The organism is Cupriavidus basilensis (assembly GCF_008801925.2).
GTDB classification, from domain to species: domain Bacteria; phylum Pseudomonadota; class Gammaproteobacteria; order Burkholderiales; family Burkholderiaceae; genus Cupriavidus; species Cupriavidus basilensis.
In genome coordinates this window covers 1-115,343 of record NZ_CP062805.1, presented here as the reverse complement: position 1 = coordinate 115,343, position 115,343 = coordinate 1, and the positions used below count along the sequence as shown (strand labels likewise).

90 protein-coding genes, 1 tRNA gene and 9 pseudogenes (1 of these 100 running past the window's edge) are annotated in these 115,343 nt (G+C 60.5%); 42 read left to right on the top strand and 58 right to left on the bottom strand.

Annotated features, from left to right (window positions below; translation table 11 throughout):
• The 10 genes from F7R26_RS36095 to F7R26_RS36050 form a co-directional block, all read right to left on the bottom strand.
• Nucleotides 1-1,431 carry the 5' portion of a Re/Si-specific NAD(P)(+) transhydrogenase subunit alpha gene (locus F7R26_RS36095; protein ID WP_058697521.1) on the bottom strand. 192 nt of this gene lie to the left of the window's left edge, so 1,431 of the gene's 1,623 nt are visible here — the first part of the coding sequence; its start codon is at nt 1,429-1,431; the stop codon falls past the left edge of the window.
• Between the two features lie 434 nt (nt 1,432-1,865).
• On the bottom strand, nt 1,866-3,659 hold the full coding sequence (locus F7R26_RS36090; protein WP_058697520.1) for an acyl-CoA dehydrogenase: 1,794 nt from the start codon (nt 3,657-3,659) through the stop codon (nt 1,866-1,868).
• 147 nt (nt 3,660-3,806) lie between these two features.
• Entirely contained in the window at nt 3,807-4,601 is a 795-nt protein-coding gene (locus tag F7R26_RS36085) for an enoyl-CoA hydratase-related protein (RefSeq protein ID WP_058697519.1), read from the bottom strand.
• A 29-nt stretch (nt 4,602-4,630) separates the two neighbouring features.
• Complete coding sequence (locus F7R26_RS36080; RefSeq protein ID WP_058697518.1) at nt 4,631-5,506, bottom strand: DMT family transporter; 876 nt, start codon at nt 5,504-5,506, stop codon at nt 4,631-4,633.
• Nucleotides 5,507-5,586: 80 nt separating this feature from the next.
• Nucleotides 5,587-6,360: an enoyl-CoA hydratase/isomerase family protein gene (locus tag F7R26_RS36075; protein ID WP_058697517.1), complete on the bottom strand. Its 774-nt coding sequence runs from the start codon at nt 6,358-6,360 to the stop codon at nt 5,587-5,589.
• Nucleotides 6,357-7,157 carry a 2-ketocyclohexanecarboxyl-CoA hydrolase gene (badI, locus tag F7R26_RS36070; protein ID WP_058697516.1) on the bottom strand — a complete coding sequence of 267 codons (801 nt, stop codon included), beginning with the start codon at nt 7,155-7,157 and terminating at the stop codon, nt 6,357-6,359. The genes F7R26_RS36075 and badI overlap by 4 nt, the downstream gene beginning before the upstream one ends.
• A gap of 18 nt (nt 7,158-7,175) precedes the next feature.
• Complete coding sequence (locus F7R26_RS36065) at nt 7,176-7,943, bottom strand: glucose 1-dehydrogenase (protein ID WP_058697515.1); 768 nt, start codon at nt 7,941-7,943, stop codon at nt 7,176-7,178.
• Nucleotides 7,944-7,970: 27 nt separating this feature from the next.
• Nucleotides 7,971-9,620: an AMP-binding protein gene (locus tag F7R26_RS36060; protein WP_058697514.1), complete on the bottom strand. Its 1,650-nt coding sequence runs from the start codon at nt 9,618-9,620 to the stop codon at nt 7,971-7,973.
• A 28-nt stretch (nt 9,621-9,648) separates the two neighbouring features.
• Nucleotides 9,649-11,679 carry an NADPH-dependent 2,4-dienoyl-CoA reductase gene (locus tag F7R26_RS36055; RefSeq protein ID WP_058697513.1) on the bottom strand — a complete coding sequence of 677 codons (2,031 nt, stop codon included), beginning with the start codon at nt 11,677-11,679 and terminating at the stop codon, nt 9,649-9,651.
• 339 nt (nt 11,680-12,018) lie between these two features.
• On the bottom strand, nt 12,019-13,359 hold the full coding sequence (locus F7R26_RS36050) for an MFS transporter (protein ID WP_058697512.1): 1,341 nt from the start codon (nt 13,357-13,359) through the stop codon (nt 12,019-12,021).
• Between the two features lie 345 nt (nt 13,360-13,704).
• Between F7R26_RS36050 and F7R26_RS36045 the strand changes: the two genes are divergently transcribed.
• The 3 genes from F7R26_RS36045 to F7R26_RS36035 all read left to right on the top strand — a co-directional run bounded on the left by F7R26_RS36045 (nt 13,705) and on the right by F7R26_RS36035 (nt 16,317).
• A complete protein-coding gene (locus tag F7R26_RS36045; protein WP_058697511.1) occupies nt 13,705-14,697 on the top strand; it encodes an NADPH:quinone oxidoreductase family protein in 993 nt (330 codons plus the stop codon).
• Nucleotides 14,698-14,775: 78 nt separating this feature from the next.
• Nucleotides 14,776-15,186, top strand: a complete 411-nt coding sequence (locus F7R26_RS36040) for an HIT family protein (protein WP_058697510.1) — start codon at nt 14,776-14,778, stop codon at nt 15,184-15,186.
• Nucleotides 15,187-15,393: 207 nt separating this feature from the next.
• Complete coding sequence (locus F7R26_RS36035; protein ID WP_058697509.1) at nt 15,394-16,317, top strand: LysR family transcriptional regulator; 924 nt, start codon at nt 15,394-15,396, stop codon at nt 16,315-16,317.
• Between the two features lie 59 nt (nt 16,318-16,376).
• On the opposite strand, the gene F7R26_RS36030 is transcribed toward F7R26_RS36035, so the two are convergent.
• From F7R26_RS36030 to F7R26_RS35990, 9 genes are all read right to left on the bottom strand, one after another.
• Nucleotides 16,377-17,474 (bottom strand): branched-chain amino acid aminotransferase, encoded by a 1,098-nt coding sequence (locus F7R26_RS36030; RefSeq protein WP_058697508.1) that lies wholly within the window; start codon nt 17,472-17,474, stop codon nt 16,377-16,379.
• Between the two features lie 172 nt (nt 17,475-17,646).
• On the bottom strand, nt 17,647-18,348 hold the full coding sequence (locus tag F7R26_RS36025) for an ABC transporter ATP-binding protein (RefSeq protein WP_058697507.1): 702 nt from the start codon (nt 18,346-18,348) through the stop codon (nt 17,647-17,649).
• The gene (gene livG, locus F7R26_RS36020) at nt 18,348-19,127 is read right to left on the bottom strand and encodes a high-affinity branched-chain amino acid ABC transporter ATP-binding protein LivG (RefSeq protein WP_058697506.1); all 780 of its coding nucleotides are present in this window, start codon (nt 19,125-19,127) and stop codon (nt 18,348-18,350) included. Before livG ends, F7R26_RS36025 begins: the two co-directional genes overlap by 1 nt.
• Nucleotides 19,124-20,383, bottom strand: a complete 1,260-nt coding sequence (locus tag F7R26_RS36015) for a high-affinity branched-chain amino acid ABC transporter permease LivM (RefSeq protein ID WP_058697505.1) — start codon at nt 20,381-20,383, stop codon at nt 19,124-19,126. Before F7R26_RS36015 ends, livG begins: the two co-directional genes overlap by 4 nt.
• Nucleotides 20,384-20,390: 7 nt before the next feature.
• Nucleotides 20,391-21,317: a high-affinity branched-chain amino acid ABC transporter permease LivH gene (gene livH / locus F7R26_RS36010; RefSeq protein WP_058697504.1), complete on the bottom strand. Its 927-nt coding sequence runs from the start codon at nt 21,315-21,317 to the stop codon at nt 20,391-20,393.
• Nucleotides 21,318-21,402: 85 nt separating this feature from the next.
• The gene (locus F7R26_RS36005) at nt 21,403-22,521 is read right to left on the bottom strand and encodes a branched-chain amino acid ABC transporter substrate-binding protein (RefSeq protein WP_058697503.1); all 1,119 of its coding nucleotides are present in this window, start codon (nt 22,519-22,521) and stop codon (nt 21,403-21,405) included.
• Between the two features lie 88 nt (nt 22,522-22,609).
• On the bottom strand, nt 22,610-23,728 hold the full coding sequence (locus F7R26_RS36000; protein WP_058697502.1) for a branched-chain amino acid ABC transporter substrate-binding protein: 1,119 nt from the start codon (nt 23,726-23,728) through the stop codon (nt 22,610-22,612).
• Nucleotides 23,729-23,877: 149 nt separating this feature from the next.
• Entirely contained in the window at nt 23,878-27,447 is a 3,570-nt protein-coding gene (locus tag F7R26_RS35995) for an indolepyruvate ferredoxin oxidoreductase family protein (RefSeq protein WP_058697501.1), read from the bottom strand.
• A 25-nt stretch (nt 27,448-27,472) separates the two neighbouring features.
• The gene (locus tag F7R26_RS35990) at nt 27,473-28,213 is read right to left on the bottom strand and encodes an SDR family oxidoreductase (protein WP_158577652.1); all 741 of its coding nucleotides are present in this window, start codon (nt 28,211-28,213) and stop codon (nt 27,473-27,475) included.
• A gap of 263 nt (nt 28,214-28,476) precedes the next feature.
• Between F7R26_RS35990 and F7R26_RS35985 the strand changes: the two genes are divergently transcribed.
• Together F7R26_RS35985 and F7R26_RS35980 are read left to right on the top strand one after the other, a co-directional pair.
• On the top strand, nt 28,477-28,776 hold the full coding sequence (locus tag F7R26_RS35985) for a DUF1330 domain-containing protein (RefSeq protein ID WP_058697499.1): 300 nt from the start codon (nt 28,477-28,479) through the stop codon (nt 28,774-28,776).
• 66 nt (nt 28,777-28,842) lie between these two features.
• On the top strand, nt 28,843-29,346 hold the full coding sequence (locus F7R26_RS35980) for an Lrp/AsnC family transcriptional regulator (RefSeq protein ID WP_058697498.1): 504 nt from the start codon (nt 28,843-28,845) through the stop codon (nt 29,344-29,346).
• A 65-nt stretch (nt 29,347-29,411) separates the two neighbouring features.
• Here the strand turns inward: F7R26_RS35980 and F7R26_RS35975 are convergent, their stop codons facing one another.
• On the bottom strand, nt 29,412-29,915 hold the full coding sequence (locus tag F7R26_RS35975; protein WP_058697497.1) for a MarR family winged helix-turn-helix transcriptional regulator: 504 nt from the start codon (nt 29,913-29,915) through the stop codon (nt 29,412-29,414).
• Nucleotides 29,916-30,301: 386 nt separating this feature from the next.
• Between F7R26_RS35975 and F7R26_RS35970 the strand changes: the two are divergent.
• Nucleotides 30,302-31,116 (top strand): annotated as a pseudogene (locus F7R26_RS35970) (electron transfer flavoprotein subunit alpha/FixB family protein); the annotation flags it as partial.
• A gap of 88 nt (nt 31,117-31,204) precedes the next feature.
• Here F7R26_RS35970 and F7R26_RS35965 read toward each other — a convergent pair.
• The 4 genes from F7R26_RS35965 to F7R26_RS35950 form a co-directional block, all read right to left on the bottom strand.
• Nucleotides 31,205-32,887 carry an electron transfer flavoprotein-ubiquinone oxidoreductase gene (locus F7R26_RS35965; RefSeq protein WP_058697496.1) on the bottom strand — a complete coding sequence of 561 codons (1,683 nt, stop codon included), beginning with the start codon at nt 32,885-32,887 and terminating at the stop codon, nt 31,205-31,207.
• 99 nt (nt 32,888-32,986) lie between these two features.
• Complete coding sequence (gene pcaF / locus F7R26_RS35960; protein ID WP_058697495.1) at nt 32,987-34,195, bottom strand: 3-oxoadipyl-CoA thiolase; 1,209 nt, start codon at nt 34,193-34,195, stop codon at nt 32,987-32,989.
• A gap of 13 nt (nt 34,196-34,208) precedes the next feature.
• A complete protein-coding gene (locus F7R26_RS35955; RefSeq protein WP_058697667.1) occupies nt 34,209-36,257 on the bottom strand; it encodes a 3-hydroxyacyl-CoA dehydrogenase NAD-binding domain-containing protein in 2,049 nt (682 codons plus the stop codon).
• A gap of 8 nt (nt 36,258-36,265) precedes the next feature.
• The gene (locus F7R26_RS35950) at nt 36,266-37,426 is read right to left on the bottom strand and encodes an acyl-CoA dehydrogenase family protein (protein WP_058697494.1); all 1,161 of its coding nucleotides are present in this window, start codon (nt 37,424-37,426) and stop codon (nt 36,266-36,268) included.
• Between the two features lie 94 nt (nt 37,427-37,520).
• On the opposite strand from F7R26_RS35950, the pseudogene F7R26_RS35945 reads away from it, so the two are divergent.
• A pseudogene (locus tag F7R26_RS35945) lies at nt 37,521-38,165 on the top strand (LysR family transcriptional regulator); the annotation flags it as partial.
• An 872-nt stretch (nt 38,166-39,037) separates the two neighbouring features.
• Here F7R26_RS35945 and F7R26_RS35935 read toward each other — a convergent pair.
• Both F7R26_RS35935 and F7R26_RS35930 read right to left on the bottom strand, forming a co-directional pair.
• Nucleotides 39,038-40,021, bottom strand: coding sequence for an AAA family ATPase (locus tag F7R26_RS35935; protein ID WP_058697493.1), 984 nt, complete (start codon nt 40,019-40,021; stop codon nt 39,038-39,040).
• A 154-nt stretch (nt 40,022-40,175) separates the two neighbouring features.
• Nucleotides 40,176-41,189, bottom strand: a pseudogene (locus F7R26_RS35930) (integrase core domain-containing protein); the annotation flags it as partial.
• Nucleotides 41,190-41,271: 82 nt separating this feature from the next.
• Here F7R26_RS35930 and F7R26_RS35925 point away from each other — a divergent pair.
• Genes F7R26_RS35925 through F7R26_RS35910 form a run of 4 tightly spaced genes read left to right on the top strand, consistent with a single transcriptional unit; the run spans nt 41,272 to nt 46,836 of the window.
• Entirely contained in the window at nt 41,272-42,720 is a 1,449-nt protein-coding gene (locus F7R26_RS35925; RefSeq protein ID WP_058697492.1) for a site-specific integrase, read from the top strand.
• Between the two features lie 23 nt (nt 42,721-42,743).
• Nucleotides 42,744-44,597, top strand: a complete 1,854-nt coding sequence (locus tag F7R26_RS35920) for a hypothetical protein (protein ID WP_058697491.1) — start codon at nt 42,744-42,746, stop codon at nt 44,595-44,597.
• A complete protein-coding gene (locus tag F7R26_RS35915; RefSeq protein ID WP_116318642.1) occupies nt 44,594-46,477 on the top strand; it encodes an integrase in 1,884 nt (627 codons plus the stop codon). The genes F7R26_RS35920 and F7R26_RS35915 overlap by 4 nt, the downstream gene beginning before the upstream one ends.
• Entirely contained in the window at nt 46,474-46,836 is a 363-nt protein-coding gene (locus F7R26_RS35910) for a hypothetical protein (RefSeq protein WP_058698246.1), read from the top strand. Before F7R26_RS35915 ends, F7R26_RS35910 begins: the two co-directional genes overlap by 4 nt.
• Here the strand turns inward: F7R26_RS35910 and F7R26_RS35905 are convergent.
• Both F7R26_RS35905 and F7R26_RS35900 read right to left on the bottom strand, forming a co-directional pair.
• Complete coding sequence (locus tag F7R26_RS35905) at nt 46,772-47,881, bottom strand: helix-turn-helix domain-containing protein (RefSeq protein WP_327077467.1); 1,110 nt, start codon at nt 47,879-47,881, stop codon at nt 46,772-46,774. The genes F7R26_RS35910 and F7R26_RS35905 overlap by 65 nt on opposite strands.
• Nucleotides 47,848-48,474: a hypothetical protein gene (locus F7R26_RS35900; RefSeq protein WP_058698244.1), complete on the bottom strand. Its 627-nt coding sequence runs from the start codon at nt 48,472-48,474 to the stop codon at nt 47,848-47,850. Before F7R26_RS35900 ends, F7R26_RS35905 begins: the two co-directional genes overlap by 34 nt.
• A gap of 384 nt (nt 48,475-48,858) precedes the next feature.
• Here F7R26_RS35900 and F7R26_RS35895 point away from each other — a divergent pair.
• The 6 genes and pseudogenes from F7R26_RS35895 to tnpC form a co-directional block, all read left to right on the top strand.
• Nucleotides 48,859-49,932: pseudogene (locus tag F7R26_RS35895) on the top strand (tyrosine-type recombinase/integrase); the annotation flags it as partial.
• A gap of 166 nt (nt 49,933-50,098) precedes the next feature.
• Nucleotides 50,099-50,899, top strand: coding sequence for an SDR family oxidoreductase (locus F7R26_RS35890; RefSeq protein WP_058698243.1), 801 nt, complete (start codon nt 50,099-50,101; stop codon nt 50,897-50,899).
• Nucleotides 50,900-50,926: 27 nt separating this feature from the next.
• A pseudogene (locus tag F7R26_RS41230) lies at nt 50,927-51,125 on the top strand (tyrosine-type recombinase/integrase); the annotation flags it as partial.
• Between the two features lie 207 nt (nt 51,126-51,332).
• The gene (tnpA, locus tag F7R26_RS41225; protein ID WP_233528040.1) at nt 51,333-51,593 is read left to right on the top strand and encodes an IS66-like element accessory protein TnpA; all 261 of its coding nucleotides are present in this window, start codon (nt 51,333-51,335) and stop codon (nt 51,591-51,593) included.
• 140 nt (nt 51,594-51,733) lie between these two features.
• Nucleotides 51,734-52,072 (top strand): IS66 family insertion sequence element accessory protein TnpB, encoded by a 339-nt coding sequence (tnpB, locus tag F7R26_RS35880; protein WP_058698242.1) that lies wholly within the window; start codon nt 51,734-51,736, stop codon nt 52,070-52,072.
• 70 nt (nt 52,073-52,142) lie between these two features.
• Nucleotides 52,143-53,741 (top strand): IS66 family transposase, encoded by a 1,599-nt coding sequence (gene tnpC / locus F7R26_RS35875; RefSeq protein ID WP_058698262.1) that lies wholly within the window; start codon nt 52,143-52,145, stop codon nt 53,739-53,741.
• A gap of 502 nt (nt 53,742-54,243) precedes the next feature.
• Here tnpC and F7R26_RS35870 read toward each other — a convergent pair.
• On the bottom strand, nt 54,244-54,651 hold the full coding sequence (locus tag F7R26_RS35870) for a DUF4345 domain-containing protein (RefSeq protein WP_058698241.1): 408 nt from the start codon (nt 54,649-54,651) through the stop codon (nt 54,244-54,246).
• A 10-nt stretch (nt 54,652-54,661) separates the two neighbouring features.
• Nucleotides 54,662-55,726 carry a sterol desaturase family protein gene (locus tag F7R26_RS35865; protein ID WP_327077466.1) on the bottom strand — a complete coding sequence of 355 codons (1,065 nt, stop codon included), beginning with the start codon at nt 55,724-55,726 and terminating at the stop codon, nt 54,662-54,664.
• Nucleotides 55,727-55,742: 16 nt separating this feature from the next.
• Here F7R26_RS35865 and F7R26_RS35860 point away from each other — a divergent pair, with 16 nt between their 5' ends.
• Nucleotides 55,743-56,741 carry an AraC family transcriptional regulator gene (locus F7R26_RS35860; protein WP_116318641.1) on the top strand — a complete coding sequence of 333 codons (999 nt, stop codon included), beginning with the start codon at nt 55,743-55,745 and terminating at the stop codon, nt 56,739-56,741.
• Between the two features lie 230 nt (nt 56,742-56,971).
• Here the strand turns inward: F7R26_RS35860 and F7R26_RS35855 are convergent, their stop codons facing one another.
• The 3 genes from F7R26_RS35855 to F7R26_RS35845 all read right to left on the bottom strand — a co-directional run bounded on the left by F7R26_RS35855 (nt 56,972) and on the right by F7R26_RS35845 (nt 60,632).
• Nucleotides 56,972-57,310 (bottom strand): EthD domain-containing protein, encoded by a 339-nt coding sequence (locus tag F7R26_RS35855; protein ID WP_052495067.1) that lies wholly within the window; start codon nt 57,308-57,310, stop codon nt 56,972-56,974.
• 327 nt (nt 57,311-57,637) lie between these two features.
• Nucleotides 57,638-59,245, bottom strand: coding sequence for a GMC family oxidoreductase (locus tag F7R26_RS35850; RefSeq protein WP_058698260.1), 1,608 nt, complete (start codon nt 59,243-59,245; stop codon nt 57,638-57,640).
• A gap of 10 nt (nt 59,246-59,255) precedes the next feature.
• Nucleotides 59,256-60,632, bottom strand: coding sequence for an MFS transporter (locus F7R26_RS35845; protein WP_070940839.1), 1,377 nt, complete (start codon nt 60,630-60,632; stop codon nt 59,256-59,258).
• Nucleotides 60,633-61,667: 1,035 nt separating this feature from the next.
• On the opposite strand from F7R26_RS35845, the gene F7R26_RS35840 reads away from it, so the two are divergent.
• The 5 genes from F7R26_RS35840 to F7R26_RS35820 all read left to right on the top strand — a co-directional run bounded on the left by F7R26_RS35840 (nt 61,668) and on the right by F7R26_RS35820 (nt 66,864).
• Nucleotides 61,668-62,957, top strand: a complete 1,290-nt coding sequence (locus tag F7R26_RS35840; RefSeq protein WP_196765234.1) for a cytochrome P450 — start codon at nt 61,668-61,670, stop codon at nt 62,955-62,957.
• 23 nt (nt 62,958-62,980) lie between these two features.
• A complete protein-coding gene (locus F7R26_RS35835; RefSeq protein WP_043355325.1) occupies nt 62,981-63,178 on the top strand; it encodes a ferredoxin in 198 nt (65 codons plus the stop codon).
• A complete protein-coding gene (locus tag F7R26_RS35830) occupies nt 63,178-64,374 on the top strand; it encodes an NAD(P)/FAD-dependent oxidoreductase (RefSeq protein ID WP_058698238.1) in 1,197 nt (398 codons plus the stop codon). Before F7R26_RS35835 ends, F7R26_RS35830 begins: the two co-directional genes overlap by 1 nt.
• Nucleotides 64,375-64,405: 31 nt before the next feature.
• A complete protein-coding gene (locus F7R26_RS35825; protein WP_043355327.1) occupies nt 64,406-65,374 on the top strand; it encodes a Bug family tripartite tricarboxylate transporter substrate binding protein in 969 nt (322 codons plus the stop codon).
• 62 nt (nt 65,375-65,436) lie between these two features.
• A complete protein-coding gene (locus F7R26_RS35820; protein ID WP_058698237.1) occupies nt 65,437-66,864 on the top strand; it encodes an NAD-dependent succinate-semialdehyde dehydrogenase in 1,428 nt (475 codons plus the stop codon).
• A gap of 257 nt (nt 66,865-67,121) precedes the next feature.
• On the opposite strand, the gene F7R26_RS41220 is transcribed toward F7R26_RS35820, so the two are convergent.
• From F7R26_RS41220 to F7R26_RS35790, 6 genes are all read right to left on the bottom strand, one after another.
• Complete coding sequence (locus F7R26_RS41220; RefSeq protein WP_224040759.1) at nt 67,122-67,487, bottom strand: MarR family transcriptional regulator; 366 nt, start codon at nt 67,485-67,487, stop codon at nt 67,122-67,124.
• Nucleotides 67,488-67,874: 387 nt separating this feature from the next.
• Nucleotides 67,875-68,399 carry a gamma carbonic anhydrase family protein gene (locus tag F7R26_RS35810; RefSeq protein ID WP_058698235.1) on the bottom strand — a complete coding sequence of 175 codons (525 nt, stop codon included), beginning with the start codon at nt 68,397-68,399 and terminating at the stop codon, nt 67,875-67,877.
• A 127-nt stretch (nt 68,400-68,526) separates the two neighbouring features.
• The gene (glcF, locus tag F7R26_RS35805; RefSeq protein ID WP_043358198.1) at nt 68,527-69,786 is read right to left on the bottom strand and encodes a glycolate oxidase subunit GlcF; all 1,260 of its coding nucleotides are present in this window, start codon (nt 69,784-69,786) and stop codon (nt 68,527-68,529) included.
• 10 nt (nt 69,787-69,796) lie between these two features.
• Nucleotides 69,797-70,870 carry a glycolate oxidase subunit GlcE gene (glcE, locus tag F7R26_RS35800; RefSeq protein WP_058698234.1) on the bottom strand — a complete coding sequence of 358 codons (1,074 nt, stop codon included), beginning with the start codon at nt 70,868-70,870 and terminating at the stop codon, nt 69,797-69,799.
• A gap of 1 nt (nt 70,871) precedes the next feature.
• On the bottom strand, nt 70,872-72,383 hold the full coding sequence (locus F7R26_RS35795; protein WP_043355338.1) for an FAD-linked oxidase C-terminal domain-containing protein: 1,512 nt from the start codon (nt 72,381-72,383) through the stop codon (nt 70,872-70,874).
• A 332-nt stretch (nt 72,384-72,715) separates the two neighbouring features.
• Complete coding sequence (locus F7R26_RS35790) at nt 72,716-73,597, bottom strand: LysR substrate-binding domain-containing protein (protein ID WP_058698233.1); 882 nt, start codon at nt 73,595-73,597, stop codon at nt 72,716-72,718.
• A 472-nt stretch (nt 73,598-74,069) separates the two neighbouring features.
• On the opposite strand from F7R26_RS35790, the gene F7R26_RS35785 reads away from it, so the two are divergent.
• The 4 genes from F7R26_RS35785 to F7R26_RS35770 all read left to right on the top strand — a co-directional run bounded on the left by F7R26_RS35785 (nt 74,070) and on the right by F7R26_RS35770 (nt 79,126).
• Entirely contained in the window at nt 74,070-75,674 is a 1,605-nt protein-coding gene (locus F7R26_RS35785) for an FAD-binding oxidoreductase (protein WP_043355342.1), read from the top strand.
• 34 nt (nt 75,675-75,708) lie between these two features.
• The gene (locus tag F7R26_RS35780) at nt 75,709-76,932 is read left to right on the top strand and encodes a CaiB/BaiF CoA transferase family protein (protein WP_058698232.1); all 1,224 of its coding nucleotides are present in this window, start codon (nt 75,709-75,711) and stop codon (nt 76,930-76,932) included.
• Between the two features lie 58 nt (nt 76,933-76,990).
• Nucleotides 76,991-77,977 (top strand): Bug family tripartite tricarboxylate transporter substrate binding protein, encoded by a 987-nt coding sequence (locus F7R26_RS35775; protein ID WP_043355346.1) that lies wholly within the window; start codon nt 76,991-76,993, stop codon nt 77,975-77,977.
• A 129-nt stretch (nt 77,978-78,106) separates the two neighbouring features.
• Nucleotides 78,107-79,126, top strand: a complete 1,020-nt coding sequence (locus F7R26_RS35770; protein WP_058698231.1) for a LacI family DNA-binding transcriptional regulator — start codon at nt 78,107-78,109, stop codon at nt 79,124-79,126.
• A gap of 357 nt (nt 79,127-79,483) precedes the next feature.
• Here the strand turns inward: F7R26_RS35770 and F7R26_RS35765 are convergent, their stop codons facing one another.
• Nucleotides 79,484-79,927 carry a MarR family winged helix-turn-helix transcriptional regulator gene (locus tag F7R26_RS35765; protein ID WP_043355349.1) on the bottom strand — a complete coding sequence of 148 codons (444 nt, stop codon included), beginning with the start codon at nt 79,925-79,927 and terminating at the stop codon, nt 79,484-79,486.
• A 151-nt stretch (nt 79,928-80,078) separates the two neighbouring features.
• Here F7R26_RS35765 and aceE point away from each other — a divergent pair.
• The 3 genes and pseudogenes from aceE to F7R26_RS35750 all read left to right on the top strand — a co-directional run.
• Nucleotides 80,079-80,435, top strand: a pseudogene (gene aceE / locus F7R26_RS35760) (pyruvate dehydrogenase (acetyl-transferring), homodimeric type); the annotation flags it as partial.
• Between the two features lie 114 nt (nt 80,436-80,549).
• Nucleotides 80,550-81,866 (top strand): cytochrome P450, encoded by a 1,317-nt coding sequence (locus F7R26_RS35755; protein WP_081050313.1) that lies wholly within the window; start codon nt 80,550-80,552, stop codon nt 81,864-81,866.
• A 20-nt stretch (nt 81,867-81,886) separates the two neighbouring features.
• A pseudogene (locus F7R26_RS35750) lies at nt 81,887-82,085 on the top strand (ferredoxin).
• Between the two features lie 158 nt (nt 82,086-82,243).
• Here F7R26_RS35750 and F7R26_RS35745 read toward each other — a convergent pair.
• Entirely contained in the window at nt 82,244-83,344 is a 1,101-nt protein-coding gene (locus F7R26_RS35745) for an IS5 family transposase (RefSeq protein WP_058698229.1), read from the bottom strand.
• Nucleotides 83,345-83,406: 62 nt separating this feature from the next.
• On the opposite strand from F7R26_RS35745, the gene F7R26_RS41875 reads away from it, so the two are divergent.
• On the top strand, nt 83,407-83,607 hold the full coding sequence (locus F7R26_RS41875; protein WP_369597129.1) for an FAD-dependent oxidoreductase: 201 nt from the start codon (nt 83,407-83,409) through the stop codon (nt 83,605-83,607).
• 9 nt (nt 83,608-83,616) lie between these two features.
• Here F7R26_RS41875 and F7R26_RS35740 read toward each other — a convergent pair whose 3' ends face one another.
• The 9 genes from F7R26_RS35740 to F7R26_RS35700 form a co-directional block, all read right to left on the bottom strand.
• Nucleotides 83,617-84,219 carry a helix-turn-helix transcriptional regulator gene (locus F7R26_RS35740; protein ID WP_143010733.1) on the bottom strand — a complete coding sequence of 201 codons (603 nt, stop codon included), beginning with the start codon at nt 84,217-84,219 and terminating at the stop codon, nt 83,617-83,619.
• A 121-nt stretch (nt 84,220-84,340) separates the two neighbouring features.
• A complete protein-coding gene (locus tag F7R26_RS35735; protein ID WP_058698228.1) occupies nt 84,341-85,456 on the bottom strand; it encodes an acyl-CoA dehydrogenase family protein in 1,116 nt (371 codons plus the stop codon).
• Nucleotides 85,457-85,467: 11 nt separating this feature from the next.
• Nucleotides 85,468-86,649 (bottom strand): acyl-CoA dehydrogenase family protein, encoded by a 1,182-nt coding sequence (locus F7R26_RS35730; protein WP_058698227.1) that lies wholly within the window; start codon nt 86,647-86,649, stop codon nt 85,468-85,470.
• A gap of 29 nt (nt 86,650-86,678) precedes the next feature.
• A complete protein-coding gene (locus F7R26_RS35725; RefSeq protein WP_058698226.1) occupies nt 86,679-87,416 on the bottom strand; it encodes an enoyl-CoA hydratase/isomerase family protein in 738 nt (245 codons plus the stop codon).
• Nucleotides 87,417-87,423: 7 nt separating this feature from the next.
• Entirely contained in the window at nt 87,424-88,164 is a 741-nt protein-coding gene (locus F7R26_RS35720) for an enoyl-CoA hydratase/isomerase family protein (protein WP_043355358.1), read from the bottom strand.
• Nucleotides 88,161-89,429: a CaiB/BaiF CoA transferase family protein gene (locus tag F7R26_RS35715; protein WP_058698225.1), complete on the bottom strand. Its 1,269-nt coding sequence runs from the start codon at nt 89,427-89,429 to the stop codon at nt 88,161-88,163. The genes F7R26_RS35720 and F7R26_RS35715 overlap by 4 nt, the downstream gene beginning before the upstream one ends.
• 13 nt (nt 89,430-89,442) lie before the next feature.
• Nucleotides 89,443-90,858, bottom strand: a complete 1,416-nt coding sequence (locus F7R26_RS35710) for an aldehyde dehydrogenase family protein (protein ID WP_043355360.1) — start codon at nt 90,856-90,858, stop codon at nt 89,443-89,445.
• On the bottom strand, nt 90,858-91,727 hold the full coding sequence (locus tag F7R26_RS35705) for a VOC family protein (protein WP_052495072.1): 870 nt from the start codon (nt 91,725-91,727) through the stop codon (nt 90,858-90,860). The genes F7R26_RS35710 and F7R26_RS35705 overlap by 1 nt, the downstream gene beginning before the upstream one ends.
• 24 nt (nt 91,728-91,751) lie before the next feature.
• Entirely contained in the window at nt 91,752-92,735 is a 984-nt protein-coding gene (locus F7R26_RS35700; RefSeq protein ID WP_058698224.1) for a Bug family tripartite tricarboxylate transporter substrate binding protein, read from the bottom strand.
• 94 nt (nt 92,736-92,829) lie between these two features.
• Here F7R26_RS35700 and F7R26_RS35695 point away from each other — a divergent pair, with 94 nt between their 5' ends.
• A complete protein-coding gene (locus F7R26_RS35695; RefSeq protein ID WP_043355366.1) occupies nt 92,830-93,477 on the top strand; it encodes an IclR family transcriptional regulator in 648 nt (215 codons plus the stop codon).
• A 259-nt stretch (nt 93,478-93,736) separates the two neighbouring features.
• Complete coding sequence (locus F7R26_RS41870) at nt 93,737-94,075, top strand: DUF5615 family PIN-like protein (RefSeq protein ID WP_377747427.1); 339 nt, start codon at nt 93,737-93,739, stop codon at nt 94,073-94,075.
• A gap of 582 nt (nt 94,076-94,657) precedes the next feature.
• On the opposite strand, the pseudogene F7R26_RS35690 reads toward F7R26_RS41870, so the two are convergent.
• Nucleotides 94,658-95,668, bottom strand: a pseudogene (locus tag F7R26_RS35690) (IS110 family RNA-guided transposase).
• A 215-nt stretch (nt 95,669-95,883) separates the two neighbouring features.
• Between F7R26_RS35690 and F7R26_RS35685 the strand changes: the two are divergent.
• The 3 genes from F7R26_RS35685 to F7R26_RS35675 all read left to right on the top strand — a co-directional run bounded on the left by F7R26_RS35685 (nt 95,884) and on the right by F7R26_RS35675 (nt 98,767).
• Nucleotides 95,884-96,869 (top strand): IS5 family transposase gene (locus tag F7R26_RS35685; protein WP_412459421.1). Its coding sequence is split into 2 segments (ribosomal slippage): nt 95,884-96,481 and nt 96,481-96,869, totalling 987 coding nucleotides; the frame shifts between segments, so codons are not numbered across the junction.
• Nucleotides 96,870-96,990: 121 nt separating this feature from the next.
• Nucleotides 96,991-97,623 carry a tripartite tricarboxylate transporter substrate-binding protein gene (locus tag F7R26_RS35680; RefSeq protein ID WP_233528039.1) on the top strand — a complete coding sequence of 211 codons (633 nt, stop codon included), beginning with the start codon at nt 96,991-96,993 and terminating at the stop codon, nt 97,621-97,623.
• 124 nt (nt 97,624-97,747) lie between these two features.
• Nucleotides 97,748-98,767 (top strand): LacI family DNA-binding transcriptional regulator, encoded by a 1,020-nt coding sequence (locus F7R26_RS35675; protein WP_058698223.1) that lies wholly within the window; start codon nt 97,748-97,750, stop codon nt 98,765-98,767.
• Nucleotides 98,768-99,353: 586 nt separating this feature from the next.
• On the opposite strand, the gene bsrA is transcribed toward F7R26_RS35675, so the two are convergent.
• Nucleotides 99,354-100,268 (bottom strand): LysR family transcriptional regulator BsrA, encoded by a 915-nt coding sequence (bsrA, locus tag F7R26_RS35670; RefSeq protein ID WP_058698222.1) that lies wholly within the window; start codon nt 100,266-100,268, stop codon nt 99,354-99,356.
• Nucleotides 100,269-100,433: 165 nt separating this feature from the next.
• On the opposite strand from bsrA, the gene F7R26_RS35665 reads away from it, so the two are divergent.
• Nucleotides 100,434-101,579 carry a sterol desaturase/SRPBCC family protein gene (locus F7R26_RS35665; protein WP_058698221.1) on the top strand — a complete coding sequence of 382 codons (1,146 nt, stop codon included), beginning with the start codon at nt 100,434-100,436 and terminating at the stop codon, nt 101,577-101,579.
• A gap of 417 nt (nt 101,580-101,996) precedes the next feature.
• Here F7R26_RS35665 and F7R26_RS35660 read toward each other — a convergent pair whose 3' ends face one another.
• The 4 genes and pseudogenes from F7R26_RS35660 to F7R26_RS35650 all read right to left on the bottom strand — a co-directional run bounded on the left by F7R26_RS35660 (nt 101,997) and on the right by F7R26_RS35650 (nt 103,545).
• On the bottom strand, nt 101,997-102,596 hold the full coding sequence (locus F7R26_RS35660; protein ID WP_081050312.1) for a TniB family NTP-binding protein: 600 nt from the start codon (nt 102,594-102,596) through the stop codon (nt 101,997-101,999).
• 23 nt (nt 102,597-102,619) lie between these two features.
• Nucleotides 102,620-102,685: pseudogene (locus F7R26_RS41215) on the bottom strand (zinc-ribbon domain-containing protein); the annotation flags it as partial.
• A 243-nt stretch (nt 102,686-102,928) separates the two neighbouring features.
• Nucleotides 102,929-103,291, bottom strand: coding sequence for a type II toxin-antitoxin system PemK/MazF family toxin (locus F7R26_RS35655; protein WP_058698219.1), 363 nt, complete (start codon nt 103,289-103,291; stop codon nt 102,929-102,931).
• Nucleotides 103,291-103,545: an AbrB/MazE/SpoVT family DNA-binding domain-containing protein gene (locus tag F7R26_RS35650; protein ID WP_058698259.1), complete on the bottom strand. Its 255-nt coding sequence runs from the start codon at nt 103,543-103,545 to the stop codon at nt 103,291-103,293. Before F7R26_RS35650 ends, F7R26_RS35655 begins: the two co-directional genes overlap by 1 nt.
• Before the next feature lie 432 nt (nt 103,546-103,977).
• On the opposite strand from F7R26_RS35650, the gene F7R26_RS35645 reads away from it, so the two are divergent.
• The 3 genes from F7R26_RS35645 to F7R26_RS35635 all read left to right on the top strand — a co-directional run bounded on the left by F7R26_RS35645 (nt 103,978) and on the right by F7R26_RS35635 (nt 107,225).
• A complete protein-coding gene (locus tag F7R26_RS35645; protein ID WP_058698218.1) occupies nt 103,978-105,531 on the top strand; it encodes a phage integrase family protein in 1,554 nt (517 codons plus the stop codon).
• Between the two features lie 553 nt (nt 105,532-106,084).
• The gene (locus tag F7R26_RS35640; RefSeq protein WP_058698217.1) at nt 106,085-106,333 is read left to right on the top strand and encodes a site-specific integrase; all 249 of its coding nucleotides are present in this window, start codon (nt 106,085-106,087) and stop codon (nt 106,331-106,333) included.
• 538 nt (nt 106,334-106,871) lie between these two features.
• Nucleotides 106,872-107,225: a tyrosine-type recombinase/integrase gene (locus tag F7R26_RS35635; RefSeq protein ID WP_116318651.1), complete on the top strand. Its 354-nt coding sequence runs from the start codon at nt 106,872-106,874 to the stop codon at nt 107,223-107,225.
• A 1,717-nt stretch (nt 107,226-108,942) separates the two neighbouring features.
• Here the strand turns inward: F7R26_RS35635 and F7R26_RS35630 are convergent.
• Both F7R26_RS35630 and F7R26_RS35625 read right to left on the bottom strand, forming a co-directional pair.
• Entirely contained in the window at nt 108,943-109,911 is a 969-nt protein-coding gene (locus F7R26_RS35630) for a ParB/RepB/Spo0J family partition protein (RefSeq protein ID WP_058698216.1), read from the bottom strand.
• Nucleotides 109,908-111,113 carry a ParA family protein gene (locus F7R26_RS35625; RefSeq protein ID WP_171514465.1) on the bottom strand — a complete coding sequence of 402 codons (1,206 nt, stop codon included), beginning with the start codon at nt 111,111-111,113 and terminating at the stop codon, nt 109,908-109,910. Before F7R26_RS35625 ends, F7R26_RS35630 begins: the two co-directional genes overlap by 4 nt.
• Nucleotides 111,114-112,344: 1,231 nt before the next feature.
• Between F7R26_RS35625 and F7R26_RS35620 the strand changes: the two genes are divergently transcribed.
• Nucleotides 112,345-113,862, top strand: a complete 1,518-nt coding sequence (locus F7R26_RS35620; RefSeq protein ID WP_058698215.1) for a replication initiation protein — start codon at nt 112,345-112,347, stop codon at nt 113,860-113,862.
• Between the two features lie 173 nt (nt 113,863-114,035).
• Nucleotides 114,036-114,123 (top strand) — tRNA-Ile (locus F7R26_RS35615).
• Nucleotides 114,124-115,343: the final 1,220 nt, after the last annotated feature.

Sequence of the window (115,343 nt, the reverse complement as noted above, 5' to 3'; positions counted from 1 at the left end):
GCTCATCAACGGCGTGTGCAGCGCGGGCGTGACGTTCCACACCACCATGTAGCCGATGAAGCAGGCCAGCGCGAACACCGTGAAGTGGCTCAGGAAGGCCGCGGGCGCATAGGCGCCGATACACCAGAACAGCACGGCCGCCACGCAGAAGATGAGGGTCAGCGCCTTGGCGGACATGGGCGCGCCGGCGCCATGGCCGTGGCCGTTCTTCTTCTCGGCGACGGGGACCGCCGCCGCCTTGGGCGCCGGCACGGGCGCAGCCTTGAGCGGCGGGGCCGGCCAGGTGATAGCGCCATCCTTGATGAGGGTCAGGCCGCGGATCGCGTCGTCCTCCATGTTGACCACGGCCACGCCGTCCTTGGCCTTGCACAGTTCCTCGGTCAGGCGCAGCAGGTTGGTGGCGTACAGCGTGGACGATTGCTTGGCCAAGCGCGACGCGAGGTCCGTGTAGCCGATGATGGTCACGCCATGGCGCACCACGGCCTCGCCGGGCACCGTGAGTTCGCAGTTGCCGCCCTGCTCGGCGGCCATATCCACGATCACGCTGCCGGGGTTCATGCTCTGCACCATCTCGGCGGTGATGAGCTTGGGTGCGGGCTTGCCGGGGATCAGCGCGGTGGTGATGATGATGTCCGCGTCCTGGGCCTGCTGGGCGTACATCTGGCGCTGCGCGGCCTGGAAGCCTTCGCTCATGACCTTGGCGTAGCCGCCGCCGCCGGAGCCGTCTTCCTCGTAGTCCACCTTGACGAACTCGCCGCCCAGCGACTTGACCTGGTCGGCCACCTCGGCACGCGTGTCGTTGGCCCGCACGATGGCGCCCAGATTGGCCGCCGTGCCGATGGCGGCGAGGCCCGCCACGCCGGCACCGGCGATGAACACCTTGGCAGGCGGTACTTTGCCCGCCGCCGTGATCTGGCCATTGAAGTAGCGGCCGAAGGCATGGGCCGCCTCGATGACGGCGCGGTAACCGGAGACGCCAGCCGTAGAGGTCAGCGCATCCATCTTCTGGGCGCGCGAAAGTGTGCGCGGCAGGCAGTCGATGGCGAGGACCGTGGCCTTCCTGGCGGCGAGCTGCTGCATCAGCTCGGGGTTCTGCGCCGGCCAGATGAAGTCGATCAGTGTGCCGCCTTGGCGCATCAGGCCCACTTCCTCGGGGCAGGGCGGGCGCACCTTGAAGACAATGTCCGAGGCGGCCCACAGCGCCGCGGCATCCGGCAGCACTTCGGCCCCGGCGGCGCGATAGGCTTCGTCGCTGAAGTTGGCGGCCTCGCCCGCGCCCGATTCGATGGCGACCGAAAAGCCCAGCTTGATGAGTTTTTCCACCACGTCGGGCACGGTGGCTACACGTTTTTCGCCGGGGAAAGTTTCGCGGGGGACGCCGATGCGCTGGGTGTCACTGCGCTGCGCTGCCAAGCTTGGGTCTGTCTGCATGAAAGATCCTCTCCTGATATTTGGTAATCCTTCTGGTATGGCCCTATGCCCGTTGGGCTGGGGATCCGAGCGAAACCTCGCCGAGTGACCGCTTGCAACGGCAAGCGGCCCCAAAGAAGCCAGGAGCCGACTGAGATATGGCGCCGCACCAGCCCTCGAAGGAACGTTTGAAGACACTACCCCGTAATACCTTCTCTTTCATGAAGATCCGCCGACCCAAATCGCCACGGTGCACGGACGAGTATTCGGAACTAACACCTACAGCAGCGTGAAAAATAGGCAGCGTGGTTTTCGCATACGACCTTCCTCGCCGGAAGCCTTGCCAAGGCTTCCCGTAGAGTCAGGCCACTCGACCACGCGATCACAACGCTCGCGCATTTACAGCACAAAACACTAACTGTGTTCGCGCAATGGCATTGCAAGTCGTCGCCTCTTCAAAACGCCGCTTCAGGGAACGCCAGCGTGGCGCCAGCGCCAGAAACGATGGTATGACGCAGCCCCGCCGACTTGGAAAGAACGTGGTCAACGTAGAAGCGGCAACTCAGTATCTTGCTGCTCAAAAATTCCGAACCTGGATCCGATTCAAGGAGCCGGTTCGCAGCCAATGCGGCGCGACCCATCTGCCACCCACCCGCCACGATACCCAAGAGCTCCAGGAACGGCCCAGATCCCGCCAGAGCAGGCTTGGGGCCGCCTGCCCACGACTTCACGAGCGATTCGACTGCCGCCTCGAGATCGCCGATGCCCTTGTTCAGCTGAGCCCCGATAGCGCGCAGTTCGGCATGCGCGTGGGATGCCAGGTCGGCCTGCACCTGCCGCATGCGCACGATCACCGCGCCGATCGCGTGTCCGCCATCGCGACCGATCTTGCGTCCAACCAGATCCATCGCCTGGATGCCCGTGGTACCTTCATAGATCGTCGTGATGCGAGCGTCGCGCAGATACTGGGCCGCCCCGGTTTCCTCAATAAAGCCCACGCCGCCGTGAACCTGGATGCCCATGGAGGCAACATCCAGCCCGGTTTCCGTGAACCATCCCTTGGCGATAGGCATCATCAGTTCGACGAAAGCCTGGTGGGCATCCCGGACTTCCGCATCCGGATTGAGCGCCGCCTGGTCCATGCTTCCCGCCATCACCGCCGCCAGCGCGCGCATGGCCTCGATCCGGGATTTCATGCTCAACAGCATGCGGCGCACATCAGGGTGGCGGATGATCGGAACCTTGGCGCCAGTCTCGCCGCCCTGCTCCACACCTTGAACCCGCTCCCGTGCATAATCCCTGGCTTTCTGGTACGCGCGTTCGGCCAAGCCGATGCCCTCCAGACCCACGGCGAAACGCGCCGAGTTCATCATGATGAACATGTATTCCAGCCCGCGGTTCTCCTCGCCGACCAGATGGGCCACCGCTCCCGCCCCATCGCCAAAGGCCATGACGCAAGTGGGCGTGGCGTGCAGGCCAAGCTTGCGCTCGATCGACACCGCCCGGACGTCGTTGTGCTCGCCCAGCGAACCATCGTCGTTGACCAGGACCTTGGGCACCGCGAACAGCGAGATCCCCTTGGTTCCGGCCGGGGCGCCTTCGACCCTGGCAAGCACCAGATGCACCACGTTAGGGACGAGATCATGGTCCCCATAGGTGATGAAGATCTTGGTGCCGTGCAGCCGATAAGCGCCATCGGCTGCGCGGGTAGCGCGGGTACGCACAGCGGACAGGTCGGAGCCTGCCTGGGGCTCGGTTAGCACCATCGTGCCGGTCCATTCGCCGCTGATCATGCGCGGCAAGTACCGCTGCTGCAGTTCGGGCGAGCCCGCGTGCCGCAATACGTTCACCGCCCCCCGTGACAGCAGGCTCAGCAGGCCGAACGCCACGCTCCCGCTGTTCCACATTTCTTCGACCGCAGCGGCCAGCACACCGGGAAGGTTCTGTCCGCCCAGTTCTTCGGGGGCGGCCAGTGCCGGCCAGCCAGCTTCGACAAAGCGCGCATAGGCCTGCGCCCATCCGGCAGGCATGCGCGGGAGGCCGTCTTCCAGGCGAACACCTTCGACGTCGCCCGAATGATTCAGAGGCGCGATGACCTCGGAGGCAAAAACCCCAGCCTCTTCCAGCACGGCTCGAGCGACATCTGGAGTGGCCTCGCCATAGCCGGGCAGCGCCGCAATTTCGTGCAGGTCCGCCAGTTCATTCAGCACGAACTGCATGTCCTGCATGGGTGGTGTGTAGTGACTCATAGGGCCTCCTATGGCGAAGCGTTTGCGTCCATCAATGCAAACAGGTGGAAAAATTTCTTGTTCGTCTCCCCAACTGGGTTGGGTGCCTGGTTCCGGCAGAGCCAGCGCCTGAGACATTGGCAGGGACTGGCTGCGACAACATGCCGGTCACTCGCCGGTGAAGTTCGGAGCCCGCTTTTCTGTAAATGCCTGCAAGCCTTCGCGATAGTCGGCACTCCATCCCATTTCGCGAATGAAGCTGGCCTCCATGAACAGTTGCTGCTCCAAGGTATGGCCGGTGGCCGCATGCATCAGTTGCCGAGTGCGTACCAGCGCCTTCGTCGGCATCCGGGCGATCCGTGCTGCCAGAGCGTCGATGGCGCTTGCGAATTCCGAGTCGTCGACCACCTGCCAGATGAGTCCCCATTCGGCCGCCTTGGTGGCCGGCAGCTTCTCGGCGAGCATTGCCAGACCGAGCGCACGCACAGTGCCAACGGATCGCGTGAGGAACCACGTACTCCCGGTATCCGGCGTCAGCCCGATCCTGGAGAAGGCCTGCAGGAAATACGCGGATTGCGCTGCGACCACCAGATCGCAGGCCAGGGCAATGGAGGCACCGCCTCCGGCAGCCAACCCTTGAACCGCCGCGACCGTGGGGACATGCAGGTTCTGCAAGCGCATCACCAGCGGCTTGAAATACCGCTCCACGAGATTGCCGATGTCCGGCAACTTGCCATCGACGGCCTGCATGGCGGGATCGGCGAGATCCTGTCCCGCGCAGAAGGCGCGCCCCGCCCCGCCGAGCACCAGAACCCGCAACTGGCGATCGGCTTCAATGCGGGACATGGCCTCATGGATCTCAACCATGGTCGCCGCGTCGAGGCTGTTGAGTTTTTCCGGCCGGTTCAGGACGATGCGAGCCACACCGCTTTCGACCGTGAACAGAATGTTCTTGAATGTCATGGTCCTTCTCCTTCGGGAAGTGATCGAACTTAGTTCTGCTTACGCACGACGATTCCCACGCCGATTGCAGTGGCCACCGTACCGGCGACCGTCAGGCCCGTGATCGGCTCACCAAAAAGCATCCACGCCATCACCGCTGTGGTCGGAGGCACGAGGTAGAAAAGACTGGTGACGGAGGTTGCGGCGCCACGCTGGATCAGCAGGTACAGCAGAGAACTGCCCCCCAACGTCAGCCCCAGCACCGACCAGGCCATGGCCCCTGCCAATTCGGAATTCAGTCCTCCTGCGGCATCGACCCACTGCATCGGCTCCGTTTCCAGCAACGCCAGGGGCGTGGTGACCGCAAACGCCGCCAGCAGTTGGATGAAGCTGGCAGTGCGGACATCGCAGGGCGTCACGAACCGCTTTTGGTAAAGCGTTCCCGCCGTGATGCCCAGCAGGGCCAGCAGCGCACCACCCAAGCTGGCAGGGCCGACCTCTCCGAAGCCCAGCTTCGCCCACACCACCAGCAGCAAGCCCAGCAGTCCGAGAAAAAGGCCAACCCATTGCGCCCCTGTCACTCGGCCGCCTCGGCGGGAGAGCCAGATCGCTGTCAGAACCGGCTGCAACCCGACGAGCAGTGCAGTCAGACCCGCGCCCATCCCCAGCTTCACCGCGCTCCAGACGCCGCCAAGGTAGATGGCGTGCATCAGCATCCCGGTGACGCTCAGGTGCAGCCAACCCCGCGCGCCCTGCGGCCAGGTCGCCCGCGCGGCAAGCGCCCAGACGCCAAAGCAGCCGACCGACAAGGCATAGCGCGCCGCCAGGAATTTCATCGGCGGTGCATGCGGCATGCCGTATCGGGCAACCACAAAGCCCGTGGCCCAGATGACCACAAACACAAAGGGCATCGAGCGCACCAGCATCGGACTCGCCGCCGCATGCACCGGCTCCGGGAGATGAAGGTCGCTGGAAATAAGGGACTCCTGGTCTGAAGGCGACGCGCTCAATGTCCGGCGAACTGAGGCTTGCGCTTGCCCAGGAAGGCGGTGACGCCTTCATCGGCATCCCAGGTCTGGGTCGCCGCCGAGAAGCACTCTGCCTCCTCCTGCAGCCCATCCTCCAGGCGCATGGACTGCGAATGCCGGATGGCCTCGAGTGCATGGCCCAGCGATGCCGGAAACGGCTCTCCGAGGCTTTTCAGGTAAGCGGCTCCCGCATCGACCGGGTCTTCGGCTTCGACGATGCGATGGATGAGACCGATGCGTTCAGCTTCCTGGGCATCGATCGCACGGCCGCTGGCAATCAGCTCGACGGCTCGCCCAACGCCAACCAAGCGGGGCAGACGCTGCGTGCCTCCGTAGCCGGGAATCAGGCCCAGCTTGATTTCGGGGAGCCCGAGGCGCGACGTGGGCGTCGCGATGCGAAAGGTGCAGGCCATCGCCAGTTCGAGCCCGCCCCCGAACGCCACCCCGGTAATAACGGCGACCGAGGGGATGCGCAGCCTGTCCAGCTTGGCAAACACCAACTGACCACGCCGTGCGGTTTTGCGCTGCTGGTCGGCATTCTTGCCCTGCAGTTCGCCCACGTCGGCGCCGGCGCAAAAGGCCTTGCCACCGCCTGCGCCAACGATGAGCAGCGCCCGAGCCTTCGACACAGCAACCTCGTCAAGGCGCTCCGCGATCTCGCCCACCATTTCGGCGTTCAAGGCATTCAATGCCTTCGGACGGTTCAGCGTCAGTACCGCGACATCCTCACGGTAGGTCAGTTCGGCACTCATGCCTGGCTGCCTTCGTCAGGCTGGGGACGGAAGCGGGGCTTGCGCTTTTCCATGAAGGCCTTGACGCCCTCGTGCGACTCCTCGGTGCCGTAGTACAGCGCCAGCGCCTGCATGCCCAGGCCGCCGATACCGCGGATCGAATCCGAGTCGGCATTGAAGGAGCGCTTGGCGATGGCGATAGCCGTGGGGCTCAGCGCCAGGATTTCATCGCACCACTTCTGCACTTCGGCATCGAGCTGGTCGGCGGGCACCACGGCATTGACCAGGCCCATGGCCAGCGCATCCTGCGCCTTGTAGCGACGGCACAGGTACCAGATCTCACGGGCCTTCTTCTCACCGACCACGCGGGCCAGGAACGCCGTGCCGAAGCCGGGATCCACCGAGCCGACCTTGGGGCCGACCTGGCCGAACTGCGCCGTCTCGGAAGCAATCGCCAGATCACAGCAGGTCACCAGCACGTTGCCGCCGCCGATCGCATAGCCGTTGACGCGGGCGATCACGGGCTTTGGCACCTCGCGGATCAAGCCCTGCAGCTCCTCGACCGGCAGGCCGACCAGACCACGGCCGTCGTAACCACCGTCATGCGCGGACTGGTCGCCGCCGGTGCAGAACGCCTTGTCGCCCACGCCGGTCAGCACGATGACGCCAACAGCCTTGTTCCAGCCGGCGCGGTGCAGCGCGTCGATCAGCTCATCGCAGGTCTTGCCACGGAAGGCGTTGTACTTCTCGGGGCGGTTGATCGTGATGCGGGCAACGCCGCCCTTTTCTTCGTAGAGAATGTCGGTGTAGTCGCTCATGTTCGTCTCCTGATGGGGTTAGCCGTGCATGGTCAGGCCACCGGACACCGACATGACCTGGCCGGTGATGAAGTTGGCATCGTCACTCGAGAGGAACGCCACGGCGCCGGGAATGTCCTCGGGCTGGCCGAGGCGTTTGAGGGGGATGGCACGCTTCAGGCCGTCGTAGATCTTCTGGCCGAACTCACCGCCACCCGTGAAGGACTGCAGCAGCGCGGTGTCGGTCGGACCGGGACACACCACGTTGACGCGCACGTTGTTGCGCGCGGTCTCGCGTGCCAGCGTCTTGCTGAAGGCGATGATGCCGCCCTTGCAAGCAGCGTAGACCGATTCTCCCGACGAGCCGACGCGGCCCGCATCGGAGGCGATGTTGACGATCTTGCCGCCACCAGCCTCCACCATGAGAGGAACCACGGCGTGCTGCAGGCTCAGCGGCCCCTTGAGGTTGATCGCGATCAGCTTGTCCCACAGATCGGGAGTGGTCTCGACGAACTGCATGGCCACGTCCCAGCCAGCGTTGTTGACCAGGATGTCGATCTGCTTGAGGTCGGCATGGATCCTCTGCACGGCCTTGGCAACCGCATCGTGATCCGTGATGTCCAGCTGAACCGTGGCCAGTTGACCCGCGTACTGCTGGAACTGGCCCTTGAGTTCATCGAGGCCGGCCTGGTTCAGATCCAGGGCGGCAACGCGCGCGCCCTCTTCCAGGAAGCGTTGCACCAGGCTGCGCCCGATGCCGCCGGCTGCGCCAGTGATGATGGCGACTTTGTCTTTGAGTCCACGCATAGGAATGCTCTCCTGTAGTAAAACGAGTCAGTAGTTGCGGTTGGCGATGACCTGAGCGACATGGTCGCGCAGCTTGAATTTCTGGAGCTTGCCGGTCGCGGTGCGCACGATCGGCTCGAAGATCACGTGCTTGGGTGTCTTGAAGCCCGGAAGCCTGGAGCGGCAGAACTGGATGACCTCCTCCTGCGTCAGCGTGCCTACGTACTGCGGATGCAGTTCCAGCACAGCACAGGGCACTTCACCCCACTTCGCATCAGGCACAGCGACCACTGCGACCTGGAACACCGCCGGATGCGTGAACAGCACTTCTTCGACCTCGATGGACGAGACGTTCTCGCCACCGGAGATGATGATGTCCTTGGAGCGGTCCTTGATCTCGATGTAGCCGTCCTCGTGCACCACGGCCAGGTCACCGCTGTGCATCCAGCCGCCCTGGAAGGCCTCGCGTGTGGCCTCGGGATTCTTGAGGTAGCCCTTCATGCCCAGGTTCCCGCGGAACAACACCTCGCCAATCGTCTTGCCGTCCCGCGACACCGGCTGGAGGGTATGGGGATTGGCCACGATCATGTCTCCCGCCACGGCCGTGCGCACGCCCTGGCGGCCCATGTGGCGCGACCTCTCCTCCGGCGCCATGGCGGCCCAGGAATCCTGGGTCACGCACACCGTGTTGACGCCGTGCTGTTCGGTCATGCCATATACATGCAGCACCTCGAAACCCAGCGCCTCGGTTTGCGCGATCACTGACACCGGCGGCGAGGCACCGGCGCAAGCAACCAGAATGGGTGAGCTTGGATTGCTCCAGTTCTGCGGCTTGCCAGCCACCAGCGAACTCAGCACCGCCGGCGCACCACAGAAATGCGTCACGCCATGTCGGCCGATGGCTTCGTAGATGTCTTCGGCGACAACCTTGCGCAAGCACACGTTCGTGCCGCCCACGGCTGCCATGGCCCAGGCATAGCACCAGCCGTTGCAATGGAACAAGGGCAAGGTCCACAGATAGACCGGCGTTCCGATGTTCAGCCGCGCATAGATGGCGGTGCCCAGGGCATTGAGATAGGCCGCGCGGTGGTGGTAGACCACCCCCTTCGGATTGCCCGTGGTTCCCGAGGTGTAGTTCAACGCGACGGCATCCCACTCGTCCTCGGGGTACCGCAGCTGCGCATCAGCCGGCGCATTAGCCAAGAAGCTCTCGTAGTCGATCACGCCGACCGGCTCGGCATCGGGGACGTCGCTGCCACGGATGTCCACGACATCCATCTGCATGCCGGAAAGCTTCACCGCCGCACGCGCCACATCTGCAAACTGCTGATCCACCAACAGCAAACGGGTCTCCGAGTGCTGCAGGATGAAGGCGATCGCTGCCGCATCCAGGCGGATATTGATGGAGTTGACGACCGCGCCCGCCATCGGCACGCCAAATTGCGCCTCCAGCATCTCCGGGATATTGGCCGCGAGGATGGCGACCGTGTCGCCGCGCTCAATGCCCGCACCGATCAGGGCACGCGCCAGGCTGCGGCAGCGCTCGGCATACGCGGCCCAGGTATAGCGCCGCTCGCCGTGGATGACGGCGATGCGGTCTGGATAGACATCCGCCGCACGGTCGAGAAACCCCAGCGGGGTCAGCGGCCGGTAGTTGCCGGGATTCTTATCGAGGTCTTGCTTGAACTTGTTCGTCATGCTTTTCTCCGGGTGGGACTGGTGAAGATCAGAACGAAACCGCCAAGCGCGTTGCCTGGTCGATGGCGCGCAATGCGTCCAACTCAGCCGCGACATCCGCTCCGCCGATCACGTGGGCCTTGACACCCCGCTTGGCCAAGCCATCGAACAGCGCCCGGTTCGACAGCTGTCCCGCGCAGAGAATGACGGTGTCCGCGTCCAAGACGCGAGCCTCGCCATTCACGCTGTAGTGCAGGCCCTGATCGTCGACCGCCCGGTAGCTCGCACCGGCAGTCATGGCCACATCGGCCTTGCGCAGCTTGGCCTTGAGAATCCAGCCCGTGGACTTGCCCAGGTTCTTGCCCAGTGATTCGGGCTTGCGCTGGAACATGTGGATGACGCGCTCAGTCGCGTGCTGCGCAGGCGCCTTGAGGCCTCCCGCGCTGCGGATACCCGTATCCACCCCCCAGGCATCCATGAACACCTGTGGCTTGAGCGACTCCTCGGCATTGCCGACCAGGTACTCGGCCACGTCAAAGCCAATGCCGCCCGCGCCGATGATGGCTACCTTGTTGCCCACCGGCGCGCCGTTGGCCAGCACATCCAGGTAGCTGACCACCTTCGAGTGATCGAGCCCGCGGATATCGGGCTCCCTCGGCACCACGCCGGTCGCAATCACCACCTCGTCGAACTCTCCCGAGCGCACACGCCCGGCCAGATCTCCGGCCTCGACACGCGTTTGCAGATGCACGGCCACCTGCAAGCGTTCCAGCGTGACCCGGAAGTACCGCAACATCTCGTTGAACTCGTTCTTGCCGGGCACCTTGCGGGCCATGTTCAGTTGGCCGCCCAACTGGTCGCCCGCCTCGAACAGCGTGACCCGATGTCCGCGCTGGGCGGCGTTGATCGCGAACGCCATGCCCGCGGGCCCACCGCCGACAACGGCGAAATGCTTGGGAGTGGCGGTCTTGCTGTTGTCGAACTCGATCTCGCGCCCCGCTCTGGGGTTGACCAGGCAAGTCGCCACGCGGTCAGTGAAGATGCGATCCAGACAGGCCTGGTTGCAGGCAATGCAGGTGTTGATTTCGTCGGCACGGTCTTCGCGCGTCTTGCGGGCGAACTCAGGGTCGGCCAGCAACGGGCGGGCCATCGAAACCAGATCCGCCGCGCCGGAGGCAATGATCTCCTCGGCCACATCGGGCGCGTTGATGCGGTTGGACGCCATGACCGGAATGCCAACCGCGCGCTTGACGTTGCGGATCGCGTCGATCCAGGCAGCACGCGGCACCGGGGCCGCCATCGTCGGCACGGACGACTCATGCCAGCCAATGCCGGTGTTGATCATGTCCGCGCCCGCAGCCTCGACACGGCGGGCAAATTCGGCAACTTCCTCGCCGGTCATGCCCCCGTCCATCAGGTCGATGGACGAGATGCGATAGATGACCATGAACTGCGGGGAGACCCGCGCCCGCACGGCCTTGACGATTTCGAGCGGGAAGCGGATCCGACGCTCGAAGTCCCCGCCGAACTCGTCGTCGCGCTGGTTGGTCAACGCTGCCGTGAACTCATTGATCAGGTAGCCCTCGGAACCCATGATCTCGATGCCTGCATATCCGGCCTGCTCCGCCAGCGCCGATGTGTGAGCAAAGCTCTCGACGGTTGTCCAGACCTCCGCGGTCGTCAGCGGACGCGGTGGATGAACGTTGATCCGCGCCTTGCCGGCCGAAGGTGCGACGCAGGTGGGCACCTTGGCATAGCGGCCCGCGTGAAGAATCTGCAGGACGATGTGGCCACCGGCCTCGTTCACCGCCGATGTGATGACGCGGTGCTCGTCCAGCTGCTCGGGCTTGTCCAGCACCAAACCGCCTTCGTCCATCACCCCTTCGGGCACGGGAGAGTAGCCACCGGTGAGGATGAGGCCGATCTCACCCGCGGCGCGGGCTGCGTAGAAGGCAGCCAGTCTTTCGTGGGGACGATCCAGCGTTTCCAGGCGCGTATGCATCGCGCCCATCACCATGCGGTTCGGCAGATCTACCCCAGCGACGCGCAGGGGGCTGAGGAGGTGTGGATAAGCGGGCATGCTTGTCTCTCGTGGTGGGCCTAGGGTGGTCTCAATGATCTCGGGTTCGCCCATTTACGTCAAGATCATGATGTATATTATTTCAATGATCTGGGGTTTATACCTACTTTTGCGGTCATTAGTCATCACAAAAGATCAATATCACTACACAAATAGGTGTGCGAGTGAGATCTCCAGCGGCAGCGCCGGCGCTGCGCGGCATCCGGGACATGCGGGGTTCGCAAGGGATCCCTTGCCCCCCCGGCTGTGCCGTTCGGGATCCGGCTCAGGGCAAGGCGGGACTCGAAGCGCAATAGCGCAGCCAACGGCTGGGCCGCCAAGGCCCAGCCGTTGGCGCACTCACACGGCGGTACCCGTTTTGAGGGTCAGTTCTGACGCCGATCGGCCATGGTTGATGCATGCGAGCGCAGCGGCTCCCAGGACGCCTGCGGCACCAATGACCAGGAAGTTCTGCTCAAGCGGAAGTTGCAGCGACACGATCAGCCCGATCAGCAAGGGAGCCGCGATCGCGCCAAGGCGCCCGATGCCCGACGCCATGCCGATCCCGGTCGAGCGGATGTCCGACGGGTAGTACTGGCCGCTGTAGGCATAGACGACGATTTGCGCGCCCGTGGAGCAGGCACCGACGGCAGCGATGATGAAATAGAGCACCTCGGTCGAGGTCTTGAGCGTCATCATGTACAGGAAAACGCCCCCAAGCGCGTACATGCAGACGACCACCCACTTGATGTGGAACCGGTCCGCGAGCCAGCCGCCGCCGATCGAGCCAATCACCGCCCCCACATTGAGTGCGATGACGAAACTCAACGCGGAACCCAGGCTGTAGCCCGACATGGCCATCAGCTTCGTCAGCCAGGTACTGAGCGCGTAGATCATGAACAAGCCGGTGAAGAAGGCCACCCAGAACATCACCGTGCTCAGCCCCCGGCCATCCTGAAACAGCTGCGCCACCGTCACGCCCGATTCCGAATGAGCCGCCTGAGGCGGGCGGAACGTGTCGTTCGTGCCGACCTTGAACGCCGGGTCGATGGACTGGACAAGCTGACGCAGCTGCCCGCTGTCGCGCCGGGACACCAGAAACGACAGCGATTCCGGCATCGACTTCAGGATGAAGGGAATCAACAGCACCGGAGCGCCGGCAGCGAAAAAGACAATCTGCCAGCCGAACTGCGCGATGAACTGCTTGCCCAGCACTGCGGCCAGGATTCCGCCGATGGCGTAGCCGGAGAACATGACGGTCGTCAGGAAGCTGCGGATCCGCTTCGGGGCGTACTCCGTCATCTGTGCGGTGATGTTCGGCATCACACCGCCAATGCCCAGCCCGGCGATGAAGCGCGCAATGCTGAACGTGACAGGGTCCTTGGTCAAGCCCGCTGCCGCAGTGAACACGCTGAAGAGAAAGACGCACAGCGAGATCGTCCAGCGACGCCCGATCTTGTCGGCCAATGCGCCCAGGAAGATGGCGCCGAACATCATCCCAAACAGCGCCGAGCTGGCCATAAATCCGGCGGTCGCAGCCTGCACGCCCATCTCTTTCATGATGGCTGGAAGCGCCGCTCCAGCGACCGCCAAGTCGTAGCCGTCAAGGATGATGACCAGAAAGCACCAGGCCAGCACCTTGGCGTGGAAGCGGTTGAACTTGGCCTTGTCGGCTAGTTCGTGAACGTTGATCTCTCGCATCGGTCTCGTCTCCTTCATTTCGGTATGAATGCATCGGAACCACGGCCAGGGACCCACTGCGCAGGCACTCTCATGCGAGACACAAGCGGCCTGAACAGACCTGCACGCGGCCCATCGTTTTCACGACGGCGGCATCTTCGCAGAACTTATCATATACATCAATATCTTGATGTATATGCAGCGACAAAACAGGGGTTTACACTAGTTTTTTGGAAATATTGTTATGAGATATGCAATGATGCATACATAATGACGTAGACGCGCGCCCCATTGTCAGCGGAACGGGGTAGCTACAACCGTTGGGTTTGAAGCGCGCACCCGCCACCCCTACCTCGTCCGATCAGCATGAAAGCCGTAGTCATCCGTCAATTCAGCGAAGACCCTCGCATCCATCGCGTCGAAGAGGTGACCGACCCAGTTGTCGGCCCCGACGACGTCCTGATCAGCGTCAAGGCCGCGTCGATCAACTTCCCCGATCTCCTGGTGATGAGCGGGAAATACCAAGTCCTGCCTGAGCCGCCCTTCATCCCTGGGAAGGATGCGGCGGGGATCGTGGAGGCGGTCGGTGCGAACGTGAGCTCACTCAAGAGCGGGGACCACGTCGTGGCGCAGGTGGAAAACGGCTGCTTTGCAAGTCGTCTGTCCGTTCCGCAGGCGAGCGCGCACAAGATTCCGACCGAAATGCCCTTCGTCGATGCGGCTGCGATGGGCCTCGTGTACCAGACGGCGTTCTTTGCGCTCACTGATCGCGGCGGCTTCCGCAAAGGCGAGACCGTACTGATCAGTGGCGCCGCCGGAGGCGTCGGCCTGGCCGCCGTGCAGATCGCCAAGGGGCTTGGTGCCAAAGTCCTCGCAGGCGTGACTTCGGAAGCCCAGGCGGAAGCGGTGCGCCAATCCGGAGCCGACGAGGTGATCGACCTGTCCGTCCCCAACCTTCCCGAGTCCGTTCGCGCACAAGTGCATCGCGCTACAGACGGCAAAGGTGCCGACGTATTTCTGGACCCCGTGGGTGGCGACGTGTTCGATGCGTGCATTCGACAGCTCGCTCGGCGCGGCCGGGCCGTGATCATCGGATTTGCCGCCGGCAAGATTCCGGTGATCAAGGGCTCCTACCTGCTGCTCAAGAACATCTCCGTCGCCGGCATGCAGTGGACGGACTATCCGATGCACTCGCCCGAGCTCGTCGCAGAGGCCCAGGCGAAGCTCAACCAACTCTACCAGCAGGGGTTCGTGCGCCCGCGCGTCATGCAAACGTTCCCTCTCGAATCCTTCGCTGACGCAGCGGCCCGGCTCGCGTCAAGAGGGGTGATCGGGAAGCTCGTCCTCACCATCCGATAGGACGGTTCCCCTCAAAGCAAGCCGGACACACGGCCCTCGCCGACAGCCGTCTGGCACAACATTCATGCAGGAACATATATGGGTGCCACGATTTTTACCCGCATCATTCAGCGCGAGATTCCCGCTGCCATCGTCTATGAAGACGATTTAACGATCGCTTTCATGGACGCAGGCCAGGTCAACCCCGGCCATGTGATTGTGGCCACCAAGGCGCAGGTCGAGACAATTCTCGATCTCGACGACGAGACAGCTGGCGCGCTGTTCCGGACGGCAACACGCATCGCCCGCGCCGTCGAAGCTGCCTTCCATCCGGACGGCATCACCGTGCTGCAGACGAACAAGCCAGCAGGTTGGCAGACGGTTCCGCATGTGCATCTGCACGTGCTGCCGCGCCAGCACGGTGATGGCGTGACATTGGGATGGCCACGCAAGGAGCCGTCGTTGACAGAACTGCAGTCATTGGCCTCCCGGCTGACTGGCTTTGTATAGCGCCAAGCAGCCGCAAACCCCATCGCGGATGTTCCGACGCAAGGCAAGTCGAACACCGTGAGCCATGCCGCACCGAGGATGATTTTTGAATTGATCGCCTATGCCGTCATCGGAAACCACCTTTGTTGATGCCTCGGCCAGGTTTCGGCAAGGCATTCTTGGCCGCTGCCGGTTGAGCCGGGCAAGACCAAAGCCAGCGAGGACAACATGGCCGTAGCGGATCCATCGAGCCCCTACAACTGGTCGCTGGGTGAGTTGCATGCTTTCTGCCTCATCTGCGAGTCCCGAAATCTGAGCCAGGTCGCCCTGCGGCTGGACATGAGCCAGTCCGCCGTTTCACTCATGGTGCGGCGCTGGCGCGACGTGGTGGGAGACCCGCTTTTCGTGCGGTCTCGCTATGGGGTGGCCCCGACCGATACAGCCCTCGCCCTGTACAAAAGGATCCAGCCGCTTCTTGAAGGCCTGAGACAGGCGCTCGTCCAGCCGACGGGTTTCGACCCCGCAAGATCGACGCGGGTCTTCAAGCTCCATATGTCCGACATCGGCCAACTGGTGTTTCTCCCGGAACTCCACGGGCACCTCAATCGCAAGGCACCGGGTGTTCGCCTTGCCATTCAGTCGCTTCGGTGGGAGGAAGTCGAGAACGGACTGGCCTCGGGAGCTGTCGACATCGCCATGGGTTCACTACCCATGATCAAGGGCAGAGTGCATGCCCGCACCGTGCGCAAGGACCGGTTCTTCACCATCATGCGCCGCGAGCACCACATGGCGCAGCGCAAGCTTGATCTGGCCAAGTTCGCCGAGGCAGAGCACCTGGTCATCGATGCGGCGAGCAGCGGGCATGCCCTGGTGGAGGGCGTGCTCCGCTCCAAAGGGGTGTTCCGCCGTATCGGATTGAGTGTGCCGCACTACCTGGCAGCCGAAAGCCTGCTGACCAAGAGCGACTACTTGCTGACGCTGCCCGAAGGCGGCCTGTCCATCATTCAACACCTCGACAGATTCCACGTGACCCCTACACCGCTCCAACTGCCCACCTTCGACATCCGCGTTCACTGGCATGAGAGAAGCCGCAGCGATGCAGGAATCCAATGGCTGCGCGATTCGATCATGGAGCTCTTTTCCAAGGGCTAGCCGCAAGGATGAAGACAGGAAGAAGCCCGCGGGTTTGGCAGACCTGCGGGCGGAGTGCTTCAGCCGATCCGTTCCATCCAGCCATGCGTGTCGGGAGCACGCCCCTGCTGGATATCGAGCAGGGCCGATTTCAAGCGGCTCGCCACCGGCCCCACATCACCGTCGCCAACCGTGAAGTTGTGCTGGCGTCCTTTCACGGTGCCGATCGGCGTCACCACGGCAGCCGTGCCGCAGGCAAACGCTTCGGTCAGGCGGCCGCTTTGGGCATCTGCCTGCCACTGGTCAATGGCATAGGGCTCTTCACGCACGGTCATTCCCATGTCGCCCGCCAGCACCATCAAGGACTCGCGCGTGATGCCGGGCAGGATCGTGCCGGTCAGGGGCGGAGTCTGGATCGATCCGTCGTTGAAGACAAAGAAGATATTCATCGCGCCCAGCTCCTCCACCCAGCACCGATCGACGGCATCGAGGAACACCACCTGGTCGCAGCCCTGGCGGGCCGCTTCCGCCTGCGCGGCCAGGCTCGCGGCATAGTTGCCGCCGCATTTGGCATCGCCGGTTCCGCCGGGCCCGGCACGGGTGAAGTCCTCGGAAACCCATACCGTCACGGCAGATGAGCCCGCCTTGAAGTAGGAGCCCACAGGCGACGCGATGGCGCAATACAGATACTCGGCCGAAGGCTTCATGCCCACCAACACCTCGGTGGCGATCATGAAAGGCCGCAGATAGAGTGCCGCGCCATCCGCCGCCGGGATCCAGTCGCGGTCGATACGCACCAGTTCCCGCACGGACTCCAGGAACAGGGATTCCGGCAGCGGCGCCATCGCCAGCCGGTTCGCGGAATTGCGAAAGCGGCGGGCATTGGCGTCGGGGCGGAACAGCGCCACGCTACCGTCTGGCTGGCGATAGGCCTTCATGCCCTCGAAGATTTCCTGAGCGTAGTGAAAGACCAGCGACGCCGGATCGAAGTTGAAGCCACCGCGCGGCTCAATCTTGGCGTCGTGCCAGCCGCGTTCCGCCGAGTACCGAGCGGTCGCCATGTGATCGCTGAACTGGCGCCCGAACGCCGGATTCTCCAGCAGCTTCGCGCGCACCTCTGGCGCAGTCGGCGACAGACTTCTCTCGATCGAAACCTTCAAATCGGCATCGTTGCCCATTTTTTACTCCTTGTGTAAACCCCAAACTCAACGGTCAGAAAATCCTGACCAACTCTTCGTGGCACTGGATGGCGAAGTGGCAAGCCGAGGCCGCGGCCATTGGCATTGGAGGACGCCCATTCGGCCTTTCAGAGAATCCCGTGCCAAAGCATTGCCACCCAGGGTGCCGCCCCTATCCACCCAGATAGGCTTGCTTAATGCGGTCATTGGTGAGCAGATTCCTGCCGGTGTCAGCGAGAACGACGCGCCCGGTTTCCAGCACGTAGCCCCGATCGGCCACTTGCAGTGCCTTGTTGGCGTTCTGCTCGACCAGAAAGACCGTGACCCCTTCTTCCCGGATCGTGCGGATGATGTCGAAGATCTGCGCAATGACCAGCGGCGCCAGACCCAACGTGGGTTCGTCCAGCAGCAGCAGACGTGGACGGCTCATCAGGGCGCGGCCGATCGCCAGCATCTGCTGCTCGCCGCCTGACATCGTTCCGGCGCGCTGAGCCGAACGCTCGCGCAGCCGCGGAAAGAGCTTGAACACATGCTCGATCCCGGCCTCGATTTCATGGCGATCGGCGAAGAAGCCGCCCATCTTCAGGTTGTCCACCACGGTCAGACTGGGAAACACCCGCCTGCCCTCCGGCGAGATCGCCATGCCCATGCGCATGATGTCGTGGGTGTTGCGGTTGGTAATGTCCCGCCCCTCGAACAGCACGCGCCCGCTGCTGGCGCGCGGGGAACCGCACACCGTCATCATCAGCGTCGTCTTGCCCGCGCCATTGCTGCCGATCAGGGTGACGATCTCCCCCTTCTTGACCTCGATCGATACCCCGGAAAGTGCCTCGATGGCGCCATAGTGGGTGTGGATTTTCTCCAGCTTTAGCATCACTCCTCCCCCAGGTAGGCCTTGATCACGCGCGGGTCGTTCCGCACCTCTTCGGGCCTGGCTGTGACGATTGGCCGCCCGTGCTCCATCACGAGAATGCGGTCGGAGACGCCCATGACCAGCCCCATGTCGTGTTCGATCAGCAGCACGGAGATCCCGAACTCGTGGCGCAGCCGCTTGATCAGGTGCTGGAGCTCGAGCTTTTCCTGCGGGTTCAGGCCCGCCGCGGGCTCGTCCAGCAACAGCAGCCGGGGTTTGGTGATCATGCAGCGGGCGATTTCCAGGCGGCGCTGGTGGCCGTAGGAGAGCGTCCCGGCCTCGCGATTGGCGACCTCGGTCAACTCCATCCGATCCAGCCATTGCGCGGCACGCACCAGCGCCTCCCGCTCGGCGCGGCGGTATGCGGGCGTCGCCAGCAACCCATGCAGCAGCCCCGTCTTGACCTGCAGATGCTGCGCGACCATCAGGTTTTCCACGACCGTCAGACGCTTGAACAGGCGGATGTTCTGGAAGGTGCGCACCAGGCCCTTGCGTGCCACGAGGTGGCTGGGCAGCCCTGCGATGCGGTGGCCATCCAGGATCACGTCCCCGCCGGTCGGCTTGTAGAACCCGCCGACGCAGTTGAACACCGTGGTCTTGCCCGCACCGTTCGGCCCGATGATGGCGAAGACCTCGTTGCGGCGGACCTGGAAGTCGATGCCGTTGACCGCCATCAGGCCACCAAAGCGCATCTGCAAGCCGGAGACTGTGAGCAATTCGGAAGATGCAATGGCAGTCATCGCGGCAACTCCAGATGGGGGCGGCTGGTGGGCAGCAGCCCTTGGGGGCGCCAGATCATCATCAGGATCATCACCAGGCCAAAGATCAGCATGCGGTACTCCGCAAACTCGCGCGTGAGTTCCGGCAGCACCGTCAGCAGAATGGCCGCCAGCGCCACGCCGAGCTGCGAGCCCATGCCGCCGAGCACAACGACCGCGAGGATCAACGCCGACTCGATGAAGGTGAAGGACTCGGGATTGACCAGCCCTTGGCGTGCCGCGAAGAAGGCGCCGCCGATGCCCGCGAAGGAAGCGCCCAGCGTGAAGGCCGACAGCTTCACGCGGGTCGGGCTCAGGCCCAGCGAGCGGCAGGCGATCTCATCCTCGCGCAGCGCCTCCCAGGCCCGGCCCATCGGCATGCGGATCAACCGGCTGGTGACGAAGAGCGTGAAGCCCACCAGCAACAGCGCCAGCAAGTACAGGAAGAGCACCATGTGGTCCCCTCTGTAGGTCAGGCCCAGCAGTTCATGGAAGGTCTGCGCGCCTGCCGTCTTAGCGGCGCGCGCAATCTCGAACCCGAAGGCCGTCGGCTTGGGGATGCCCGAGATGCCATCGGGACCGCCTGTCACGCTGGTGAGATTATTCAGCAACAGCCGGATGATCTCGCCAAAGCCCAAGGTGACGATGGCCAGATAGTCGCCGCGCAGGCGCAGCACCGGAAATCCGAGCAGGAAGCCGAATGTGGCCGACATCGCCGCCGCGATCGGGAGGCACTCCCAGAAACTCAATCCGAAATACTGGTTGAGCAACGCATAGGTGTATCCGCCGACGGCGTAGAAGCCCACGTAGCCCAGATCGAGCAGCCCGGCGAAGCCCACCACGATGTTCAGGCCCAGGCCCAAGATCACGTAGATCAGCGCCAGCGTGGCGATGTCGAGCGCCCCGCGCGAGCCGAAGAACGACCACGCGAACCCCGCCAGCAGCAAGAACCAGATCGCCACGCGCTGCTGATGCGGCCCCGGCATCGGAATGGCTGGCAGCCGCACGACGCCGCGCGCGCCTGCCAGCATCGGCTTGCACAACTGGAACAGGAACACCACGATCACGGCAATCCACACGGGACGCCAGTGCGGCTCCAGGACCATCTTGTACCCGTCGAGCTTGAGTTGGAGCCCAAGCGCCGGGATGGTCAACACCGCGGTCAACAGGGCCGCGATCGCCGCGTCCTTGAGGACGGCGGGGAACGGCGACGCTTTCATTGCAATGGCTTGTGTCATGTCGTCCTCACACTTTCTCCACATCCGGCTTGCCCAGCAGGCCGGTCGGCCGGAACAGCAATACGAGAACGAGCAGGCTGAATGCCACCACGTCCTTGTATTCCGCAGGCATGTAGCCGGTCGCGAACGTTTCCGCCAACCCCAGCACAATGCCGCCCAGCATGGCACCGGGAATGCTGCCGATACCGCCCAGCACCGCGGCCGTGAAGGCCTTGATGCCAGCGATGAAACCGATGAAGGGGTTGAGCTTGCCGATGGTCAGCCCGATCAGCACCCCGCCCACGGCGGCGAGAATGGCCCCGAGCACGAAGGTGAAAGAGATCACCTTGTTGGTGTCGATGCCCAGCAGATTGGCCATGCGCATATCCTCGGCGCAGGCACGGCAGGCGCGCCCCGTGCGCGAACGCGCGATGAACAGCGTCAGCAGGATCATCAGCGCCACGGTCACGCCCACGATGAGCAAGCGTGCGTAGGGCACGGTGACGGTGAAGTCCCCGCCCATGTCCAGCTCCAGTGCGCCAGACACCAGCACAGGCACGGAAACGTCCCGCGCGCCTTGCGCGATCTGCATGTAGTTCTGCAGGAAGATGGACATGCCAATCGCCGAGATCAGCGGCACCAGCCTCGGCCCGCCCCGCAAGGGGCGGTAAGCCACGCGCTCGACGACAAAGCCGTACGTGCCGGTGACCACCACCGACACCAGCAGCGCTGCGCCGAGCACCAGCGGCAGCGGATAGCCCGCCTGCGTCCCGATGGCGGTGAGCGTGACCAGACCGAGATACGCACCGATCATGTAGATCTCGCCGTGGGCGAAGTTGATCATGCCGATGATCCCGTACACCATGGTGTAGCCGATGGCGATCAGCGCATAGATAGAGCCCAGCGTCAGGCCATTGACCAGTTGCTGGGTGAATTGGGGAAGGAAGTCGCTCATCCAGGATGCCTCGCAACAAGAGCGTTCAAAGCAGGCCGGCAGCATCCGATCCTTGAACCGGACGCCGGCCTAGCCACGTGCTGCATCAGTTGGCAGCGGTCTTGGTGGCATCCTTGTGCCAGGTGTAGACCACGAACTTGAACGACTTGAGGTCTCCCTGGGCGTCGTACTGGACCGTGCCGATCGGGGTCTGGAAAGTGTTCTGGTGCATGAAGGCAGCGACCTTTTCCGGGTCCGTGCTCTTGGAGCCGGACATCGCATCGGCGATGATCTTGACCGCAGCGTAGGCCGGCATCTGGAACGCGCCGCCCGCGTCACGCTTTTTCTCGGCAAAGGCCTTCACGAGCCCGGCGTTCGCGGGGTCTGCAGAGAAATCAACAGGCAGCGTGAGCAGCATGCCCTCGGAAGCCGCGCCCGCGATGGCCGTCACCTCCTTGCTGCTCACAGCCTCCGGCCCCATGAAGACCGCTTTCACGCCCTGCTCCCGCGACTGGCGCATGAGGAGCCCGATCTCCGGGTGGTAGCCGCCGAAGTAGACGAAGTCGATGCCCTGGGACTTCAGCTTCGTGATGACGGCGGAATAGTCGGGCTCGCCGGCATTGATGCCCTCGTAGAACACCACCGGCACCTTGGCGGCATCCAGCTCCTTCTTGACCGTGGCGGCAATGCCTTGGCCGTAGGACTGCTTGTCGTGCAGCACCGCCACCTTTTTCGGCTTGACCGTATTGATGATGTAGCCTGCGGCCACGGGCCCCTGCTGATCGTCCCGGCCGATCGTTCGGAAGATGAGCTTGCGCTTCTTGCTCTCGGTCAGCTGCGGCGCCGTGGCCGTCGGCGTCACCATGAGCACGCCTTCGTTCTCGTAGATCTCCGAAGCGGGAATGGTCGATCCGGAGCACACATGGCCGATGACGTACTTGATGCCCTGGCTGACGATCTTGTTGGCGACTGCCACGGCCTGCTTGGGCTCACAGGCGTCGTCCATGATGACGGGCTCCAATTTCTTCCCATTCACCCCACCTGCGGCATTGACCTGCTCGATGGCGGTCAGGGCGCCTGCCTTCATCATGTCGCCGTACTGGGCCACCGAACCCGTCATGGCGCCAGCAATGGCGATCTTGACGGTCTGGGCTTGCGCGGACAGCCCCAGGACGGCGAGGACGGCAGCCGCAGCAAGCCGATGAGGACGAATCGTGGATTTCATGGCAGTCTCCATTGTTGAAATAGGTAGGGATGGGCAAAGCACCGAGGCCCGCCCCGCCCTCCCGGAGCGTGACGGACCCAGCGGAAAATCAGTTGGCGGGCGTCTTGGTGGCGTCCTTGTGCCAGGTGAAGACGGTGAACCGGAAAGACTTCAAGTCACCCTGGGCGTCGTACTCGACCTTGCCAATGGGCGTCTGGAAACTGTTCTGGTGCATGAACGCAGCCACTTTGGCGGGGTCGGTGCTCTTGGCGCCGGCAATGGCATCCGCAAGCACCTTGACGCCGGCATAGGACGGCAGCTGGAACGGACCATTGATGTCACGCTTCTTGTCTGCAAAGGCTTTCACCACGGCCGCATTGGCGGGGTCGGTCGAAAAATCCGCAGGCAGCGTGACCAGCATCCCCTCGGAAGCCGCACCGGCAATCGCGGTCACGTCCTTGTTGCCAACGCCTTCCGGCCCCATGAAGACGGCCTTGATGCCTTGCTCGCGCGCCTGACGCAGCAGCAGTCCCATTTCCGGGTGGTAGCCGCCGTAATAGACAAAGTCGATCTTCTGCGACTTGAGCTTGGTGATGATGGCCGAGTAGTCGGTATCGCCCGCGTTGATGCCTTCAAACAATGCGACGGGAACCTTGGCCGCATCGAGGTTCTTTTTCACAGTGGCGGCAATGCCCTGGCCGTAGGATTGCTTGTCGTGCAGGACGGCCACCGCCTTGATGCCTTTCTGGGCAATGACGTACCGGGCCGCCGCAGGGCCCTGCTGGTCGTCGCGACCGATGGTGCGGAAGATGAACTTGCGCTTCTTGCCCTCGGTCAGCTGCGGCGCGGTCGCGGAAGGCGTCACCATCACCACGCCCTCGTTCTCGTAGATCTCCGAGGCGGGAATCGTCGATCCCGAACAGAGGTGGCCGATCACGAACCGGATCCCCTGGCTGACGATCTTGTTGGCGACCGCCACGGCCTGCTTGGGTTCGCAGGCATCGTCCATCATGACGACCTCAAGCTTGCGCCCGCCGGTGCCGCCTGCAGCATTGATCTGCTCGACCGCCGTCAACACACCGGCCTTTGCCATGTCTCCGTACTGCGCGACGGGGCCGCTCACGGGGCCAGCCAAAGCGATCTTCACCGTTTCCGCGTGCGCGGACGGGCCAAAGCATGCAAGCACGGCCGCAGCCGGAATCGCAAGGAATGAGCGAGTTGTTTTCATGGTTGCTATGCCGGTGTTGTCCGGAATCGATCTGAATTTCGAGGAAAGAACTACGCAGGTCGGTCTGGCCTGCGTGGCCTGACCGGAGAAACCGGCGATGACGCAATGCCCGGTGTTTCGGGCACCGCGTCATGCCGAAGGCTGGTGAATCAGGCGACCTCCTTCGCCACGGTCCCGTTGCGCCACTGGTGGCGAAGGGCCGCCCACTTCTCGCGTGCCGCCGCAAGATGGCGCTCCTTCACGTGGCCATACCCCCGGATCTCTTCGGGAATGCGGGCGATTTCCACGGCGAGGGAGAGCTTCTCCGGCGACAGCATGGGAAGCAGCTCCTCGACGCTGGCGCGATAGTCCTGGATCAGGGCGCGCTCCGTCCTGCGTTCCTCGGTCCGGCCAAAGGGATCGAGCGCCGTGCCGCGCAGGCTCTTCATCTTGGCGAGGATTCCGAAAGCGCGGCGCATCCAGGGGCCGAAGGGTTGCTTGACCAGTTCACCCTTGTCGTTGCGTTTGGCAAACGTCGGGGGCGCGAGGTGGTGCACTACCTTGAAGTCGCCTTCAAACATGTCGGCCAGCTTCTGCGTGAATGCCGCATCGGTGTGCAGCCGCGCCACTTCGTACTCGTCCTTGTAGGCCATCAGCTTGAACAGGTAGCGCGCCACCGCCTCGGTCAGGCGAGTGCTCTTTAGGCGTGTTTCAGACGAGCGAACCTTCTCAACGAAGGACTGGTAGTCGGCCGCATAGGCTGCGTTCTGATACGCCGTCAGGAACTCGACGCGCTTGCGGATGACCTGGTCGAGCGACGGCTTGCGCACGATCTCGATCACGGCCGCGGCCTGGTACAAGGCCTGCACCGCCTTGAGGTCATGGGCGCACCGGCGTCCCCACTCGAAGGCCGCCTTGTTGTTCTCGATCTGCACCCCATTGAGTTCCATGGCACGCATCAAGGCAGCGTGCGAGAGCGGCACCTTGCCCATCTGCCACGCATAGCCCAGCATCAGCGGATTGGTGTAGATCGAATCGCCCAGCAACTGCACCGCAGCCTGCTCCGCGTCGAAGCTGGACACCATCTGCGCACCCGCCGCGGCGGCCAGCACCGCTTCGCAGTTGCCGCCGGGGAACTGCCAGTCGGGGTTCTGCGTGAAGGCAGCGGTCGGTGTGCCATGCGTGTTCAGCGCAACGAACGTGCGCCCTTCGCGGATCAGCCCCGTTGCGTACTTGTTCGCACCGACGATGGCGTCGCACGCGATCAGGAGGTCCGCGTTGGCCGTATCGATCTTGGTTGTGTGGATGGCTTCCGGCCGGTTGGCAATCTGGACATGGCTCCAGGTCGATCCGCCCTTCTGCGCCAGGCCCGCCGCGTCCTGCGTGACAATGCCCTTGCCCTCAAGGTGCGCGGCCATGCCCAGCACTTGCCCGATGGTGATCACGCCGGTTCCGCCAACGCCTGCGACGAGAATGCCCCAGGCCTCCTCGGCGACCGGCAGCACGGGCTCGGGAATGCGGGGCAGCGCGGCGAGGTCCCCCTTCTTCTCTTTCTTGGGCTTCTTGAGCTCGCCACCCTCGATGGTGACGAAGCTCGGGCAGAAGCCCTTGACGCAGCTGTAGTCCTTGTTGCAGGAGTTCTGGTTGATGCGGCGCTTGCGGCCGAACTCGGTTTCCAGGGGCTCGACCGACAGGCAGTTGGACTGCACCGAGCAGTCGCCGCAACCCTCGCAGACCAACTCGTTGATGACCACGGTCTTGGCCGGCGTGGCGAGCTTGCCGCGCTTGCGGCGGCGGCGCTTTTCGGTGGCACAGGTCTGGTCGTAGATGATCGCCGTGCAGCCCGCGATCTCGCGCAGCTCGCGCTGGATCTTGTCGAGGTCATCGCGGTGATGCACGGTGACCCCCGCCTCCAGCGTCACGCCGTCGTATTTCTGCGGCTCATCGGTGACGATGACCAGCTTCTTCACGCCTTCCGCGACCAGGCTCTTCTGGATCTGCAGCACGCTGTGGCCTTCGGGGCGCTCGCCCACCTGCTGGCCGCCGGTCATGGCCACCGCATCGTTGTAGAGCACCTTGTAGGTGATGTTCACCCCGGCCGCGATCGATTGGCGAATGGCCAGCAGGCCGCTGTGGAAGTAGGTGCCGTCACCCACGTTGGCGAACACGTGCTTGTCGGTCGTGAACGGGGCCTGCCCCACCCAAGCCACGCCCTCGCCGCCCATCTGGCTGAAGGTGCTGGTGCTGCGGTCCATCCACTGCGACATGTAATGGCAGCCGATGCCCGCCAGCGCGCGCGAGCCTTCCGGCACGCGGGTGCTGGTGTTGTGCGGGCAGCCGCTGCAGAACCACGGCATGCGATCCCCGGTGTCGATCTTCATCTCCGCCATGGCTCGCTCGCGCTGATCGATCACGGCCAGTCGCGCATCCATGCGCGCGGCGATGTCGCTGCCTTCCGGCGCCATGCCGATCTTGCGCAAGCGCTTGGCGATCGCCTTCGCGATGATGGCCGGCGTGAGGTCGGCCTTGGCACGCAGCAGCCAGTTCTCGCTGGGGTTGGGCATGGACCACTCGCCGCCGGTGTGGTCACCTTCCTGCTCGTCGAACTTGCCGAGCACATTCGGCCGCACGTCGGGACGCCAGTTGTAGAGCGCCTCCTTGATCTGGTACTCGATGACCTGGCGCTTTTCCTCCACCACCAGCACCTCCTGCAAGCCCATCGCGAACTCGCGGGTGGCGGTCGCCTCCAGCGGCCAGACGACGTTGACCTTGTGCAGGCGAATGCCCAGGCGGCGGCAGGTATCGTCGTCCAGGCCCAGATCGACCAGGGCCTGCCGGGTATCGTTGTACGCCTTGCCGCTGGCGATGATGCCGAAGCGATCCTGAGGGCCCTCGATCACATTGCGATTGAGGCGGTTGGCGCGCATGTACGCGAGCGCGGCATACCATTTGTAGTCCATCAGCCGGGCTTCCTGCTCCAGCGGCGGATCCGGCCAGCGGATGTGAACGCCGCCGGGGGGCATGGCGAAATCCTCCGGCAGAGCGATCTGCACCCGATCCGGATCGACGCTGACCGAGGTCGTGGACTCGACCACTTCCTGAATCGTCTTCATGCCCATCCACACGCCGGAGAAGCGGCTCATGGCAAAGGCGTGCAGGCCGAGATCAAGGATCTCCTGCACGCTCGAGGGAAAGAAGACCGGCATCCCGCAGGCCTTGAAGATGTGGTCGCTCTGGTGCGCCGCCGTGCTGCTCTTGGATGCGTGGTCGTCGCCCGCGATGGCGATCACGCCGCCGTGCTTCGCGGTTCCGGCCATGTTGGCATGCTTGAAGACGTCCGAGCAGCGATCCACCCCCGGCCCCTTGCCATACCAGAGACCGAAGACCCCGTCGTACTTCTTGGTCTGGGGATACAGATCCAGTTGCTGCGACCCCCACAGCGCGGTGGCGGCCAGTTCCTCGTTCAGCCCCGGCTGGAAGACCACGTGGTTCGCCTGCAGGTGCTTCTTCGCGGCCCAGAGTGCCTGGTCGTAGCCGCCCAGCGGGCTGCCGCGGTAGCCGCTGATGAAGCCGCTGGTATTCAAGCCAGCGGCAAGGTCGCGCTGGCGCTGCAACATCGGCAGGCGAACCAGCGCCTGTACGCCGCTCATGAATGCCCGGCCGCGATCCAGGCTGTATTTGTCGTCGAGCGTGACTTTTTCGAGAGACTTGCGGATCGCCTCGGGAAGTGGACTGTTCATGTGATTTCCTCTGTCCTAAACGGCGTCAATGCCCTGCTCCGGTCGCCGGGCGAGGCCCGCCGTGCCCATGGCCCCATCCCCCGTCGCACAGGAGAACCTGGCCTGTCACGTACCCGGCAGACTCCGATGCGAGAAAGGCCGCGCCGGCACCAAACTCCGCTGTCGTCCCCAACCGCCCCACCGGTATCTGGCCCAGGATCGATTGCGGCACGCCGAGTTGACGCATCCGGTCGGTCTCGTGGTAACCCGGTGCAATCGCGTTCACCGTCACGCCGCTTCCCGCGTACTCGGCGCTCAGCGTTTGGACGAGGCCGTGTAACCCGGCCCGCAAAGAGGTGGAGATCGCCATCTCAGGGACGTAGTGCATGCATGCGACCGACGTCACCCAGACGACGCGCCCCCAGCCGCGCTCCTCCATCGATGGCAGCAGCGTGCGAACCAACGTCAAGGGTGCGGCCCAGAGCGTTTCAAATGCCTCAAACCACGCGCTCTCAGGTACCTCGGCAGTACGCCCCTTGGCCGGGCCTGGCCCATTCAGCACCAGAATGTCCGGGCGGATCCCAGCTCGCTCCAGTGCCTGAACACATCCCGCAATCGAGCGTCTGTCCGTGAAGTCGAGATGGGCTACGCCATCGACCACACCGGCGGCGGGATTCGCTCGCGAGCTGGTGGCGACCACGCGCACACCTTGATCCCGCAAAGCCTGCGCGACGCCGCCGCCAAGCCCTCCTGTCCCACCGCATACGAGTGCTGTTCTTGTCTCCATGGCATGTGCCCCTAGTTCAATTGCATTGCGGCAAATGGTAGGAAGGCGCATGGGCCAGTGCGAGTCGGGGGTGCTTCTATCAGATATGAGCGCCCCTTATAACTGAACGCGACGACTGCGACGCCCCTCGGTGTTCTCGGGCACCCCGCGCTGCATCGCGCCAGATATTGATTTCAGAAAAGTCCGGTATGTCCCCATCTGAAGGACAACCGGGCCCGCGCCTCCTAGAGTGATGCACTCCAAAACACACTTCGGAGACCCGGATGAAAGCCTATGTGCTCGCATTCATTGACGTGGAAGACCCGTCAAGCTATGCCCCCTATGCAGCAGGCGCTCCCGCAACGATCGCGGCCCATGGCGGCAAGTACCTCATCCGCAATGGCGCCAAGGAACTGCGCGAAGGCACACTTCCGGCCGACCGCCTCGTCGTGCTGGAGTTCCCATCCGTGGCGCAAGCCCGCGCCTGGTACGAGTCACCCGAATACCAGGCGCTGGTACCGATTCGCCAAGGCGCCTCGAAAGGTTCGCTGGTGATCGTGGAGGGCTTTGGCGAAGCGCCGTGACATCGGCTTGACGATCCTCAGGTTCACGTCCACGCCCGTACCACGCGAAGAAGGATTCCTGCGTCCATGCCGGTCCTTGACACCATAGATCGGCGCATCCTCGCTGCCTTGCAGCGTGATGGGCGGATCTCGAACAACGATTTGGCCTTGGAAGTGGGGCTGTCTCCTTCTCCCTGCCTGCGCCGGCTGCGCATGCTGGAGGACACAGGAGTGATCCGCCGCTACACTGCCGTGCTGGCTCCATCCGAAGTGGGCTTGCCTCACACCTTCTTCGCACGGATCTCGCTGCGAGCGCAAGACGGGGACACCACCCAGCAGTTCGCCGCTGCGATGTCGGAACTGCCCCAGGTGCTGGAGTGCTATCTGATGTTCGGCGACTGCGATGCGCTGTTGCGGGTCGTCGCCAGCGATCTCGAAGACTATCGACGATTCCTGGCCCAACACCTGACCCCTGCCAACGGAGTTCGGCGCGTCCAGACCGAAATTCCCTGCACGGTGGTCAAGCAAACGCTTGAACTACCGTTGCATTGGCACGGAGCCCCTTCAGGCGAGGGGGGCCGGCAGCCATGATTTCCTACCAGCCCGCGACGTTCAACGCAACTCACGAAGGCTTGCCTTCGAACCTCGCCCTGGCTCTAGCCTTCCATCTCTCCAGGTTTGGCGCCAGCCCCAAGGTCAACCTTCGACATGCCATCATTGAGCAGGTTGATGTGGTGCAGCAGGGCGATCTTGTCGTCGAAGCGAAAGCTTGCAACCGCCTGGCGATAGAACTCGTAGATTCTTGGCTGGATATCGCTCCAGAACGCTCGCCCCGAGGGCAGCAACACCACTTTTTTGGCACGCCTGTCGGCGGGATCGACGACGCGCTCCACGTGCCCCTCACGCTCGAGACGCTTGAGAACCCCATCCAGACTTTGACGGCTCACGACCAGATAGTCCGCGAGATCGGAAAACGACATTCCGTCCTTCACCTGCGGGCGCGACAGAGCCCCCAGCGTAGCCCACTGAACTGTCGTGATGCCAAGCTCCTTGACGGACTGGCGATCCAAGGTATTGCCAGCCTGGAACAGGCGAAAAAACAATCGGTTGTGAACCGCGGAGACCGATTGATCGTAGTTGTCGTTATCGGATATGGGCATGTATGTATTCAGACAGTTTCAAAGACTCTGACAGGTAGGGCCAACGTCAGCTTTATCCGTCTGCGTGGAAACCTCAGTTTCTAGATCCTGAACACCTGGAATCCGAGTCAGATGCTCGATCTGGAACTGCCGACACTTCCCAAAAGCGGCGGCCCCCACTCGGAGCATGAAAGTTCAGGCCTCAGCCATCAGGTAACAGATCGCCGCACGCGGACGACGGATGGCCACCGTGCCGCGATTCATCGAGGCGCGTCTCGCCTATGCCCTGCGAGCATCGACAGCCCCTCGCTCATCTTAGCGGCATTACGCGAGGATATTGACATAATTTTTGACGCATTTGAAGGCCACGCCCTAAGCCCCGCCAGGTGCTCGCCCAGCCATTCAGCGCTGCTCATGCCGCCGCGGCGGCAGCCCAGATCGCCGGCGTTGCCAAGGTGATCCACGCCGACGGCGCCAGCCTCAAGGACGGCCTGGCCGAAAACCTGGCCGCCCAGGTGCTCGCCATCGCCAGCGGCTACAGCCATGTCCTGTTCCCCGCCACCGCCTGCGGCAAGAACGTGGCCCCCCGCGTCGCCGCCAAGCAGACGTGGCGCAGATCAGCGACATCACCAAGGTCGACAGCGCCGACACCTTCGAGCGCCCCATCTACGCAGGCAACGCCATCGCCACCGTGCGGAGCAGCGACGCCGTGAAAGTCATCACGGTGCGCACCACGGGCTTTGACGCCGCGGTCCCCACGGGCGGCAGCGCCGCCGTCGAAACCGTCGCAGCGGCCGCCGACAGCGGCAAGAGCAGCTTCGTGGGCCGCGAAGTGACCAAGAGCGACCGCCCCGAACTCACCGCCGCCAAGATCATCGTCTCGGGTGGCCGGGCCCTCGGCAGCGCCGAAAAGTTCACGGAAGTCATGACCCCGCTGGCCGACAAGCTGGGCGCGGCCATCGGCGCGAGCCGCGCGGCCGTGGACGCGGGCTACGCCCCGAACGACCTGCAGGTGGGCCAGACGGGCAAGATCGTTGCGCCGCAGCTCTACATCGCTGCCGGCATCTCGGGTACGATCCAGCACTTGGCGGGCATGAAGGACTCCAAGGTGATCGTGGCGATCAACAAGGACCCCGAGGCGCCGACCTTCTCGGTGGCCGACTACAGCCTGGAAGCGGATCTCTTCGAGGCCGTTCCAGAGCTCGTCAAGCAGTTGGGGTAGCGTACGATGGGCCGCCTGGCCTGCGCGACAGGCGGCAGTAGTCCTTGCATCCGAGCCGAGACTCCCTCGGCCAGTACTCGGGCGGGAGCTACATCCCCGCGTAGTTCGGCCCGCCACCGCCCTCGGGTGAGACCCAGACGATGTTCTGGGTCGGATCCTTGATGTCGCAGGTCTTGCAGTGCACGCAGTTCTGCGCGTTGATCACCAACTGGTCGGCTCCGTCCTTGTTGACGAACTCGTACACGCCGGCCGGACAGTAGCGGCTTTCGGGGCCGCCGAACTTGGCCAGGTTGACGCTGACCGGCACGCCGGCATCCTTGAGCGTCAGGTGCGCGGGCTGGTCCTCGGCGTGGTTGGTGTTGCTGATAAACACGCTGGAGAGCCGGTCGAAGGTCAGCACCCCGTCGGGCTTGGGATAGCTAATCTTGGGGCAATCGGCCGCCGGCTTGAGGTACAGGTGGTCGGCCTGCGTGCGGTGGATGGTCCAGGGCGGGGTACTCACGCCGACCTTGGGCAGGAACCACTGCTCGATGCCGGTCATCAGCGCGCCGATGGTGCTGCCCTTCTTGAACCACTGCTTGAAGTTGCGCGACTGGTGCAACTCGGTGCGCAGCCAACTCTGCTCGAAGGCCGCCGGGTAGGCTGCCAGTTCGTCACCGGCGCGGCCCACCGTCACAGCCTCGAAGGCCGCCTCGGCGCACAGCATACCGGTCTTGATGGCCGCGTGGCTGCCCTTGATGCGCGCTGCGTTCAGAAAGCCCGCGTCACAGCCGACCAGCGCGCCGCCCGGGAACACGGTCTTGGGCAGGCTCAGCAACCCGCCGGCAGTGATGGCGCGCGCGCCGTAGCCCACGCGCTTGCCGCCCTCGATGTGCGCCTTGATCGCCGAGTGCCTCTTCCAGCGCTGCATCTCCTCAAACGGCGAGAGCCAGGGGTTCTTGTAGTCCAGCCCGGTCACGAAGCCCAGCGTGACCTTGTTGCCTTCGAGGTGGTAGAGGAAGCCGCCGCCATAGGTGTCGTTGCCCATCGGCCAGCCGGCGGTGTGCACCACCAACCCGGGCTTGGCTTTGTCGGCTGGGATCTCCCACAGCTCCTTGATGCCAATGGCGTAGCTTTGCGGGTCCTTGCCCTCGTCGAGCTTGAAGCGGGCAATGATCTGCTTGCCCAGATGGCCTCGCGCGCCCTCGGCGAAAACCGTGTACTTGGCATGCAGCTCCATGCCGAGTTGGAAGTTCTCGGTCGGCTCGCCGTCCTTGCCGATGCCCATATTGCCGGTGGCCACCCCCTTGACGGAGCCGTCTTCGTTGTAGAGTACCTCGGCGGCCGCGAAGCCGGGGAAGATCTCCACGCCCAGGCCCTCGGCCTGCTGGCCCAGCCATTGCGTGACGGCCCCCAGATTGACGACATAGTTGCCATCATTGTGGAAGTTGCGCGGCACCAGGGCGTCAGGCGTGCGCTTGTGGCCGGTCTCGGAGAGGAATAGCACGTCGTCGCCGGTGACAGGCTGGTTCAGCGGCGCACCCTGTTCCTTCCAGGCCGGAAAAAGCTCGGTGATGGCCTTGGGGTCCATCACGGCGCCACTGAGAATGTGCGCGCCCGGTTCGGAGCCTTTTTCCAGCACGCACACGTTGATTTCGCCGCCCTTGTCGGCGGCCAGCTGCTTCAGGCGGATCGCGGCCGATAGGCCTGCCGGGCCCGCGCCGACGATGACCACGTCGTATTCCATCGCTTCACGCGGGCCGTAGGTGCTCAGAATGTCTTCAGGGCTCATTGGTGGGTAGTCTCCAGCGATTGTTCTTGTGCTGCTGTTCGGAACTCGGAAAAGCGACACGCAGCACAGGACGGTGCGGCGATCGGTCAGCTTGGGGCGTCAGATTTTTTCGAGAATCACGGCAATGCCCTGGCCCACGCCAATGCACATGGTGCACAGCGCATAGTGGCCCCCCAGCGTGTGCAGTTGGTTCACGGCGGTGGTGGCCAGGCGTGCGCCCGAGGCGCCCAGCGGATGGCCCAGCGCAATGGCGCCGCCCCACTGGTTGACGCGCTTGTCGTCGTCGGCGATGTCGAGGTCGCGCAGCACGGCCAGGCCCTGGGCGGCAAAGGCTTCGTTGAGCTCGATCACGTCCATCTGGTCGAGCGTCAGGCCGGTGAGCTGCAGCACCTTGCGCACGGCCGGCGCGGGGCCGAAGCCCATGATGCGCGGCGCCACGCCGGCCGTGGCCATGCCGACCACGCGGGCGCGGGGCACCAGGCCGTATTGCTTGGCGGCTTCCTCATTCGCCAGCAGAAGCGCGCAGGCGCCGTCGTTCACGCCGCTGGCGTTGCCGGCCGTGACCGTGCCATCGGGGCGCACCACGCCCTTGAGTATGGCCAGCGCCTCCAGCGTGGTGGCGCGGGGGTGCTCGTCCTGGCTCACGGCGATGGGGTCGCCCTTCTTCTGGGCAATGGACACGGGCACGATCTCCTGGGCCAGGTAGCCAGCGGCAATGGCAGCGGCAGCGTTCTGCTGGCTGGCCAGGGCCATTCGGTCCTGCGCCTCGCGCTCGATCTTGAAGTCATCGGCCACGTTCTCGGCGGTCTCAGGCATGGAGTCCACGCCAAACTTCGCCTTCATCAGCTTGTTGACGAAGCGCCAGCCGATGGTGGTGTCGTACACCGCGTTGCTGCGACTGAAGGCGCTCTCGGCCTTGGGCATGACGAAGGGCGCGCGGCTCATGCTTTCCACGCCGCCGGCGATCATCAATCGGGCCTCGCCGGCCTTGATGGCGCGCGCGGCCGAGCCCACGGCATCCAGGCCCGAGCCGCACAGGCGGTTGATGGTGGCGCCGGGCACGTCGATGGGCAGGCCGGCCAGCAGCGACGACATGCGTGCCACGTTGCGGTTGTCCTCGCCGGCCTGGTTGGCGCAGCCGTAGAGCACGTCGGCCACGGCGGTCCAGTCCACATTCGGGTTGCGTTCCATCAACGCCTTGATGGGCACAGCACCGAGGTCGTCGGTGCGCACGCCAGCAAGAGCGCCGCCGTAGCGGCCGAAGGGGGTGCGCACGGCGTCGCAGATGAAGGCTTGGGAAGTGTTCATGATGATTTTTGAATCAGGTTGAAAGCAGCGGATCGAGATCGCCCAACGAGAAGCCGTGACCGGCCTCTTCTGCCAAGTGCTTGAGGTCGGCTTCAAGCCGGGCTCGCTCCTGCTGGCGAGCCCAGAACACCGGGCCGCCCTCCCAGCGCGGAAAGCCATAGCCCTGCACCAGCACCACGTCGATGTCGCTGGGGCGGCTTGCCACGCCTTCGGCAAACAGCAAGGCGGCCTCGTTGACCATGGCGAGCAAGGCGCGGCGCTGGATCCCTTCGGGTGCAAGCGTGCGCCGGTTGATGCCGCGCTGCGCGCTCGCCTGCAGGATCACGTCGCGCACAGCCGCATCGGTGGTTTTCACCTGCTTGCCGTCCACGTAGGCGTAGTAGCCCGCGCCAGTCTTGCGCCCCAGGCGCCCGGCCTCGCATAGCCGGTCGAGAATGGCCACGTAGCGCTCGCGCGGATCGCGCGTCGCCGCCTGCGCCTTGCGCATGCGCCAAGCGATGTCAAGGCCGGAAAGATCGGCGACCGCGAATGGCCCCATCGCAAAACCCAGCCCAGTGAGCGCATTGTCCACGTCCTCAGGCCACGCGCCGTCTTCGAGCATGAACTCGCACTGGCGGCGATAGGCATTGTAGATGCGGTTGCCGATGAACCCGAATGCGTTGCCGGTCAGCACCGGCATCTTCTTGAGGGTCGCGCCAAGCGCCATGCCGGTGGCCAGCACATCGGGGGCGGTCTTTGCGCCGCGAACCACCTCCAGCAACTTCATCACGTTGGCCGGACTGAAGAAATGCAGCCCCAGCACGTCCTGCGGGCGTGAAGTCGCCGCGGCAATCGGATCGATATCGAGGTAGGACGTGTTCGTCGCCAGCACCGCGCCCGCCCGCGCATGGGTATCGAACTTGCGGAATACCTCCTGCTTGACGGCCATGTCTTCGAAGACAGCCTCGATCACCAGATCGGCCTGCTGCAGGCGTTCCCATTCGAGGCTGGTCTGCAGGCGTGCCTCATTGGACGACGCGGCCTCGGCGGAGAGCTTGCCCGCCGCCACGCGCTCACGGTAGTGATCGCCAATGTGCTGCCTCCCGCTTTCGAGCGCGGCCTCATCCTGCTCCAGCAGCAGTACGGACAAGCCGGCATCGAGCGCCGAGATGGCAATGCCTGAGCCCATCGTTCCGGCCCCGATCACAGCGATGGAGCGCACCTCGCGCGCGGGTGCCTGGAGCGCCGGCGGCAGCTTCGTAGCTTCCCGTTCAACCTTGAACTGGTAGCGCAGCGCTTGGGCCACCGTCGTGGGCACGAGGGCCAGAAACAGCTCGCGCTCCTTCTGCATGCCTTCGTCGAACGGCAGCGCGGATGCGGCCAGCGCGTCGAGCAGCGCGCCGTATGCTGGCTGCAGCTTTTGGCGGGCCGTGAGCTTTGCGCGTTGCGCGGCCACCGTTGCCTGGACTTCGGTGGCGTCGACCTCGCCATCCAGCGCCCGTGGGTAAGGAAGCCCCTTTTCAGCGAGCATCGTCGCGAGAGCGGCGGCTGCGCCAACCGTGTCCCCAGCCACGACGTCGTCGAACAGGCCCGACTTGGCGAGTTGGCGGGCGCTCTGGGGCTGCCCGCCGGACATCAGCGCATGGGCGGCAGCAATGCCCACCAGCCGGGGCAGCCGCTGGGTTGCACCCGAGCCGGGAATCAGGCCCAGGGTGATCTCCGGCAGACCGATCCGGGCCTTTTCCTGCGCGACGCGCCCATGGCAGCCCAGAGCGAGTTCAAGGCCACCGCCCAGGGCGACACCGGTGATGGCCGCCACGACGGGCTTGCTGCTCGCCTCGATGCGGGTGATGACCGTGCGCAAAATGGGGTCCTGCAGCTGGCGCGGCGTGCCGAACTCGGTGGCGTCCGCACCGGCGGAGAATGTCTTCTCATTGCCGGTCAGCACGATGCCGCGCACTGCGGAATCAGCCAACGCGGCATCGAGTTGCTGCACGATGCGTTCGCGCAGCGCGTGGCCCAGGCTGTTGACGGGCGGGTGGACCAGCGTGATGACGGCGATGCCGTTGCGGATGTCAAGCATGGTCAACCTCACGCGGCCTTCATCAGATGCTTGCCGACGACGAGCTGCTGGATCTGCGTGGTGCCCTCATACAGGCGCAGCAGGCGCACGTCGCGGTAGAAGCGCTCGACTGGGAACTCGTTGATGTAGCCCGAGCCGCCGTGGATCTGCACGCCGCGATCGGCCACGCGACCCACCATCTCGGTCGTGAACAGCTTGGTGCAGGAGGCTTGCATACTCACCTCCGGATCGCTGACGCCGGATGGCTTGGCGTCATAGCGGCGCGCAGTCCCCTGCACCAGCGCCCAGCCTGCCAGCAGCTCGGCCTGGCTGTCGGCCAGCATGGCCTGCACCAGTTGGAAGTCGCCAATGCGCTGGCCGAACTGCTTGCGCTGCTGCGCATAGGCCACGCTCTCTTGCAGAATGCGCTGCGCCATGCCGCACGCCAGGGCCGAGATATGCAGGCGGCCGCGGTCGAGCACCTTCATCGCCGTCTTGAAACCCTTGCCCGCCTCGCCACCGATGATGTTGGCGGCGGGAACGCGCACGCTGTCGAGGTTGACATCGCAGGTCCGCGTGCCTTTCTGCCCCATCTTCTTGTCGGGCTTGCCGAGCGTCAGGCCCGGCAGACCGGCCGGGACGATGAAGGCCGAGATGCCGCCCGCCCCCGCGCCGCCGGTGCGCGCCATCAGCGTGAAGGCGCCGGCGCGCGGCGCATTGGTGATGAAGCGCTTGGTGCCGCTGATGAGGTAATCGCTGCCGTCGGCCACGGCCTTCGTCTTCAGCGACGCCGCGTCCGATCCGGCGTCGGGTTCGGTCAACGCGAACGAGATGATCAACTCGCCACTGGCGATGCGCGGCAGGTATTCGGCCTTCTGTTCGGACGTGCCATCCATCAGGATGCCCTGCGAGCCGATGCCGATGTTCGTGCCCGCCACCGAGCGGAACGCGAGCGCCGTCTGGCCGAGTTCGTAGGCCACCTCGCACTCCTGGGCCATCGACAGCCCGATACCGCCGTACTCCTCGGGAATCGAGATACCGAACAGGCCGAGCTCCTTCATGTCGGCCACGATGTCGGCCGGCACTTCGTCGTGCTCCTCCAAATGGTTTTCGGCGGGCACCAGCCGCTCCCGGACGAAGCGTTGGACGCTGTCCTTGAGCAGTTGGAAAGTTTCCTGATCAAGCGCCATGGGAATCTCCTTTGAATGGGAGGGATTGTTTAATGATCGAATGAATTTGACAATTAGAAAGAGAGTGAACACTCTGTTCAATATTTTTTGACAGATCAACGGCAGCGCACTCACACTCTTCGTCGACATCGTGGAAGCGGGGAATCTCAGCCTGGCCGCGCGGAACATGAAGATGAGCCGGGCCAATATCAGCTATCACCTGACCCAGCTTGAAAAATCGGTCGGCATGCAGCTGATGCGGCGCACGACACGGCGGGTCGAGCTCACGGAGGTCGGCCAACGCCTCTACCACCATGGGTGTGTCATTCGCAATGAAGTGTTGGCGGCCAAGGAGTCGGTGGCCATGTTCGGCAAAGGCCTGTACGGCTCGGTCCGGCTCAGCCTGCCAACCGGCTTTGGGCACATAGTGATGTCCGGCTGGCTGATCGAGTTCAAGCGCCTATATCCCGACATCGCTCTCGATCTGCTGTTCGACAACCGTGTCGACGACCTCTTGCGCGAGGAAGTGGACGTGGCGATTCGGGTGATGTCCGACCCCCCGCAACAGATGGTGGCAATCGAGCTAGCGCAGGTGCGCTGCGTCACCTGTGCGTCGGTCGAGTACGCCTGCGGGCACGCCATGCCGTCGCGGCTGGAGGAACTTGGCGGTGTCCCTCTGATCACGTCGGCCGTGGCTGGACGCAATCTGAGGGTCTCGGCATACTTGGGCGAGGAACGGCGCGAACTGACCCTGCATCCGTAGAACAAAGGAAGAGTGTCACCGTTTCCGAAGGAATGTCGTCAATTCGCGCGGCAACGGCGCGGCAACCGGGCGTACCATCAAAAGAATCAAGGACTTACGCCCAGCGAACTAATATTGTCACCGGCTGAGGGTCGCGAAGTGTCAATCGAAGGCGTGCAAATGCCTGCACGGACCCGGAATGCTACGCCGGCTCCATCTGGCGAGCCGACATCGGAGAGCCGAAAGAGGTAAAGGTCCCTCTACCCATGGCTCCTGCATCCCAGGCCTTGCTCAAAGTACGAGCGCGCGAACGCTTTGCGTTGGTCCGGCCTCATGGGCCGTGGTCGGTCGGGTCGCCAGGCCCCGTTGCCATAGAATGCATGACAATGCGCGCAACGGTGTGGTGCCTCGAGAAGCTGCACATTCAGGCAATACGGCGCTTGATGTCCGCACTGCCTACATGCCGACTCCACAGGGCAACGATGCGCAGGACATCGACTCGCTGTCTCTAGTTGGTGCAAGAGGGAGTGGTACCCACGCACCATACAGAAATGGCAGTAGCGAAACACTTCGCTATAGCGTCGCTGATTGGTTTGCTCGATGAGTGCCATGTGCAGCGATTTGGTTGGCAAGCCCAGCGCTTCGTTCAGCCGAACGACATCGATGAATCCTCTCTGCGGCGGAAGGCTCTCGTAGGGATCGATGTCCAACCTTACCAACCGCATCACAGCGACGCCTGACAAGGCATTCGCCACTTTGAGTTTCCAGAGGATCGAGACGAGCGATTCCCGTGGATCGATCCACTTCTTGTCGAACACGTAGCCCAGCGCCGGAGTGAGCTTCGCCTCGTCGAGCGTGAGGATAGGGAAGCGGGCCACCTTAGAATGCCCTCACAAGGCAGCGGAGACGAGCACACGACCGATTGCATGGCGTGACTGGACGTAACCGGAATGCCGTACCGCGTGCGCCCATAGCGCTGGCTCGGGACAGTAGCCCGGGCAATCCCTGAGCTCGCTATCCTTTAGCAGGATCTCTACGGCACGGACAAACGACTCCATTGGGATCTCGAGAGCCCCAGGCAAGCTGGCCTTGTGGTGCGCCGTCTCGAACGCGTCCCACAGCGCGTCGGCATCGCTGACCAGTCGATAGCCAGCATCAAAGGCTTGCGGAACGTAAAATCGGGTAAAGCTCCATTCGCTACGCTCGGGATAAGCCGTCTCGTCATAGCCGCTCAAACACGTTGCCACGTCCTTCGCATTTCGTATGCCGTAGAAGGCCAATTCCTCGACCATCAGCCGCGCGACAATCTGAGTTTTCCCAGCCAACTGCATGGCCGTTTTCTGAGCGAGCAATTCCTGTTGCCCGACGAGGAAGGTGAACAACTTGATCTGCTGTCGATCCAGCGCATCGTGAACATCACGCAGCCATTCGTATTCATTGTCGTTGTAGCGCTGCGCCTCATCACAGAAAAGCAGAACCGTCCCACTTCCTGCCCGAGCGGCGGCCTCACGAATCCTCAGTGCGAGGCGCATACGTTTGGCCGGGTTGGCGCCAGCGTTAGGATCCGGGTCGCCAACCGCTTCAAGCAGGTTGGCGAAGAATGGTCCCTCGGCATGCCTCGGCTTGTGTTCGCATCGTGCGTGGTAGCTGGTCATCCGTGGGTGTTCGCGTGCCAACAGCAATCGCACGTACTCGATCGCCCGTGTCTTACCGATGCGCGACGGGCCGTAGATCAGGGCGCCCATAATTCTGTAGCGCAGACATCGAGTGACCAGTTCGTAGAGCTCTTCGATGGCCGGCGTGGCGATACGATAGTTGCCGGTGACCAAGGGGTGCAGCGATGGATCGATCGGACGCGGTATCTGAAGCGACATGATGACTCCCTCGCGGAGGACAGGGTTAAAAGACTTGGCCGGTACCGATAGACAGCTTCTTCGGTCGAGTCGGTGTTTTTTTCTGCTCGGAAGCCTTGTCTACTTTCTGCTCTGACGCGGCGTTCGTTGCGGTCTGCGCGGCGGATGCTCCCCGCCCCATCGCAGTTCGCGCCGTCGGCGCGGATGACAGAATCCGCTTTGCTTCCGCCAGTTCGGATGCCGCCTTCCGTGACTTCTTTGCCTGCGCCATCTTTCCGTCGACGTAGTCTCCGATGGGATCCGCATCAACGGGCCCACGCGACCGCTTCTTGTCTTTCTTCTCCTGATTGATTTGCTGGCGTAGTTTCAGGTTATGCCGTATCACGCCCCAAGCCCCTTGCGCCTCCAAGACCCCAAACTCAGCGCCGTCTGGTTGGAACGCGCGGACACAGCGAAGATCATCGGCATTCAGGTAAATAAGCAAGCTCTTGCCGATCAAATCCGTGCTGCACGCAAGGACGTTGCTTGTGTAGCGCACACCATACAAGTTGATGTGCGGTCGAACGCCCTGCTGGAGATATGCTCGTACGGTGCAACGCTTGGCCGATTGCATTAGACAAAGGGTACGGCGACGATGCTCGGGCAGCCATGTCACCAACTGTTCCTTGCCGCGAATGAAATACTCCATCGCTTCAAGCGGCGTGACATTGTTCAGGCCGGCATGCGGCGTGCCGTTGTAGCTCGCAATAGCGTATTCGACCAACTCCTCTAACTCGTCAAACGACACATACAAGCGTAGCTTTCCCTTCGGATCGGCCAGCGCGCGCCGCAAATCACGGGGATGCGAACCCGTGTAGCCAGGCAATCTGGAAGACAGCCTGCTCGCAATAGTCCCGAAGAAGCGTTCGATGTAGGGGCGATCATCGGGACTGTACTTCGGTCCTGTGTCTGCGCAACAGCCAACGAACTCACACAACGCGTCGAGCGTCTCCTTGGCGAGATTCGCCTTCGCGTTGTCCAGCTTCATCCATTCCCAGGTTGTATACGCCAGCTCTGGGAGGCGCTGTGAGGGAAAGCCGTCGTGCGGACCGTAGGCCAAGCCAGGAATCGTGAAGTCGCGCAGTCGATGCGGCTCCAAGGCCGACTCGATGGTCTTGATGACGTCGTAGCGGCTATACTCGCGGCCAATATGCGCAAGCCAAGAACGATCTGCTGATACTCGCAGGCTGTGTTAAAGCAGACACCTCCAAACACATAAGAGGATCTGGGCGATGATCGCAAGAAGAACCACCATCCGGCAACTACCGCTTACCGAGGTCGTTGACCGCGACACTCCCGGCGCGACGCCGGTTAGCATCACCACACCCGAGGGTGGCACCGTCTATCACACGGTCCCGCTCGCAGACCCCGCCACCGGCAAGCGGCGCGACGCACGACCGCAGTGGATCCCAAGCACCTTCCCTCTCTTTCCCGTTGTCCGACTTGCTGACGGCGCGCCGTGGGCTGAAGCGAACATCTGGCTCATCGATATGCTGGAGTCGAAGTCCTCGCCCAATATGCTGACGTTCGCCAGCATCGCTGACGATCTGGTGGCGTTCCGTCGTTACCTGGACGACGAGGATATCGACTGGCTAACGTTCCCCGCAAACAAGCGACAACGGCCGACCTACCGCTATAGCGCATCGATCAGGCTGGCCGTGCAGGCGGGCGAACTGTCTGCGGGTGTCGCGAAGCGTCGTATGGGTGCTATAGCCCGCTTCTATCGCTGGCTCATAACCGAAGCCGGCTTCAGGCCCGCGAACGCGCCGTGGGTTGAATCTGATCGCTTCATTGAGGTCAAGGACCAGAAGGGATTCAGCGGCGTGATCGAGGTCAAGACCACTGACCTGTCGATCCGCTGTCGCCGCGCGGAAGACCCGTGGGACGATCGCATTCAGGACGGCGGGCGCCTGCGCCCGCTCTCCTCTTCCGAGCAGTCGGTGTTGCTTGAATCGTTAGCCGCTCTCGGCAACATCGAGATGACGCTCGTTCATCTGTTCGCTTTGTTGACGGGCGCTCGCATCCAGACGGTATTGACCGTGCGCGCGAAACACGTAATGCGCAAGCCAGGCGAGTTTCACGGCGACGACATCCGTCTCGCCTGCGGGCCGGGTACGGGCATCGACACGAAGGGCGGTGTCAAGGGCGTGTTGCACCTGCCCCGGGGTTTCTACGAGCGGCTGTACATCTACGTGCACAGCGATCGTGCGCGCAAGCGTCGCCAACTGGCAGACGGCGGAGATGACCACGACCAGCCGCTCTTTCTGAGCCATCGCGGTGCGCCGCTCTACGATGATCTCGCATCGCGCGGCCCGGTCAGCACTGGCCCAAAGGTGCGCCGTCACGTCAAGACTGGACAGGCCGTGCGCCAGTTCATCAAGGACGAACTATTGCCCATGATGCGCGAGCGGCTCGGCAACCTCAGGTACGAGTTTAGCTTCCACGACCTGCGTGCAACCTTTGGGCTGAACATGGTCGACGCGATGACCGCGAATGAGACCAGGTACACACGGGCGCTCGATCAGTTGCGGCAGCTGATGTGGCACGCACGACTGTCCACCACCGAGGGCTACCTCAGCTACCGCGAGAACCGCAAGCTGTTCGACGCTGTGCAGGACAGCTGGGGCACACACCTGTCGACGCTGGTCACGCGCGCCCTAGACACCGGGGTGGCAGTATGAGCCGGGTGTACGAGGAAGTTCGCATGCCACTCGCGGTGGGCACGACGCTGCTGCATCCCGAGCGCGCGCTGCTAAAGTGGGAAGGAATTCGCACCCGTTCCGATATCGGGCAGATCTGCTACCTGACGCGTGACACGTCGAACACGCGGCACGCGCGGCACACGTTCGATCCCAGAAGCTTTAGCAGCGAACGCACTAAGGTTGTACGCCTGCTGGTGACGCAGCTTTCCGAGCGTTTGACCCTTGGCGCCTTGCGTCCGGAGACTATCTACGGTGCTCTGCGCGGCGTGCTTGACTTCGCCAACTGGGCCGACAGGCTGGGATTGCATCAGGTTCTCTGTGACGAGAATGCTACGGCGGAGGCAGTTCATCGCTTCTTTCGCGAAAAGCGTGAACAGGTCTCACTAGGCAAGCTGAACCACAATACCGTCGCGGGCATTCAGCCTAATCTGTTGTCGATGCTTCGTGAGTTCTTCAGAAACGACGACTTCTGCGCCGATGCGAGGGTGCTGCGCCAGCAATGGTATGCTAATGGAACGACAGTTGTGCCCGACGCCGAGGCACAAGCCGCCTTGCTCGCGTGGGCTGACGCGCTCTTCAGCAGCATCAGCACGCTGGTGCTCGACTTCAAGCCTTATCCGTTGCGCGTGACCACGGCGCGAGGTGAGAATCTTTGCCTCGTTCCGCACACACATGGCCGCAGAAAAGGGCACGACTCGTACGGCTTGCTTGGCTGGAATCTGGAGACGGGACAGCTGCGCACCCGGGAAGAGATCACGAGGCGCTTGGCCGAGGCTGGAGCTAACAATCCTCGCCATCGTTCGTGGGGCATCGCGTGGTTAACTGCCAAACATCTCGTGGCGGCCAACGAAGACGCACAGTCACCGATCCGTCGCTCGCACGCTTCGTTGGCGGCCTTTTGCTTCGCCACGCTGTTTCTGGCTGAAACGGGCGTCAGCCTCGCGCAGCTGCTGGCAATGAAATGGAGCCCGGAGCTCGCCGCGACCCTGCAGGATGCATCTGTTGTACGTCAGAAGTTTCGCGAGGTTAAGTACCGTGCAGGTGGAAGGGAAGTTGCGTTCACCGTCTCGCTGGCCTTCATGCCAAAGCTCAAGGCGTATCTGGCATTGCGCAGGTATCTTGTGCAGGACGAAGACTGTGACGCGTTGTTCGTCGTACTCGGGCATCATGCGCAGCTACGGCGGCTAACGGCTCTCTCAGCCCAGTTCCTTGATCGGCTTTATAGTCGGCTCGAGACGCTCGGGATTGTGCTGCCGCGCATCAGCGCTCGTCAGTGGCGTGCGGCGAAGCAGGATTGGGCGGTGAGCAATCACGGTCCTGTCGTTGCAGCCAGGCTGATGGGCCACTCCTTGGCCACGGCGCTGCGCTCGTACTCGAACGGCACGGACACCGCGCACAAGGCTGAGATGGGTGCATTCCTCGCTTCAGTCGAGAAGACGGTGCTGAAGGCTGGCAACGACCCGGCGGGCTCCATCAAGAGCGCGGTGGGCGTCTGCATCGAGTTCCACAAGCCCGCGCCGATCGCGGCTTCGGTCACCGTACTGCCTGACTGCCGCTCGACCGAAGGGTGTATCTTTTGCGATCAGTACCGCGTGCACGCTGACGCCGCCGACATCCGCAAGCTGCTGAGCTGCCGTCACTGCGTCAGGCTCGTAAGCGGGCGTGCTGACTCGTTCGAGCAGTACGAGAGCTCGTTCGGCGCGGTGCTGCGAAGGGTCGACTTCCTCCTGAATGAAATACGGAAGCGCGACGCCGCGCTGGTCGGTCAGATCGAGCACGACGTTGATATTGATGGAAACCTGGACGCTTTCTGGTCGACCAAGCTTGATCAGCTTTACGAATTGGGAGTGGCATGAACAATACGCTGATCGCGGCGCTCGCCGAGCGCCCAGACTGGTATCGGATCGAAGACGATGCGGTCGTGACACCCGACAAGGCCGGGAAAGCTGCTTCGCTGTTTGGTGACGACGCCTGGGACATCCGTGCATATACGATTGGATCGCGCCGCACCAGTATCCACTTTAGGGGTCATCCGCTTAACGACGCAGGCCGCACCCTTTCAGACGCGACTACACGTCAGTGGAAGCAGGTCATGTACTTTCTGATGCACGAAGCGAGCGAGACGGTACCTGCGTCCAGTACTCTTCAAGGTTGCTCAGTTTACCTGAAGGACTTTGCTTACTTTGCCGCCGAACGCCAGCTTACTCTTTATGAGGGGCTATCCAGCGTCGCCGTTGTTCTGGACTATGCGGCACAAGCCGGGATGGACATGAAGGCCCAACGCCTTCATTCGATTCTGGCGAAACTTTACCGAGTGGGCGCCGAGGCCACAGGGCTGCGCGTGCCATTGGCCCAACTGCATAAGCCCCTGCTCGAACGCTCCGCGCAACACGCCGGAAACTCCCAATACGCGGTCATCCCGACGCGGATTTACCAGCACTTCCTGTCGACCTGCGAGCATGATCTCGGGATCGCCGAGAGCGTCGCGAACGCGCTATCGGACTACCTCGCGCGCGCATACGCTGGCGAACGCCCTGACGTCTGTGCCTCACTGAAGACGGCTGCTGTCCACTTCGGGTGCACGGACTCCCCTTACGTCGTGATGTCGCTTGTGGCCTCGATCAGCGCGTTATGCCAGCTGGTCATCCTGTCGTTCACCGGCATGCGCGCGATGGAAGCAGAGAACCTGCCGTACGACTGTCTGAGGGAGACCCGGCTGGATGGTGTGATGCACTACGCCATCGAGGGCGTGACGACCAAGCTGTCCGGCGGGCGTCCCAAACGCGCATGCTGGGTGACGAGCCCGCTCGGTGCTCGCGCCGTCAGGCTCGCGCAACGGCTGTCGGGCGAAGCGCATCGTGCGCACGGCGCACCAGGCTACGCCGAATCGAAGGACGGTTCCCACCTGCTGTTCTGTCGGATGGGTCTGCATCTCAAGTACGTGGCAAACCGGGCGCCCACTACCATATATATCGAAGTCGAAGCTTTTCGTGAGCGCGTCTTCCCGACGATCACGGCCGAGGACATCGCTGAACTGAAGCGTGTCGACATGCACCGCGCATGGGAAGACGAACCGAAGTACGCGGTCGGGCAGCAGTGGCCGTTCACGCGTCATCAGCTTCGCCGCTCGCTCGCGCTGTATGCGCAACGCAGCGGCCTCGTCACGCTACCGACGCTCAAACGTCAGTTGCAGCACATCACGCAGGAAATGAGCATGTACTACGCTCGCGGCTCGGCGTTTGCGCAGGGCTTCATTGACACCGACAAGGCTCACTTCGCGAAAGAATGGGCCGAGGCACAGGGCCTGTCCGAGTACCTTGCGTACGCTGAGCAGGTGCTGTTCTCTGACGAGCGGCTGTTCGGGGGGCACGCAGCATGGACACAGAGCCGTGCCGTGCAGGCGTCGCCTGTGTCGGTCTACTCACGCGAGCAGACGGTGAGGATGTTCGGGAAGGGCGAACTGGCGTACCGTGAGACGGTGCTTGGCGGGTGCGCCAGCGTCGAGCCGTGCAAGTCGACGCCGCTCGATTGGATGCGTCTGGATTGCCTTGAATCGAACTGCCGTAACCTCGTGATCGTGCCGTCGAAGCTTCAGCGCGTGATCAAGGCACAGCGCACCACAGTCGAGAAGCTGCGCGCTGTCGATGAGGCGAGCGTCGAATGCCGCATCGAGGCACAGACGCTGCAACGACTTCTTGACGCGCAAGAGAAACTGATGAAACCGGAGGCCGCATGAGCGATGCCATGACCGACTACTACGCCGCCCTTGAGCGGCTGAAGAAGCGCAAGGGTGCGCGTATCAACAACGATACCGTGGCGATCGAGGCGGGCCGCAAGAAAGGCAGCATCAAGAAGTCGCGTCCTCAGTTTGCCGAGCTGATCGCAGCAATCGATGCGGCCAACGCCGTAACCGAGCGGCCAAAGCTCGAACTGACCGAACGTCTGAACCGAGCGAAGGGCAACGCGAAGGATCTGCAGGCACAGCTTGACGAGTCGCTGGCTCGCGAACTCGCCCTGCTGCGCCAGGTATTCAGCCTGCGCAAGGAGCTGGCCGCGCTGCGTGGCGGTAGTGTCCTGCCCTTGCAGTCGCGCTAGATCTCGAAATACGATATAGCAAACTTGTGGAGGAAGATGGACACGCGACGGACGTTGTGTCCACTTTTTCTCCCAATCTAATGGACGTCTCGCGGTCTGCCGATTCCAGTAATTTCAAGGCTCGGCCTGATGTCCATCTTTTTTCTCTTGCGCGTAGGCCAAGCCCAAGGTGAAAGCCCAGCACCGCACGCGTGCAGACGTCGATGATCGCAAGTAACCAAACGCGTTCGATCTCGAATTCATGCTCAAAGCCCAATGCATCGCGTACGACCACCTTGAGACGGATATCGAGTCGGTGACCGTCGAATTCTACGACCTGGTAGGGGCGCATGGCCGGCCGACTTTCCGCCTGATCGTAGTGCGGAAGCCCCTTCAGGTGCGTGGCGCCTGCCGCCCGTGCCGCGGTGCGGAAACTGCGCGACAACTCGTCTTTAAGGCGCGCGGATAGCGACCGAATGGCACCGCCTTCCGTATTGAAGGGGTAATCCACCGCCGTCAGGCCGAGGGACCGGCATTGCAACAGAAACTCCCCGTGCAGGGCATGCAGGCCGACCAAGCGCGTATGAAGTCGTCCATTGGTATGCACCTGTTTGAGCAACACGCGGCGCTGTTTTATTTTTAGGAGCAGCCATCCTGCCAGCGCCGGATAGCTTTCTAAGAAGAGCGCGAACGCGCCTGCTTTACCCCGTCCATCTTCGCTGGGCCGACCATTGACGGGACTTATGCGGACGTACTCATTGACCCGCACGTACCTCAGCAAGGCGCGGAATCCAAAGATGCGTCCGTCAGGATGCAGCGCCAAGCCTCGCTCGAGCCACCGATAGAGCTGTCGACGGTCCACGCCGGTTGCCTTCTCAATTTCCTTGACACTTTCGCCGCTCGCATAACGCTCGATGGCCTGCACTCTTACCTTCGTGACCTCTCGCACTTCGGCGTCAAGCTCCGTCCACGCTATGCTAGGCCACGCGTTCAAATCGAGGGATTGGAACTCAGGCTTTCGGCGCGGCATCATCAGGACTCCCTGACTGCAAACTTCGTCATCCACGACAATGCGTCGGTTCGCAGTTCCTCAGCATGCACGCGACCGGTATGCAGCAGATTGAAGATGGCGGCCCGCACGAGCACGGGGTCACCTTTCGAGAACTCTCGCTCGATGGCTGAAAGCGTCTTTCGACTGGCGACAAAGCGCTCGACCGCATCAAGCAAGGACACCGACACGAGACCTTGCGTGGCTATGATACTCGGCAGCATACGCAGCCAGTTTTCTATCCAGACGCGTGAAGCGGCGTGTTCGGCCGCGTCGACCAACCGGACATTGACCGTATCAGCGTTCAACTCGAGGCCCTCCTTCGCTTCTTCATCGATCACTGGATCCGGCAGGAGGATCAACTCTTGACGATCGGAGTACGAGACCAGGAAGTCTGCTAAGTGCCGCCTCTCTCGAAACTGAATGAATCCGGGGCGCTCACAAAAGTGGCCGATTGCCGGATCGGATTCGATCAAGACCCATTGATCGAGCGCACAGCGTCGGTAGAAAGTCAGCCGCCGCTTCAGCTTTGGACTGAATGCTTCGAAGCGGTGCGCACCGCGCGGGCGGACGAGCGCAACCGGCTCCGCTATATGCAGAGAATCTTCCATGAGATCAATGCCTTACGAGCGGGATTCGAAGTCTAGGACGCCAATTGACGAAATTAATCCGGACTAATGCGAATTGACGATTTTGCTTCGTGGGGAGTGCAAGCAATAGTGTCAATTCACCGGCCGGATTTCTATATTCGACGCGGGTTCCAGCTGGATTCCGGAGTGACAGACTTGCTCCGTTCTACGATGGAGGAACCTCGCCATCGAGGAGCCAAAGAGTGCGGACCACGAGCGGTTCGTGAAGGCGCTGTGCAAGATCGAACCCGTGGTGGGCGAGGTCCGCAGTCTCGCGCGGGAGTTTCTCGGACTCATGCACCGGCGAAGTGTGCTGCATTTCGATCGATGGTTGAAACGTTTGTCGTGCTGCGACGCTGAGGAAATGCCGCGGTGACCGCCTGGCTTGCCCGCTACGCAGACAGCACCGCGACGCTCACCACGTATCGCCGCGAGGTGGAGCGGCTGATCCTGTGGGCCGTGCTTCAGTTGGGCAAGCCCTTGTCCTCGCTGACCCATGAAGACCTGCTTGCCTACGAGCGCTTCCTCGCCGATCCGCAACCGGCCGCGCGCTGGGTGCTGACCGGGACCAAGAAGCTCGCGCGCAATCATCCGGACTGGCGCCCGTTTGCGGGGCCGCTGTCGCCCGGCAGCGTGCGCCAGGCGCTGGTGATCCTGAACGCCTTGTTCGCCTGGCTGACCGAGGCGGGCTACCTGGCCGGCAACCCGCTCGCCCTCGCCCGCCGCCGCCGCGCCCCCGCCCAGGCGCGCATCACCCGCTATCTGAGCCACGACCTGTGGGAGGTGGTCAAAAACACGGTCGCAGCAATGCCGGCCGAGACGGCGCGGGAACGCCTGCACGCGGCCCGTTGCCGCTGGGTGCTGACGGTGCTTTATCTGGGCGGCTTGCGCGCCGCCGAGCTGACGGCCACCCCCATGGGCGCGTTCTTCTGCCGGCGCGATGCCCAGGGCATCGAGCGCTGGTGGCTGGAGGTCACCGGCAAGGGCAACAAGACCCGGCTGGTGCCGGCGACCGACGAGTTGATTGCCGAGTTGGCGCGCTACCGCCGCGCCCACGAATTGCCGCCTACCCCGCAGTTCGGGGAGACGCGTCCGCTGGTGCTGCCGGTGATTGGAAAAGCGGGCAGCGAGAAACCGCTGTCACGCGGCGCGCTGCACCTGATCCTGAAAGAGGTGTTCGGCATGGCCGCGGCGCGCCTGCGTGCGCGCGGGCCGGAATGGGAGGCGCAAGCCGCGGTGCTGGCCAGTGCCTCGGCGCACTGGCTGCGCCACACCGCCGGCTCGCACATGACCGACCAACAGGTCGACCTGCGCTTTGTGCGCGACAACTTCGGGCACAGCTCGCTGTCGACGACGAGCGGCTATCTGCACAGCGAGGAGGATGCTCGCCATCAAGCCACGCAGGAGCGGCATCGGATCGGCTGGGGCAGCAAGAGGTAGACGCCCGTGGAAATTATTTCACCATCATGAAACTATAGTGGGCACCAACAGGCGCGCTATGATCACCCCCTATCATCTCACCGGCGTTGCAACCGGCCCGCCACACATGGGGATGCGCCATTTGTCGAACGACGCCCGCACTCCCCACCAGCCAAGGCACACCATCATGGATCTCGAACTCCGCAATCAACGGGTGCTCATCACCGGCGGCAGCCGCGGCATCGGCCTCGCTTGCGCGGTCGGCTTTCTGCGTGAGGGCGCGCGCGTGGCCATCGTTTCGCGCAGCGCAGAAAACTTGGCGAAGGCCTGCGCCAAGCTGGCCGAAGGCCAGGGCGAATTTGCCAAGGACGTGGTCGCGGTATCCGCCGATCTGACCCATATCGCCGAGGCCGCACGCGCGGTGGAAGAAGCGGTGGCAGGACTTGGCGGCATCGACATTCTGGTGACCTCGGCCGGCGCGGCCAAGCGCCGGCCGCCGGACGAGCTGACCCCACAACTGTGGCAGGAAGCCATGACCGCCAAGTACTTCAGCTACATCAATGTGATTGACCCGGTGGTCAAGCGCATGGCGCAGCAAGGGCGCGGCGCCATCGTCAACATCGTGGGCATGGGTGGCAAGATGGCCAACCCCGCCCACCTGGCGGGTGGCGCAGCTAACGCTGCATTGATGCTGGCCAGCGCCGGACTGGCCAATGCCTACGGCAAGCAGGGTGTGCGCGTCAACGCGGTCAATCCGTCGGCTACGCATACCGAGCGCTTGCAGCAGGGCATGGAAGTGGATGCGCGCATCGGCGGCATGACAGTGGAGCAGGCGCTGGCGCGCGCCAACGCGCGCACCGGCCTGGGCCGCCTGGCCACGCCGGAAGAGGTGGCGGACGCTGTGCTGTTCCTCGCCTCGCCACGGGCCAGCTATATTTCGGGCTCCATCCTGTCGATCGATGGCGCTACCACGCCGATGGTAGTCTGAGGTTGCCAGCCTATCGCGTAGGGGCGCATGGCCGCGCAGCGCGTGCGGGGGCGCGCGCCGGGATGGGAACCGCAAGCCGCGGTGCTGGCCAGCGCCTCAGCGCACTGGCTGCGCGCGACAACTTTGGGCACAGCCGACGACGAGCGGCTACTTGCACAGCGAAGAGGATGCGCGGCATGAAGCTACTCAGGAGCGGCATCGGATCGGCTGGGGCAGCAAGAAATAGCAGCCTGCGCCGAACCTTCACCATCGTGAAATTTCGGCGCCATCCCATTGATACAAGCTTCCGTTCAAGTTTTTGGTCGCATCAAGGCGATTAATTGCATTTTATAAGAGCTGCTTACGGAACATGAGGGGTAAGCGTCCAGTTCTTCCGCCTTGAATCGATCCACGGGATCCTGCATCGTCCCCACGATGGAGGATCGTGGGGACGATGGATCGAGTGTCGACAACTATCGAGCGGCCGCGCCGCAGAGAGTACAGCGCCGAGTTCAAGGCGACGGTACTGGAGCAAGCTCGCCAGCCTGGGGCATCGGTAGCCGGCGTGGCGCTCAGCCATGGGCTGCACCCGAACATGGTGCACAGATGGGTCAGAGAGGAACGTGAACGCCAGATGCGGGCAACGCAGCGCGAGGGCCGTGCGTTTATTCCACTGCATGTTCAGCCTTTGACACCAACCATGCAGCCGGCCTAGGCGGTCCCATGCGAGACGCCAGCTCCGGTAGCTCCCGACGCCATCCGCATCGAGATCCAGCGCCCAGGCGGCACGCTGGTTGTGCACTGGCCTCTGTCAGCGGCACAGCAATGTGCCCAACTGCTTCGGGACTGGCTGCGATGATCCGCATCGACGCGCTGTGGTTGGCCGTCGAGCCCATCGACATGCGTGCCGGCACCGAGCGGCTGCTGGCGCGCGTGGTACAGGTCTTCGGCGCAGCCCAGTCTCATCACGCCTACCTGTTTGCGAACGCCCGCCACACCCGCGTCAAGCTATTGATACATGACGGCTTTGGCGTGTGGTGCGCCGCTCGCCGCCTCAACCAGGGACGATTTGTCTGGCCTGCGGTACAGGCCGGCGCCACCGGCGCACAACTGACGCAGGCGCAGTTCGACGCCCTGGTCCTCGGCCTGCCTTGGCAGCGCCTGGAGGACCTGCGCGCCATTACGCGGATATGAGGATGATCACGGCGCGTTGACAGCATAAATCCGGATGGTGGTAGTGCCCGGTGGCTGGCACGATGGCTCCATGCTGAACCTGCGCCAACTACAAGATCAAGGCCTTCAGGACCTCGCGCCCGAGGACGTGCTGGCATTGGCGCAGCAGATGCTCGCACACATTCAGCAGCAGGAACGCGAGATCAAGCTCAAGGACGTCAAGATCGAGAAGATCACCTTCGAGCTGGCGCGACTCAAGGCCTGGAAGTTCGGGGCCAAGACCGAGGCGATGAGCGCTGAGCAGCGCCGGCTGTTCGAGGAGTCCCTGGCCGAGGACGAGGCCAGTCTGCAAGCGCAGTTACAGCAGGCCAAGGGCGAGCCCTCTGTTGAAGACAACACCAGGTCCACGCGCAAGCCCCGTCGCCAGCCACTGCCGGCCCACCTGCGCCGAGTCGAGCATCACCACGAACCCGAGGATACTCACTGCCCAACACCGGGCTGTGGACGGACCATGGTACGCGTGGGTGAGGACGTCAGCGAGAAGCTGGATATCGTGCCGGCGGAGTTCTTCGTGCACCGCCACATCTATGGCAAGTGGGCCTGCCGCTGCTGCCAACGCCTGGTGCAGGAACCCGTCGAACCCCAGATCATCGACGGTGGGCTGCCTGCAGCCGGGCTGGTGGCGCACACGCTGATCAGCCGCTTCGTCGACCATCGGCCTTACTACCGGCAGGAGACGATCAACGCCCGTTCGGGCGTACACACGCCGCGCTCAACACTGGCTGCCTGGTCCGGGCGTGCTGGTGCGGCGCTTGAACCGCTCTATGAAGCGCACAAGCGCTTCGTACTTGCAGCAAGGGGGCTGCACGCCGACGAGACGCCGGTGGCATTGCTCGACCCGGGAGCCGGCAAGACCAAGCGAGCGTACGTCTGGGCCTACTCGCGCGGCGCCTTCGATCCACTGCCTGGCGTGATCTACGACTTCTGTATTGGCCGAGGCGCGCAGTACCCGATTGCCTTCCTGGGAGGTGCTAGCGAAGACCGCAACGAGCGATGTTGGCAAGGTACCTTGGTGCGCGACGAATACGCTGCCTATGACAGCGTGTTGCAAGCCAGCCCCGGTCGCGTAGCGGCGGGATGTCTTGCTCATGCCCGACGTCGGTACGACGAACTGCTGCGGAACCAGGGCAACAGCACGGTCGCCCCAGAGGCGCTGCGTCGCATCGCGCAGATCTACCGTCTTGAGCGCGAGCTCGCCACGCTGAGCAGCGAGCAACGTCAGGCCAGGAGGCACAGCGACGCCAAGCCGCTGTGGGAGCAACTGCATGCCTGGCTGCAACTGGAGCGGTCACGTGTGCCTGAGGGCAGCATCACAGCCAAGGCGCTCGACTACAGCCTCAAGAACTGGCCGACGCTGACGCACCACCTCCTCGATGGAGAGGTCAGTGTGGACAACAACAGCCTAGAAAATCTGATCCGCCCCTGGGCCCTAGGAAGGCGCTCGTGGTTGTTCGCTGGCAGCGAACTGGCCGGTCAGCGCGCCGCGGTCGTGATGAGCCTGGTGCAATCAGCCAGGCTGCAAGGGCACGATCCATGGGCCTACATCACCGATGTGCTGACCCGCCTGCCCACCCATCTGAACAGCCGCATCGACGAGCTGCTTCCCCACAACTGGCGTCCCGCACGCTGAGCGCGTCTGCTCAATCACGCGACAAGTGCGGATCTGACCCAATAGGACTGGGGTCATAGAGTCGCTTTTACAGCAGGTACTCCAGCGCCCGGATGCCGGCGCCCGCTTGTCATTGCGATTCGTCTCGATTTGCCTCGACCAGCCCACGCGTGTAAGGACCGCCGGGCAGCCGTCAAAAAAGCGCTGTGCAGACACGGCATCGAAAGACTCCAGAAGAGACCGAACACTACGGTCCTGGACGCGACCTCCGTAGTCTCTACTGGGGCCAGGCCCCAACACCTTGACTGCTCTCGGGAGAGCTAGCGTTCTCTTCGCTGCGTCGGACCCGTCGCGATGAAAGGATGCTTAGAAAGCGGTGAAGCCCGTCAATGCGGATATCTCGCGCGTTGTCCGCAAGACCGGTATCAGGACAGGTGGAGGTTGATCGGTGCGAGTTTAACTTGATAGGACTGGGTGAACGATGACCTCATGTCCACGCGTCGCGGGCGCTCAAAGTGAGCGCTCATCTCATGGAAGAGCGCGCATCATGTTTGTTGAGGAAGCACAACAGCGCTAGGCCGGTCAATGCCGCTGCTGCTTCGATTCCAAGCAACATTCGAACGAGATCATTTGGCCAACCGTCAGCGGAAATGCTGACCAGCCGCCCGAGCACCAGGCCGCTGGTGAACACGACGTTGATCCACATCGCGGGCTTTCGCCACGCCTTCGAGAGTAGACCCAGGGCCAGCAACAGACTGATACCGAGATGCATGCCACCGTAGTTGGCACGGATCTCATTGAAGGCATTCACCGAATGGGGTTGCATATCGAGGCCCGCCATTGCCGTAACGGGGTCGTGAAACGTATGCAAGCCAATTAGCAGGAAAGCCAGTGCCGAAACGGCCAGGTATATTTGAGAGAGGCGATGCATGAGTTGGCTCTCAGGTAGCGGATGTTGACGGAGTGGGTGTCGACTCACTGCCGGTCGGCTCGTTCCTGTCCACCGTCCATGTGTGGATGGGTTCATGACCACGGCGCACCCATTCCGGCGGCCGCCACAGGTGTTGCAGTCGCTGCCACACGGGCCCCGGTGACATCACGTCACGCCACATGTCGACAAACTCGTGGAGATTCAGCACCAGGATATTGTAGGACTTAATCTGTTGGGTGATGCCGTATTGCACCGTCTCCCGTTCTTCTTCGAAAGTGCCAAACATGCGATCGAAAATGATCAACATGCCACCGTAGTTCTTGTCGATATATTGGTCGTTTCGGCCATGATGGGCACGGTGATGGGACGGTGTATTGAAGATGTACTCAATCCAGCCAGGAAGGCGGCGGATCAGTTCGGTATGAATGAAATACTGATAGGACAGATTCACGGCCAGGATGAGTGCGACTGCGGCCGGCGGCACACCGAGGAGCACGGGAGGAAGGAAAAAGATGAAACTCCCAGCGACCACATTGAGCATCGATTGTCGTGCCGCCGTAGTGAAGTTCATGCTCTCGCCGGTATGATGAACGACGTGCGCCGCCCAAAACCAGCGGATTCGATGGCTGGCGCGATGAAACCAGTAGTAGCAGAACTCGACCGACAGAATGATTGGGAGAATGGTCCAACCGTCCACCGGGATATCAAACAAACGTTTTGAATATACCCACGCATAGATGGATCCTGTCACAAGAGCCACTCCCAGGGGCTCCATGATCTGGTAAGTGGTGCCCAATGCGATGTTCGCCCACACCTCCTTCCAGTTCAGTGTCGATTCGGCTCTACGCCTTCGATTGATCAGGGTCTCGAGACTGAATGCAATGATGAAGAGAGGAACCATGCTGAGCATGAACGCCTGCTTCCAATCCACGGACTTCCCAAATATGGAATGCAGCCAGTTCATCATATCGGACGGCAATTTAGACTCCTGTTCGCTTGGCTTGCCGACAGTTTGATCAAACTGGTGACCCTCCGCATTGACAGTCCTCGACACTTTCTTGACACTTCGCGACATTGTTCATTGTCATCCCATGTCCGCGCCCACCGCTTACTACGCCAGCACCTACGTGAACCTGCTTTTCGACTACTTGCAGGACCAAGGGCTGGATGCCGTGCATGTGCTGGGGGAATCCAGCCCTAATTGCCAGGAAGTGCGACTCTACGCGCTCGATCACTGGCGGCGTTTGCTTGAGCGTGCCGCCGAGGTTTGCAATGATCCGCTCCTCGGATTGCACGTTGGCCAGCGCATTGCGCCTGCGCATCTCGGCGTGCTTGGATACGCACTTGGGGCTTGCCCTGACGTCGGGGCTGTCTTGCAACGCTGGCAACAGTACGACCGTGTGGTTGCAAACGTAACGCCGGCGGAGCTAAGAACCGAAGGTAAGTCCGTCGTGATGACGTGGCCCCGTTCGACGGAACCAACGGGGCCGCTCGTTGACGAAACGGCCTTGGCTGCGATGACCCGTTTCACGCGAGCCATGACAGATGGTGATGTGAGGCTGGAGGAGGTGTGCTTTGTTAACGCAACACCTCAAGACACCACCCCTTATCTTGCATACTTCGGCTGCCCGGTGAAGTTCGACCAACCGGAGACGAGTCTGCGCTTCCCCGCCGACCTTTTGCAGGCGCCTCTGCGTCAACCTGATGAAGCGCTACTGCGAATCATGGAGCTTCAGGTACAGGCTGTGTTGGGTGCCATGCCGAAGATGGATGACATGGAACATGCCATCAGGCAAGCGGTAGCCGGGCTCGCGCGTCAAGGCGAAGTGAGCCTTGAAACAGTGGCTTCCTCCATGCACATGACCCCCCGCACGTTGCAGCGGCGACTCGACAAACTGGGTCTGAAATTTCGCGAGCTACGTGACGACACGAGACGCCGGATTGCAGAGAATTACCTAAAAGATCCACGGCTTTCGCTCGCTGAGGTGGCCTGGATACTTGGGTACTCGGAGCACAGTGCATTTACTCGCGCATTCCGGAGATGGACATCGCAGAGCCCGCAAGCCTGGCGCCGCGAAATGGATGCGTGATCCGCTACGGGCAACAACGCAGTCGCCCATGTGATTGCAGCGCTGAAGGTTTTAGGCTGGCCTCCTGGGCCCAAGTCCCAAGCTCTCGCACCGGGTTGCATGGCCTTCCATCGCCGCTACGGCGGAGTAAGCGACCCGCCCTGGCCCGTCGCCTCACGTGGCGGAGAAGCTGTTGAGCTTCTACCCGACTCATCTTTGAGACGACGGGAAAGCAGGTACTTCCATGCCGTCTACTTACTGCGAATCACCTCGGTGATTGGCTCGAAATAGCAACCATATTTGACATCGCCTACCGTGTCACTCATTTGCATCTCCGCTGTGTTGACGCGAGCCTGGATCCCATCTGTGACGACCTGCGGGTCAGCGGCTTCGCAGTTATAGAGTGCCAGGTACTGCCACGGATGAGGCCCCGCTTTTCGCTGCTGCTCCGTGCGACTGAAGCGCTGTGCACTCACCACGCCCGGTACACGCAACACGTCTGGAAGGTGCTGCTCGGTATACCAGCGATTGAACTCTTCTTCACGCCCCGGAACCGCGTTCGTGAGTACCAAATAGGTGAACTTGACCATTCTTATCTCCTTAAGGTTATTGAAGTACAGGGAATGTCCAGCGGCCGATGCCCTGTGACGCGCCCGTGATGGGTATGTGTTGACTGGCGAGTCCCTTGTTCACGTGGTCCTCTTTGCTGGAACCCGCGCTTTGGCATTCCGGCGGTTTCGGCGCTTGAGAGAAAGGGTGTGGCCCAACGCTTCCATCAAACGACGCAAGCCCGTAGACGTTCCCGTTCGATGCTGGGAAATCTATGCTGCAACCTTTCGTCCCCGTGTAAGGGGACAACCGGGAAGAAGGCGACGGAGCAAGCTCCAATCGCCAGTGAACAGAGTTCTCCGAAAACTTCAACGAGCGGATGTGCGTGAATTTCGTATCAAGTCTGCGGCCTTCTCTGCCATGGCCATAATGGGAAGGTTCGTGTTCCCACTGATGATCGTGGGCATCACAGATCCATCAATTACTCTCAAATTCTCAACCCCGCGAACTTTCAACTCCTCATCAACAACAGCGTTGTCGTCGACTCCCATGCGACACGTGCCAACCGGGTGATAGATGGTTTCCGCATGCGAGCGTATCCATGCCTTACGGGCTGCACCGGTGGAGAAAGCATCGATGTCGAGCCTTCGTTTGATGTACTTCCGGAGCGCCGGCTGGTCGACAATCTCGCACGTGCGTTCCACGCCGCGCACCAAACTCTCCAGGTCAGACTCGTCTGAGAGGAAGCGAGGGTCGATTCGGGGAGAAGCGGACGGATCTGAGGAACGCAGTCGCAGCACGCCTCTACTTTTTGGACGCAGCTGGCATACGCGGACTGCAAATCCGTGGGGAACTTTTTCGTTCGGCGGTGGATTACGCATCGCAATGATCAGATGGGCCTGCCACTCAGGCAGATCCGGATTTCCGCCGGAGCTGTAGAATGCTCCTGCCTCAACGCCTTGAGAGGAAGCCGGCCCGCCTCCTGAAAGAAGATAGCGAGCTCCTGCCATTCCGCCTCTTACCAGGCCGATATAGGGCGTAAGCGTATTGGGCTGCGACGCTTCTAAGCGAATCGCGCAATCAAGATGGTCCTGAAGGTTCTCACCGACGCCTTGCAGATCGACCACGGGAGCGATACCAATCGACTGCAGATGTTTGGCCGGTCCGATCCCCGACAGCATCAGGAGTTGCGGTGAGGCAATGGCTCCTGCTGTCAGAATCACTTCCCGGTCCGCGCGAAGCTCCACCTCCTCCCATCCATCCTCAATCACTACGCCTTGCGCTCGCTTTCCAGCAAGGAGAATCCTGCGGACTTTACAGTTCGCCATTAATGTCAGATTGGATCGGTTACCTGCTCGATCCAGGTAACGATAAGCGCCGGATCGCTTTCCCTCGGCAATCGTAAGCTCGTAGAATCCTGCGCCTACCTGCGACGCGCCATTGAATCCGTTGTTCTCGGGCATACCGGCAGATACTGCGCTCTCTATGAACGAAGTCGATATGGCGTTTTGCTGCGTGCCGTATGACAGGCGAATCGGACCCGCGTACCCGCGATCGTCATTCCTCGCCTTCGTTACCAGTGATGCATCCTCAATCTTTCGAAAATAAGGACGAAGGGATTCATAGTCCCAGCCCGACAGGCCCTGAGATGCCCAGTTGTCGTAATCGGATCGGTTCCCCCGGATAGCAATCATGGAATTGATCGAGGATGAACCGCCCACCACCTTGCCCCGGGGTATATAAATATTCCGATTGTCCAGCTGTGTCTGGGGCTCCGTCCAATAGCGCCAGTTGAATTTTTGACTCTTATAGAGAACCCGGATCCCTGCCGGCATCTGAACAAAGATGGATGACGCGGGAGCGCCCGCCTCTATCAGCAGTACCTTGACGCTGGGATCTTCACTCAGCCGAGAAGCGAGAACACACCCTGCCGAGCCGGCGCCGATAACAATGTAGTCGTATGTAGCGGTTTTCATAATCAGGAGATCACTCAACGCGAGCCGATGCCTTGAGCGCCATGCGCACGCGGCGAATGTGCTCGTCCGACTGTCCGAGCTCGTCAATCGGTACTCGTGACGTTTCAGGAGACGCCAAGATGGCAAAAATAGACAACACCGCGCCTCCCATCATGAAATAGGCGGGTGATGAAGGGTTTCCGGTCAGCTTCGTCAGAGAAGCGCTGATTAAAGGAGCGGTGCCGCCAAATAGCACCATGGCCATGTTGTAGCCTATCGACATGGCGCTGTAGCGTGTGCGTGTCGGAAACAGCTCCGTCATCATGCAGAACGGCGCGCTGCCATACATCCCTATCAGTACACCGACGCTAGCCATCGTGGCAATTACCACCTCTGGTGTCGAGCCCACGACGATCCGGAACAAAGGAAGCGCAACGACGAGGTATGCCAATGCCGCCGTAAAGGCGACGGGTCGTCGACCCACGCGGTCGGATAGCGCTGCAGCGAATGGGATCACAATCACTGAACCCAGAAAGGCCAGGCCGGACGCCGCTAGAGCTTGCCCGCTACTCAACCGACCAGTTGACACGAGATATGACGGGAGATACGCCAGGATCAAGTAGTAAGGGATGCCGTGTGAGATCGCTACGCCAAGACATTTGACAATGCTTCGCCAGTCGTCACGAAGGGCCTCCCGCAATGGTGCTTGTGCCGCGCCCTCGCGTTCCAAGTGCAACCGGAATGCCGGTGTTTCCTCGATGCGCAGCCGCAGCCAGAACGCACCCAACCCAATCGGGCCAGCGATCAGGAAGGGCAATCGCCAGGCCCATGCCTCAACTGCCGTCTGACCAAAAATGCTGGTGATCGCCAGAACAAGACCGGATCCGCTCAACGCACCAATTCCAGCCGACATACCAAAGAACCCGATCACAACGCCACGCCGGCGTGTCGGGGCGTACTCGGCAAGGAATGCGAGTGCTCCACCTGCTTCGCCTCCCGCGGAAAATCCCTGAATCATGCGTAGGGCTACCAGCAGCAAAGGAGCGGCGATGCCAATCGCCTCGTATCCCGGTAGGACACCGACCAACACCGTCGAAACGCTGATCAAACCAACGACAATCGCGAGCGTATCGCGCCGTCCAAGCCGGTCTCCCAGCGATCCAAAAAACAGAGCGCCGAGTGGTCGGGTAACGAATGCGACGGAGAATGCCGCGAAAGCCGCTATCAGGCTAACGATCGGGTCGCTGCTTGGGAAGAACACCTTCGCCAGGGTGGCGGATAGATAGCCATACAACGAGTAGTCAAACCACTCCAGCATGTTTCCCACGGCGGCACCGGAGATCGGCTTGAGAACATCCCGGACCCGCTGGGGGGTGGGGGTCGAACCTCTTCGGGGATGATGTTGCATTGATTTTGTCTCCACTTCTATAAGCAATGTTTGAAAAACCGAAGCGCGCTTACTCTTATTTGTCGTAAATATTAGGTAGCCTACCTATTACAATCAAATAGGCGTTTACCCTCCCATCAACGAAGTCAGGTGGCTGATTTTGAGCCGCAAATGGCACTTTTACACTTTATCTTGACAGACCATCGTGGCGACCTATGCTCCATGTAATCGATTGCATCGTGGAATGGGCTATGCGCCGATGCGAACGAGTGTTGAAAGACCTGCTTTTTTCTTGCGGTGGCCCCCCTAACTAAAGTCGATCACCCCGGAGGTAGCTATGTCACTGATGGCAGCGGTACGCGAGGCGTTCAATCAATGGGAGCGCTTTCGATTCATGTCGATGTTCGAGTACCTCAGTGCCGAGTTAGGGGAGAGCTGGAGCCTATTTATTTGATTTGTAGGCTGCCAAAGCGAGGTCGCTTCGGCTTTCTCGCTTGCCTTCTTGCACCGGCTTCACTGTCCCCCCGCGCCTCTTTAACAACGCGTCGTGAGGCTGCCCCCTTGGTCAGCGAGTGGTGGCGATCGCACACTTCTAACCCCACGTCCATGCGGGTGTTTTTTCACGCCTATGCATAGGTAAGAACCGAAGCCCTGCGATCCCGACCTCACGGAAGGTCCCGGCGTCAAAGGTGGCCTCCAGCAGGTCCCAAGCGGGCCTCCGGCCGCGCCTCACTCGGTACCGACCTCTGTCGTCAGCCAGCCCGGCCGGACCGCATATCTACCCTGGGACGAGCTATAACAACCAGAAGGCAAACAGTCCTCGCGCATACCCAGTGGGTCACCGGCGGCATATCTTGACCACTGAAATCGGCGGTCGCCCGCCTTCAGGCCAACTGGGCTCCCCCAGTCTAGCCACGCCCTCCTCTCCCACCCCTGGTCCCGCTCGAGATTTGTGACGCGAGGTCAATCCTCTGCACCGATTAGGGTAAACCCCTTTTGCACATAGTAGGTAGGCTACCTAATATGTACTCACAATTTCCCATCGGAGACATATTCATGACCGCCCCCCAAACCCCCACGCAGTCGACTGGCTGCCCGTTTCACGCGGCCTCACCTGCGCAGTCCACGTGTCCGATGCACGCTGGCGGGGACAGCGGCATCCCCGACTTTCCGCCCGAACGGGTCGATCCTTTGTCGCCGCCGCCGGTGTACTTCCAGATGCAGCAAGGAAGCGGCTTGGGGCAAGCTAGGCTCTGGGACGGAAAGATCGCCTGGCTGATTACGCGCTATGACGACGTCCGCTCGGTCCTGTCTGACCCTCGCTTTAGTTCTGACATTACGAATCCCGGCTATCCCACTGTCAGTGCTGCAATGAAAGTTGCCCGGGGTAGTAACCGGACCTTCATCACCATGGATGCACCCAAGCATGCAGAGCATCGGCGCATGCTGACAGGTGAATTCTCGATCCGCAAAATCGAGGCCCTTCGCCCGCGGATTCAGGCGATCGTAGACAAGCTGCTGGACGACTTCGCAACAAAGCCTCAACCCTCCGACCTGGTTAGCGCCTTTACGTTGGCTACGCCGGCATTGGCGATCTCAGAGTTGCTTGGCGTTCCGTACGAAGACCATGACTTCTTTCAGGAACTGGCGATGGTCCTGACGTCGAGTAGTGCGACGCTTGAGGAGGCCATCGCCGCAAATCATGAGTTGTGCGAGGTGTACCTGAAGGGCCTGGTGGCGAAGAGATCGGAGAACCCCGGGGAAGATATCCTCAGCCGCCTCATCGTCAATCACGTACGAAAGGGCGATATCACCGAAACGGACGTTGTTTCCCTTGCAAGGCTCTTGCTGATTGCCGGCCACGAGACCACGGCGAATACGACCGCAATGGGAGTGCTTTTCCTCCTGCAACGACCGGATATCTGGAATGAGCTTCGACAAGACACAAGCCTCGTTCCAAATGCGGTGGAAGAAATTCTGCGCTATCTGGATGTCACACATTCAGGAAAGCGTCGTGTCGCGACCGAGGACATTGTCGTGAACGGACAAATGATCCAGGCGGGCGACCCCGTTGTAGTGCTGAGTGTCTCGGCCAATCGCGACAGCTCGAAATTTGAAGATCCGAATGTGTTCGACCTTCGCCGAGATTCAAGGACGCAGGTCTCGTTCGGATACGGCCCGCATCAGTGCATCGGTCAACCCCTCGCACGGCTCGAAATGCAGATCATGTTCACCGCCTTGCTGGAGCGGTTTCCGAACCTCGAGCTTGCTGTTCCCGTGGAAAGCCTTGAGTTCAAGGGCGATTCACTCATGTATGGCGTCAAGGAACTCCCTGTTCGCTGGTAATCCCGACTTAAATGAGAAGCATCATGAAAATCACAATCTACCCCGAAAAGTGCTGCGGTTCTGGTCAATGTGTCGTCAACGCGCCGGATCTGTTCGACCAAAAGGACAATGGCATCGTCATTCTCTTGAACGCAGAGCCGTCGGCTGACCAATTCGAATCAGCACGCCTGGCGGCTGGCATCTGCCCAGCGCTCGCCATCGAGATTCACGAGGATCAGTGATGAACTCCCCCGAGCACATCGTCGTTGCCGGCGCCTCGGCCGCCGGCATCACGGCAGCACGAGCGCTGCGCGCACAGGGCTGGGGAGGGCGGCTCACGCTGATTGGAAAGGAAGGCGGCATGCCCTATGACCGCCCTCCTCTTTCAAAGCGGCTGATGGCAGGAGAATGTCCGGTAGAGGCGCTCAACCTTGTGTCCGAAGACGGCATGAAGGCGCTGAACCTGCACTACCTGGACGGGACATCGGCCACCGGCCTCGATACGGACGCCAGTTCACTGCAACTCAGCAACGGCTCCACACTTCAATATGATCGCTTGCTGATCGCCACGGGCGCGGACGCTCGAGTGATTCCCAACCTCAGCCAGGCGGCGAACTGCTACAGCCTGCGCAACTTAAACGACGCGCTGGCGATTCGGGAACATCTGACTGCCGGAAAGCGGGTACTAGTAGTCGGCGCGGGCTTCATCGGCACAGAGTTAGCGGCGATTGCAAAGACCAGCGGCTGTGAGGTGACCGTCATCGACAAGTCGAAAGTTCCTCTCGGGGCGCGAGTCGGGGATATCGTTGGGAAGCGGATCGAAAAACTCCATGAAGCCAACGGCGTGGTTTTCCACAACGACTGCGAACTCAGGGAGGTGAAATGGCGTGACCGCACCATTACCGAAGTCCGCTTGGACACTGGGGTTGTGATTGCTTGCGACGTAATTGTTGTGGCTATCGGCGCAGTTCCCAGCGTGCAGTGGTGCAGCGGATTAAACATCCGCAGCGGCGTAGTCTGCAATGAATACTGTGAAGCAGCCCCGAACGTATATGCCGCCGGCGATGCTGCAGAGTGGTTTCACAAAGGCTACGGCGAGCACATGCGTATTGAACACCGGACGAATGCAAGCGAACAGGCGATGGCCGCGGCAAAGAACATGCTCGGCTCTCGCGTTGAATACGCTCCGCTGCCGTTCTTCTGGTCGGATCAGTACCAGGTCCAAATCCACAGCTACGGACGCATCGGCCCTCAATACACCGTTGAAGTTGTCGAAGGGGATCAACTGAAAGACGACTCCTGCATCTTTCGCTACTACCAGGGAGACGTTTTGATGGGCGTTCTTAGTTGGAACGCCAGTAGAAAAGCGCGTGAGCACATCAAGCCGTTGAAGGAGGAGTGGACGAAGAGCCACGCTCCAGCTGCGGTAGCAGGTTAAGGCTGTATTTCATAATAAAAGAGGAGACAACATGACAAAACCCGCTTCGGCTATCCGCAGAGCAGTCCTACTCTGCTCCCTGGCCCTGCCCTCCATCCTGTACGCCCAGCAATCTGGCCCGTTGCCGGTCCGGCTCTTTGTTGGCTACGGACCGGGCGGTGGCACCGACGTAGTTGCACGCGCAGTTGGCGAAGAGCTGGCAAAAATCTGGAATCGGCCCGTAATCGTCGAAAATCGGCCAGGCGCAAACGGGGCGATCGCCAGCAAGGCTGTCGCGCGAGCTGAACCGGACGGTTCGATCCTTCTGGTCATGCCCCCGTCCACGTTGATCATCGACGCAAACTTGCGCCCCACTGTTGCTGTCGATCCCACCAAGGAACTCACCCTTGTGAGCGGGCTAGCCGCAACCCCACTCGTTGTGGTGACCCCGGCTTCCGCGCCATACAACAACCTCGCTGACCTCATTAAGGCAGCTCGTGCGGCCAACGGGAAGTTCACGTACGGATGGGCCAACTTGGGCATGCGTGTCGGTATGGAGGAGTTCGCGCAAAAGACCGGGGTAAAGATGACCCCAGTCGGCTACAAGAGTGCTGGGCAAAGTGTCCCCGCTATCGTTTCAGGCGAGATCGATATGCTCATGATCGATATGGCACCGATCGCGCAACTCGTTAAGGCTGGAAAAGTGAAGGCCTTTGCCGTGTCGACGCCAGAACGCTCGCCTATGCTGCCAAACGTCCCTACATTCAAGGAAGCGGGGATTGACGTCCAGCTTACGGGAACCATCGCCCTGTATGCGCCTGCCAAGATGCCCCAGAACGCAATCAAAAAAATGCAGAGCGATGTCGCTACGATTTTGAAGAACGGCGAGCTTCGCACGCGGATGCAAGGCACTGGAATGGAAGTCATTACGCAGTCCCCGGAGGATTTCGAGGGCTACCTTAAGCAGCGCAAGAAGAGCATTGATGCAGTAATTAAGGTCGGTGATTTTAAGCTCGAATAGATCGACCTCCGTCACAAGCACAGAATTTCGTAGCTAACCTCTTAGTCATTGGAGTACACGCTGTGTATCCAGAATTATCCCTTTACATCAATGGCGAATTTCTCGGCATTGAAGGCCGGCGACACCAGGACGTAGTCAACCCTGCGACGGAGGAGGTCGTTGGGCGACTGCCGCTCGCCACCCGCGAGGACCTCGACACCGCCGTCGAGGCGGCTCATCGAGCTTTCCTGACGTGGCGCGACTCATCGCCTTTGGAACGCAGTGCAATCTTGCGTAAAGTTGCGGAGCTCGCCCGTCAAAGGGCGCCGGAAATCGGCCGCAACATGACCATTGACCAGGGGAAGCCTCTGCACGAAGCCGTGGGCGAAGTAACGGTTTGTGCAGAGCATGCGGACTGGCATGCAGAAGAGGCTCGGCGGATCTACGGCCGCGTGATCCCCAGCCGCAACCCTAACGTCCGCCAGCTCGTGCTACGTCAGCCGGTCGGAGTCTGCGCAGCCTTCACCCCTTGGAATTTTCCCTTCAATCAGGCGATCCGGAAAATCTCTGCCGCGCTTGGCGCAGGCTGTACGATCATTCTGAAGGGACCAGAAGAGACGCCGAGTGCCGTGCTGGCGATCGCTCAACTGTTCCATGATGCGGGCCTTCCTCCTGGTTGCTTAAACATTGTATTTGGCGTCCCGGCGGAGGTGTCAGCACACCTCATTGCATCTCCGCTGGTCCAGAAGATCTCCTTTACGGGGTCCACTGCTGTTGGCAAACAACTAGCAGCTCTCGCAGGATTCCATATGAAGCGAATCACTATGGAGCTTGGTGGTCACTCCCCTGCAATCGTCTTCGACGATGCGGATGTCGATACCGCCGCCGAGATGCTTGCAAACTACAAGCTGCGAAACGCTGGTCAGGTATGCGTCTCGCCCTCCCGCTTCTTCGTCCAGCGCGGGGCTTACGATAGGTTCCTCAGGCGTTTTACGGACGTCATTGGCGCAGTGCGGGTCGGCAACGGTATAGACAGCTCGACACAGATGGGACCGCTCGCAAACCAACGCCGTGTTGCTGCAATGGAAGGGTTGATTGCCGACTCCAAAGCGCGCGGCGGAAAGGTTGTCGTGGGAGGGACCAGGTGCAGCGACACAGGACATTTCTTCGCGCCCAGCGTCGTTATAGACATTTCAGACGACTCCATGCTCATGACTTGCGAGCCATTCGGCCCTGTCGCCCCGGTTGTAGCATTCGACGATCTGGATGAGGTGCTGGCACGGGCGAACAAACTGACTTACGGCCTGTCGTCTTACGTGTTTACCGAGTCAGCGAAGACAGCGCATGCTGTCTCTACCCGCCTTGAGGCCGGCATGGTCAACATCAACCACTTTGGAAGCGCTCTCGCCGAAACACCGTTTGGAGGCATTAAAGATAGCGGTATCGGGAGTGAGGGTGGGACCGAGACGTTCGACGGCTATCTCGTCACGAAATTTGTAACTCAAGTGTAGATCGGGGGCCGCAAAGGGCGATACGTCGCCCTTTCCCCCGAAGCTACGTTCCCAGTCAGGTTTTGGCGCCTAAGTGAGTGTTAGGCGCCTTTTTTATTAGCGTATAGGTCGCGGCAGTGCGGCCCATATTGGGCGATGCGGTTGCTCTCGGCGACTCTGACAACTCCCTGCATGGCTCCGCAGTTGCAGCGCAAGCGCGGCCGGCTAGCGATAAGCCTTCTCGAATCGTGTCGTCTTCCAGGAAGATTTCGTTGGTATTACTCGTGGTCCAGCCACGGTTCTCTTTTGAACATCTTATCGATGATGGGGAACATCGCGATCACCGTCTGCAACTCCTCGGGCGTCAATCCCTCCATGCGCTTGCCCAGTGCCGCCGTCCGCTGTGCGGCCAATTTGCCGGCCACAGCCCGGCCTTCATCAGTAATCTGAATCATGTTGTTGTACGAGCCGACGGGTGCGGAGCGCGCGATTAACTCGGCGTCGACCATCCGCCCGACAATCTGCGTCATCGTAGGCAATCTGACGCCTTCATTCCTGGCCAGATCGCTAACTCGCATCGGCCCTCTTACGAGCAATGCACTAAGAACAGCGCTCTGCGCGGGGGGCACGTGCGCCGCTCTCATTTCCCGCCGCAGCGCTACAACGATCCGCATCAAGCGGGGTCTAAGTTCGTCCGCAAGCATTTCAACCGTAGGTTCTGTCATGTCTACAAAAAGGGGGCAATCACTGAGCAGATGATATAACGATTCAGTGAAGAATGATCGCGCGAAGTACCTGGAGGCACCGAGTCGATATGGTCCGACTGGTGAGGGTAGCGACCACGCAGACAGCGGCGGCGCGTGAAGGGGTTCTGTGCCTGTGGCCGGGTAGCAACTCAAGGCCGGGCCTTGTCGCGTTCGTTCGCGATGGCCGGAGCACCAATCTTGATGGAGAGGGATGACGAGACGAGGCGCTGGCTGGCGCTCTCGTCTCAAGGCGTCGACGCTTGATCCGCCGACGCGCGGAGCTTGCTAACTCAGCTTGACCAGGTCCTTCTTGTACGTCTTCGCCTTGTTAATGTAGTCGTCAGCGTTCTTCTCGATCGCAGCTTTGACTTCCTCCGTTAGTTCACGTACCTGCTTTGCAGGTGTGCCCATGACCAAGCTTCCTGCCGGGAAGTTCTTGCGCTCGCCGATCAAGGATCCGGCCCCCACGAGGCATTGTTGTCCGAGTTCGGATCCATTCAGGATCACAGCCTGAATGCCGACCAGACTACGTGCTCCGACCTTGCAACCGTGAAGCATCGCCTGGTGTCCAATGGAGACCATCTCGCCTACCTCGACGGGAAAGCCAGGATCGGTGTGCAACACAGCCCCCTCCTGGACGTTCACGCCTCGCCTAATCGTGATCTTTTCATTGTCGCCGCGGATCACAGCGCCGGGCCAGATGGACACGTCTTCGGCGATTTCCACGTCGCCGATGATTACCGCATGCTCGGATACATACGAGCTCGGATGAATTGTCGGTTCTTTCTCTCCAATTCGATAGATCGCCACAAAATGCTCCTCTTATCTTGATGTGACTAACTTTTCGCCGACCGCGTTACTTGCAGGAGGCGAAACACTACTGCATGGGCCGCTCTCGCAGCCCGTGCCGACTTCGACGCCGTTTCTTGCCCTGCCGCTAGATAAATACTTGTTCCTCTGGTTGGACTGCCGGCTCGATTGCATCATCCAGTACCTCGATCCAGTGCTTTACTGGCGTGGGCGTTCCACTTTGCAAATGCTGGATGCAACCGATGTTCGCGGACACGATGCAGTCAGGTTGCTTCTCGCTCAGATGCTCGATCTTGCGGTCTCTGAGCTGGAGTGAAATTTCGGGCTGCAGAACGGAGTAGGTGCCGGCTGAGCCGCAACAAAGGTGACTCTCCACGCTGGCACGATGAACGGAAAAGCCCAACTGTCCCAGATGCTCCTCCACCACTCCCCGCAGCTTCTGGCCGTGTTGCAGCGTGCACGGCGGATGGAACGCCAAGGCCGGCTTGTCGCACGCTTTGACTTTGCCGCGCAGTCTTGGCAGAAGTTCAGGAAGCAATTCGCTCAGGTCGCGGGTCAACTCGCTAACCCGAGCTGCCTTCTCGGCGTACTCCGCGTCATGCTTTAGCAAGTCGGCGTAGTCCTTCACGGTCGCGCCGCAGCCGGACGCGTTCATGACAATTGCCTCGACTTCACCGCTGGAAATCGCCGGCCACCAGGCGTCGATGTTTCTGCGCATATCATCGAGGCCGCCCTTGTGATCTCCGGTGTGCAGCCGGATCGCGCCACAGCAACCGGCTCGAGGAACACTTACAACCTGAAAGTCGGCTGCATCGAGTACCCGCGCGGTCGCAGAATTGATGTTCGGCATCATCGCCGGCTGCACACAACCTTCGAGCATGAGCACTTTCCTGGCGTGGCGGCGCGTTGGGCGCTGACCCGCAGGTCTGCTCGGCGTAAGCTTGTTGGCGAGCTTGGAAGGAAGTAGCGGCCGAACCATTCGGCCAATCTTCATGGCCGGCAAGAACAATGGCGAAGTTAGCCCCTCACGCAGCAGCCAACGCACCGCGCGGTCTTTTGGCGGACGAGGAATTCGCTCATCGACTAGCTTCCGCCCAATGTGAACTAGCTTGCCGTACTCGACACCGCTGGGACAGGTGCTTTCACAGTTCCGGCACGTCAAGCAGCGGTCTAGATTCTGTTGGGTGCTTGCTGTGACCTCTTCCCCCTCAAGCAACTGCTTCATCAAGTAGATGCGTCCCCGGGGTCCGTTACGTTCATCGCCCAGAAGCAGGTAAGTCGGACACGTTGCCGTACAAAAGCCGCAATGCACGCACTTGCGCAGAATCTCTTCGGCCTCCGCCCCTTCTGGAGTGTTGGCAAACTCATGACTTAGTTTTGTCTGCATATGGAGCCCCTTACAGGCCGGGGTAGAGCCGACCAACATTGAAGATGCCATCGGGATCAAACGCTTGCTTGAGATTGCGATGAATCTCGAAGAGCGCATCGCTCGGTGGCGTGAACACGCCGCTCCTATGATGCGGATCCCTGAACAGCGTGGCGTGACCACCAAGCGATGACGCCATTTCCCGAACGTCCTCGATGGGATCGTCGGTGTATAGCCATCTCAATGCACCACCCCATTCAATAAGCTGATTCGCGGCCAAGAAGGGTTGGGAGACTGCCGGAACGGAAACACGCCAGAGAGGCGCGTCGCTCTGTGAAAAGAAGTCGTGGCGGTGGTCGCGGACGGCATCCCACCAGGACAACGCTTCGTCTGGTTCCAGCTCAGTCCCGCCCAAACGCTTTCTGGCTTCCGTGACAGCAGAGGCTGCACCACTCAGTCGGAGGAACAGCTTTCCGTCGTGCCAGGCACTCGCATTGACTGGCAATGCTTGCCGAGTCAGCCCGTTTAAGAGAGACAACGCCCCTGCTTCGTCGCGTTCGATGACCAGGGTGATCCTCGATGAATGAATGGGCAGAACCTTCAGCGAGACCTCACAGATAACACCGAGTATTCCCATTGAGCCGGCCAGGAGACGCGAAACGTCATAACCGGCAACGTTCTTCATCACTTGCCCGCCGAATGTCAGAAGCTCGCCTTTGCCGTTAATCATGGTCGCGCCGAGAACGAAGTCCCGAATGGACCCTACCCCGACGCGTGCTGGCCCGCTCAGACCTGCCGCGACCGCTCCTCCGACAGTACTTCCTTTAGCAAAGCGTGGCGGCTCAAAGGCAAGGTACTGATTGTGCTCGGCCAGCACGGCCTCAAGTTCTTCTAGCGGTGTGCCTGCACGAGCGGTGACAACCAGCTCAGACGGTTCATAGCTGCAAATTCCGCTGAGGCGCCGGACATCACACGGTTCACCCGACGGCTCTTCACCGTAGAAGCATTTCGTACCGCCGCCAACGATGTTGAGAGAGGTCTTCGTTTTTCTTGCATGCAGGACTGTCTCAATCAGATGAGACACTTCCGTGGGGATCGTCGTCATTCTAGAACCTCGGGATTTCTGGATGCGGCAGCATCCCACGCCGAACAGTCATGCGACCATATTCGGCACATCGATGCAGCGTCGGAATTACCTTCCCAGGATTCAAGAGCGATTGCGGATCGAATGCACGTTTCAGCGCAAACATTTGTTCTCGCTCTGCGCCTGAGAACTGAACGCACATTGAGTTCAGCTTCTCCACGCCCACACCGTGCTCTCCGGTCACCGTCCCGCCAAGCGTGACGCTTGTTTCCAGAATCTCTGCGCCGAATTGCTCCGCCTGGTGCAGTTCTTCGGGATTGTTGGCGTCGAAAAGGATCAGCGGATGTAGATTCCCGTCGCCGGCGTGGAACACGTTCACGCAGCGAAGCCCATAGCGCACCTCCATCTCGCTGATTGCTCGAAGGATCGCAGCGAGACTCTTGCGAGGAATCGTGGAATCCATGCACAGGTAATCCGGGCTCATGCGCCCCGTCGCGGGAAATGCATTCTTTCGCCCGCTCCAGAAACGAAGACGCTGCGCCTCGTCCTGACTTGCTTCAAGACGAGTGGCCCCGCTGGCGGTGAGGACGGCATTCATCTTCACAATCTCGTCCTCGACCTCCAACGCCGTCCCATCACTCTCGCACAATAGGATTGCGGCCGCGTCCAGGTCATAGCCAGCATGCACGAAGTCCTCTACGGCGGCGGTCATCGGCTTGTCCATCAGTTCCAGGCCGGCTGGGATGATGCCGGCCGCGATGACGTTGGCTACGGCGTCACCAGCGGCTTCGACGGTGTCGAAGCTTGCAACGATGCATCGCGCAAGTTCTGGCTTAGGAATTAACTTGACGGTGACTTCCAATGTCACTGCGAGCATCCCTTCACTGCCTACAACGACGCCGAGCAAATCGAGCCCAGGGACATCAAGGGCTTCCGATCCAAACTCTATCGCCTCGCCCTGAATGGTGTATCCCCGTACTTTCATTACGTTCTGCAACGTGAGTCCGTACTTGAGGCAATGGACGCCTCCGGAATTCTCGGCCACGTTTCCACCGATCGTGCAGGCAATCTGGCTGGACGGATCGGGGGCGTAGTACAGCCCATACGTAGCGGCTGCCTCACTGATTGCGGCGTTGCGTACACCGCATTGGACCACTGCGGTACAACTCACAGGATCTACCCTGACGATCCGGTTAAAACGAGCGAGCGAAAGGAGCACGCCCATCTCATGTGGGAGCGCACCGCCTGACAATCCCGTGCCTGCGCCCCGAGCCACGACGGGCGCACCGAGCGTCTTGCACGTTCGCAGAATGGCAACAACCTGCTCTTCTGTTTCGGGAAGCACCACGACGAGCGGCTGCGCCCGATAGGCCGTAAGGCCATCGCATTCAAATGGCTGGGTGTCCTCGCGCTGCGACAGGATAAGGTCCCTAGGCAGCACGCCTTCTAGCGCGGAAACCACTTCCGCACGCCGGGCTTCCCTCCGCTCAGCGTCAGTAGGATGTGCCAACCAGCCGTCACGCGTCGCATTCATGACTTTGCCCTCCTGGTGCGATGAAGCTGCGTCGTGCTGTGCCGGTCTATTGGATAATCAGTGCGGAGCGACGGCGCGACCGTAGCGAGCCGGCGAACCGCGCAATCAGCCTGGACGGATGCTGCAGCTCCAAGGCGGAGCGTTGCTTCCGGGCGCTGAGGCTCAAACGTTGAGCGATGAATGCGATGCATTGTGTGGGGAGGTTCTAATACACTTCTGTCAAAGGCGTCGACGAGACGCCATGACTTGACTGTAGACAATCACGCGATATAGCAGGTTGAGAGTTATTTGCGGTTGAGTTGCAGAAAACTTGATTGCCGTGTTTGGGCCGCTCAACTTAGCGAGTCGGTGAGCCACTCCATAAAGGCGGCGCACTCCCATCTCTCCAGGGCCCCAGGTTCCCAGCATAAGTAGTGCGCCATCTGTGAAGGCACGGATCGATCCGATATGCGGATGAGTCGCCCCCCCTCTAGCCATGACTGCGCCATACGGGTCCTCACTAGTGCCACGCCGAACCCGCACGCGGCTGCGTCATAGAGAAGCCCTAGATCGTTGAATTGAGCGCCCACATGCGGCTCCGTTCTCGTCAATCCACATGCGGAGAACCATGTCGTCCAAGGCTCAAGCGGGCTACGTATCAGACGCGCCTGGTCGATTTCACCCGCCATTTCGAAGCCTTCGAAGGGGCCGAACTCGTTGAGATAGGTAGGGCTGCAAGCCGGCGCCACCTCCTCCGAGAGAACGACGCGATGATCGACGTCCGCATATCCGCCCGCGCCGTACCGGATTTCCAAATCGGATGGCTCGGCTGTGACGTCCAGGAATGGGATGGAGACCTGCAAGATAAGGTCGATGTCCGGATACTTGTTGCGGAACAGTTCCAGTTTGGGCATCAGGAACTGCCTGGAGAAAGTTGGGGTCACCGCGACCCGCAGTCGCGTGGAAGAGGCTTTTCCATTTTTGACCGGCATCTGCTGTAGCGCAGCGAGGCCGCTTCGGACATTCGCCAGGTACGCTGCACCATGTGCAGAAAGCGTGAAGTCACTCCGCCCGAAGAGTTCAACACCGAGGTGAGATTCAAGCTGGCGGATTCGATGACTCACGGCGCTGGTTGTTACACACAACTCGTCGGCGGCACGTGTGGCGCTCCGAAGCCTTGCAACCGTCTCGAAGGTGACAAGACATTGAATGGGCGGGATGTGTTGCAGGGCCATATCTTCTCTCCGTTTGGTGGGCTACCCAGGGCGGATATGCCGCATGTCATCGCTTGAGGCCTAGGGAGCGGCCACACTTCTTGCTGCTCTGTCGCTCGAGCACCATGCCAACGCTGCAACGAGCAAGCGCCCCCAGATTGCTTGCTCAGGATCGACTCACTGGGTCCTCAGGCAAGGACGTACCTGACGCCCTGCAAGGGAAGACCACCAAGTAAGTCGCTCTCCAACCCACAGTGACCTCGCCGCGGGAAGGTCTCTTAGCGATCCGACCTCTTCGTCGACTCCTGCTCCAACCCATGGCCGCGACTGCGTTAACTGCTTGACATTATGCCGCACCAATCTAAACTTATGTAATCGATTGCACGCAGTGCTGTTTTCGCCTCATCACCGTACTGGCATTGGTTATTTACAGTCTCTGACGCAGGTTACCGTAACGTATGTAATCGATTACCACATCACACAGGAGGCAACAATGCAGGAACGTCGTCGTAAGTTTTACGGGTGGGGCTATGAGGGTGACACCGTCACGCCGGACGAAATCCGGGAGTTCGAGGCAGCGTGGACACGCTTGCTGGGTGTCGAGCACTTCGAAGCGACACCTTTTCCGACGCCCGAAGAAATTTCGCTGCGCAAACCTCGCGTACAGCTGCCCGCGTCGCTTCGCGAAATCTGCACAAGCGATCATTACGACCGCCTGTATCACACCTACGGCGCGGGCACCATGGATGTTGCGCGCGCAATGCGCCGGGAATTTTCCAACCCGCCGGACGTCATCGCCTACCCGCGCACTGAGCAGGACATCGTGGACCTGTTCGACTGGTGCGGGCGCCAGAACGTTGCTGCAGTTCCGTACGGCGGCGGCACCAGCGTCGTGGCCGGCGTGAATCCGCCCGAGCACGATCGTTACCGTGGCGTGGTGTCCATCGACATGAAGCACTTCAACAAAGTGCTGGAGGTAGACCAAACATCGCAGGCCGCGCGCATTCAAGCGGGCGTCCTTGGCCCGGAGCTGGAACGACAGCTCAAGCCCACCGGCCTGACCATGCGATTCTTCCTGCAAGCGTGGGAGTTCTCGTCACTGGGGGGTTGGATCGCAACGCGAGCAGCAGGCCACTTTGCGACCGCGTTCACTCAGATCGACGACCACGTCGAGAGCATGCGAGTGGTAACGCCCCAGGGTGCCATTGAATCCCGACGTTTCCCGGTATCGGGTTCGGGACCCAATCCGGATCGACTTTTCCTCGGCTCCGAAGGCGCACTGGGCATCATTACCGAGGCGTGGGTCAAGCTTCACCGCCGGCCGGTCTTCCGCAAGCAGGTGACCGTACGTTTCCGTGACTATGCGCGCGCTGTCGAGGCCACACGGGTACTGTCTCAATCTGGACTGAACCCTGCCAATGCCCGCCTTGTGGAACGCGAAGAAGCCTTGTACACGGGTTCGAGCGACGGCAGCTATGACATTCTCGTGCTGGGATTCGAGTCCGCCGACCACCCGGTCGAGGCACGCCTGAAGCGAGCACTGGAAATTTGCGCGGAGTGCGGCGGCGAATGGGACGATGATCCGGTCAGCGGAAACCAAGGTGGTGCGGACGCTGCGACATCGAGCTGGCGAAACAAGTTCCTGCGCGGCCCATACCTGCGCGAGTACGCCATTGCTCGCGGCGTCATGCGCGAGACCATGGAAACCGCGTGCACGTGGGACAAGTTCGCCGCTCTTCACGCGCACGTCAAGGCAGAAACGCATCGGGCCATTCGCGAAGTTACCGGCCGCCCGGGTTCGGTGACTTGCCGCTTTACCCACCTCTACCCTGATGGCCCTGCGCCATATTTCACGTGGTTTGCCTATGGCGATAAGGCTCGATTGCCCGAGCAGTTCCAAGCGATCAAACGCATTGGAGAGCAAGCCATGGTGGACGCAGGCGGTACGGTGACCCACCACCATGCGCTTGGTCGGGACCATCGCCCTTGGTACGACAAGGAACGGCCGGAGCTGTTCTGCACCGCGCTAAAGGCCGCCAAGCAGGCCTTTGATCCGCACCAGGTCTTGAACCCTGGCGTGCTGTTCGACCCGAGCTAATTAGTTAGAAACTCAAAAAAGAGGAGTAGGAGATATGGCAGGCCCCCTTGCAGGTATCAAGGTCCTAGACTTGAGCCGGATCCTTGCTGGACCCTGGAGCACGCAACTATTGTCCGACCTGGGCGCTGACGTGATGAAGGTTGAGCGTCCCGGCACCGGCGATGACACGCGAGCTTGGGGCCCGCCTTTCCTTACTCGTGAGGATGGCACGACGACGGAAGAGTCGGCGTACTTCCTTTGCGCCAATCGCGGGAAGCGTTCGATCACTCTGGATGTCAGCAGCAAGGTCGGTCAGGATTTGCTGCACGAGCTAGTCAAAGATTGCGACGTCTTCGTTGAGAACTACAAGTTCGGCGATATGCAACGTTACGGGTTGGACTTCAAGACCCTGAGTGAGATCAATCCTCGGCTCGTCTACTGCTCCATCACCGGCTTCGGGCAGACGGGCCCATACCGCAAGCGGGCTGGATACGATTTCGTGGTGCAAGCCATGGGCGGGCTGATGAGCATCACAGGCGAGCGCGACGGCGTCCCCGGTGGCGGCCCGCAAAAATGCGGGGTGCCCATATCGGACTTGATGACTGGCATGTATGCAAGCGTTGCAATTGTCAGCGCGCTATTTGAGCGAGTCGGCAGTGGCCGCGGGCAGTACGTCGATATGAGCCTGCTGGATACGCAGGTGGCGTGGCTGGCAAACCAGGCCTCGAACTATTTGGTGGGCGGGAGCCACCCGCGTCGTTGGGGCAACGCGCACCCCAATCTCGCACCCTATCAGTCATTCCCTGCAAGCGATGGCTCTCTGATCGTAGCAGTCGGTAATGACCGGCAGTTCCGAGCCATGTGCGAAGCGCTGGGTTTAATCAATCTTCCGGATGATGACCGCTATCGACGCAATGCGGATCGTCTAAAGAACCGTGAAAGTCTTGTGGAGGTGCTCTCGGCTCGCTTTGAAGAAGAAGAGAGAGACACGTGGCTCAAACTGCTGGAATCGGTCGGCGTACCTTGTGGCCCGATCCAGAGCATTCCAGAAGCACTGGAGGATCCCCATATCCGGGCGCGTGAAATGGTTTTCTCTTTGCCCCACAGCAGCGGTGCAAGCGCGCCCCAGGTTGCGAACCCTATCAAGTTCTCTCGCAGCAGTATCGACTACCTTCGCGCGCCCCCAGCGCTGGGCGAACACACTGAAACCATCCTGAAAAATGAGCTCGGGAAGTCTGTGGAGCAAATTGAGGCAATGCGCCGCGATGGGACGATCTGACGTGTAATCCGCCCGACCACAGTGATCACCATAAAGATCACGTTCAAAGGAGACAGACATGCATCGATTGCTACGAATTGCGGGGGCATTAGCCGTTTGCGGAGTGACACTGACCATCGGTCTGGCCGCCGCCCACGCTAAGGAATGGCCGGTCCAGCCGATTCGGGTCGTTCTTCCCTATCCCCCTGGCGGCGCCTCAGACGTGACCGCCAGGCTCCTAAGCGCTAAGCTTAGCCAGGCATGGGGAGAGTCTGTTGTTGTGGAGAACCGGCCTGGCGCAAACGGCATCATCGCTAATGAAGCCGTTGCGAAGGCGCAGCCTGACGGCTACACCGTGCTGATGGCCAACCTTGGGCCGAATGCCATCAACCCGGCCGTATACGGGAGACTTCCTTATGACACGCTGAAAGACTTTACGCCAGTTGTCTTGGTGACAAAGGTGCCGCTCATTATCGTCACGGCAGCAAATTCGCCGGTGAAGGACCTGCGCCAACTGGTCTCATTAGCAAAGGCCAAGCCAGGACAGATTACCTTTGGATCTGCAGGCAACGGTTCGGGCAGCCATCTGGCCGGGGAACTCCTTAGTACCATGGCTGGCGTCAAGATGAACCACGTTCCCTATAAGGGAGACGCGCCTTCGCTCACAGACGTGCTCGGTCAGCAGATCAATGTTGCCCTTCCCACCGCGCTTGCTGGAATGCCACATGTCAAGAGTGGAAAACTCAGGGCTCTTGCGGTCACGAGCAAGACTCGATTGCCGGCACTGCCCGATGTGCCGACGGTAGATGAAGCGCTCGGGATAAGCGGATACGAAGCCGTTTCTTGGGGTGGATTTATGGTGCCGACCGGGACCTCACCAGCCATCGTTGCTAAGATGAACAGCCAGTTCAACAAAGCCCTTCAGGATCCGGAGGTCCGCGACAAGCTGATGGCTCAAGGCGCGCAGATCGCAGGCGGCACCCCGGAAGCATTCGATGCGTTTCTGCGCACCGAAGTTACGAAATGGAAGCGCGTGGCTGATTCAGCAAAGGTCCGGCTCGACTAGCCCTCACCGGGAATGCCGGTCCGTCGTCGGGATACCCCCCGACGACGGAAACTGCCTGTGGACTACCAAGGTCGTTACAATGACGGCAGTCGGCCGATATCCCAGGCTGAAGATAACCGCTGATCCGATATGGTGAATGTCAAGCAAGTCGCCCTCCTCGCCGGCGTTTCCTCGGCAACAGTCTCCCGTGCACTGACATCGCCGGATCGGCTGCGACCTGACACGCTGGAGCGCGTGCAGAACGCCATCGCAAGCCTCAACTACGTCCCGTCTTCCTCGGCTCGGGACCTGCGTCAAGGGCGCACGCGATCGGTCGGCATCATTGCGCCGACACTGATGAACGAGCTTTACGCGAAAGCGGTCGATACCTTAGAGGCGCAGCTCGATCGGCTCGGATACACCGTTTTATTGACGTGCCACCGGGACGACAGTGAGACAGAACTACGCTGCGCGCGCGCGCTTTTGGAGCGCAGAGTCGACGGAATCGCCATTATCGGGTCACAGCATCACCCTGACGTCTTCTCGCTAATCCACAAGCATGCCATTCCGTATGTCCTAATGTGGGCCGTCGATCGTGAGGGTATGCATCCCACGGTGGGATATGACAATCGCTTGGCGATGCGCAGGTTGACGAGCTATTTGGTCAAACAGGGACATCGAAAGTTTGCCGTCCTCCCAGGGCCACTAGAGACTCAATTTCTCTCCTCTCAACGACTTCTGGGCATCCAAGACGTCCTCAGTGAGAACGGCATTTCGATACCCGACGACCGCATTCTCCCGACACCGTACGAAGCATCTGCCGTCCGGCAAGCGGTTCGGACCTGTCTCGAGCGTAATGACTCGCTGCCGCATCAGGAACAGCCGACTGCCCTGATATGCATCAATGACTTCGTTGCTGTGGCAGCGATCGCGGAGTGCCGCACATTGGGACTATCGGTTCCGAGCGACATCTCAGTTTCAGGCTTCGGCGACTGGCAGATGGCGGAACTGATGACGCCCGCACTCACGACCGTACACTCGAATCCCGTTCTGATTGGCGAACTTACTTCTCGTAACCTGGTTGATCAGATTGAAGGCGGGTCCAAACGCAATCAGACCGAGTTCGAGCCTGACCTTGTAGTTCGCGAAAGTACGGCGCCGCCCCGATAGTTGGTGAGCCAAACTACGTTTTGTCGCTACGGACGGAACTCAGCCGTCGCTCTAGCTAGGCCCTCACCGGGCACAAAGCGGTCGAAGCATACGTTGTCCAGCTATTAAATGAAGCGCTGCAGACAACGTTCTGAGGGAATTCTTCAGTCATGCGGGGCGCCTAATGGATATCAGTCTCTGCTCCATCCTGATGTCCGCTTAGGGTGGGTCGGTAAGCGCCGGTCATGCCACTGACCTTTGATTGAGGCGTCAGGGTACCGCCGTTGCCAACTAAGTCGAACGTGTCCCAAAAAGCGGACACATTCGTCCCCTCCGGCGCGAGCCAGAAGCGTCACCGCACGAAAAGGGAGTTCGAACCTATTTCGGCCACCCCGCTTTGGCTGCCGCCGCATCCAGCGCACGAGAAAATCGCCCGATGTCTTCCGGCCGGAACTCGGCCAGAAACAGTTCTTTGACCGCCGCCTCGTAGATGCCCCACATCTTCTTGCGCAAGGCCTTACCTTGCCGTGTGACGGACACGAACGCGGCGCGGCCGTCTTCCTCTGACCGGATACGGGTCACCAGTTCTTCACGCTCCAGCCGGTCAATCAGGCGAGTCAGGTTGTACCGCTCGATGGCAAGCACATCGGCCAGCTCATGCATCCGGCGGCTTTCCTCCGGCCCGCTTTCAATCCCCCACAGCACGTCGTACCACGCGTAGACTGGCAGTCCAGCCTCGGCAAGACGCCGATCCACCTCACGTATCAAGGCCCGGTGCGACCGTACAAACGAAAACCACAAATCCGGCTTCTCAGTCGACATGGTATCTCCAATAGTTGCAGTTGCAATTATGCCGCAGAGCGCTCACAATGCCCAGACGATTGCAACTGCAATTCATTTGAAGCGCAATGGCCACGCCTATCCGACCGGGCCTGATGCGAACCGAAGCCCCGTCAATCCCATGGAGACAGAGATGAATGCCCCGGTGTTGCCGCTACACGTATTGCCGCTGGATGTGGACCCGCAGGAAACCCAGGAATGGATTGAGGCCCTGGCCGCCGTGACCGAAGTGGAAGGCCGCGAACGCGCCCACTACCTGATCGGCCGCCTGCATGAATCGGACGCGGCCCGACACGGGGATTTCCATGGCGCAATCACGACGCCCTACGTCAATACGATTGCCGAATCGGGCGAGCAGCCGTACCCAGGCGACACCTCGATCGAGCGCCGACTGGCCGCCATGGCGCGCTGGAATGCCATGGCGATGGTGTTGCGGGCGGGCAAGCACTCCAACGTCGGCGGGCATATCGCCACATATGGGTTCTCCGCTTTCTTCTGATGTCTACGGGTCGACCTTCGATTCTGTTGTTGAGGGTAAACCCCCTTTGCGCCACATAGGTAGGCTACCTAACATTAGCCACCAATCGCCCTCGGAGATATTTCCATGACGGAGTCGCCTGCTCCCACCCCTTCCTCCAACCCATCTTCCGCGGTAGAAGGGCGCTGTCCTTTTGATGCGGCTGCGAACGAGCCGAAATCAGCGTGTCCTTTTCACGCTGAGGGCGACAGCGGCGGAATCCCAGATTTCCCCCCTAAGCGCGTAGATCCCTTGGCGCCGCCGCCGGTGTTCTTCCAGATGCAACAGAAGGGCGAATTGGCACAAGGTAAGCTTTGGGACGGAAAGATCGCTTGGCTTGTCACGCGTTATGACGATGTTCGCGCTGTCTTGTCGGACTCTCGCTTTAGCTCCGACGTCTCACATCCGGGATTTCCCTCTTCCAGCGCCGCAGTAAAGGTTGTTCGGAGTAGTAACCGGACCTTCATTACCCTGGATGAACCCAAGCATTCAGAGCAACGGCGGATGCTGACCGGCGAATTCACGATCCGAAAGATCGAGAATCTGCGGCCGCGACTTCAGGCCATCGTGGACAAGCTCTTGGAAGATTTTGCGATGGGGCCGCAGCCTTCTGACCTGGTTAGCGCCTTTACATTGGCGACACCAGCATTGGCTATCTCAGAGTTGCTTGGTGTTCCATACGACGATCACGACTTCTTCCAAGAACAGGCGATGATCATGACGTCGAGCACCGCGACGAGGGAAGAGGCTAGCGCCGCGAATCAAGCGTTGTGCGAATACCTGCGTGAACTGGTGGCGAAGAGATCCGAAAGCCCCGGGGAGGACATCCTCAGTCGCCTTATCGTTAATCATGTACGGAAGGGCGATATCACTGAAACAGACGTGGTCTCGCTTGGAAGGCTTCTGCTGATTGCCGGGCACGAGACGACGGCAAATACGACGTCGATGGGGGTGCTCTTCCTACTTCAGAGGCCGGACATCTGGGAAGAGCTTCGCCAGAATCCAAGCCTCGTTCCAAACGCGGTGGAGGAGATGCTACGCTTCCTGGATGTCATACAGTCCGGGACGCGACGTGTCGCACTGGAGGACGTTGTCGTGAATGGGCAATTGATCCGAGCCGGTGATCCCGTTGTCGTGCTTAGTATTTCCGCAAATCGCGACCAGGAGCAGTTCAAAGATCCCCACGTCTTTGACCTCCGCCGTGATGCCCGGACACAGATCGCATTCGGATACGGCCCGCATCAGTGCATGGGACAAGTTCTCGCCAGAGTCGAAATGCAGATCATGTTCACCGCCCTACTGAAGCGCCTGCCGAATCTTCGGCTGGCCGTGCCCATCGAGAGCCTCGCGTTCAAGAGCGATTCGCTCATGTATGGTGTTAGGGCACTGCCCGTTAGCTGGTAAATCCACTACGGCGAATCACGATGAAAATCACAATCTATCCCGAAAAATGCTGCGGTTCCGGCCAATGCGTCGTCAATGCGCCGGATCTGTTCGACCAAAAGGATGACGGAATCGTCATTCTTTTGAATGCCGATCCGTCGGCCGATCAATACAAAATCTGCACGCTTGGCTGCTGGGATCTGTCCGGCGTTGGCAATCGAGATTCACGAGGCTCTCTGATGATTCCCCTAACAGGCTGCTGAAGTACTCATCGCGCAAGCGATGAGTACTTCGCCTCAAGGCTGGTAGGTTCGCTATTTCTCACAATCCGGAAGTCGGACCTCCCTGCATCGACTTTTCCTGCGTTTTGACGCCCATTTCCGGCCTCATTACCGCGATTACTGCAACTGCGGACGGATTTGTCCCAGCGAGCGCATGCGCACGAGGTTGTAGGCGGCCATGCTCAGCACAAACATCTGGTCGACCTTCTTCAGGCCGCGCACCATCACCTGACGCATGCGCCCCACGGTCTTGACCCAGCCAAAGCCCTGTTCGATCAGCTTGCGCTTCTGTTGCGAGACCGCATAACCGGCGCTGCTGGCAATGGCATCAGGAACGGCCGAGCGCCGCCCCGAGGTGTTCTGCGCCACGTGGGGCGTCACCTTCATTTCCAGGCAGGCCTGAATGAACTCCTGCGCGTCGTATCCCTTGTCCGCGCCGACGGTTACTTCCACGTTCAGGTCCTCAACCACCTGCCTGGCATCGTTGAGCATTACCTTTGCGGCCTCGCGCTCGGCGTGTCCGTCCGCATTGGTCACCATGGCGCTCACCACCAGGCCGTGGCGGTTGTCGCTCAGGGTATGACCCATGTAGCGCAGCTCGCTGGCTGTCTTGCCCTTGCGGTACAGCTTGGCATCGGGATCGGTCTTGGACTCGTGCGTCTCGTTGCTGCGCTTGCGCCCCTTGAAGTTGCCGCCGTCGTTATCGTCTTGGTCGCCGCCATCCTTGCGCACGAAACTCTTGTGGCCTGCCCACGCCTGAACCAACGTGCCGTCTACGCTGAAGTGCTCACCCGACAGCCAGTTCTTCTTCTGCGCGATGGCCAACACCTCGTTGAAGAACTGGATCACTGCATCATGTTTGATCAGCCGTTCGCGGTTCTTGGTGAAGACCGTGGGCACCCAAACTGGGTCGTCCATCGACAGCCCGATGAACCAGCGAAACAGCAGGTTGTACTGCGTCTGCTCCATGAGTTGGCGCTCGGAGCGAATGCTGTACAGCACCTGCAGCAGCATGGCCCGCAGCAACTTCTCCGGCGCGATGCTTGGCCGGCCGCCCTTGATATCGGCCTCGTACATCTGCGCGAACAACCGGTCCATCTTCACCAGCGCCTGATTGGCCATGGTGCGGATCGAGCGCAGCGGATGGGACTTCGGCACGAAATCCTCCAGCCTCCGCATCGTGAACAAACTCTCGGTGAAGGTGTCTGCGCCGCGCATGAATGTGGGGTTGGATGGGGTCCTCAAACCAACGCTTCAGCCAGTCCTCGCGCTGACTTCCGTTGGAGGTATTTCAGCGGCCTGCTAAGCAAATCGTAGTCATCGGGGCAACGGCCGCCGGCATCACGGCGGCACGAGCAGCCTGCGCGCGCGAGGCTGGGGCGGATGGTACTTCCATCGCAAAAGAGGGCGGCCTGCCCAACGGCCGCCCATCTCTTTCGAAGCGGTTGATGGCTGGCAAACGTTCAGTAGAGCTCCTCTAAATAGATCGCCTAGCGGGCATAAAATTTCATTCCGCAAATAACATCTGCCGAAACTTTAAATCTATTATAGAAAGATGACTCAAAGTCATAGGATTGGCTCCACCCAATTCTGTTCGAAATATCCGGTATAGATCTTTCCAGTCCTGCCAATTCGAACAGCGAACGCATAAGCCGCTGCGTGTTACATATTTCCGTGAAGCAATTGCCCTGGCTGAAGAGGGTCCGCCTGACTCTCGAGGATGTTGTCTGCAAACTATCCGCTATATCTGCAATATTCCAAGCTTCCTTTGGATTCATAAACACCGACAATGAAATTGCCTCCCAAAGCGGCCTGGAATCCCACAGATCGTGCATTGGTTGATCACGCACCACAGAATAACTAGTTACATCCAGATCGAAGCTGCAATGCGAGCTCTTAAAAATAGAGCCGCCCAAGAACAGACTCGCAGGAGAAAAAGCGGGGAGCTTCACGAACTTCCCCTCTTTAATTACGCGTGAATAGCCTTGTCGGCTGATTATCTGCTCGCCACTCAACGAAGTCACTTTCATTGGAATTGGAAGAAAAATATCATGGATCCCGACTTGGCTTCGTGACTGAAGTTGCGTCTGCATCAATTACGCTACTATCCCGGTCCGATACTATGAGCAGCGCGAGGATGTACCACCGCGCTGCCGGAAACGATGAGGGTCACCCGCCATCGCAATTCATCGAGCACTTACTCTTCGCGGCGCCTTAGGCAGCCTTGTCAAGCTCGGGATGCATGGAGTCCGACATCTGCGCCAGATGATGCAGCGTATCTCCGAACACCGATTCCATTTGGGTAAGGCGTCTAAAATAGTGGCTGACGATATACTCATCCGTCATTCCAATCCCACCGTGCAATTGCACGGCCTGCTGGCCGACGAATCGCATCGACCCGCCCAACTGATATTTCGCTTGTGCCATGGCGCGACGTCTCTGGTTCGCCGGCGCGTTGACGTTGAGCGAGGCGTAGTAGCTCATAGACCTCGCGAGCTCTAGACTCATCTTCATATCTGCGACGCGGTGACGCAACGCTTGGAAGCTCGCGATAGCGACGCCGAACTGCTTGCGCGTCTTCATGTACTCCACCAGAGCCTCCAGGGTTACGTCCATCACGCCCACGGCCTCTGCACACGTCATTGCAATGCCAAGATCCACGGCATACGACAGGCAATCCTGGCCTTCGCGGGTGACTAGCGTGCCCGGCGCCTTCGACAACGTCAGCTCCGCGGCGCGCGAGCCGTCGACAGTTTGATAAGGGTGTACCAATACACCTGGGGCGGAGCGCTCCACAAGGAACGCTCCGAGAGTGTCAGCAATCATGGCGGGTACAATGTACGCAGCAGCATGATCGCCAACCGGCACGAGGCTCTTACTCCCAGTAAGCTCCCAACCTTCCGCCGTCTCGACTGCTCGCGTCTCGCACGTATCGATGCGATAACGATTCGCGCGCTCCTGCTGGGCCAGTACGACCAGACTTTCTCCAGAAGCAATCGTAGGCAGCCACGCCGCGCGTACGCTTGCTTCGGCGTAGTTCGACAGCACTGCACCCGCAAGTAGAACTTGCGCCAGCGGTTCGAGTACGATGCCCCGCCCCAGTTCCTCCATAACCACCATAACGTCGACCGGCCCCATACCGACGCCGCCATACTCTTCTGGGACGTAAAGTCCAGTCAGCCCAAGCTCCGCAAGCTCCGAATACGCGTCCGCGGAAAATCCGCCGCTGCTCTCGGAACTGCGACGGTGCTCAAACGTATAGCTACGCTTTACCCACTTTCTTACTGCATCTCGCAGTTGGTCCTGGTCGTCAGTGAATTCGAAATCCATGCTCTACTCCTTTATCCGAGGACCACTTGCGAAACAATGTTACGCTGCACTTCATTGGAGCCACCGTAGATAGTGGTTTTCCGCAGATTAAAATATGTCGCGGCAAGCGGAGCGTTCCGTCGCTCTCCACCTGGGAACTCGCCATCCCACTCCGTCAACATAGCGTCTTGAATAAATGGGAGGCTATAGGGACCTGCAGCCAGCATCATCAATTCACTGTAGCGCTGTTGAATCTCACTGCCTCGGATTTTCAGTAGGCCTGCGATATCCAATGGATTCTTCCCGGATTTTTCTGCCGAGATAACGCGAAGAACCAGCATTTCGAGCGCGATAATATCTACCTCGAGCTTCGAAACCTCGTCTTTGAAACGAGGGTCGTCCATCATGCCTTCTGCAGCCGCGATTCGCTTCAGGCGTCGGAGCTCACGCTTGGCACGCCCGACTTCTGCAATGTTCGAGCGTTCGTGACTGAGAAGGTGTTTGGCATAGGTCCAGCCCTTATTTTCTTCGCCAATCAGGTTCTCAACGGGGACCTCAACATTGTCGAACCAGACCTCATTGACCTCGCACTCGCCGTCCAGCAGCTTAATGGGCCGAACCGTGACGCCAGGCGAACGCATGTCAATGAGCAGGAAACTGATCCCTGCCTGCGGCTTCCCTTCTGTATTGGTCCGGACGAGACAGAAAATCCACTCCCCGTACTGAGCCAACGTGGTCCAGATCTTTTGACCATTGACTATGTACTTGTCTCCCTTTCGCTCCGCTCGTGTCTTGAGCGAAGCCAGGTCGGAACCCGATCCCGGCTCGCTGTAACCCTGGCTCCACCAAACATCGCCCGTCGCAATGCCGGGCAAGAAGCGCGCCTGTTGCTCAGCGTTACCAAATGCCATGATGACTGGTGCCACCATGACAGGCCCATAGGGCACGAGTCGCGGTGCTCCTGCCAACGCGCACTCTTCCTCGAATATGTGCCGCTGCACTGGTGTCCAGCCCGTGCCGCCGAACTCGACTGGCCACTTATACGTCAGCCAACCCTTTTTCCCCAGAATTTGGTGCCAACGCTGCATATCGGTGCGGGATAGCTGCAGTCCGTTGTGCACCTTGTGCGAGATCTCCTTCGGCAAATGGGCGTCGATCCACGCATGTACCTCTTTTCTAAATTCCTGCTCTTCTTCTGTGAAATTCAGATCCATTTCTCAGTCCCCTACTGTGTTAGTTAGTCCTAGCGGCCCACGAAAACGGGAGCGCGACGCTCCTTGGCCGCCAACGCCCCTTCCCGGGCGTCTTCACTCCTGGCCAGCATCTGAGCTTGGTACTGGGCGCTATAGCCTGCCTCAACCAGTCCTACCGGAATCGAGTGTCTCGCCGCCTGTTTGAGGAAACGCAGTACCAGCGGCGCTGCGCTCGCAATCTGACGCGCTGTCACTAGAGCTGCCTCTGTTTCGCTTCCTGGTTCACAGAGTTCGTTTACGAATCCGACTTCATAGGCCCGTTGGGCGGATACCGGGCGCCCGGTCAACATGAGCTCCATCGCGATCTTGTGGGGAATCCGACCGACCAGCGAGCTAATCAAGCCGGCTGCCATGCCTAGGCGACCTTCGGGATAGACGAAGGTCGTTGCCGAAGTCGCTACACAAAGATCGCAGAATGCAAGCATCGATACGCCCGCCGCTATCACGGGGCCATTAACCGCTGCAATAACCGGCTTTCCAATGTCAAATGCGACATTGGGAATGGCATGCCAAAAGGAATCCGGTGGATCGTCCGTGTCGAGGCCTGCCGTAAACACCGACCCCTCTGCACGTAGCAGGGCAACGCGATCCTCTGAGCCCGCGAAGTCTTGCCACGCGTCGTGCAACGCGTCGCACATTTCCGAGTTCAGCGCGTTTCTCTTATCCGGCCGATTCATCGTAATGACCCGGACGAAATTTTCTGATTCGATTTTTATCAACTCGGCCATGGCGTTCTTAACGCTTCTTGTTCAGGAAGGATTTGAAGATTTCCTGAGTGGCTTCGGTATTCAAGAGTTCGGCGAACATCTTCACTTCCAGGTCGAGCGCAGAACCCACAGCGGCACGATTCTCGTGGTTCAACATCCGCTTTGTCGCGCGTACCGAAGCCTTGGGAAGCTTTGCCAGTTCGGCAGCCGTTTCGCGCGCCCGTGCAAGGGCTTCCCCGTCCTGCGTCAGCGACGTCAGAAGCCCGGCATCGAAAGCTTCTTCTGCATCAAAGAACTTTCCAAGCATCAACCACTCACGTGCCTTCCGGACACCTACCAGCGATTCGAGCAGGTAGCTGGATGCGCCCTCGGGGCACAGACCCAGCGATACGAACGGCATGCGGAAGCGCGCATCTTGGGATGCGTAGGCAAAATCGACGTGTTGCAGCATCGTGGCGCCGATTCCAATCGCCAGTCCCTCGACTGCTGCGATTAGCGGCACATCGATCGCGGCCATCTTCCGGAGAAGCGTGACAGCAGGGGAATCTTCATTACCCCGCCGGGTCTGGAAATCATTGATATCGGCACCGACAGTGAAGTGTCCGCCCGCACCATGCACGATGACTGCGGCACATTCCTTGTCCGCGTTGGCCTCATCCAGAAGACGGGTCAGTTCCTGGTACATCGCGGCGCTGATCGCATTGCGCTTTTCTGGACGCGCAATGCAAATCTCCAGGACGTTTCCGACATTATTAGCTTGGATGCTCATGATTGCTCCTGAAGTGTCTTTTTTGACGTTTGGCAACTAATCACCCCACGTTCTTCGAGACCGGCGATGTGGTCCGCGGAAAGTTCTAGCAAGTCGGAAAGCACGTCTTCTGTGTGCTGACCGAGTTTCGCGGGCGCCCGAACGTAGTGCACCGGCGTTTTACTGAATTTGATGGGATTGGCGATGCCCCGTACCGAGCCGATACCTTTGTCAACCGGCACGTCGATCGTCATCTGACGGTGGATGACCTGTGGGTGAGCAAAGGCTTCCTTGTAGGTATTGATACGACCGTGCGGGATATCCGCTGCGGAGAACGCGGCAAGCCAATGCTCGGTTTGGCGCGCCGCAAGAACCGACGACACCTGCGCAATTAGCGCCTCTCGATTCCGAATGCGTCCGGATGCGGAATAGAACGTCGAATCCCGGGCCAGTTCTTTGGCGTCGATCGCTTGGCAAAAGCGTTGCCACTGGGAATCGTTCCCCACAGCAACTACCACCTTACCGTCTGCCGTATCAAAGACTTGATACGGTACGAGAGACGGATGCGCGTTCCCCCACCGGTGCGGTTCGGCGCCATTGATCAGGCACGACAATCCCTGATTCGACGACAAGCCAACCAGACAATCGAGCAGTGCCAAATCGATGTGCTGACCTTCTCCCGTGACATTCCTGTGGTTCAACGCGGCGAGGATCGCGACCGTCGCATACAGTCCCGTCGTCAGATCAGCAATGGCGATCCCGACCTTCTGTGGCCCACCACCAGGCTCGTCATCACGCTCGCCCGTTATGCTCATCAGCCCGCTTTCCCCCTGGAAAACGAAGTCGTAGCCGGGGCGGTCAGCGTACGGCCCGGATTGGCCGTACCCGGTGATAGAGCAATAGATCAGGCGCGGATTGATCTTTTTCAGACTGTCGTAGTCAAGCCCTCGACGAGCCAGATCACCAACCTTAAAGTTCTCTACAAAGATGTCGCACTCAAGAACGAGCTTACGGATCAGATCCGCACCGTCTGGGTTGGCGATGTCCACGCCAACCGATCGTTTGTTCCGATTTGCGGAAGCGAAGTAGGTGGAATCCTCAAGCACTTCCGCTTCACTCGTCATCGCATACGGCGGCCCCCACTGCCGCGTATCATCCCCTCGCGATGGGTGCTCAATCTTGATGACATCGGCTCCCATGTCGCCCAGCATCTGGGTACACCATGGCCCTGCGAGCACTCGCGTCATATCCAATACGCGAATGTTCCCTAGAGCTTGTTTCTGCATAAGAGACATTCCGTCATCCCTCGTTCATTTGGATAGATTTGTACTCGAGGAACTCATCCAAACCGACGTGACCCGCCTCCCGGCCAACACCGCTTTGTTTGAAGCCGCCGAAGGGCGCTACGGGGTTGAATCGGGCGCCGTTAATATCGACCTGTCCTGCACGAATCTTCTTAGCGGCGTCGAGTGCGAGGTCAGGATCGCCCCAAACGGCCGCCGCCAGGCCATACACCGTTGCGTTGGCGATGCGGATGCCGTCGTCGATTTCGTCGTAGGGAATCACGCAGAGCACGGGGCCAAACACCTCTTCCTTGGCCAGATAGTTATGTTGATCTGTGAGAAACACCTTCGGGCTGACGAAGAATCCTGCAGGCGGAACATCCTGGCCTGACGCGATGAGCGTGGCGCCCTCCGCTACCCCTTTTTCCGCTAGTTCCTGCACGCGGTCACGCTGCTTGCCAGAAATGAGCGGGCCGATCCGATGGCCTTCGACGAGGCTGGATCCGACAGAGAACTTGGCGAGTTCTTGCTTCACCAGGGCTTCGACGGCCGACACATCACGCGAGTGAACAATCAACCTGGTCAGCGCGCTGCAAGTCTGACCGTTGTTGAGGAAGCAGGAAGCGAGCGTTCCCTTGACGGCCACAGTCAGGTCCGCACCCGGCAATACCAAGGAAGGCGACTTGCCGCCCAATTCCAGCGTCACCTTCTTAATGGTCGACGCGGCCAAGCAAGACACTGCACGACCCGCTTCCGTGGATCCTGTGAAGCTAACCATGTCCACGCCGTCAGCTCGCGCCAACGCTGCGCCCACTACCGCACCCAAGCCGTTCACAACGTTCACCACGCCCGAAGGAAAGCCTGCGTCATTGATGGCATCGCAGATAAGGCGCGTTGTTCGGGGCGTCAATTCACTTGGTTTGAGCACGACTGTGTTCCCGGCCAGAAGCGCGGGCACCACCTTCAGAATGATCTGATGAAGCGGGAAATTCCATGGCGTGATACATGCCACGACGCCGAATGGCTCCCGGACGATGACAGATGGGCCCGTTCGCGATTGCCATGGAAATCCTTCCGCCAGCTTTACGAAGTTCCCAATGTTCCGAATGGGCGAGTCGACTTGAACGATGCGTGAGATCTTCAAGGGCGTGCCAACCTCAGCCGCGATAGCATCGGCCAACGACTCCTGCCGATTTGTGAGTTGGTCTTTTAGGCGATTAAGAATTGCGCATTTGTCCGACACGGATGTTGCGGACCAGCTGGCCAATGCGTTCTGCGCGGCACCCAAGGCGAGACCGACGTCCTCCTCGGTACCTGGAAGAATTTGGGCCGATACCAGGCCAGTATTCGGGTCCTCTACGTCGATGAGCTGTGTGCCAGAAGCACGGCGCCACGATCCCCCGATGTATTGCTGATCGAAGATCTCCGGCATCACGACTGCACCTCTGAAATCTCTTCGACTTTCTCGGGGCTACCGGACCATCCCCACGCCAACGAGGTTCGGGATACACCAAGTAGGACGCCATTCAGCGCGCTCGGATGGATCCAGAGGCCGTCCTGCTCGGGCTTGCCCGTGTCGGTCCTTCGGGTCCACTTTGCGTTGCGCGATTCGAGTCGCCTGATTACGTCCGCCAAATCATGCGTTTCGATGTAGCACATGTAAAGTGCGTCACCTCGCTTGCCCGAAAACCTGCCCATGGCAAAGGCGGGATCATGCGCTTCAGCCAATTCGATGCGATCGAGACGATCCGGCGCGAACATCAGCAGCGTGCCTTCATAGCCAAATCGCGCGAACGTGATGTCTACTGCCTTGTCGCGCTGCAGGCCCAGTTTTCGCGCGTAGCAATCCGCGACTTCTCGCCAGTCGGTGCTGAGAACCATGGTGAGCTCGTACAGAAACGACACAGGACCATTCGCTCGAACCCGCGCTGCCGCTTCGCTGACAACGAGTGGCATGCCATAGAGGCCGCCCGCGTTCAAATAGAGACGGCCGTCGGCTTCAGCAAATCGGATACCTTGCTCGGCAAGGAACCTCTGGCATTCAGCCAGGCTAGCTGTCGAGACCCCTCCAAAGAAGAGGCCTTCCCCGAAGCTATCAAGATGATCACTTACGACCCCTGCTCCCCGCGGGGTCCAAAGTTCGACCGTGCTTTCGCCGATTACCAGGCTACGGCCACGGGCATTCAGATGGTCGCTTGCAAGCTCATCAAGATACTGCGCCCCAAGTACTTCCCTGTAGTTCTGCTCTGCTTGATCGAGGTCGCGCACCGCAACGAGGATTCTGTCAACCGAGTTCAACATTGCTTCTTCCTTAAAGTAACTGACCTACTGCACGGTGATGTGCGCGGTACGAATGAGCTTTTGCCATTTCGCCGACTCCTGCTGGATGAATCGGCCGAACTCATCTCGTCCTGCGCCAGAGATGATTCCGCCGATGTCGCCAATCTTGCTGCGGACGTCAGGCATCTTGAGTACAGCTTGAATTTCGGCATCCAAACGGGTGACGATCGGCTTCGGCGTTGCGGCAGGTACCAAGACGCCGAACCAACCAGTGATCTGATAGTTGCTCAGACCAGCTTCAGTCATCGTTGGGACGTCCGGCAGCAACGGGGAACGGACAGCACTCGTGATGGCGAGTGCGCGAACCTTTCCGCCTTTTACGAGATTCAATGCCGAAGGCATGTTGTCAAACATGATCGGTACATGGCCTGCCATCGTGTCGTTCAGGCCGGGGCCGCTACCGCGGTATGGCACATGAACCATGCGCAGGCCCGCTGTCGAAGCGAACAGTTCACCCGCCAAGTGCAAAGATGTTCCGTTGCCAGGCGTTGCGTACGACAAGGGATTGGGCTGTTGCTTCGCGTACTGAACGAGTTCCTTCACCGATTTGACCGGCAGTTGCGGGTTGACCACCAGCAGGTTGGGAACCTCCGCCAGGAGCGTCACCGGCGCGAGATCTCGCGTGGGAGAAAAGCGAGCGTCGGGAGTAAGCGTGGGGTTGATGGCAATAGGACCAATATTGCCCATAACGATGGTGTATCCATCAGCGGGCTGTTTCGCAACATAGGCCGTGCCAACATCGCCCCCAGCGCCTGGCTTGTTCTCGATCACCACGGGCTGCCCGAGTCGTTCAGAGAGCTTGGCACCGACGATACGTGCCAGCATGTCAGTGGTGCCGCCCGGCGGATACGGCACGACCCACTTGATCGGGCGACTCGGCCAGGACTCGCTGGCGTTCGCAACAGATTGACCGGTCGCTGCCCAGCACCCCACCACAGCGGCGCTCAAGCCCAATATCCATCGTTTCATTCGTTGTCTCCTGACCTCAAGAAGCAGGTTGCATCTCAAGGGCACCTGGCTTATGATGTTCACTAGGTGAACTAGCGGTACACAGGGTGTACGAATGAAGAATAATAGATCGATCCAACGCTGTCTAGCGGTGCTGCGCGCTTTCCGAGAGAACGGGCGACCTACGTTGGCGGAGTTGTCGCGTGCCGTAGACCTGCCGCACCCGACCGTTCTGCGCTTTCTATTGACTTTGGAGGAGGAGGGATATGTCGCGCGCGAGGGCAACCAATGGCGCTTGACTACCCGAGTCTTCGAAATCGGCTTTGCTGCTTTGGAAAGTTTGGGAGTGACAGACTCGGTTCAGCAGATGCTCCAGCAACTGGCTGACACGTACGCAGGAACATCCAACCTGGGTGAAGCGAACCCCGACGGGGTGATCATTATTGGAAGGGCGATGGCACTCGCGGAACGCCGTCGCCTCGTGGTGATGAATCTCCGGGTTGGAAGCATCCTGCCTCCAAGTAGCGCGCTCACACAGGCGTTGACCCTCGGGGTCGGTGAATGGGCGATGGTCGAGTATCCAGAGAGCAATCAGATCTCAGTTGCAGTCCCGCTTGCTCGGGTTGGCAACCGCCAGCTGGCTATCGGGATTTCCACATCGCCAGCCGAGGCGACACCCGAAAGGATCGAGAATGAAATCATTCCAACACTTCAGAATGCCGCAGCGATGGTCTCAAGGCTTGTTGGGATGGGGCCAGCGTAGGGAGTTCGCTCATCGCCCCGGGTGCGGAACCGTCGACTGATCAACACGAATCTGCCCGCTTGGCCGCTGGGATCTGTCCGGCGCTTGCAATCGAGGTTCACGAGGATCTCTGATGATTTCCCGTGAGCACATCGTAGTCGTCGGGGCACCCGCCGCCGGCATCACGGCATCACGGCATCACGGCGGCACGAGCGCTGCGGGCGCAAGGGCTGGCCCGGACGCCTTACGCTCATCGGAAAAGTAGGCGGCTTACCCTAGCATGGCGCTCATTGGACACGCCGACGAGGCCAGTTTCGCGACGGCTTGTGAAACGCGACGCATCATACTGACGCACGATTCTGATTTCTTGGATGATCAGCGCTTCCCATTTCACCGTAACCCAGGCGTGGTCGTTCTACTAGCTGCAACTGGCAATGGGACGCTGGAAATCGCATTAGCAGATCACTTGCGCATACTAACGCCCCGTACGGCAACGCCCATGTTGGCGCCAATATCTTCGCAACAGACGATCGAGAATGGACCGTCCGCAGGCATACTCGCGCCGAAGGAAGGCACGTTGAAACCCGCATCAAGCTGCATCCAGGAGATGACGCCCTAATTTGGGAGTAGCGGAGGCGTACCTAGCTACGCAGACGATTCTGCGACATGAAAGTTGCCGGGCAGGATCAATCTTCGAAGCTGTTCTGATGCGTGGTGTCTGCGACACTGCCGCTTTGGCTGGCGGTCAACGTAAAGGCATTGAGATCTGGGGCCGCTCAGTAGCCAGTACTTTGAGCCCGCATCCGATACTCCAGATCAATGCGGCCACCTTGGTTGTCAGCGTGCTCGTACTGATGATGGCGCGACAACCCGGTGTTCTGGCGATGCACAACTGTCATAGTTGCTGCGGCGCGATCCGTCACTAGGGAATCGCCTTATGTGGACGCCTCCCGGATTGCAAGCCGATTGACATGGTGGTCGACAGGTGAAGGCAGCACGCCTATGTCCGGCCCTTTTGTGCAGGCCGCTCAGCCTGCTGGCCCATATGGAATTCGCTGGCGAGGTCCTCATCTGATCATCGAGCGTTGCTGCTCACATTCCCTATCGGGTTTTCCTCGCCCCGGTCCAACCTGTTAGCCATCATGCGATCAATGCTTGCGCTCCTTGAGAAGAAGTCAGTTCAGGCGGGCCACGCACCTGGCTATGCAGCCATGGCGGGTGCCGTGTATCTCGTATCCCTTGCTAGCACCGCCCAGATGGTCCGGGCGAGTTTGTTGGCTACGGCAGCCACCACTACATTGAAAGGACGTCGCTGAAGCAATCCGTCGAGCCAGGCGGTTCATGCGCCTTTGATGATCACCGATCTGGCGCCGTGTATGAGTAGGGTGCGCAGGTAGGTGTCACCTCGCTTGCTAATGCCAAGCTGGCGCACGTGACCACCGGTGCCCGTTTGTTTCGGTACCAAGCCTAACCAGGCAGCGAACTCACGCCCGGAGCGAAACGTTTTGGCATCGCCGATCGCAGCCACCGCAGCCGTGGCGGTTAGCAGCCCCACGCCAGGAATTTCAGCGATCTTCTGGCATTCCTGATTGTCGCAAAGCGCAACCTTGAGCCGACGTTCCAGCACAGCGATTTCCTTGTCGGTTGCCTGCACGCGTGCCCATTGCTCTCGTAGGCTGTCGATCAGTATGGCTGGCAAGCGATTCGCGATCTTGGCAAGCGCACCAGAAATTTTTTCGGCAAATTCCCGATATCCTTCCGGAAGGACTTCACCAAACTCATAGAGTAAGCCGCGCAATGCGTTCGTCTGCATGATCCGGAACTTCATCAGTTGAGCCCGGATGCGGTGCAGCGCCAGAATGGTCTGTTGCTGCTCGCTCTTGATCGCAACAAACCGCGCCTCGGGCTGCTGGACTGCTGTCCAGATAGCTCTGGCATCGGCAGCGTCGGTTTTATTACGCAACACAAAGGGACGAACCGATCGCACAGAGATGAGCTTCACTTCGTGGCCGAGCTTCTGCAGTTCTCGTGCCCAATGGTGGGCGCTGCCGCAAGCTTCGATGGCAATGAGTGAACGCTCCCGCTGAGCAAGGAAGTCGGTGACCTGGCTCCGCTTCAACTTGATGCGCTCGATTTCACCAGTGTTGGCATTCACCGCATGAAGTTGGAAGACATGCTTGGCAATATCCATGCCGATGACGGTAAGCTTCATTTTGGATCGTCCCGATCAGGGTCGTTTGCAATCGACACCTCCACTTTGGCATAGGGATGCCATGGCAGCGAGGACCCTTACAGTTACTCTTGCAGGTAAGCGGCGCCCCGTTGCCGGGGGGAGGCGTCCATACCGTCTGATTAAATCAGTGCGCGAGTCATCGAGGCATTGGGTGAGCGCGTTGTCATGAGCGTGTCCATGATTCAGGTCCTGTGATGAAGCGACAGATCAGTTTTGCGGAAGCGGAAAGTCACGGCAAGAAGCGTGTGACGCGCCGCCAGCGCTTCCTGTCGGAGATGGAGAGCGTGGTGCCGTGGGCGCGCCTGATTGCGGCGGTCGAGCCGTACTACCCCAAGGGCAAACGTGGCCGGCCGCCGATCGGCCTTGAGCGGATGCTGCGCATTTACTTCCTCCAGCAGTGGTACGGGCTGTCGGACGAGGCACTGGAAGACGCGCTGTACGACAGCATGGCGATGCGGGCGTTTGCCGGGATCGACCTGGCAGTCGAGGCGGTGCCAGACGCGACCACGCTGCTGAAGTTTCGCCGCCTGCTCGTCGAGCATGAACTGACGCGAAAGCTGTTCGACGAGATCGGCATCATGCTGTGCGAGCGGGGACTGATGATGAAGGAAGGCACGATTGTGGATGCCACCATCATCGAGGCGCCACCGTCGACCAAGAACAAAAAGAAGAGCCGCGACCCGGAGATGCACCAGGCCAAGAAAGGCAATGCTTGGCACTTTGGGATGAAAGCCCATGTCGGCGTGGATGCGGCCTCTGGGCTGGTGCATAGCGTGGTGGGCACTGCGGCCAAGAGTCGGACGTGTCGCAGGCCCATGCCTTGCTGCATGGCCACGAGGAGCATGCGTTTGGCGACGCGGGCTACACGGGCGTGGACAAGCGCGAGGAGATGCAAGGCAAGACCGTGAAGTGGCAGGTGGCCGTCAAGCGCGGCAAGATCAAGGCGATGTGTGACGGAGCCGTCAAGGACTTGCTGATCGCCGTCGAGCGGGTCAAGGCACAGATTCGGTCGCGGGTTGAGCATCCGTTCCACGTTATCAAGAATCTGTTTGATCATCGCAAGGTTCGCTACAAGGGCCTGTTCAAGAACACGGCGCAGTTGTTCAGCCTGTTTGGTTTGGCGAATCTGGTGTTCGCCAGGAGGCTGTTGTTGTCCTCAGAGGGGAGCAATCCGTCCTGAGCGCGCAAAAGCGCGACCAGGAAAGGTGCGAAACGCGAGAAAGACGGCTTGAATCGGCCCATCTCTCCCGGATTGCGAAAGCTGAAGTCCTTGGCTTGTGCAACATCAAGCGCAAACCTCATTGATCAGCAATTCCTTAGTGACAACGGTGCCGCTCATTATCGTCACAGCAGCAAATTCGCCAATAAAGGACCTGCGCCAATTAGTCTCGATGGCAAAGGCTAGGCCAGGGCAGATCACCTTTGGATCCGCCGGCAATGGTTCGGGCAGCCATCTGGCCGGGGAACTCCTTAGTACCATGGCTGGCGTCAAGATGAACCACGTTCCCTATAAGGGAGACGCGCCTTCGCTCACAGACGTGCTCGGTCAGCAGATCAATGTTGCCCTTCCCACCTCGCTCGCGGGAATGCCGCAAGTCAAGAGTGGAAAGCTCAGGGCGCTCGCGGTCACGAGCAAGACTCGATTACCGTCACTGCCCGATGTGCCCACGGTAGATGAAGCGCTCGGGATAAACGGCTACGAAGCCGTTTCCTGGGGCGGGTTCATGGTCCCGAGCGGGACATCACAGGCCATCATTGCTAAGATGAACAGCGAGTTCAACAAAGCCCTTCAGGATCCGGAGTTCCGCGACAAGCTGATGGCTCAAGGAGCGCAGATCGCAGGCGGCACGCCTGAGGCGTTCAATGCGTTTCTTCGCGCCGAAGTTTCGAAGTGGAAGCGAGTGGCAGATTCAGCAAAGGTCCGGCTCGACTAGCCTCACCAGGGATGTCGATCCGTCGTCGGGAACCCCCCGACGACGGAAACTGCTTTCGACTACCAATCGTTACAATGGATGGCAGACGGCCGACATTCCGGCTGAAGATAACATCTGACCCGATATGGTGAATGTCAAGCAAGTCGCCCTCCTCGCCGGCGTTTCCTCGGCAACAGTCTCCCGTGCACTGACATCGCCGGATAGGCTGCGACCTGACACGCTGGAGCGCGTGCAGAACGCTATTGCAAGCCTCAACTACGTTCCCTTCTCGGCGGCTCGCGAACTACGTCAGGGGCGCACGCGATCGGTCGGCATAATTGCGCCGACACTGATGAATGAACTTTACGCCAAAGCAGTAGATACCTTGGAGGCCCAGCTCGACCGGCTTGGATATACCGTTCTGTTGACTTGCCATCGGGACGACAGTGAGACCGAATTGCGCTGTGCGCGCGCCCTATTGGAGCGTAGAGTCGACGGGATCGCAATAATCGGTTCACAACATCATCCCGAAGTCTTCTCGCTGATACACAAGCACGCTATTCCGTATGTACTAATGTGGGCCGTGGACCGCGAAGGAATGCATCCGACGGTGGGGTATGACAACCGCTTGGCTATGCGCAGGCTAACCACCTACTTAGTCAAACAAGGACACCGGCAGTTTGCAGTGCTCCCAGGTCCTCTCGAAACTCAGTTTCTATCGTCTCAACGGCTTCTGGGGATCCGAGACGTCCTCAGCGAGAACGACATTTCCTTACCCGATAACCGCATTTTTCCGACCCCTTACGATGCATCTGCTGTGCGACAAGCGGTGCGCGTCTGCCTGCAGCGCAAGGACTTGCTGTTGCATCGGGAACAGCCGACCGCCCTGATATGCATCAATGACTTCATTGCTGTGGCGGCGATCGCGGAGTGCCGCACATTGGGACTTTCGGTTCCGAGCGACATCTCTGTCACAGGCTTCGGCGACTGGCAGATGGCGGAACTGGTAACACCCGCGCTAACGACAGTGCACTCGAATCCCGTTCTGATTGGCGAGCTTACTTCGCGCAACTTGATTGAGCAGATCGAAGGAGGAGCCAAAAACATCCAGACCGAGTTCGAGCCTGACCTAGTAATTCGCGAAAGTACTGCGCCACCTCGATAATAGATGGCGGCCTCAAATCAAAAGTGCAACACCTTGCCATCATGCATTACTGTCCTGATCGTCCCAAGACTTCCCATAGCCGCATGATTTCGCGAGCCTTGGTCTGACGGTCGATGACGTCCGCTTTTCCATCGAGGCCCATCGCCTCACGAGGGAATTCCGCACATCCTGCCGGTGCAAGTTGGACGATCGAGATGCCCTTTCAAAACGGCATAAAGCTGCCTTGCGGCAGCGACGCGTTCTTGTGGCGTTGTTGCTTGTGACACGATCCCGTTCCCCTTTGATGCAGTGGGTAGGATTTTATCGCGCGAGACCTATGTGCCACACGGGCAAATGGGGCACGAAGCAACTGTAGGCGCAGGCAGGACATGGTTCCAGATGGATCGCGGCGATCCAATCGGGTTACATGGCGGTTACATAGACCGCAAAATGCACAAGGGTTTACAGGAAAACCCCTGTAAACCCTTGATTTTATTGGTGCGGCTGCAGGGCTCGAACGCGCCGCCCGATTTCCCGACACAGCGCCGGCAGCGCCACTATGGATTCAAAGATCCATCGCGCAGGCAGCCCAATGAGGCCCGCCACATCAGCTCGATTCGGTCTGTGCAACTTGCGCAATTTGCTCCTTCAGCCATTGCAGACCAGACATGTGTTGTTGTTGACGGTGCCATATCAAGCTGACCTGCACCGCAGGCGTTTCGAAAGGAAGATCCGCGAGCTGCAAGCCATAGTTGTGCACGAAATGCCTGGCCAAGTGCCAGGGCACGGTACCCAGCAAATCGGTGCTGGCGACGATGGCTGGAATGGTCAGGTAGTGCGGAACTTGCAACTGCACATGGCGCTGCACTTTGGCCGAGCCCAGGACGATCTCGAGCGGACTGCCGCGGCCGGCCCGCGGCAGGAGCGAGACGTGCTGTGCGGCCAGATACGCCGTCTTGTCGAGGCCTTCCTTGAATGCAGGGTGGCCCGGTCGGCCGATAACTGCGAGGCGCTCTTCGTGAATCGGTTGGTAGAGCAAATCGGCGTCGTCGAAGTACAGGTAATCAATCGCCAAGTCCAGATCTCCGCTGGCCAGCCGCTGCGGGATCAGGGCACCTTCGTCCGACAGTACCTGCAGCTTCACCTGCGGCGCCAGCGCCATCAGCCGGGTCATCAGGCTCGGTAACAGCCGTAGCTGCCCATAGTCATTCATCGACAGTCGGAAGGTTCGCTCCGTGTCCGGCTGAAAACTCTCTTGAACGGCAAGCCCTGCCTGCAGCAAGCGCAGGGCTTGCCGTACCGGCACGTGCAGCGTCATCGCCCCGGCAGTGGGCTCGAGTCCCTTAGCGGTACGGCGGAAAAGAGGTTGCCCCAGTTGCTCGCGCAGACGACTGAGAGCATTGCTCACCGCCGGCTGGCTCTTGTGCAGTCGCTCGGCCGCGCGTGACAGGTTGCGCTCCTGCATCAGCATGTCGAACACGAAGAGGAGATTGAGATCAATCTGCTGCAAATTCTGATTCATCAATAATTCTCATCATCAATATCCATTGGAATGAAAATGATCGCACCAATAGACTACAACACCAAGCGACCTACTGGCGCCAGACGTCAGAAAGGTCCGCGGGGGCTTGGCGGAACTGGCCACGTATCGCGAGCCCGACAGCGCAACAGTCTTTGAGAGCCGATCATGTCTTTTGATACCCAAACCTTCCGGAAGAAATACCGGGCGAACATTTCGCCTTACTACAACCCCTGGCTGCATGCTGGCTTCGTTCTTGTTTTCGGCGTGACCTTGATCCTCTTCTTGCTGAACAAGTTGGACCACGTCAGCGCGGTGGAGTGGCTAACTGTGCCGGCGACCTTAATTTTCTACAGCAGGGGCGAGTACCGCACCCATAAGGGTCTCGGGCACAACAAGAAGCGATTCGCGAAGGCGTTCTACCAGCGCCACACGGGCGACCATCATAGTTTTTTCGCAGATGACCAGATGCGCTACGAGTTCGCCAAGGACTGGCGGGTGATTCTGTTCCCGGCATGGCTGATCGTTGTCTACAGCATTGGCGCGCTGCTCGCTTGGTCGATCATCGGCCTGGTCAATGCGAACGTCGCTGCGCTGTTTGCCGCCACGCTACTGGGCGGTTATCTCAGCTACGAGATCTTTCATGCCTGCGAGCACCTCCCGCCGCAGAATCCGATCTGTCGCCTGCCGTGGATTCGCCACATGCGGCGGTTGCATGAATTGCATCACCGCCGTGACCTGATGCAGACCAAGAACTTCGCCGTAGTGTTTCCACTGTGGGACTGGATCTATGGAACCCTTCATTGGGAGCCCGAAGAAGCAAGCGAGAGCCTGGTCCCCACCGTCAAGATGCAGCATTCCATTGATATCGCCCGGACGCCAAGCCAGGTACTGGCCTACGTGAGTACTCCGCTTCGTTGGCATGAGTGGCATCCTTACCACGTAGCGGTCACCGGGCAGGGAGGGTCGCTGCCGGTTGGGAGCCACTTTGCGTACGTCGGCGGCCGTGCAGGCAAGTTGCAGTGGGAAGTCGTGGAAAGTCTTCCGGATCGGCTCTGGCGAACCCGGGCCCGTGGCAACCGGGGTCTTGAGATGTTCGTCACGTATGAGTGCATCGGCACAGCCACTGGCACGCGCTTCGTGCGGACGCTGGAGTATCGGTTTTCCAGTGTGGTGGCCCGCATGGCTGATCGGCTGGTTTTGCGTAAGCGAATCGAGCGCGACTCTGTTGCCTTGCTTCACAAGCTGCGCAGCGTCTCCGAGAGCGTTCTTCCCGCGGCAGAAATGGATTGTGCTTCCAAACAGGCGACATGAAGGGCATGGGGGCATGCAGGCTCCACCGCGCGTGTCGGCCTGAATCGCCCCGGCTTTCGAGGAGGCCAGTTGGTTTGAGTTGAGGCTGCCACAGCTGCGTCGACGGGATTCAGAACCAGGCAGTCGAAGCAGTATGGGAGCTGATCTCGGTCTGACACCCACGCCATAGGTGTTTGAAGTGCCTCGAGCCTTGGCATACCAATATGAGTCAGCATCGCAAGGCGGCACAGTGCCTGCTCGTCCATCGGGGGAAATAGCAGCCAGCCAGAATTGGTCAACGCCGGAAACGCACCAAGGTCGCCAATCTGCCACAACTGGTCAACACTGATCTGATACCTTGCGGCCAGGCGACCGAGCCAACCGCCAAACGCTTCGTCATCGAATGGACGCGGAGCAACGGGCCAAGGCCTGACACCCTCAGGAGAGCAGGGTTCGCGCTGCATTCTCTATGTGACCCAGGTCGATGGCCTCCTTCCCATCCCGGATCGCGAGTTCTGCGGAAACAGTCAAGACACGCGACACTTCCCCGGTTAGCCCTCCACTTGCAGTCAGAATGGCATGTACGATCTCTCGCCGTGCGAGATTCGACGGACGTCGAAGCGGCAAAATCATCTCGAAGGCTGCGAGAAGAGAACGAAATGCCTCCGTCTCCTGCCATCTCGGCACCTCGAAACGGGCGAATCGACTGACCATCTGAGGATCCGTTTGGAGCGCCAAGACGGCGTCTTGAGTGCCAACGAGGACAACCGCGATTTTCAAGTCATTGGCGAGGAACTTCAGCAGATTCAGGGATGCACGCTGCTCCCGATAGCCTGCCAACAAGTGATGAACCTCGTCAACGATCAGCATGCGCGCCGAAACTTTTCGAAGCAGTTCGCGACTCAGTTTCTCGAGTGCTGATAGCCTTGCCGCGGCGTTGAAGGGAGCGCCCAGCTCGAAGAGCAATGAGGAATAGCGCCGCCGTGTCCGCCAACAACGCGCCGCACGCTCGCGGTGGGGCTGGATGCGCTGCCGCATTGCGGGCAGATCTGCGCAAGCCGTTGCCCACACTCCTCGCAGAACCTGGCTCCCGCGGGGTTTTCGAACTGGCAATTCGTGCAGCGCATCTCGCCTCCCGACTGCCTGTGCCTGCCACGCAGCCATTACAGGCGCAATCCGGGCAGTTGGCAAGGCGGCGCTGTGGCAACCGATGACTTCTGCCAAGCTTGGGGCGGCACCGCGCGTATTATCAGGCTTGAATTTGTTCGGTGGTCGGGAAAATCATGGATCTTCTGTTGCCCCCAGTCCGGGCGCGGAGGTCACGTGACCATCCACACTCACACCGTGGCAGTCGGCAAATCCCTTTGAGGTCACTCTGCGATCGCAATGATCTGATTCAATTGCTCGCAGGCGGCAGCAAAGACCTCCAAAGGCGCCTGCTTCCAGGGGTGGGCCTTTGCGTTGCGGGCTCGCCAGTCAAATGACTTGGGCTGATGGGCCAGAACGTAGCTGTCCTTCCCCTTCGGTCCCTGAAACCTGATCGCAAACGGATTGGTGTCGTTGTAGGCCGCCGTGGTCATCGGCAAGCCAATCACGATACTGGTCCGCTCATTGAACGGCCGCGGAGAAAGCACAAGCATCGGATGCATATCCTTCATCTCACGGCCGGCTTGCGGATTGCAGTCGATCCAAATGATGTCGCGTCGCTCAGGTGCCCATACCTTGCCCGCCATCAGATAGCCTCCGCGCCGACACGCTGCGTGGCCATGGCTTCACCCCCATGCTTGATAGGATCAAACAGAGCCAACTTCTCCGCGAGCGTGAGGGCACGACGTCCAACGGGCCGTACCGTGACACCAATCTCTTCGACCGAGACCTCGACTTCCTGACCCTCAGCGAAATGGGCCGAGCGGGCCACTGCGGTCGGAATCCGGACGGCCAAGCTGTTCCCCCACTTTTGGATCGTCAGAGTTGCACTTTTTCGCATGATCAAAGCCTTCCAAGAACGTTGATACAAGTCTAAACAAAACCACTAGAAGTTTCAACGCGTATAGACGTTCTACCTCGAACCGCACCCACAGCTTGCCCGGCGGCGTACGACGGGCGATTGATGCTGTCAGAAACCGGCGCTAGTTCCCCTTCTGTCGTAGCGCCCGAGGCCGGGATCTGGCGCGGCGTCGCGTCCGCAGGCGACCACATCGTTTTGACGGCAGAGGCGTAAGCGATCTGGCCCGGAGCGGTGGCCGCCCTGCCCTCGGGACATTCGCACGGCACGGTCATGGGCGTGGCGTACAGTCCTGGGTGAGGCCTAGCCGCCGGCACAAAAATAATTTACATTGCGCTTTAGTCAGCATTTCGGCCCGGCTCCGGATGGCTCCTGCTGAATATTGTTATAGTTCAAGCACTTACCGCTGCCTCCATGGTTCTGGATCCCAGCCTCAACGCCGTCACCAAGCTCACCCGCACCGAGTTTGCCGTGGTCCGTGCCTATGCGCAGGGCATGCGGCCGGTGGACATCGCCAACCGCTACTTGCTGGACCCGGATGAGGACGAGCACCTGAGCGAGGCCCAGGCGATCCAGCGGATCCTGGCCTTGCGCGACCGGCTGGTGCAGTTCGCCTTGCAGCATGGCCGGCCCGAGATTGCCGGCATGTTCGAGGCGCTGCGCGCGCGTTCAGGGGTGGGCATGTCGCGGCGGGTAGACGCCGTGTCGGCGCTTGAGCAGCTTGGACAAGGCTACCCCCAGCCCCAGCACGAGGTGTCGCTCTGGTTCAAGCCGAGCCTGGCACGCCGACTGATGGCCGCCGAGATCCGGCGGATCGAGGACCTGACGTCCTTGGCAAATCGGCGCGGCAGCAGCTGGTGGCGTGCCGTGCCACGCATTGGCGCGCAGTCGGCCGAGGTCATCACGCACTGGCTGGTGCGCCAGCGCTCGGCCATGGGCGCCGCGGCGGTCAAGGCCTATGTGCTGCCGCCTGCCGCCCACGCCCACCGCGACGCGCTGGTGCCCTTGGCCTTGGCCCCCGGTATGCCATATCCCGTGCCACTCGAGCACATGCTGGTGCCAGCCTCAAATACCGCGACAGGGCCGGGGCTTGCCGCCGATCTGGCGTTCGTACGCGGCTGGCTACAGGATCGTGCGCCACATACCCGCAACAGCTACCGGCGCGAGGCCGAGAGGCTGCTGTTGTGGAATGCAGCGCGCAAGAAGGGGCTTCAGGCGTTGGAGGCCTGCGATCTGGAGGCGTATGCGGAATTTTTAGCGGACCCTCAGCCGGCGGCGTTCTGGTGCGGCCCGAGCGGGGCGCGCGACAGGATGCACTGGCGGCCGTTCGAAGGCCCACTGGGGACCAGTTCGGTGGCGGCCGCGTTACGGGTGGTTCGGGCGCTGCTACGCGCAATGGTCAAGGCCGGGCATCTGGCGGGCACCCCGCTCATCCCAAGGCAAGCCGCCGCCGCTGCGCCCACGGCGCTGCGCGCGCCGTCCGTCCAACCCGACGCGGAGGCGTTCCTGGTCTGGCTGGGGGAGGCGCGCCAGGGCCCGAGGCATCGGGCTGCGCTGGCTGCCATACATCTGATGCGCGACGCAGGCTTGCCACTGAGCGAGCTGGCCGCACTGCGCTGCGCCAGTCTGCAGTCGAGTGCCGAGGGCACCTTCCTGCGACGCCCGGGTGCGCGGCAGCAGCTGGTGGCCCTTGACACGGCCGTCCGACAGGCCTTGCAGGCGCATTGGGTCGATCGTGGCTGGCCAAGCATGATGCCGCCGGCGCAGGCAGCCCTGTTGGCGCCCACGATACAGCCTGCCACCGCGCGCGGGCGCAACAAGCGGCTTGCGGGCGTGGCGGGCGGGTACTCGGCCACCGGCCTGGATCAATTGCTGCGTAGTCTGTGGCGGCGCTTCAGCGAGCAGCGCGGGGTCCCATCGGAAGGGTTCACGCCCGGCCAGCTTCGCACGCGCGCCAGCCGGGCCTGAGCTGCTAGCGCCTGGATGCCAAGGCCAACCGAAGCGCCGGAGGCGAAATCCCTCCCCCCACCGCGGGTCCATACAACACAAGCAGCTCACAGAAGTCTACTGGCCGACAATCCCGACTGGAGTGCTCGTAGACCTCGGCCTGCCTTGTCACTTGGCTTATCATTATCCGAATTTTGGAAAGTGAGTGTACACTTTGTATGGGTTACGCGGCATTGCCGGCCTGACCGGCCTAATGTAGGGAGGCGCCAACCGGTCGCTTGCTGCATCCTAGTCCGCCATGCCCCCCCGGCAGCTTTTCACTGGCAGGAGGGGTGCTGCGGCCCATCCTCCGAACGTGCGGCGGGGCTGCGTGTGCGGCGATCGGTTCGACCGTCAGCTAGTACGAATCTGGCACTACATCAAAGCTGCTATAGGGGAATAGCCGCGCGTGCATCCCCTGCCCGGTTCCACCACCTGCGTTGGCATGCCATGCGTTCGGCCGATTACTTGGCACTTGGAAGGCTGCCGATGCCAGCGGCATGGCCAGGGGTTCTTGCCGGACGGACTCTATCGGATGCTGACAACGACGCTGCTTCGCCTCGCGGTAGACAGTACCCTGCCGCTTGACGAGGCCGAGCGCCGTTTGCTGCGCAGGGCCGCACCCAATGCGCTGCGACCCACCTTCGCCATTCAGGCAGTGGCCAACGATATCCCGCCCGACGTCGTCCAAAGGCTGCTTGGCCAGGCATCGCTGCAGACGAGTTCGCTGCCTGTCCGCTGGGGAGAGGAAGCGCAACTTACAAAGCATCGCGAGCGGTCGTGAACCTCACAGGTCGTCGCCGACGGATCCAGCCATTCTCATTTCCAGCGGGGCGAGAATATATCAATGGGGTTACGTGGGCGCCGACGATTGCGATCGCTACAAGAATTTCCTAGCGCAGCCGGATGCGCTCTGGATCGGCCCCAAGACTTCGCTAACTGCAGCGTGCTGACGCCCGTTCGCCGGACCGCTAAAGGGGGAATCCCAGCGCTATGCGGTGCGCGCGGATTTGTTTCTGGTTGGCCGGCGTGCGCTATTTGGGGCGGCAACCCCTGGCTGACAGCGAAAGAGCCAGTTGCAGCACGGCGCGAGATCCCCTTTGCAGTCGACAAGGCGTTGTCTGGAGAGTCGTGGGAAGCCCTCGCGAGGCGAGACGGTATCCTTGGCTATGGCAGGGCACTCCTCGGCAAGCGAAGCAAATGGCGCACGGTGCGCCTGCCCACGCGCGTCATTGACGCATTGCGAGCGGGTTGGGTTGATGGCGTACGTTATTTTGAGAATCCGGGAGACCAGGAGCTCTCCCTGCTCTCCCCTGTGGTGAATGCCTTCTACGCCCGCAGCACAGTCAATCCACATTAAGCTAAGCGCGGAGATACCAGCACTGACGGGGCCATGGTTTTCCCCGGATGGGCTCTACCGAATGCTGTCAACGGGCGTTGCAGCGCATCGCAGGGGATACGACGTTACTTCTTCATCAGGTGGAGCGGCAGCTGCTACGCCCCATCCATTGCGGAACACCTTCCTCGCCACCCATGCGGTAGCCAATGATGTCCCGACAGATGTCCTTCAAAGGCTGCTGGACCATGCCTCATTGCAAACGACTTCGCTGTATGTGCCCTCGGAGAGAAAGCGCACCTTACATGAAATCGCCAAGCTTTTTGAGAGCCATACGTGACAACAAGGGAAGAGTGCAATCCCAAGCGAACAGGATGATCGCTGCCATAGCGTCAACAGGGACGAGCCAACCCGCGTAGGGTCGGGCTGACCAAAACGCTCTAGTTGTTACACGAGCCGGTAATCAAGCTAGAGGCCAGCGGGGTACCAGCCGGCTACTGCGCCGCGGTTCACCAGAATGATCTCATTGGGAACGTGCCCCAGCTGCAGCACACTTCCTCCCCACTAAGACAAATGTCCGTCATCCGACAGGTGGGATTCAGCAGAGGCCCACGGCTTCATAAGCGACGGGATACTTGGCACCGGCCCATCCGACCTAGCGCGCATGGCGCCAAACCGGCAACGGCCGAGTTTTCGCACCAGAGTCGAATGCGATGACTGGCGAGGCGTGTGAGCTCCTTTAGCATTGGGCGCGTAGCCTGTCCGGCGTCTTGGCCCTGCACCGTGGCCAAAGTTGCAGCGAGGCCGCCCTCAGCCGACAAGCCCGCCGACCGCGCGGTTGTCTGTTCCGGCGTCGAGATCTGCGATGGCAGTGAGGAGCATCCTCATGCTTCTATATCCGGCCTTCGTGGCCCTTTCTCACTGCGGCAAGAACACCAAGATTGTGGGTCGCGGCGGGTAGCTTCTTGTAAGGTCACCAAATTGTAGTGTTTCGAGACTTTTACAAACGCAAAATCACCGTCTGTCCGGTTGCGACGTCGTGTGCCGCTAAGCATAGCTACGCACAGTGCGGCTTGCGCACAAGAGGACGGAGGTTCCGGAGTGTGCCTAATAGGCACACGTTCTTGGCGCCGTCACAACGGGCATAACCACAGGATGACTAGCCTATACACCATTGTTAGGCTGCGGGAGCGGAGCTCGTCTCGGCCTCCAGATGACCTTGTCATTCGAACAATGGGAAGGTGGGCCCTCACTGTGCCTAATAGGCGCGCTCAGCGAACGGCGCCAGGAGTGCGCCTATTAGACACACCGACGGTAGGCTGCGGTCGAGGGCGAGTGGGCCCGGCTCTAGCGGCGCCGTCAGCAGACTGGGACGCGTCCACGGTTGCGCGTGCCACAACCTCAGGCGGACCCACCGTCCTCTGGGAATTGGGTAACTTAAAGAGATACCTTTCCTCTAACACGGTAGTGGACGCCATTCTGTTGCGTTGGGACGGCCGGGTTACGACTTCAACTCATCATTGAGTTCGTTCGCGCTTCTATCCCCTGTAGGGATTTCGGACACGCCATGGGCCCACGGGTAAGCATTTCAGCCCGACTGAGACGACAAACACACTGGCCGGTAACGGCTTTTCGCCGGACAGTACTTGTTAGGTTCAAACGGGGTTGACGACCAGAGTACCGACTTGCCCGGCAAGCGTGTGGCGCGGCGCGCTTGTAGGTTCCATTCGTCTGTCACCTTTCCCACGCAGCCAGCCGCAAAGCTGATGCCCATTGACGTCCTGCAGCGCCTCCTCATATACGCTCCCAACAGACGACTTCATCCACGTCCAGGCAGAGCGCGCACGCGGCACAGACGAAGTGACGAAATATCTCAGCAACTGAAGTCACGCGATACAAGTTGTGCCTAATAGGCACACCTCGCGCCACCGCCGATTATGCCTAGAAGCACAGTTCTGGCGGCCGTAGGCACCCTCGCTCTGAGTCGGCCTTTTAGGCACACTTAAGCCGTAAAAAAACCCGCCATTGGCGGGCTTCTGATGTGACTAAACTGCGCATCAATTTGGAGTGCCACTGAATAGTTCGCTGATGAACTGGCGAATCCGCGTCTCCTGGGAGTCGGATAGAACTCCGGTTTTGATTTTTACTGTAAAGTTCTTTATATCCTTTGTGATGCTGCCCGCGTGGTTCTGACCAGCAAAGAACTTTTCGATGGAGCGCTCGCGAGCCGCTGAGCCCGACACTTTTTTAGTAGCCAATGCGGTTACGGCCGCGGCGAGCTTGCCCTGATCAAGATGGCCCCCGACGACATCGGTCCATAGTTCTCTAGTTGCCGACACACCCGCCTCTCCGTGTTTCTTCAGGCAAGACGCCAGTGCATCTGCGGCGTTACTCCCAAGAAGACTTGGCTGCAGGTCCAAGTCATGCTTCACGAAATCGGGCAAATCATAGAAAGCCATGAACTTGTAAAGCCCTCGCCTGGACAAGCCTACCGCCTCCGCAAGTCGTGTACGGTTCGGGAACTCCTTTTCCGAACGTTGAATAGACAAGGCGATCTCGTAGTCGGAAAGGTCGTCTCGGCCGATGTTTTCGACCAAGGCCAACACAATCATGTCCGCGTCGCTGCAGTCGACGACGACAGCCTTGATGTTCTCGAGCCCCAACATCTTATGTGCACGCCACCGGCGCTCACCGGCCACAAGTTGGAAACCTGGCTCAACGCGACGTACTACGATAGGCTGCAGTAACCCAACCTCGCGAATCGATTCAGCAAGCTCTGTCAGCTTGAGTTCATTGAAGGTGCGCCGCGGCTGCCAGGGGTTGGGAACAATATCCGCAACCGGCAGTTCCGAAGGCAACCCCGTCGCCTCTAACTCTTGAACCCTCAATTGCGCGGCAGCCAATGCGCCCGCCATACCTGGCGCTGTCTCAGTCCGATTTGCTCGACGAGTGGCATCCGGCTTACGGTCCGCCGTTGAGCGGATGTTCGCCGTCTTGGCGAGCATTTGTTCGCGAATGTTGCTCATTGTGCAGGCCTCCACTGTTTCACAAACATGTCGTCAACCCAACGGCAGTAATCCACCAGCGGCTGCCGAACACGCTGAAGCGACTTGGCTTGGCTGTGTGAGCTGCTGATGTCAAACACCGTGGTAAATGCCAGTGCGCCGGAGCTCATCACTGAGCTGGCAGGCACTTCAAAAGGGGCGAGCCAATGCCGATATGCACCTTGAGCCCAAGTTCGCACCACAGGAGCTGCCGATGTGGGCCCATAGTTAACTCGCGTCAAGAGCACTGACACGAAGTCGTACTTCTTATCGGCTTCGAATCTCATGAATGACTTTGCGACATCCGAAAAGAGTCGCCAGAACGACAAGGAGCTAAAGAAGTCCAGGTTTTCCGGCACCATGGGCATGACCATGGCATCGGCCGCCATCAATGCGTTCAAGTTGAGGTAGGACAGCGACGGCGAAGTATCCAGAATAATGTAGTCATACTTCTTTCGCAGTGGCTGGAGACCATCACGGAGTACCTGCCAGAATTTGAATCCTGGCACCTTCATCTGCATAGCAGGGAGGTGGTACTCCGCACCCACTAGTTCCGTGTGAGCCGGAATAACGTCCAGGCCATCCCAGTATGTCGATTGCAACTTCGCTTCCAAGCCACCTTCGACATCCTGGTTGTAAATGAAAGGCAGAATTGAGTCATCGGCGAATACCTCCTTCTCCGCGTACAAGCCGCACAACTCAGAAAGGGACGCCTGGGGGTCCAAATCGACGACCAGCACCTTACGGCCACGCAAGCTAAGGCCTTGCGCTAAGCACATAGTCGTAGTCGTTTTTGCGGACCCACCCTTCAATTGCGAAGTGATAATAATCTTGCCTTCGAAATCGCTAGGTCCAGCAACCAGCGGGGTCTGGTAGATGTCCGATACTTGTTGGACCCAATTTCTTGCCTCAGCCAAAGTAAACGTTCGGCCGCGACCAACGGTCTGCCCTTCAGGCAGCACACCGTCGCTATTCTTCGCCATGTGCAAGACCTGCTGACGGCTCAAACCACACAGCTCTGCAATTTCTGAAGTACTAAACATCGGTGCCGTCTTACGTGGCCGCGGCGCAAGAATCTGGTCACGTAACTCGACTGCGTAGTCGGTCACCACATCTGCAAAATCGCTAATCTCAGCTAGGGTGACCGTCGGGTCTATGGGCATCGGTTGACTGATATTCGCCATCGCAGCTCTTTTTCCGAAATTTGGACAAGCGCAGAATACAGCAATTGAGCAAACGCGTCCGCATATTTTGTGTAATCCGCGACACAGCGAAATCACTAAAGTTTACGAAACTAAGCTACAAGCCTTTGATTTACAACGTTTTCGGAAGATATGGGAAGAGGTGGCGCAAACGACTCAAAGAACTTTTGGAAGTCGCCAAGGAGCCATAAAAGGTGAGAGCCAAGTCCTCTCACCTCTCACCTTAGCCGTGTTCTTTGGTACAAAATCTCTCACCCAATCCCGCATCCATCGCCAGCGATGTGCTGTTCGATCCACACTTCAAAGCTCAAGATGAAACCTAAGGTGAGAGTTTTTGTAAGCCACGCGACGCCTACGCACAGCATCAACAGAACTCCGAACAAAATCTCTCACCCGATCGACTGGTCCGCAGAGTTAGAAGCCACTTCCTAGAACCAGGGGGCTGTAAAAGTGAGAGATTTTGTGCTCTGCCAAGCCAATCAAGAAGCCTACGCGCGCTGAGGTGGCCACAAGCAGACCACCAGCGAACTCTCAAAACGAGCCTAGGTACAAAATCTCTCACCTTTTGAAGGCTTCATCGCTGTTCAAAAACTCAAGTGCGATCGCAGGTTACAAAATCTCTCACCTTCGGATAACACCTTGACTTCAGCGCCCGAACAGCTGCGGCACAAAATCTCTCACCTTCAATGGATCTCGCGTGGGACTCAGTCACCTGCAGCTCCCACCCATGGCGACCGAATTTTGACTGGCGTCTGTTTGTTTGTTTGTTTGTGTTGTAAACAAAGAAAAACCAACAAACCTACAAACAGAGCAGGGTGATCCTCATAAAAATCAAAAACTTATCAGCCAAAAGTGAGGGATACGCCTACCGCAAGGTGAGAAACTTTGTTCCCTCAGGTGGTAGTTGTATACGTCTAAAGGGAGAGATCGCGGAGCCGAAGGTGAGAAAAGAGACCAGATAGGTAGTTCAGGTGAGAGATTTTGATTCACTCCTGTGGACATCTCTCGTATACGCTTGTTTTATAAAAGCAATTTCAACCAGCCGACGATCGTGAGGTGAGAGATTGTGTACCAAGGTGAGAGATCATGTACCTCGGCCGACACGAGGCACCTATTCCAGGTGAGATGAGTCCACATTGACATCTCACCATCACCTGACTAAAGTCTCGTGCAATTCATAACGTAAACAAGCTGCCCTCTCAGGAATCCCGGCATGGCAAGCAGCGTAGCAAAGCGGGTGACACCACTACAGTACGCGCTCGACTTATTCGTCGAGATGGCGCCCGCACAGACAGCCATACATGAGGTCGCCACCGACAAGGATATTGGCTACCACAAAAACAAGGTCTTCGCTCGCATTGTCGGACTGGGGATGTCCGCTCGCCGGTTTGTCGACGCTGCGTACTTTATCGTGGCGCAGGAACCCGAGGTCAAGGAAGGCTACGAAGTCTCGCTAAGCTTTTTCAAATGGCTGATGCGCTATGACAGCAAGAACAGGAAACACTTTTCGAGCGTTATTCGCAGCGTGAAGTCGTCGATGCTCGAAGTGACCAGCGCACCCGTTGTGTCGGTGGACGCGAGCGGCCGTCTCCTTGAAAGCCCCGGTGCGGCACATGACGGCGACGAGACTGACAGCGATGCCCGCAATCCTGATGTCGATACCGTGCGGGTCTCAGACGAAGAGGGCGACTGGCTCGAATTGATCGGTCGGGTCAGTGTGAGGGACGGACGGATTCGATTCCGTGTCCCTGTAGAGCTTCAACGGCTCATCAAAGACCCGGAGAATTCGTATTGGACGAGCCTTCTGGTCACGTCGAAGTTCACGCTCATCTACGCTCGCGCCATCTATGACCACATCCTGCCCAACGTATCGGACGAGCGGACGGACTGGTTGCCCCTCGATGTTGTGCGGAATCTACCGGGCAAGTCATGGGCCAATAACGCGGAGTTCAAGTACTTCAAGCGTGACTACCTTGACAAAGCAGTAAGCCAAATCAACGAGCTTTCCGACATTGAACTGTCCTATGAGACCCGTGCGGGGACACCCCGGTCTAGGAAGAAAGACCAGATTCGTTTCCAGATGAAGCGAAAGGATGCCGCCCTGGCGTCCAAAGCGGCCATGCTTAATTCGGTGGCGCTCTTCCAGGCATTGGAGAAGGAGTTTGCACTGACTGACTCTCAGTTCGAGCGAATCGCGGATAACCGCAGCGTCTGGACGGATGAGAGGATTCAGCAGGCTATCGAATACGTTCGATGGCGTATCCGTTCCGGTGACAAGGTCAAGCGAGCATCAGGCTATTTGTTGGATGCAATCGCAAACGACTATCGCGTTTCCGAAGCAGACAAGGAAGTTGAGAGAGTTCAAGCCAAGCTCGCAGACAAGGCTAAGGAGGAAGTCGAATCGAAGTCTGCTGCGCAGACCGCGGTCGCGGCGAGCGTTGCAGCGGCAGACGCCGCCGCAGAGCGTCGCAGGCTGGAGGAAGTCCGCGCGGCTCGAGACTATTTTGAGAGCGCCGAGATGACGACCCGTGAAGACCTAGTCCGTAAGTTCGTCACGACGAAGACGATTGGGACGCGAACGATCGAGCGTCAAGGTCTCAAACCTGCGGACATAAACGCAAAGAACATTATGGAGCGACCAAATATTGCCACTTCATTCTGTTCATTTGTGGCCGGTGAGCTGAGGAAGGCTGCCCGCAGCCGTGCGAATAGTCAGGACAACGTTCTTTAGTGACGGAAAGCCGGCCTAACGCCGCGCAGCGTGGACCGCGCTCACCGGCATCAAGCGGTATCGCGTGACAAATTAGGCCACGGCGGCGTCCGCTCTATTGCGGGCCGGCCCCCACCAACCTCGGCTGCACGCATACAATCGCCGCACCTGGAAGTGCAGGTGCGCAATACTCAGGGCCGGACGCCGTGCTGGTTGCAGGCAGCGGACTCATAATCCGCCTCCGAGAGGACACCGTGGGTTCAAATCCCACCCGGCCCACCAAATGCGCAACGCCGATGCCCTCATTAAGCAGGCCGACTGAACATGTTGGAAGGAGGTCTGCCACCGAGGATGCCGCGAACTTGCTCAATAGCGGCCTGTGCCATGGCCGACGATGACCGTTTCGCTGACGACGGCTGGGCTAGGGCACGCGAGAGCCCAGTCGCAGCTCTGTCCATCTCGATCAGCCAGGCACGCGCTTGCTCATGCCCTAATGAATTACGGCGACCGTTGGCCTCGGTGATCACAATCGACGCCGAGTCGACCTCATAGATCCGACCGTCGGGTGCAGACACCCGTCGCCCACGGTATCGCTCAATGAGTTGGGCAACCTCCAGCCGGTCTTGTGCCGCCTGCGCGGCGGTTGCGCGCCTCTCGTCTTCTTGGGCCTTCCGAGTTTGGACGACATGCCTATAGTCTATGGGCCTTCCGAGGAGAGACTTGAGGTAGGCGAACAGCTCTCGTCCCCGGAGTGGACCAAGAAAGTGACCCGCTGCCGAAACAACGTCCGACAGTCGGTGGCCGGCCTCCCTCGCGAGCCGCATCAAAAGGAAGAGGGCGGACGTCGTCAGCTCTTGGTCACGCACGAGAGGCGCTAGATCAATGGGCACGGCCCGATCATCAATTTGCACAAACTCTCTCGGCCCCGAATGTTTCTTCGTAGAAGACTGGTTGGGGTTGTTTACGCCACTCACCGGTGCGAGACATGCGGAGCTGGACCGCGACTCATCGGAGCCCGTTCGAGGTTCTGGGTGCCCAAGCTCCCGGCTAGCGATCCCGATGCACTGTAGCAACTTTGCGGTGAACCCGATGCGCCCGACAACCTCGAGTTGCGTCCTCGTGCGTTGCTGCCTTTCACGCTCAATAAGCCCGGCGTCTTCAAGTGCGCCAAGCGCCCGATAGACAGTGGCCTCGCTAATCGCGAGGTGCTGCGCAATCGTTGCCTTCTTTATGAAGGCGAGCGAGGTGGGATCCTTCTGGTTCAGGGCGAAGCGGATGAGCGTTGCCAAGACTTGGCGATTGGTGATGTGCAAAGCGCGGAGCCCATCGGACTCGTAGACCAACGCGATCGCTCTGAGAATCCGCTCCGGCAGCCGGCCGGCATCGCACCTGGCTGGCTTGGCTTGCGAACCGTGGCTTTCGACAGGGGCCGGAGAGTGCGGCGCACCGCCACACGTTGTTGTTCTTCGGGCAATAGGAAGCCCGTCGAAGCGATATCTCAT

What these genes read in the sequence shown, in the direction of transcription:
- F7R26_RS36090 (WP_058697520.1), bottom strand. Translation starts at nt 3,659, where the DNA reads ATGAGTCACTACACACCACCCATGCAGGACATGCAGTTCGTGCTGAAT.
- F7R26_RS36085 (WP_058697519.1), bottom strand. Translation starts at nt 4,601, where the DNA reads ATGACATTCAAGAACATTCTGTTCACGGTCGAAAGCGGTGTGGCTCGC.
- F7R26_RS36080 (WP_058697518.1), bottom strand. Translation starts at nt 5,506, where the DNA reads ATGCTGGTGCGCTCGATGCCCTTTGTGTTTGTGGTCATCTGGGCCACG.
- F7R26_RS36075 (WP_058697517.1), bottom strand. Translation starts at nt 6,360, where the DNA reads ATGAGTGCCGAACTGACCTACCGTGAGGATGTCGCGGTACTGACGCTG.
- badI (WP_058697516.1), bottom strand. Translation starts at nt 7,157, where the DNA reads ATGAGCGACTACACCGACATTCTCTACGAAGAAAAGGGCGGCGTTGCC.
- F7R26_RS36065 (WP_058697515.1), bottom strand. Translation starts at nt 7,943, where the DNA reads ATGCGTGGACTCAAAGACAAAGTCGCCATCATCACTGGCGCAGCCGGC.
- F7R26_RS36060 (WP_058697514.1), bottom strand. Translation starts at nt 9,620, where the DNA reads ATGACGAACAAGTTCAAGCAAGACCTCGATAAGAATCCCGGCAACTAC.
- F7R26_RS36055 (WP_058697513.1), bottom strand. Translation starts at nt 11,679, where the DNA reads ATGCCCGCTTATCCACACCTCCTCAGCCCCCTGCGCGTCGCTGGGGTA.
- F7R26_RS36050 (WP_058697512.1), bottom strand. Translation starts at nt 13,359, where the DNA reads ATGCGAGAGATCAACGTTCACGAACTAGCCGACAAGGCCAAGTTCAAC.
- F7R26_RS36045 (WP_058697511.1), top strand. Translation starts at nt 13,705, where the DNA reads ATGAAAGCCGTAGTCATCCGTCAATTCAGCGAAGACCCTCGCATCCAT.
- F7R26_RS36040 (WP_058697510.1), top strand. Translation starts at nt 14,776, where the DNA reads ATGGGTGCCACGATTTTTACCCGCATCATTCAGCGCGAGATTCCCGCT.
- F7R26_RS36035 (WP_058697509.1), top strand. Translation starts at nt 15,394, where the DNA reads ATGGCCGTAGCGGATCCATCGAGCCCCTACAACTGGTCGCTGGGTGAG.
- F7R26_RS36030 (WP_058697508.1), bottom strand. Translation starts at nt 17,474, where the DNA reads ATGGGCAACGATGCCGATTTGAAGGTTTCGATCGAGAGAAGTCTGTCG.
- F7R26_RS36025 (WP_058697507.1), bottom strand. Translation starts at nt 18,348, where the DNA reads ATGCTAAAGCTGGAGAAAATCCACACCCACTATGGCGCCATCGAGGCA.
- livG (WP_058697506.1), bottom strand. Translation starts at nt 19,127, where the DNA reads ATGACTGCCATTGCATCTTCCGAATTGCTCACAGTCTCCGGCTTGCAG.
- F7R26_RS36015 (WP_058697505.1), bottom strand. Translation starts at nt 20,383, where the DNA reads ATGACACAAGCCATTGCAATGAAAGCGTCGCCGTTCCCCGCCGTCCTC.
- livH (WP_058697504.1), bottom strand. Translation starts at nt 21,317, where the DNA reads ATGAGCGACTTCCTTCCCCAATTCACCCAGCAACTGGTCAATGGCCTG.
- F7R26_RS36005 (WP_058697503.1), bottom strand. Translation starts at nt 22,521, where the DNA reads ATGAAATCCACGATTCGTCCTCATCGGCTTGCTGCGGCTGCCGTCCTC.
- F7R26_RS36000 (WP_058697502.1), bottom strand. Translation starts at nt 23,728, where the DNA reads ATGAAAACAACTCGCTCATTCCTTGCGATTCCGGCTGCGGCCGTGCTT.
- F7R26_RS35995 (WP_058697501.1), bottom strand. Translation starts at nt 27,447, where the DNA reads ATGAACAGTCCACTTCCCGAGGCGATCCGCAAGTCTCTCGAAAAAGTC.
- F7R26_RS35990 (WP_158577652.1), bottom strand. Translation starts at nt 28,213, where the DNA reads ATGGAGACAAGAACAGCACTCGTATGCGGTGGGACAGGAGGGCTTGGC.
- F7R26_RS35985 (WP_058697499.1), top strand. Translation starts at nt 28,477, where the DNA reads ATGAAAGCCTATGTGCTCGCATTCATTGACGTGGAAGACCCGTCAAGC.
- F7R26_RS35980 (WP_058697498.1), top strand. Translation starts at nt 28,843, where the DNA reads ATGCCGGTCCTTGACACCATAGATCGGCGCATCCTCGCTGCCTTGCAG.
- F7R26_RS35975 (WP_058697497.1), bottom strand. Translation starts at nt 29,915, where the DNA reads ATGCCCATATCCGATAACGACAACTACGATCAATCGGTCTCCGCGGTT.
- F7R26_RS35965 (WP_058697496.1), bottom strand. Translation starts at nt 32,887, where the DNA reads ATGAGCCCTGAAGACATTCTGAGCACCTACGGCCCGCGTGAAGCGATG.
- pcaF (WP_058697495.1), bottom strand. Translation starts at nt 34,195, where the DNA reads ATGAACACTTCCCAAGCCTTCATCTGCGACGCCGTGCGCACCCCCTTC.
- F7R26_RS35955 (WP_058697667.1), bottom strand. Translation starts at nt 36,257, where the DNA reads ATGCTTGACATCCGCAACGGCATCGCCGTCATCACGCTGGTCCACCCG.
- F7R26_RS35950 (WP_058697494.1), bottom strand. Translation starts at nt 37,426, where the DNA reads ATGGCGCTTGATCAGGAAACTTTCCAACTGCTCAAGGACAGCGTCCAA.
- F7R26_RS35935 (WP_058697493.1), bottom strand. Translation starts at nt 40,021, where the DNA reads ATGTCGCTTCAGATACCGCGTCCGATCGATCCATCGCTGCACCCCTTG.
- F7R26_RS35925 (WP_058697492.1), top strand. Translation starts at nt 41,272, where the DNA reads ATGATCGCAAGAAGAACCACCATCCGGCAACTACCGCTTACCGAGGTC.
- F7R26_RS35920 (WP_058697491.1), top strand. Translation starts at nt 42,744, where the DNA reads ATGCCACTCGCGGTGGGCACGACGCTGCTGCATCCCGAGCGCGCGCTG.
- F7R26_RS35915 (WP_116318642.1), top strand. Translation starts at nt 44,594, where the DNA reads ATGAACAATACGCTGATCGCGGCGCTCGCCGAGCGCCCAGACTGGTAT.
- F7R26_RS35910 (WP_058698246.1), top strand. Translation starts at nt 46,474, where the DNA reads ATGAGCGATGCCATGACCGACTACTACGCCGCCCTTGAGCGGCTGAAG.
- F7R26_RS35900 (WP_058698244.1), bottom strand. Translation starts at nt 48,474, where the DNA reads ATGGAAGATTCTCTGCATATAGCGGAGCCGGTTGCGCTCGTCCGCCCG.
- F7R26_RS35890 (WP_058698243.1), top strand. Translation starts at nt 50,099, where the DNA reads ATGGATCTCGAACTCCGCAATCAACGGGTGCTCATCACCGGCGGCAGC.
- tnpA (WP_233528040.1), top strand. Translation starts at nt 51,333, where the DNA reads ATGGATCGAGTGTCGACAACTATCGAGCGGCCGCGCCGCAGAGAGTAC.
- tnpB (WP_058698242.1), top strand. Translation starts at nt 51,734, where the DNA reads ATGATCCGCATCGACGCGCTGTGGTTGGCCGTCGAGCCCATCGACATG.
- tnpC (WP_058698262.1), top strand. Translation starts at nt 52,143, where the DNA reads ATGCTGAACCTGCGCCAACTACAAGATCAAGGCCTTCAGGACCTCGCG.
- F7R26_RS35870 (WP_058698241.1), bottom strand. Translation starts at nt 54,651, where the DNA reads ATGCATCGCCTCTCTCAAATATACCTGGCCGTTTCGGCACTGGCTTTC.
- F7R26_RS35865 (WP_327077466.1), bottom strand. Translation starts at nt 55,726, where the DNA reads ATGTCGCGAAGTGTCAAGAAAGTGTCGAGGACTGTCAATGCGGAGGGT.
- F7R26_RS35860 (WP_116318641.1), top strand. Translation starts at nt 55,743, where the DNA reads ATGTCCGCGCCCACCGCTTACTACGCCAGCACCTACGTGAACCTGCTT.
- F7R26_RS35855 (WP_052495067.1), bottom strand. Translation starts at nt 57,310, where the DNA reads ATGGTCAAGTTCACCTATTTGGTACTCACGAACGCGGTTCCGGGGCGT.
- F7R26_RS35850 (WP_058698260.1), bottom strand. Translation starts at nt 59,245, where the DNA reads ATGAAAACCGCTACATACGACTACATTGTTATCGGCGCCGGCTCGGCA.
- F7R26_RS35845 (WP_070940839.1), bottom strand. Translation starts at nt 60,632, where the DNA reads ATGCAACATCATCCCCGAAGAGGTTCGACCCCCACCCCCCAGCGGGTC.
- F7R26_RS35840 (WP_196765234.1), top strand. Translation starts at nt 61,668, where the DNA reads ATGACCGCCCCCCAAACCCCCACGCAGTCGACTGGCTGCCCGTTTCAC.
- F7R26_RS35835 (WP_043355325.1), top strand. Translation starts at nt 62,981, where the DNA reads ATGAAAATCACAATCTACCCCGAAAAGTGCTGCGGTTCTGGTCAATGT.
- F7R26_RS35830 (WP_058698238.1), top strand. Translation starts at nt 63,178, where the DNA reads ATGAACTCCCCCGAGCACATCGTCGTTGCCGGCGCCTCGGCCGCCGGC.
- F7R26_RS35825 (WP_043355327.1), top strand. Translation starts at nt 64,406, where the DNA reads ATGACAAAACCCGCTTCGGCTATCCGCAGAGCAGTCCTACTCTGCTCC.
- F7R26_RS41220 (WP_224040759.1), bottom strand. Translation starts at nt 67,487, where the DNA reads ATGAGAGCGGCGCACGTGCCCCCCGCGCAGAGCGCTGTTCTTAGTGCA.
- glcF (WP_043358198.1), bottom strand. Translation starts at nt 69,786, where the DNA reads ATGCAGACAAAACTAAGTCATGAGTTTGCCAACACTCCAGAAGGGGCG.
- glcE (WP_058698234.1), bottom strand. Translation starts at nt 70,870, where the DNA reads ATGACGACGATCCCCACGGAAGTGTCTCATCTGATTGAGACAGTCCTG.
- F7R26_RS35795 (WP_043355338.1), bottom strand. Translation starts at nt 72,383, where the DNA reads ATGAATGCGACGCGTGACGGCTGGTTGGCACATCCTACTGACGCTGAG.
- F7R26_RS35790 (WP_058698233.1), bottom strand. Translation starts at nt 73,597, where the DNA reads ATGGCCCTGCAACACATCCCGCCCATTCAATGTCTTGTCACCTTCGAG.
- F7R26_RS35785 (WP_043355342.1), top strand. Translation starts at nt 74,070, where the DNA reads ATGCAGGAACGTCGTCGTAAGTTTTACGGGTGGGGCTATGAGGGTGAC.
- F7R26_RS35780 (WP_058698232.1), top strand. Translation starts at nt 75,709, where the DNA reads ATGGCAGGCCCCCTTGCAGGTATCAAGGTCCTAGACTTGAGCCGGATC.
- F7R26_RS35775 (WP_043355346.1), top strand. Translation starts at nt 76,991, where the DNA reads ATGCATCGATTGCTACGAATTGCGGGGGCATTAGCCGTTTGCGGAGTG.
- F7R26_RS35770 (WP_058698231.1), top strand. Translation starts at nt 78,107, where the DNA reads ATGGTGAATGTCAAGCAAGTCGCCCTCCTCGCCGGCGTTTCCTCGGCA.
- F7R26_RS35765 (WP_043355349.1), bottom strand. Translation starts at nt 79,927, where the DNA reads ATGTCGACTGAGAAGCCGGATTTGTGGTTTTCGTTTGTACGGTCGCAC.
- F7R26_RS35755 (WP_081050313.1), top strand. Translation starts at nt 80,550, where the DNA reads ATGACGGAGTCGCCTGCTCCCACCCCTTCCTCCAACCCATCTTCCGCG.
- F7R26_RS35745 (WP_058698229.1), bottom strand. Translation starts at nt 83,344, where the DNA reads ATGCGCGGCGCAGACACCTTCACCGAGAGTTTGTTCACGATGCGGAGG.
- F7R26_RS35740 (WP_143010733.1), bottom strand. Translation starts at nt 84,219, where the DNA reads ATGCAGACGCAACTTCAGTCACGAAGCCAAGTCGGGATCCATGATATT.
- F7R26_RS35735 (WP_058698228.1), bottom strand. Translation starts at nt 85,456, where the DNA reads ATGGATTTCGAATTCACTGACGACCAGGACCAACTGCGAGATGCAGTA.
- F7R26_RS35730 (WP_058698227.1), bottom strand. Translation starts at nt 86,649, where the DNA reads ATGGATCTGAATTTCACAGAAGAAGAGCAGGAATTTAGAAAAGAGGTA.
- F7R26_RS35725 (WP_058698226.1), bottom strand. Translation starts at nt 87,416, where the DNA reads ATGGCCGAGTTGATAAAAATCGAATCAGAAAATTTCGTCCGGGTCATT.
- F7R26_RS35720 (WP_043355358.1), bottom strand. Translation starts at nt 88,164, where the DNA reads ATGAGCATCCAAGCTAATAATGTCGGAAACGTCCTGGAGATTTGCATT.
- F7R26_RS35715 (WP_058698225.1), bottom strand. Translation starts at nt 89,429, where the DNA reads ATGCAGAAACAAGCTCTAGGGAACATTCGCGTATTGGATATGACGCGA.
- F7R26_RS35710 (WP_043355360.1), bottom strand. Translation starts at nt 90,858, where the DNA reads ATGCCGGAGATCTTCGATCAGCAATACATCGGGGGATCGTGGCGCCGT.
- F7R26_RS35705 (WP_052495072.1), bottom strand. Translation starts at nt 91,727, where the DNA reads ATGTTGAACTCGGTTGACAGAATCCTCGTTGCGGTGCGCGACCTCGAT.
- F7R26_RS35700 (WP_058698224.1), bottom strand. Translation starts at nt 92,735, where the DNA reads ATGAAACGATGGATATTGGGCTTGAGCGCCGCTGTGGTGGGGTGCTGG.
- F7R26_RS35695 (WP_043355366.1), top strand. Translation starts at nt 92,830, where the DNA reads ATGAAGAATAATAGATCGATCCAACGCTGTCTAGCGGTGCTGCGCGCT.
- F7R26_RS41870 (WP_377747427.1), top strand. Translation starts at nt 93,737, where the DNA reads ATGGCGCTCATTGGACACGCCGACGAGGCCAGTTTCGCGACGGCTTGT.
- F7R26_RS35675 (WP_058698223.1), top strand. Translation starts at nt 97,748, where the DNA reads ATGGTGAATGTCAAGCAAGTCGCCCTCCTCGCCGGCGTTTCCTCGGCA.
- bsrA (WP_058698222.1), bottom strand. Translation starts at nt 100,268, where the DNA reads ATGAATCAGAATTTGCAGCAGATTGATCTCAATCTCCTCTTCGTGTTC.
- F7R26_RS35665 (WP_058698221.1), top strand. Translation starts at nt 100,434, where the DNA reads ATGTCTTTTGATACCCAAACCTTCCGGAAGAAATACCGGGCGAACATT.
- F7R26_RS35660 (WP_081050312.1), bottom strand. Translation starts at nt 102,596, where the DNA reads ATGCGGCAGCGCATCCAGCCCCACCGCGAGCGTGCGGCGCGTTGTTGG.
- F7R26_RS35655 (WP_058698219.1), bottom strand. Translation starts at nt 103,291, where the DNA reads ATGGCGGGCAAGGTATGGGCACCTGAGCGACGCGACATCATTTGGATC.
- F7R26_RS35650 (WP_058698259.1), bottom strand. Translation starts at nt 103,545, where the DNA reads ATGCGAAAAAGTGCAACTCTGACGATCCAAAAGTGGGGGAACAGCTTG.
- F7R26_RS35645 (WP_058698218.1), top strand. Translation starts at nt 103,978, where the DNA reads ATGGTTCTGGATCCCAGCCTCAACGCCGTCACCAAGCTCACCCGCACC.
- F7R26_RS35640 (WP_058698217.1), top strand. Translation starts at nt 106,085, where the DNA reads ATGCTGACAACGACGCTGCTTCGCCTCGCGGTAGACAGTACCCTGCCG.
- F7R26_RS35635 (WP_116318651.1), top strand. Translation starts at nt 106,872, where the DNA reads ATGCCTTCTACGCCCGCAGCACAGTCAATCCACATTAAGCTAAGCGCG.
- F7R26_RS35630 (WP_058698216.1), bottom strand. Translation starts at nt 109,911, where the DNA reads ATGAGCAACATTCGCGAACAAATGCTCGCCAAGACGGCGAACATCCGC.
- F7R26_RS35625 (WP_171514465.1), bottom strand. Translation starts at nt 111,113, where the DNA reads ATGGCGAATATCAGTCAACCGATGCCCATAGACCCGACGGTCACCCTA.
- F7R26_RS35620 (WP_058698215.1), top strand. Translation starts at nt 112,345, where the DNA reads ATGGCAAGCAGCGTAGCAAAGCGGGTGACACCACTACAGTACGCGCTC.